General features: G+C 33.7%; 97 protein-coding genes, 2 tRNA genes, 2 pseudogenes and 2 other annotated features. Of the genes and pseudogenes, 9 read left to right on the top strand and 92 right to left on the bottom strand.

Annotated features, from left to right (window positions below):
• Window positions 1-275 precede the first annotated feature (275 nt).
• Both I4N53_RS03540 and I4N53_RS03535 read right to left on the bottom strand, forming a co-directional pair.
• Window positions 276-1,031 carry a sulfite exporter TauE/SafE family protein gene (locus tag I4N53_RS03540; protein ID WP_214495588.1) on the bottom strand — a complete coding sequence of 252 codons (756 nt, stop codon included), beginning with the start codon at window positions 1,029-1,031 and terminating at the stop codon, window positions 276-278.
• Window positions 1,031-1,306: a hypothetical protein gene (locus I4N53_RS03535; RefSeq protein ID WP_214495587.1), complete on the bottom strand. Its 276-nt coding sequence runs from the start codon at window positions 1,304-1,306 to the stop codon at window positions 1,031-1,033. The genes I4N53_RS03540 and I4N53_RS03535 overlap by 1 nt, the downstream gene beginning before the upstream one ends.
• Before the next feature lie 261 nt (window positions 1,307-1,567).
• Here I4N53_RS03535 and I4N53_RS03530 point away from each other — a divergent pair, with 261 nt between their 5' ends.
• Both I4N53_RS03530 and I4N53_RS03525 read left to right on the top strand, forming a co-directional pair.
• A complete protein-coding gene (locus I4N53_RS03530; protein ID WP_012995405.1) occupies window positions 1,568-2,032 on the top strand; it encodes an RNA polymerase sigma factor in 465 nt (154 codons plus the stop codon).
• Complete coding sequence (locus I4N53_RS03525) at window positions 2,033-3,001, top strand: sigma factor regulator N-terminal domain-containing protein (RefSeq protein ID WP_012995406.1); 969 nt, start codon at window positions 2,033-2,035, stop codon at window positions 2,999-3,001. It abuts the gene before it with no gap.
• Between the two features lie 43 nt (window positions 3,002-3,044).
• On the opposite strand, the gene I4N53_RS03520 is transcribed toward I4N53_RS03525, so the two are convergent.
• Window positions 3,045-4,313, bottom strand: a complete 1,269-nt coding sequence (locus I4N53_RS03520; RefSeq protein ID WP_214495586.1) for a stalk domain-containing protein — start codon at window positions 4,311-4,313, stop codon at window positions 3,045-3,047.
• Window positions 4,314-4,490: 177 nt separating this feature from the next.
• On the opposite strand from I4N53_RS03520, the gene I4N53_RS03515 reads away from it, so the two are divergent.
• Window positions 4,491-4,566, top strand: a tRNA-Trp gene (locus tag I4N53_RS03515).
• A 132-nt stretch (window positions 4,567-4,698) separates the two neighbouring features.
• On the opposite strand, the gene I4N53_RS03510 is transcribed toward I4N53_RS03515, so the two are convergent.
• The gene (locus I4N53_RS03510; RefSeq protein ID WP_013150430.1) at window positions 4,699-4,884 is read right to left on the bottom strand and encodes a PspC domain-containing protein; all 186 of its coding nucleotides are present in this window, start codon (window positions 4,882-4,884) and stop codon (window positions 4,699-4,701) included.
• 191 nt (window positions 4,885-5,075) lie between these two features.
• On the opposite strand from I4N53_RS03510, the gene I4N53_RS03505 reads away from it, so the two are divergent.
• The gene (locus I4N53_RS03505) at window positions 5,076-5,492 is read left to right on the top strand and encodes a secondary thiamine-phosphate synthase enzyme YjbQ (RefSeq protein ID WP_019907754.1); all 417 of its coding nucleotides are present in this window, start codon (window positions 5,076-5,078) and stop codon (window positions 5,490-5,492) included.
• A 23-nt stretch (window positions 5,493-5,515) separates the two neighbouring features.
• Here I4N53_RS03505 and I4N53_RS03500 read toward each other — a convergent pair whose 3' ends face one another.
• Both I4N53_RS03500 and I4N53_RS03495 read right to left on the bottom strand, forming a co-directional pair.
• Window positions 5,516-6,136, bottom strand: coding sequence for a TraR/DksA C4-type zinc finger protein (locus I4N53_RS03500; protein ID WP_004401454.1), 621 nt, complete (start codon window positions 6,134-6,136; stop codon window positions 5,516-5,518).
• Window positions 6,137-6,151: 15 nt separating this feature from the next.
• Window positions 6,152-6,463, bottom strand: coding sequence for a DUF5665 domain-containing protein (locus tag I4N53_RS03495; protein ID WP_003869610.1), 312 nt, complete (start codon window positions 6,461-6,463; stop codon window positions 6,152-6,154).
• A gap of 220 nt (window positions 6,464-6,683) precedes the next feature.
• On the opposite strand from I4N53_RS03495, the gene I4N53_RS03490 reads away from it, so the two are divergent.
• The gene (locus tag I4N53_RS03490) at window positions 6,684-7,865 is read left to right on the top strand and encodes a PLP-dependent aspartate aminotransferase family protein (protein ID WP_019907755.1); all 1,182 of its coding nucleotides are present in this window, start codon (window positions 6,684-6,686) and stop codon (window positions 7,863-7,865) included.
• 33 nt (window positions 7,866-7,898) lie between these two features.
• Here the strand turns inward: I4N53_RS03490 and bcp are convergent, their stop codons facing one another.
• The 55 genes from bcp to spoIIGA all read right to left on the bottom strand — a co-directional run bounded on the left by bcp (window position 7,899) and on the right by spoIIGA (window position 58,697).
• Entirely contained in the window at window positions 7,899-8,360 is a 462-nt protein-coding gene (gene bcp / locus I4N53_RS03485; protein WP_004401452.1) for a thioredoxin-dependent thiol peroxidase, read from the bottom strand.
• Window positions 8,361-8,440: 80 nt separating this feature from the next.
• On the bottom strand, window positions 8,441-9,223 hold the full coding sequence (gene aroF, locus I4N53_RS03480) for a 3-deoxy-7-phosphoheptulonate synthase (protein ID WP_003869613.1): 783 nt from the start codon (window positions 9,221-9,223) through the stop codon (window positions 8,441-8,443).
• Between the two features lie 11 nt (window positions 9,224-9,234).
• Window positions 9,235-10,023, bottom strand: coding sequence for a tryptophan synthase subunit alpha (gene trpA / locus I4N53_RS03475; protein WP_004401448.1), 789 nt, complete (start codon window positions 10,021-10,023; stop codon window positions 9,235-9,237).
• Window positions 10,020-11,195, bottom strand: a complete 1,176-nt coding sequence (gene trpB / locus I4N53_RS03470; RefSeq protein ID WP_004401447.1) for a tryptophan synthase subunit beta — start codon at window positions 11,193-11,195, stop codon at window positions 10,020-10,022. The genes trpA and trpB overlap by 4 nt, the downstream gene beginning before the upstream one ends.
• The gene (locus I4N53_RS03465) at window positions 11,192-11,803 is read right to left on the bottom strand and encodes a phosphoribosylanthranilate isomerase (protein WP_003869616.1); all 612 of its coding nucleotides are present in this window, start codon (window positions 11,801-11,803) and stop codon (window positions 11,192-11,194) included. Before I4N53_RS03465 ends, trpB begins: the two co-directional genes overlap by 4 nt.
• A 1-nt stretch (window position 11,804) precedes the next feature.
• Window positions 11,805-12,587, bottom strand: a complete 783-nt coding sequence (trpC, locus tag I4N53_RS03460) for an indole-3-glycerol phosphate synthase TrpC (RefSeq protein WP_003869617.1) — start codon at window positions 12,585-12,587, stop codon at window positions 11,805-11,807.
• Window positions 12,587-13,603: an anthranilate phosphoribosyltransferase gene (gene trpD / locus I4N53_RS03455; protein WP_214495585.1), complete on the bottom strand. Its 1,017-nt coding sequence runs from the start codon at window positions 13,601-13,603 to the stop codon at window positions 12,587-12,589. The genes trpC and trpD overlap by 1 nt, the downstream gene beginning before the upstream one ends.
• Window positions 13,584-14,171 carry an aminodeoxychorismate/anthranilate synthase component II gene (locus tag I4N53_RS03450; protein ID WP_214495584.1) on the bottom strand — a complete coding sequence of 196 codons (588 nt, stop codon included), beginning with the start codon at window positions 14,169-14,171 and terminating at the stop codon, window positions 13,584-13,586. The genes trpD and I4N53_RS03450 overlap by 20 nt, the downstream gene beginning before the upstream one ends.
• Window positions 14,171-15,598 carry an anthranilate synthase component I gene (gene trpE, locus I4N53_RS03445; protein ID WP_214495583.1) on the bottom strand — a complete coding sequence of 476 codons (1,428 nt, stop codon included), beginning with the start codon at window positions 15,596-15,598 and terminating at the stop codon, window positions 14,171-14,173. The genes I4N53_RS03450 and trpE overlap by 1 nt, the downstream gene beginning before the upstream one ends.
• Before the next feature lie 37 nt (window positions 15,599-15,635).
• Window positions 15,636-15,934, bottom strand: a binding site (T-box leader).
• A 40-nt stretch (window positions 15,935-15,974) separates the two neighbouring features.
• Complete coding sequence (locus I4N53_RS03440; protein ID WP_012995423.1) at window positions 15,975-16,268, bottom strand: thiamine-binding protein; 294 nt, start codon at window positions 16,266-16,268, stop codon at window positions 15,975-15,977.
• 12 nt (window positions 16,269-16,280) lie between these two features.
• Entirely contained in the window at window positions 16,281-17,471 is a 1,191-nt protein-coding gene (locus I4N53_RS03435) for a PLP-dependent aspartate aminotransferase family protein (RefSeq protein ID WP_012995424.1), read from the bottom strand.
• Window positions 17,472-17,482: 11 nt separating this feature from the next.
• Complete coding sequence (locus tag I4N53_RS03430) at window positions 17,483-18,253, bottom strand: S-methyl-5'-thioinosine phosphorylase (RefSeq protein ID WP_012995425.1); 771 nt, start codon at window positions 18,251-18,253, stop codon at window positions 17,483-17,485.
• A 63-nt stretch (window positions 18,254-18,316) separates the two neighbouring features.
• Window positions 18,317-19,357, bottom strand: a complete 1,041-nt coding sequence (gene mtnA, locus I4N53_RS03425) for an S-methyl-5-thioribose-1-phosphate isomerase (RefSeq protein ID WP_013150441.1) — start codon at window positions 19,355-19,357, stop codon at window positions 18,317-18,319.
• Window positions 19,358-19,562: 205 nt separating this feature from the next.
• A complete protein-coding gene (locus I4N53_RS03420) occupies window positions 19,563-20,210 on the bottom strand; it encodes an L-fuculose-phosphate aldolase (protein ID WP_028992311.1) in 648 nt (215 codons plus the stop codon).
• Between the two features lie 141 nt (window positions 20,211-20,351).
• Window positions 20,352-20,633, bottom strand: coding sequence for an EscU/YscU/HrcU family type III secretion system export apparatus switch protein (locus tag I4N53_RS03415; RefSeq protein ID WP_214495582.1), 282 nt, complete (start codon window positions 20,631-20,633; stop codon window positions 20,352-20,354).
• Between the two features lie 4 nt (window positions 20,634-20,637).
• Complete coding sequence (locus I4N53_RS03410; protein WP_214495581.1) at window positions 20,638-22,023, bottom strand: hypothetical protein; 1,386 nt, start codon at window positions 22,021-22,023, stop codon at window positions 20,638-20,640.
• 132 nt (window positions 22,024-22,155) lie between these two features.
• The gene (locus I4N53_RS03405) at window positions 22,156-23,451 is read right to left on the bottom strand and encodes an amidohydrolase (protein WP_214495580.1); all 1,296 of its coding nucleotides are present in this window, start codon (window positions 23,449-23,451) and stop codon (window positions 22,156-22,158) included.
• Window positions 23,452-23,497: 46 nt separating this feature from the next.
• Window positions 23,498-26,296, bottom strand: coding sequence for an isoleucine--tRNA ligase (gene ileS / locus I4N53_RS03400; RefSeq protein ID WP_013150446.1), 2,799 nt, complete (start codon window positions 26,294-26,296; stop codon window positions 23,498-23,500).
• Between the two features lie 48 nt (window positions 26,297-26,344).
• Window positions 26,345-26,564, bottom strand: a binding site (T-box leader).
• A gap of 134 nt (window positions 26,565-26,698) precedes the next feature.
• Window positions 26,699-26,944: a TM1266 family iron-only hydrogenase system putative regulator gene (locus tag I4N53_RS03395; RefSeq protein ID WP_214495579.1), complete on the bottom strand. Its 246-nt coding sequence runs from the start codon at window positions 26,942-26,944 to the stop codon at window positions 26,699-26,701.
• Window positions 26,934-27,419 (bottom strand): DivIVA domain-containing protein, encoded by a 486-nt coding sequence (locus I4N53_RS03390; RefSeq protein WP_003867669.1) that lies wholly within the window; start codon window positions 27,417-27,419, stop codon window positions 26,934-26,936. Before I4N53_RS03390 ends, I4N53_RS03395 begins: the two co-directional genes overlap by 11 nt.
• Before the next feature lie 27 nt (window positions 27,420-27,446).
• Window positions 27,447-28,193: an RNA-binding protein gene (locus I4N53_RS03385; protein WP_003867668.1), complete on the bottom strand. Its 747-nt coding sequence runs from the start codon at window positions 28,191-28,193 to the stop codon at window positions 27,447-27,449.
• Window positions 28,190-28,492, bottom strand: a complete 303-nt coding sequence (locus I4N53_RS03380) for a YggT family protein (protein WP_003867667.1) — start codon at window positions 28,490-28,492, stop codon at window positions 28,190-28,192. Before I4N53_RS03380 ends, I4N53_RS03385 begins: the two co-directional genes overlap by 4 nt.
• 16 nt (window positions 28,493-28,508) lie before the next feature.
• Window positions 28,509-28,922, bottom strand: coding sequence for a cell division protein SepF (locus tag I4N53_RS03375; RefSeq protein WP_003867666.1), 414 nt, complete (start codon window positions 28,920-28,922; stop codon window positions 28,509-28,511).
• Window positions 28,923-28,925: 3 nt separating this feature from the next.
• Entirely contained in the window at window positions 28,926-29,630 is a 705-nt protein-coding gene (locus I4N53_RS03370; protein ID WP_214495604.1) for a YggS family pyridoxal phosphate-dependent enzyme, read from the bottom strand.
• A 6-nt stretch (window positions 29,631-29,636) separates the two neighbouring features.
• Window positions 29,637-30,824, bottom strand: coding sequence for an HlyD family efflux transporter periplasmic adaptor subunit (locus I4N53_RS03365; protein WP_214495578.1), 1,188 nt, complete (start codon window positions 30,822-30,824; stop codon window positions 29,637-29,639).
• A gap of 295 nt (window positions 30,825-31,119) precedes the next feature.
• The gene (locus I4N53_RS03360) at window positions 31,120-31,497 is read right to left on the bottom strand and encodes a RidA family protein (RefSeq protein WP_009052493.1); all 378 of its coding nucleotides are present in this window, start codon (window positions 31,495-31,497) and stop codon (window positions 31,120-31,122) included.
• Window positions 31,498-31,747: 250 nt separating this feature from the next.
• On the bottom strand, window positions 31,748-33,091 hold the full coding sequence (locus tag I4N53_RS03355; protein WP_214495577.1) for a GntP family permease: 1,344 nt from the start codon (window positions 33,089-33,091) through the stop codon (window positions 31,748-31,750).
• Window positions 33,092-33,112: 21 nt separating this feature from the next.
• Window positions 33,113-34,246: a glycerate kinase gene (locus I4N53_RS03350; RefSeq protein ID WP_214495576.1), complete on the bottom strand. Its 1,134-nt coding sequence runs from the start codon at window positions 34,244-34,246 to the stop codon at window positions 33,113-33,115.
• 136 nt (window positions 34,247-34,382) lie between these two features.
• Complete coding sequence (locus I4N53_RS03345; RefSeq protein ID WP_214495575.1) at window positions 34,383-35,528, bottom strand: sugar diacid recognition domain-containing protein; 1,146 nt, start codon at window positions 35,526-35,528, stop codon at window positions 34,383-34,385.
• 40 nt (window positions 35,529-35,568) lie between these two features.
• Window positions 35,569-37,191 (bottom strand): acyl-CoA dehydratase activase, encoded by a 1,623-nt coding sequence (locus tag I4N53_RS03340; RefSeq protein WP_214495574.1) that lies wholly within the window; start codon window positions 37,189-37,191, stop codon window positions 35,569-35,571.
• A 22-nt stretch (window positions 37,192-37,213) separates the two neighbouring features.
• The gene (locus I4N53_RS03335) at window positions 37,214-38,464 is read right to left on the bottom strand and encodes a 2-hydroxyacyl-CoA dehydratase subunit D (RefSeq protein ID WP_214495573.1); all 1,251 of its coding nucleotides are present in this window, start codon (window positions 38,462-38,464) and stop codon (window positions 37,214-37,216) included.
• A 436-nt stretch (window positions 38,465-38,900) separates the two neighbouring features.
• Window positions 38,901-38,976 (bottom strand) — tRNA-Pro (locus tag I4N53_RS03330).
• A 54-nt stretch (window positions 38,977-39,030) separates the two neighbouring features.
• Window positions 39,031-40,509, bottom strand: coding sequence for a stage IV sporulation protein A (gene spoIVA, locus I4N53_RS03325; RefSeq protein ID WP_006570266.1), 1,479 nt, complete (start codon window positions 40,507-40,509; stop codon window positions 39,031-39,033).
• A gap of 121 nt (window positions 40,510-40,630) precedes the next feature.
• On the bottom strand, window positions 40,631-41,623 hold the full coding sequence (locus I4N53_RS03320) for an NAD(P)H-dependent glycerol-3-phosphate dehydrogenase (RefSeq protein ID WP_214495572.1): 993 nt from the start codon (window positions 41,621-41,623) through the stop codon (window positions 40,631-40,633).
• A 15-nt stretch (window positions 41,624-41,638) separates the two neighbouring features.
• Window positions 41,639-42,235, bottom strand: coding sequence for a glycerol-3-phosphate 1-O-acyltransferase PlsY (gene plsY, locus I4N53_RS03315; RefSeq protein ID WP_214495571.1), 597 nt, complete (start codon window positions 42,233-42,235; stop codon window positions 41,639-41,641).
• 17 nt (window positions 42,236-42,252) lie between these two features.
• Complete coding sequence (gene der / locus I4N53_RS03310; RefSeq protein ID WP_214495570.1) at window positions 42,253-43,572, bottom strand: ribosome biogenesis GTPase Der; 1,320 nt, start codon at window positions 43,570-43,572, stop codon at window positions 42,253-42,255.
• 4 nt (window positions 43,573-43,576) lie between these two features.
• Window positions 43,577-44,893: a DUF512 domain-containing protein gene (locus I4N53_RS03305; protein WP_214495569.1), complete on the bottom strand. Its 1,317-nt coding sequence runs from the start codon at window positions 44,891-44,893 to the stop codon at window positions 43,577-43,579.
• Between the two features lie 58 nt (window positions 44,894-44,951).
• Entirely contained in the window at window positions 44,952-45,416 is a 465-nt protein-coding gene (locus tag I4N53_RS03300; protein ID WP_012995450.1) for a DUF3189 family protein, read from the bottom strand.
• A gap of 12 nt (window positions 45,417-45,428) precedes the next feature.
• Window positions 45,429-45,860: a DUF3189 family protein gene (locus I4N53_RS03295; protein ID WP_012995451.1), complete on the bottom strand. Its 432-nt coding sequence runs from the start codon at window positions 45,858-45,860 to the stop codon at window positions 45,429-45,431.
• Window positions 45,861-45,869: 9 nt separating this feature from the next.
• Window positions 45,870-46,073 (bottom strand): hypothetical protein, encoded by a 204-nt coding sequence (locus I4N53_RS03290; protein WP_012995452.1) that lies wholly within the window; start codon window positions 46,071-46,073, stop codon window positions 45,870-45,872.
• 9 nt (window positions 46,074-46,082) lie between these two features.
• Window positions 46,083-46,988 (bottom strand): YIEGIA family protein, encoded by a 906-nt coding sequence (locus I4N53_RS03285; protein WP_214495568.1) that lies wholly within the window; start codon window positions 46,986-46,988, stop codon window positions 46,083-46,085.
• The gene (gene spoIIP, locus I4N53_RS03280) at window positions 46,985-48,118 is read right to left on the bottom strand and encodes a stage II sporulation protein P (RefSeq protein WP_012995454.1); all 1,134 of its coding nucleotides are present in this window, start codon (window positions 48,116-48,118) and stop codon (window positions 46,985-46,987) included. Before spoIIP ends, I4N53_RS03285 begins: the two co-directional genes overlap by 4 nt.
• Window positions 48,096-48,800: a DUF1614 domain-containing protein gene (locus I4N53_RS03275; RefSeq protein WP_012995455.1), complete on the bottom strand. Its 705-nt coding sequence runs from the start codon at window positions 48,798-48,800 to the stop codon at window positions 48,096-48,098. The genes spoIIP and I4N53_RS03275 overlap by 23 nt, the downstream gene beginning before the upstream one ends.
• A 98-nt stretch (window positions 48,801-48,898) precedes the next feature.
• Window positions 48,899-49,552 carry a phosphate signaling complex protein PhoU gene (phoU, locus tag I4N53_RS03270; protein ID WP_012995456.1) on the bottom strand — a complete coding sequence of 218 codons (654 nt, stop codon included), beginning with the start codon at window positions 49,550-49,552 and terminating at the stop codon, window positions 48,899-48,901.
• A 14-nt stretch (window positions 49,553-49,566) separates the two neighbouring features.
• On the bottom strand, window positions 49,567-50,316 hold the full coding sequence (gene pstB, locus I4N53_RS03265; protein ID WP_013150464.1) for a phosphate ABC transporter ATP-binding protein PstB: 750 nt from the start codon (window positions 50,314-50,316) through the stop codon (window positions 49,567-49,569).
• Between the two features lie 40 nt (window positions 50,317-50,356).
• The gene (pstA, locus tag I4N53_RS03260; protein ID WP_214495567.1) at window positions 50,357-51,244 is read right to left on the bottom strand and encodes a phosphate ABC transporter permease PstA; all 888 of its coding nucleotides are present in this window, start codon (window positions 51,242-51,244) and stop codon (window positions 50,357-50,359) included.
• The gene (gene pstC, locus I4N53_RS03255) at window positions 51,241-52,140 is read right to left on the bottom strand and encodes a phosphate ABC transporter permease subunit PstC (RefSeq protein ID WP_214495566.1); all 900 of its coding nucleotides are present in this window, start codon (window positions 52,138-52,140) and stop codon (window positions 51,241-51,243) included. The genes pstA and pstC overlap by 4 nt, the downstream gene beginning before the upstream one ends.
• Window positions 52,141-52,335: 195 nt before the next feature.
• The gene (locus tag I4N53_RS03250; RefSeq protein WP_214495565.1) at window positions 52,336-53,220 is read right to left on the bottom strand and encodes a phosphate ABC transporter substrate-binding protein; all 885 of its coding nucleotides are present in this window, start codon (window positions 53,218-53,220) and stop codon (window positions 52,336-52,338) included.
• A gap of 81 nt (window positions 53,221-53,301) precedes the next feature.
• On the bottom strand, window positions 53,302-54,672 hold the full coding sequence (gene pnpS, locus I4N53_RS03245; RefSeq protein WP_012269190.1) for a two-component system histidine kinase PnpS: 1,371 nt from the start codon (window positions 54,670-54,672) through the stop codon (window positions 53,302-53,304).
• Entirely contained in the window at window positions 54,672-55,376 is a 705-nt protein-coding gene (locus tag I4N53_RS03240; protein WP_003867940.1) for a response regulator transcription factor, read from the bottom strand. The genes pnpS and I4N53_RS03240 overlap by 1 nt, the downstream gene beginning before the upstream one ends.
• Before the next feature lie 52 nt (window positions 55,377-55,428).
• Window positions 55,429-55,905: a transcriptional regulator NrdR gene (gene nrdR, locus I4N53_RS03235; protein WP_006570256.1), complete on the bottom strand. Its 477-nt coding sequence runs from the start codon at window positions 55,903-55,905 to the stop codon at window positions 55,429-55,431.
• 67 nt (window positions 55,906-55,972) lie between these two features.
• On the bottom strand, window positions 55,973-56,218 hold the full coding sequence (locus I4N53_RS03230) for a YlmC/YmxH family sporulation protein (RefSeq protein WP_003867938.1): 246 nt from the start codon (window positions 56,216-56,218) through the stop codon (window positions 55,973-55,975).
• A 68-nt stretch (window positions 56,219-56,286) separates the two neighbouring features.
• Window positions 56,287-57,057: an RNA polymerase sporulation sigma factor SigG gene (gene sigG, locus I4N53_RS03225; RefSeq protein ID WP_214495564.1), complete on the bottom strand. Its 771-nt coding sequence runs from the start codon at window positions 57,055-57,057 to the stop codon at window positions 56,287-56,289.
• A 69-nt stretch (window positions 57,058-57,126) separates the two neighbouring features.
• Window positions 57,127-57,852: an RNA polymerase sporulation sigma factor SigE gene (gene sigE, locus I4N53_RS03220; protein WP_214495563.1), complete on the bottom strand. Its 726-nt coding sequence runs from the start codon at window positions 57,850-57,852 to the stop codon at window positions 57,127-57,129.
• A 14-nt stretch (window positions 57,853-57,866) separates the two neighbouring features.
• A complete protein-coding gene (gene spoIIGA / locus I4N53_RS03215) occupies window positions 57,867-58,697 on the bottom strand; it encodes a sigma-E processing peptidase SpoIIGA (RefSeq protein WP_214495562.1) in 831 nt (276 codons plus the stop codon).
• Between the two features lie 282 nt (window positions 58,698-58,979).
• Between spoIIGA and I4N53_RS03210 the strand changes: the two genes are divergently transcribed.
• Entirely contained in the window at window positions 58,980-59,138 is a 159-nt protein-coding gene (locus tag I4N53_RS03210; protein ID WP_003869009.1) for a hypothetical protein, read from the top strand.
• Window positions 59,139-59,161: 23 nt separating this feature from the next.
• On the opposite strand, the gene ftsZ is transcribed toward I4N53_RS03210, so the two are convergent.
• The 19 genes from ftsZ to I4N53_RS03115 form a co-directional block, all read right to left on the bottom strand.
• Window positions 59,162-60,235, bottom strand: a complete 1,074-nt coding sequence (gene ftsZ / locus I4N53_RS03205; protein WP_214495561.1) for a cell division protein FtsZ — start codon at window positions 60,233-60,235, stop codon at window positions 59,162-59,164.
• A gap of 15 nt (window positions 60,236-60,250) precedes the next feature.
• Window positions 60,251-61,477, bottom strand: coding sequence for a cell division protein FtsA (gene ftsA / locus I4N53_RS03200; RefSeq protein WP_004402384.1), 1,227 nt, complete (start codon window positions 61,475-61,477; stop codon window positions 60,251-60,253).
• A 25-nt stretch (window positions 61,478-61,502) separates the two neighbouring features.
• The gene (locus I4N53_RS03195) at window positions 61,503-61,847 is read right to left on the bottom strand and encodes a small basic family protein (RefSeq protein WP_003871210.1); all 345 of its coding nucleotides are present in this window, start codon (window positions 61,845-61,847) and stop codon (window positions 61,503-61,505) included.
• Complete coding sequence (locus tag I4N53_RS03190) at window positions 61,847-62,569, bottom strand: DUF881 domain-containing protein (protein ID WP_004402385.1); 723 nt, start codon at window positions 62,567-62,569, stop codon at window positions 61,847-61,849. Before I4N53_RS03190 ends, I4N53_RS03195 begins: the two co-directional genes overlap by 1 nt.
• 15 nt (window positions 62,570-62,584) lie before the next feature.
• Window positions 62,585-63,298: a cell division protein FtsQ/DivIB gene (locus I4N53_RS03185; RefSeq protein WP_214495560.1), complete on the bottom strand. Its 714-nt coding sequence runs from the start codon at window positions 63,296-63,298 to the stop codon at window positions 62,585-62,587.
• A 57-nt stretch (window positions 63,299-63,355) separates the two neighbouring features.
• A complete protein-coding gene (murA, locus tag I4N53_RS03180) occupies window positions 63,356-64,609 on the bottom strand; it encodes a UDP-N-acetylglucosamine 1-carboxyvinyltransferase (RefSeq protein ID WP_009052545.1) in 1,254 nt (417 codons plus the stop codon).
• Between the two features lie 73 nt (window positions 64,610-64,682).
• Window positions 64,683-65,777: an undecaprenyldiphospho-muramoylpentapeptide beta-N-acetylglucosaminyltransferase gene (murG, locus tag I4N53_RS03175; RefSeq protein ID WP_009052546.1), complete on the bottom strand. Its 1,095-nt coding sequence runs from the start codon at window positions 65,775-65,777 to the stop codon at window positions 64,683-64,685.
• A gap of 6 nt (window positions 65,778-65,783) precedes the next feature.
• On the bottom strand, window positions 65,784-66,890 hold the full coding sequence (gene spoVE, locus I4N53_RS03170) for a stage V sporulation protein E (protein WP_003867927.1): 1,107 nt from the start codon (window positions 66,888-66,890) through the stop codon (window positions 65,784-65,786).
• 4 nt (window positions 66,891-66,894) lie between these two features.
• Window positions 66,895-68,259 (bottom strand): UDP-N-acetylmuramoyl-L-alanine--D-glutamate ligase, encoded by a 1,365-nt coding sequence (gene murD, locus I4N53_RS03165; protein ID WP_012269185.1) that lies wholly within the window; start codon window positions 68,257-68,259, stop codon window positions 66,895-66,897.
• 12 nt (window positions 68,260-68,271) lie between these two features.
• Window positions 68,272-69,222 carry a phospho-N-acetylmuramoyl-pentapeptide-transferase gene (mraY, locus tag I4N53_RS03160; protein ID WP_009052548.1) on the bottom strand — a complete coding sequence of 317 codons (951 nt, stop codon included), beginning with the start codon at window positions 69,220-69,222 and terminating at the stop codon, window positions 68,272-68,274.
• A gap of 1 nt (window position 69,223) precedes the next feature.
• Complete coding sequence (gene murF / locus I4N53_RS03155; protein ID WP_009052549.1) at window positions 69,224-70,609, bottom strand: UDP-N-acetylmuramoyl-tripeptide--D-alanyl-D-alanine ligase; 1,386 nt, start codon at window positions 70,607-70,609, stop codon at window positions 69,224-69,226.
• Window positions 70,606-72,057 (bottom strand): UDP-N-acetylmuramoyl-L-alanyl-D-glutamate--2,6-diaminopimelate ligase, encoded by a 1,452-nt coding sequence (locus I4N53_RS03150; RefSeq protein WP_214495559.1) that lies wholly within the window; start codon window positions 72,055-72,057, stop codon window positions 70,606-70,608. Before I4N53_RS03150 ends, murF begins: the two co-directional genes overlap by 4 nt.
• An 84-nt stretch (window positions 72,058-72,141) precedes the next feature.
• Window positions 72,142-74,217: a stage V sporulation protein D gene (locus I4N53_RS03145; protein WP_214495603.1), complete on the bottom strand. Its 2,076-nt coding sequence runs from the start codon at window positions 74,215-74,217 to the stop codon at window positions 72,142-72,144.
• A 12-nt stretch (window positions 74,218-74,229) separates the two neighbouring features.
• Window positions 74,230-74,679 (bottom strand): cell division protein FtsL, encoded by a 450-nt coding sequence (gene ftsL, locus I4N53_RS03140; protein WP_013150482.1) that lies wholly within the window; start codon window positions 74,677-74,679, stop codon window positions 74,230-74,232.
• A 28-nt stretch (window positions 74,680-74,707) separates the two neighbouring features.
• Entirely contained in the window at window positions 74,708-75,634 is a 927-nt protein-coding gene (rsmH, locus tag I4N53_RS03135) for a 16S rRNA (cytosine(1402)-N(4))-methyltransferase RsmH (protein WP_214495558.1), read from the bottom strand.
• A 12-nt stretch (window positions 75,635-75,646) separates the two neighbouring features.
• Window positions 75,647-76,078: a division/cell wall cluster transcriptional repressor MraZ gene (gene mraZ / locus I4N53_RS03130; protein WP_012995482.1), complete on the bottom strand. Its 432-nt coding sequence runs from the start codon at window positions 76,076-76,078 to the stop codon at window positions 75,647-75,649.
• Window positions 76,079-76,232: 154 nt separating this feature from the next.
• The gene (yfmH, locus tag I4N53_RS03125; protein WP_214495557.1) at window positions 76,233-77,510 is read right to left on the bottom strand and encodes an EF-P 5-aminopentanol modification-associated protein YfmH; all 1,278 of its coding nucleotides are present in this window, start codon (window positions 77,508-77,510) and stop codon (window positions 76,233-76,235) included.
• Window positions 77,494-78,777 (bottom strand): EF-P 5-aminopentanol modification-associated protein YfmF, encoded by a 1,284-nt coding sequence (gene yfmF / locus I4N53_RS03120; RefSeq protein ID WP_013150485.1) that lies wholly within the window; start codon window positions 78,775-78,777, stop codon window positions 77,494-77,496. The genes yfmH and yfmF overlap by 17 nt, the downstream gene beginning before the upstream one ends.
• Before the next feature lie 104 nt (window positions 78,778-78,881).
• Window positions 78,882-79,436: a YhcN/YlaJ family sporulation lipoprotein gene (locus tag I4N53_RS03115; protein WP_013150486.1), complete on the bottom strand. Its 555-nt coding sequence runs from the start codon at window positions 79,434-79,436 to the stop codon at window positions 78,882-78,884.
• Between the two features lie 142 nt (window positions 79,437-79,578).
• On the opposite strand from I4N53_RS03115, the gene ychF reads away from it, so the two are divergent.
• A complete protein-coding gene (ychF, locus tag I4N53_RS03110) occupies window positions 79,579-80,670 on the top strand; it encodes a redox-regulated ATPase YchF (protein WP_013150487.1) in 1,092 nt (363 codons plus the stop codon).
• 29 nt (window positions 80,671-80,699) lie between these two features.
• Here ychF and I4N53_RS03105 read toward each other — a convergent pair whose 3' ends face one another.
• The 9 genes from I4N53_RS03105 to lpdA form a co-directional block, all read right to left on the bottom strand.
• The gene (locus tag I4N53_RS03105) at window positions 80,700-80,996 is read right to left on the bottom strand and encodes a DUF2089 domain-containing protein (RefSeq protein ID WP_214495556.1); all 297 of its coding nucleotides are present in this window, start codon (window positions 80,994-80,996) and stop codon (window positions 80,700-80,702) included.
• A gap of 185 nt (window positions 80,997-81,181) precedes the next feature.
• Window positions 81,182-82,324: a tRNA uracil 4-sulfurtransferase ThiI gene (gene thiI / locus I4N53_RS03100; RefSeq protein ID WP_013150489.1), complete on the bottom strand. Its 1,143-nt coding sequence runs from the start codon at window positions 82,322-82,324 to the stop codon at window positions 81,182-81,184.
• Window positions 82,325-82,327: 3 nt separating this feature from the next.
• Window positions 82,328-83,479 carry a cysteine desulfurase family protein gene (locus tag I4N53_RS03095; RefSeq protein WP_013150490.1) on the bottom strand — a complete coding sequence of 384 codons (1,152 nt, stop codon included), beginning with the start codon at window positions 83,477-83,479 and terminating at the stop codon, window positions 82,328-82,330.
• A gap of 48 nt (window positions 83,480-83,527) precedes the next feature.
• Window positions 83,528-83,794 (bottom strand): metal-sensing transcriptional repressor, encoded by a 267-nt coding sequence (locus tag I4N53_RS03090; protein ID WP_214495555.1) that lies wholly within the window; start codon window positions 83,792-83,794, stop codon window positions 83,528-83,530.
• Window positions 83,795-83,909: 115 nt separating this feature from the next.
• Window positions 83,910-84,581, bottom strand: coding sequence for a hypothetical protein (locus I4N53_RS03085; protein ID WP_214495554.1), 672 nt, complete (start codon window positions 84,579-84,581; stop codon window positions 83,910-83,912).
• A gap of 162 nt (window positions 84,582-84,743) precedes the next feature.
• On the bottom strand, window positions 84,744-85,046 hold the full coding sequence (locus I4N53_RS03080; protein WP_255549669.1) for a ferritin family protein: 303 nt from the start codon (window positions 85,044-85,046) through the stop codon (window positions 84,744-84,746).
• An 81-nt stretch (window positions 85,047-85,127) separates the two neighbouring features.
• Complete coding sequence (gene lipA / locus I4N53_RS03075) at window positions 85,128-85,976, bottom strand: lipoyl synthase (RefSeq protein WP_214495552.1); 849 nt, start codon at window positions 85,974-85,976, stop codon at window positions 85,128-85,130.
• Window positions 85,963-86,649: a lipoyl(octanoyl) transferase LipB gene (lipB, locus tag I4N53_RS03070; RefSeq protein WP_003867258.1), complete on the bottom strand. Its 687-nt coding sequence runs from the start codon at window positions 86,647-86,649 to the stop codon at window positions 85,963-85,965. Before lipB ends, lipA begins: the two co-directional genes overlap by 14 nt.
• 18 nt (window positions 86,650-86,667) lie before the next feature.
• Window positions 86,668-88,020, bottom strand: coding sequence for a dihydrolipoyl dehydrogenase (gene lpdA / locus I4N53_RS03065; protein WP_214495551.1), 1,353 nt, complete (start codon window positions 88,018-88,020; stop codon window positions 86,668-86,670).
• Between the two features lie 153 nt (window positions 88,021-88,173).
• On the opposite strand from lpdA, the gene I4N53_RS03060 reads away from it, so the two are divergent.
• The gene (locus tag I4N53_RS03060) at window positions 88,174-89,559 is read left to right on the top strand and encodes a hypothetical protein (RefSeq protein ID WP_009052569.1); all 1,386 of its coding nucleotides are present in this window, start codon (window positions 88,174-88,176) and stop codon (window positions 89,557-89,559) included.
• Here the strand turns inward: I4N53_RS03060 and I4N53_RS03055 are convergent.
• Window positions 89,556-89,813 (bottom strand): DUF3343 domain-containing protein, encoded by a 258-nt coding sequence (locus I4N53_RS03055; RefSeq protein ID WP_003867254.1) that lies wholly within the window; start codon window positions 89,811-89,813, stop codon window positions 89,556-89,558. The two genes, I4N53_RS03060 and I4N53_RS03055, sit on opposite strands and share 4 nt — an antisense overlap.
• Window positions 89,814-89,933: 120 nt before the next feature.
• On the opposite strand from I4N53_RS03055, the pseudogene I4N53_RS03050 reads away from it, so the two are divergent.
• Window positions 89,934-90,053: pseudogene (locus I4N53_RS03050) on the top strand (CAP domain-containing protein); the annotation flags it as partial.
• 19 nt (window positions 90,054-90,072) lie between these two features.
• On the opposite strand, the gene I4N53_RS03045 reads toward I4N53_RS03050, so the two are convergent.
• Window positions 90,073-91,476: an aminopeptidase gene (locus I4N53_RS03045; protein WP_214495550.1), complete on the bottom strand. Its 1,404-nt coding sequence runs from the start codon at window positions 91,474-91,476 to the stop codon at window positions 90,073-90,075.
• Window positions 91,477-91,574: 98 nt separating this feature from the next.
• Window positions 91,575-91,850 (bottom strand): annotated as a pseudogene (locus I4N53_RS03040) (response regulator transcription factor); the annotation flags it as partial.
• Window positions 91,851-91,890 lie beyond the last annotated feature (40 nt).

The following is a 91,890-nucleotide window of genomic DNA, read 5'->3' as shown; positions in this document are numbered from 1 at the left end:
TTTCCAGGTTTCAATCCCTCTTAGGTAGGCTAAAAACTAACGATGGATGTAGCAAGCTCGAATTCTCTTATATGTTTCAATCCCTCTTAGGTAGGCTAAAAACTATGGGGTGGCTGAAAGGTTGGGATGGTATTGATAGTTTCAATCCCTCTTAGGTAGGCTAAAAACGATCAGCTCCTTAGGACTTCTCCAGTCCTTTACCAGTTTCAATCCCTCTTAGGTAGGCTAAAAACTAAGTATATTGTTTGCAGCATTAATATCTCTATTCCACTTTCCTACACTCCTATAACCCAAAACGCTATTGCCAATGCAATTCCCCATAAAACTACAAAATTCTTTACTTTCTTATTGTCAAACCTTTGTGATACTTTTGCTCCCCAATATCCTCCTAAAGCAAATCCTATCATCAGAATAAAAGCAAAAGGCCATACTACTTTTCCACTAAAGAGTAAAACTAAACCGGAAGTGACATTTATAAAAAGTGAAAGAAGGTTTTTTATACCATTTGCTGTGTGTATATCAGTAATACCTGCTATGCCTAAAGTGGCAAGCATTAAAATGCCAATACCTGCTGCAAAATATCCTCCATAAAGAGAAGTAAGAAATTGAAGTATAAAAACAAATACTAGTGATTTTTTCTTTATATCTTCTCCTTCCTTTAGATTAAATTTATTTCTTCTGTCATTTAATGCTAAAATTATGGTCGCAAATAAAACCAAAAAAGGTACGACAAAATTAAAAACCTTGTAAGGAGTTATCATAAGAAGATATGCTCCTAAAATACCTCCAAATAACGAGGGAAATATTAAAATCTTCAAAAGATGCTTTGTCTTAACGGGTCTTTCTTTAAAGCCCCATGCACCTGTGACAGAACCAGTCCACAGAGCAACTGTATTTGTTATATTGGCAGATAGAGGATTTATTCCAACCCATACAAGGGCAGGAAAGGTTATTAAAGTGCCACCTCCTGCTATAGCATTAGTGGCTCCTGCTAAAATAGAAGCCACTAAAATTATTACGTAATTACTCATTAGATTATCTCTCCAAATTCGTCAAATTTAAATCTATAAGCTCTTGGAAGCAAATTTTTCTCCGGGGCTTTGTAACCTATCGCTACTATCATCGGCACCATTTTTTCTACATCTATACCTAAAAACTCTTTCATCTTTTCTTCACTAAAACCATCCATAGGCGTTGTAGCAGCTACCTTAAGGACTTCTTTTATAAAGTCATCGGATATTTCTTTTGTCGTGTCAAAAAATGTGCTATACCTTCTCTCTGTTATAAGTTTCTGACATTCTTTCAATACTTATACACTTTCCTTTTCAAATCTAGAATTACAAAGCTAACTTAAAAATGGTATGCCCAGTCTTTAAAAAATGCCGATAATAGATTTATGTTCTCTATAAAAGTATGAAATCCTTCCTGCTTTTTTGAAAAAAGCTTTAGAACAAACTTTTTTGAGTTATAATCGAAATAACAATGAATTTTTGTATATTTTTAATTTGTTTACTTTTTCATCCCCCAAACGTCTTTATTAATGAAAAGTCATAAGGAGGAGGGGTTAATGTGGCAGGATTTGTACAAAGCTGCATTCTATTATTTACTTAAATTGGGTGTACCACAGGCTGACGCTGAAGACATTGCCCAAGAAGCTCTGCTTTCCACATACTTGAATTTAGACGGCATTCAAGAAGGAAAATTAAAAGCTTATGTTTTGACTGCGGCGCGAAACAAATACACTGATTATCTGCGCAAAACCAAAAAAGATATGACAGTTTCTATTATAGATGTCTTTCCTCAAAGTACCTTTTCAGAGTTTCAACAGATTGAAAATAAAGAAGTAATAAAAAAAGCAGTTAATAGGCTTACTTTCAATGAGCAAAAACTCTTTTACCTTAAATTCATATTAGAAATGTCAAATGAAGAAATTTCCTCTTACTTAAAAACTAATTCCAATACAGTAAAGACAATGGTATGGAGACTAAGAAAAAAATTAAAAGAATATTTAAAAGAGGAGGAGAAAAGTTAAATGGGATCAGATTTAAATAAGCCAATAAGCAATATACCTTTTGACGAAAAAGCTTTTTTGCGCAAAGCTCGTTTTAAAAGCATACTTCGCATAATAATAATTTCTTTAATTATCGCCATAGGTGTTTTTGTATTAACCATCATAATTCCCGAAATGATGCTGCAGAATCAAGAAAACCGCATAGATAGCTTTTATCCGGGTATTGTTAAATTTACAGAACCTAATACCTTCGCAATTTCAGGAGAAAGTTATAATGTCAGGCTATTCGGGCGGCAAAAAGAATATTATCTTTTAAGGTTAATAGGAAATAAGCCTTATCCTGCCGGAATAGTCACAGTTGATTTTGATATCTGGGGAGGAGAACAAGTTAAAGGTGACAAGTCTTTTTGTGTTATAGAGTCAAATTCTAATGAGCTCTCTAGTTTATATACAGAAATATCCACTGTCATACCAGAAGGTACAAAAGAATACCTTGCTCCTTATGCCGTGCCAAAATTAAAATTTTACAATCCCGCAGTAAAATACGATAAAGTTATAAGAGAGTTTGATGTACTAAAAAATATACCTAACGATAATCTCGTTGAAATGGCTTTATCTTTTGACAGACCTTTAACCCACAGCGAAATTAAAACTATTATACCTGAGGATTTAAAGCTAATGTGGGGTGCCGTTTTAGTTTATGAAGAAAAAGATTATAAGCAAAGAAGCTATCTTGCAGAAAGATTGGTTGGAAACCCATATGTTAATAGCCCTAATGGCAAAAAAGAATTTTTAAAAGAACTGGAACGACTTAGCAATGTACAAAGTTATTTTTCAACTAATCTAAAAAGGACAGTGAATTTCTTAAAGGAAAACGGGATAAAATACTACGGCGTCGTCGTAGTGGGCCCCCCCGAATCTTTGCAAAAACTATCTTCTAATTCAATTATCACAGGAGCAGTTTTAGGAATAGTAACAGAACCATATTAAATTTCTTACTAACATTTTTTCACCTACATAAAGAGGTAATATACTACTTATAATCAAAATATTTTTCCAAAAATTTTTCTTTATCCCAGCTATGGTCTTTTGCTAACTGCTCCTCTGTTACATTGAAATAATCATATCTTACATTATCCCCTTGATCTGGAACAGGGTCATCCCATGTAACATCTACGTAACTGATTTTGCCGTCAATTCTTATCATATTCCAAGCATGAGGCATAGACCCACTATAATTAAAACCTGTACCAGCTACTCCAAGGCTATCAATCCCAGCTAATTGAGCAAGTAAATTAAAAGCTGCAGCATATCCTTGGCACACCCCTACTCCTTTTATCAAAACTCCATAAGCAGTATAAGATTCTGGTGGTATAGTGTTATTTATCAAATTTTCATAATCATATTTAGTATTCTTTACAATGTAGTCGTGAATTGCTTTGACTTTATCTATATCAGACATATCCGGTTTTATTATTTGGCTAATAATTTCTTTAGCTTTAATATATACTTCATCTTTCATTTTTTCCAATTTATCTTTAGGATATATATATTCAAATTTTATACTTACTTTACTTATGACATTGTTAAAACTATTTGCAGAAATAGTCCACTTATTGGCATAGCCAATTTCAGGATGATGTGCCAATACCAGATCTACAATATCCGATATACTGTTTAATATATCATTAACTGTACCACTACTTCTTACAGAATTGTAGAAAGAATTGCTAAGTGTAAAAGTTATCTCATCTTCATTGTTTTCAAGAGCATTTTTAATTAAAAGATACAAATCTTTTTTACTGGTTATATGAGAAGATGAAAAGGTCTTAGCTTCGTCAATTGCATTTTTTGGTGCAGTTATTAAACTTACAGCCGCTTTTAGATCGGAAGCAATTATTATGTGCCCATTTTCGTATATTACTTCATATCCAAGGGCCTCACCAACAAATCTTAAAGGCACATAGGTATAGCCATTTATAATTTGCGGCGCCACTACTAATTCATAACTTTTTCCATTAACTTTTGCAATTTTGTGGCCAATTATAAATTGTACAGTCGTTTCGCCGCGAAAGGCTGTAACCGTTTTAGTCTTCTCTTCCCAGTTTACCTTAGCACCTAATGTTTCAAAAAATGCCCGCATAGGAACTAAAGTTGTGCCGTTTTTTATAACAGGCTTTTGTTCAAAAACTACATTTTGTCCATTAATTGCAATTGTTATATTTGCCGCTTGTGCTGAAATAGGAATCAATATAGAAAAGGCTACAAAAACTAATAGTATTAAAGATAACTTTTTAAGCATTATATATATCACCTCTGAACTTTCTAAAGACTAATATTAAACTATACAACAATATTTCTCTTTAATAATTATACTAAATCTCAGAAAATCAGAAAACTTTCTTATGAATAATTCAACAAAAAAAGGACATAAATTATTGACGAGGGTTTGTTTCCTATGTTATAATAAAAAGCGCGCAGGGGAGTAGCTCAATTGGTAGAGCAACGGTCTCCAAAACCGTGGGTTGCGGGTTCGATTCCTGTCTCCCCTGCCATTATTGAAAAATCAATGTTTGCAGGCAAACTAACCCTCTCAAAAAATTCGAAGTTGTTGGGAGGGGTTTTATTATTCCTAAATTGCTACCATTCAGAAATTTAAAACTAATAAACTTATCTTAACGTTAATTTTACGGTTCTTCTGGTATAATTATCCATGCAATTAAATAAGCTAAAAGTCCAGTTCCACAAAATATTATTAGAAATGCCCAAATGAGTCTTATAATTGTTGGGTCTATATTAAAATACTCTGCTATTCCTCCACATACGCCTCCTATCATTCTTTGTGTTCTTGAACGATAAAGTTTTTTTGACATTATACACACTCCCTAATTTTTTATTTTCTTCTCTAATACGACCTTAATATGACCCTCAAATGTCAATTTTTTGTGGCTTTTTTACAACACCTCTTCCTCTTAAAATTAATATACCAGAGTATAATTACTCTTGCAAACAATTTATTTGTGGTAAAATATAATTAAAAATAATCAATGTGGGAGGTATCATCGTGAAAAGCTATAGAAAAGAGTTGTGGTTTGAAACAAAAAAGAGAAGAGAATTTATAAACATTACACCTCTTATAGAGGAATGCGTTAGGGAAAGCGGAATCAAGGAAGGGCTTCTTTTATGTAATGCAATGCACATTACCTCAAGTGTTTTTATAAATGACGATGAACCAGGCTTACATAAGGACTTTGAAAATTTCTTGGAAAAATTAGCCCCCGAAAAACCCTATGACCAATATTATCATAATAGTTATGAAGATAATGCAGACGCTCATTTAAAGCGTACAATAATGGGTCGAGAAGTTGTAGTAGCTATAACAGATGGAAAATTAGATTTTGGTCCATGGGAGCAAATCTTTTACGGCGAATTTGACGGAAAAAGGAAAAAGAGAGTATTGGTCAAAATTATAGGTGAATAAAAAATCTCCAGTTTCCCGGAGATTTACAAAGTCCTTTTATAATCTTCATTACTTATCTTGTCAGTTTCCTCTACATAACCAGCATTTTCATCATCATAGTCATCATCATAATTGTCCAAACCGCTTTTTGTCTTATTAAATCGTGCAACCTCTTGATAAGAATCCTCTGCATCAAATTGAATTTCTTCTTTTAAATCCTTATACCCCCATCCAAAGGGGTATTTTATCATTCTCTCTTCATTCGGCCTTGAATTCCTTAAATCTTTTAATTTCAAATCATTATTTTTAGCGCATTCTGCACAAAGAGCAGTATAAGGAAGGGCTTCTAATCGTTCTTCTTCAATTGGCTTATGGCAGTGAGTACATATGCCGTAAGTACCCATTTCCATCCTCTTAAAAGCATCTTCTATTTGCCTTAAAATATGTTTTTCGTTGTCTTTGAGAGCATAATTTTTCTCTACTTCATAAACTTCAGAAGCAAAATCTGCCGGATGATTATCCAAAAGAGAAAGTTCTTGATAATACTCTCTCTGTGCAATTCCGCCAATGCCATCATTGTAATTCATTTGATTAATTGTGCTTAAGACCTTTCCCTTTTCTTTTAATAGTAATTGTCTAAAGTGTTCCAGCTTTTCACTATCCATCATACCAACTCCTATTTAATATAACTTTTGATTTACAATCTTAACTATATCCGCTATAATACTGCCAATTAGAGGTAAATTTAACATCACCAATTTTTGAAGTATATAAAGAACTATTGCACCAAGTATTGTAAAACCTACTGCTATTCCAAAACCTCTTGCTACCCCACCTATAAAGTTTAACCACAAAAGCCTATAAGGGCTTTGCATAAGCTCGACGTAATCAGCAATTTTCATCTTCTCCATCATCTCTGACATTTGGTCCAACTGCTTTTTTATTGCAGTTAACATAATATTATTATTGTTTTTATATTCGTCTTTATTCAAGACTTTTTCCTCCTTACATTTAATTTTTCCAGTATAGTTTTCTTTATTACTGTAAAATAAAGCCTTTATAAACGTTTATTTATTCATTAGAAAAAATATGAAATCAATCTTGTATTTAATAATAGTTTATCTCAAAATATAATTCAAGTGAAGTGTTATTGACTTTTAATTTTGCACATATTATCATTAATTTAAAGTACAAATTGTAGGAGTTGATAAAATGGATTTAAGTTTTAAAACAAAAGTAGTACATACTGGAAACTACATAGATAAAGAAATTCCTCCAATGCCAAAAACTCTTCCTATCTATCAAACTTCTGTTTTCACTTTTGATACGTTGGAAGAAGTTTACGATTATCTTGGTGGTAATCCTTCAAGGTATATGTACACAAGACTTGGAAATCCTAATCAAACAGCAGTGGAAGAATTAATTGCCAGTTTAGAAGGTGCGGAAGCAGGACAGTCTTGTTCATCAGGAATGGCGGCAATTTCTTCAGCTTTGTTGGCAGAAGTAAATTCAGGAGACCATATAATCGCCGCAAAAGATATATACGGTGGTACAAACAGTCTTTTTAATGCAGAATTTAAAAGACTTAATATTGATGTAACTTTGGTGGATTTCTCCGATTTAGAAGCTGTTGAAAAAGCTATAAAACCAAACACTAAAGTGATATACATGGAAATCATGACAAATCCTCTAATAAGAGTTTTTGACGTAGTAGAAGTTGCAAATATTGCAAAAAAGCACAATATAAAATTGATTGTTGACAATACTTTTACAACCCCTTATTTGATAAAACCAATTGAATTAGGAGCCTATGCTGTAATACACAGCGCAACAAAATACATTAACGGCCACAGTGATGTCATCGCCGGACTTATAGCAGGTAATAAAGAATTTATCTCCCGCACAAAAAGAATCACACAAAACTTCGGCGGTTCAATGAGCCCCTTTGATGCATGGCTGGTTTTAAGAGGAGCAAAAACTCTATTCTTAAGAATGAGAGAACACTGTAAAAACGCAATGGAACTGGCTAAATTCTTAGAAAGCCATCCAAAAGTCAAAAAAGTGTATTATCCCGGACTTCCTTCTCATCCTGACTACAGCGTTTCAAAGAAGTTGTTTAAAGATGAATTTGGAGGTATGTTAAGTTTTGAAATAGAAGGTGGAGAACCTGAAGTAGATAAGTTTATGCAAGGGCTTAAACTTGTTAAATTTGCTCCTTCACTGGCAGGAGTACAAACCATGATAACTCATCCAAAATCCACGTCCCATAGGTCTCTCAGCAAGGAAGAATTAAACTCATTAGGAATTTCAGAAGGACTTATAAGAGTTTCTGTTGGAATAGAGGAGATAGAAGATATTATAAAAGACTTTAAGCAAGCTCTTGACAAGATATAAGAAAAAAAGTTTAGGGCTTTCCCTAAACTTTTTTTATATTTCATCTAGCGCTTTTAATACCTCTTCAACGTGTCCATCTACTTTTACCCTTCTAAATATTTTTCTCACAATTCCTTCAGAGTCAATGATAAAAGTTGACCTTTCTATTCCCACTTTCTTTTTGCCATACATGTTTTTCTCTTTGTATACCCCATATTCTGTAGACACTTTCGCATCTTTGTCACTTAGAAGAATAAAAGGAAGATTGAATTTTTCAATAAACTTCTTATGAGAAGTTTCATCATCTAAACTTATACCTATTACGACAGCATTTTTCTCTTCTATTGACTTTATGTTATCTCTAAAAGAAACAGCTTCTTTTGTACAACCTGGAGTGTTATCTTTTGGATAAAAGTATAAAACAACCTTTTTACCTAAAAAATCTGAAAGGGAAACTTGTTTTCCATCATGGGTATTTAAAGTAAAGTCAGGAGCCTTTTTACTTAGCTCTACCATGCTATCCCTACTTTCTAAAATTATTTTCTTTAGATAATTATTATTCTTTATCTAAATTATATCTATTCTCTTTAAAAAATTCAATAGCTTTTTATCTCTCTCATCAATTCTTCAAATTGGGAAAAGTCAAGGGACTGTTCTCCATCAGATAAAGCTTTATCGGGCTCAGGGTGGATTTCTACCATTATTCCGTCTGCACCAGCAGCTATTGCAGCTTTTGCCATCGGTATGATTAAGCTTCTTTTCCCTGTACCATGGCTTACATCTGCGATAATAGGCAAGTTTGAAAGTTCATGAATTACTGGAATAGCAGCTATATCTAAAGTATTTCGCGTATAAGTTTCAAAAGTCCTTATACCTCTTTCACACATGATGATGTTGGCGTTTCCTTCAATAGCAATATATTCCGCTGCATAAAGCCACTCCTCATATGTGGCTGAAAATCCCCGCTTTAACAAAACAGGCTTTTTGGTTTTTCCTACCTCTTTGAGAAGTGAAAAATTCTGCATATTTCTTGAACCTATTTGAAAAACATCAGCATATCTTTCAACAATTTCAACATCCCTCACATCCAAAACTTCAGTTACAACAGGCAAATTGAACATATCGCCTACATTTCTTAGCATTTTAAGTCCATCAATCCCTAAACCTTGAAAAGAATAAGGAGAGGTGCGGGGCTTATAAGCTCCTCCTCTTAAAGCATTTGCGCCCCAGCTTTTAACTATTTCTGCTGTTTTTACAAGCATTTCTTCATTCTCAACAGCGCAGGGTCCTGCTATTATAAGTTTGTCTTTACCCATAGTTATATTCCCAATTTTTATTGATATTTTGTTATTTTTGTCGCCAATTATTTTAAGGTTCATTTTCATCACCTTCATAAAACTTCTTTTAAGCTGGATACAAAACTTTTAACTTCCTGTAACATTTCAGATTTATTATACCCTTTAGCAATTCTTTCTACAAGTGCACTCCCTACAATAATTCCATCACTGAAATCTTTTAATTTTTTCGCCATCTCCGGAGTAGATATGCCAAACCCTATCGCCTTTGGCATATTGGTGTATTGAGAGACCATTTTCATATATTCTTCAATGTCAGTTTCAATGTCTTCTCTTGCTCCTGTGACACCTGTAATTGATACGCAATATACAAATCCTTTCCCGTTTTGCGTAATTAATTTTATCCTCTCTTTTGATGTTGGGGCAACTAAAGGTATTAAATAAATATCGTATTTATCTGCTTCTTCAGAAATATCTTTTCTCTCTTCAATAGGCAAGTCTGGAATGATAAGCCCATCTATCCCTACATCTTTTGACTCTTTTAAAAATTTTTGTATGCCATATTTGAATATAGAGTTATAGTAGACAAGGTAAACCAGAGGGATATCACTTTTTAACCTTATTTTTTCTACTATTTTCATTATATCAGGAATTTTTACACCTTTATTTAAAGCTCTTTGTGAAGAAGCCTGTATTGTAGGTCCATCAGCTAATGGATCAGAATAAGGTATTCCCAGTTCTATTATATCCGCTCCTGCTTCTTCCAAAGCCAAGACTATATCATAAGTCGTCTCTATATCCGGGTCTCCTGCTGTTATAAAGGTTATTAAGGCTTTGCGCCCTTCTCCTTTTAAGGCTTCAAACTTTTTGTCAATCCTATTCATAACTCCACCCCCAATACTTTCGCAACTGTATTTACGTCTTTATCTCCTCTGCCTGACAAATTTACAATGATAATATTGTCTTTCCTTAAATTTGGAGCCAGTTTCATAGCATATGCCAAAGCGTGAGCGCTTTCCAAAGCTGGTATTATCCCTTCTGTTTGAGATAAGTCCATAAAAGCCGCCAATGCTTCTTCGTCTGTCGCATATACATATTGAGCTCTATTACTTTCTTTTAAAAAGGCATGTTCTGGACCTACCCCCGGGTAATCCAGTCCTGCAGATATAGAGTATACTGGCATTATTCTCCCCTCTTCATCCTGTAAAAGATAAGTCATCATGCCGTGCAATACTCCTACAGAACCTTTTGCCATTGTAGCTGCATGTTTCCCTGTCTCAATTCCTTTTCCTGCAGCCTCCACGCCTATCAATTTTACCTCTTTATCTTCAATGAAGGGATAGAAAATTCCCATGGCATTACTGCCTCCGCCAACACAAGCAATCACATAATCAGGAAGTCTTCCTTCTTTTTGAAGTATTTGCTCTTTTGCCTCATCCCCTATTACTCTTTGAAAATCTCTCACCATAGTAGGATAAGGATGAGGCCCAACAACAGAACCCATCACATAAAAGGTATCGTTTATATTTGTCACCCAATCCCTTATTGCTTCATTTACTGCATCTTTTAAGGTTCCCGTCCCTGATTTTACTGGTGTTACTTTTGCACCTAAAAGTTTCATTCTAAAGACATTTAAAGATTGCCTTTTTATATCTTCTTCTCCCATGAATATTTCGCATTCCATTCCAAACATTGCAGCAGCTGTAGCAGTTGCCACTCCATGCTGTCCTGCCCCTGTCTCAGCTATAACTCTCTTTTTATTCATCCGCTTTGCCAATAAAATCTGTCCCAATACGTTGTTTATTTTATGGGCTCCTGTGTGGTTTAGGTCTTCCCTCTTTAGATAAATTTTCGCCCCGCCAAGCCTTTTAGTAAGATTCTCAGCATAATACAAAGGTGTAGGTCTTCCTGAATATTCCCTCAAGTAATACCTATATTCTTCCATGAAATCTTTATCCTGTTTAGCTTTTTCAAATTCCCTCTCTAATTCTATAAGCGCATTCATCACAGTCTCTGGCACATACTGACCTCCAAAACGTCCAAATCTTCCACTCATCGAATACCCCTCACTTTTTCAATAAATGATTTCATTTTTTTAAAATCTTTATAACCTTCTGTCTCAACGCCACTGGAGACGTCAACAGCATAGGGATTTACTATTCTTATAGCTTCCTCTACATTGTTTTCGTTTAGCCCTCCTGCCAAAATTATTGGAACATTCAATTCAAATCCTTTTAAAACTTCCCAATTAAATGTTTTTCCTGTACCACCGTATTCGTTTTTTGTCAAAGTGTCAAATACAAAACTATTTACTCTAAATTCTTTTGTTTTTTCCAAATCTTCTTTGTCTTTTATGCGTATTGCCTTCCACACTGTGAAATTTTTAAAATTATCTATATAATCCTGTGTTTCATCACCGTGAAACTGTAAAACATCGAGATTTAGTGTTTGAGCTATCTTTAATGCATTTTCCACTGGTTCATTTACAAAAACTCCCACTGTTTTAATCTCTTTATCAAGAAGGCTTATGAGGTATAAAGCCTGTTCTACCTCTACTTGTCTTTTGCTTTTTGCAAAGACAAATCCTACATAATCAGGTTTTAGCTCATTGGCATATTCAATATCCTCTTTTCTTCTCAGTCCGCAAATTTTTACTTTTACCAATTTATCCTCCTCCTTTTGCCTCCCTTACAAAATCAGTGATTTTGTCAATATCATCTATAATTTTCATAAAAGTCTCGCCAATTAATACGGCATCTACTCCCAAAGAAGCTAAATACCTTACATCTTCAGGTATTTTTATTCCACTTTCGGAAACAATTATTGTACTTTGAGGTATATATTTAATCAAATTTTCTGTTGTGTTTATATCTACATTAAAAGTCTTAAGGTCTCTGTTATTTATACCTATTATGTCACATTCAGCTTCTAATGCTATCGCAAGCTGCTGTCTATCGTGAACTTCCACAAGCGCATCTAAACCTACACTTTTAGATAAATTATAGAAAGTATTTAAGTTATCCCCTAATACGGAAACAATGAGAAGTACTGCGTCGGCTCCTAAAATTTTTGATTCATATATTTGGTATTCATCCACAATAAAATCTTTTCTCAAAATAGGTTTTGAAGTGACTTTTTTTACTTCACTAATGTAATTGTCATCCCCTTTAAAAAATTCCTTCTCTGTCAAAACGGAAATAGCGTCAATATCAACTTTCTCATACACTTTTGCAATTTTTACTGCATCAAAGTCTTCTTTTATAATTCCTTTAGATGGAGAGGCTTTTTTTATCTCTCCAATAATTGATATACCCTCTTTTTGAAGTGCTTTCTTGAAATTGCCAGAATAGCCTCCTTTAATTTCGTTAATTAGTTCCTCTACTGGCTTTATTCTTTTTTTCTCTTCCACCTCCTTTTTTTTGTGTCTCACAATCTCATCTAATACCATCAACTAAGCCTCCTTTGGTACTCCAAAATCTCTGTAAGCTTATCAAGAGCTAAACCCGTATCTATTAGATAATTTGCGACTTTTATTCCTTCTTTTAAATCTTCCACAACTTTTCCTATATATAAGGCCGCTGCTGCGTTTAAAACGACTATATCTCTTTTTGGGCCCTTACCCCCTTCTAAAATGTTCAAAATTATTTGAGCATTCTCTTTTGCATCTTTGCCTTCTAAGTCTTCAAGATTTGCATAAGGAATACCGTAATCCTCTGGGTCTATCACATAATCAATGACTTTGCCTTCTTTTACTTCACTGACAAAAGTAGGAGAAGTAGTAGTTATTTCATCAAGGCCATCAAAGCCGTGGACCACCATAGCCTTTTCAATTCCCAATCTTAAAAGTACTTCAGCGATTGGATGAGTTAATTCTTTATCGTAAACTCCTACTACCTGTCCTTTTACAAATGCGGGATTTGTCAATGGTCCTAAAACATTAAATACCGTTCTTGTGCCTAACTCTTTTCTAATGCCTGCTACGTTTTTCATTGCAACGTGGTATTTAGGTGCGAACAAAAATCCCATTCCTTTTTCTTCAATTAATCTTTTTGTTTTTTCTGGCACCATTTCAATGTCAAATCCCAATTCCATCAAAACATCTGCACTTCCACTTTTACTGGAAACAGCTCTATTGCCGTGTTTTGCAACTTTTACTCCTGCAGCTGAAGCAATTATAGCAACCGCTGTTGAAATATTGAATGTCTTCCCACCATCGCCACCTGTACCACAAGTATCTATCACGTAGTCCGAAGCAAGCTCTACTTTTATGGCGTTGTCTCTCATCGCCTTTGCAAAGCCTGTTATTTCTTCTACACTTTCCCCCTTTAATCGGAGTCCTATTAATATACCCCCTATTAAAGAAGGAGTTGCGTTCCCACTCATAATTTCATTCATAACAGCATAAGCTTCTTTTTCTTCAAGACTTTCTTTTGAAACAATTTTTTTAATAGCTTCTTGTAACATGGTATCTCACCTCCAAAAAATTTCTCAAAATTTCTTTCCCCTGCTCTGTCAAAATAGACTCTGGATGAAACTGTAAGCCATATACAGGGTACATTTTATGCCTTACTCCCATAATCACTCCTTCCTCTGTATAGGCTGTAATTTCTAAATCTCTTGGAAGGGTTTGTCTATCTATAACAAGAGAGTGATATCTCATTGCCTCTATAGGATTTTTAATATCTTTAAATATCTCTTCTCCTTTGTGAAACACGAGAGAAGTTTTGCCATGCATTATCTTATTTGCTTTTACAATTTTTGCACCATATGCATATCCAATCGCTTGGTGACCAAGGCATATTCCTAATATCGGAATTTTGTCCCCTAAACTTTTAATGACATCAACGCATATGCCTGCATTTTCAGGCCTTCCCGGTCCAGGGGATAATATAATTTTTTCGGGATTCAGTTTTTCAATGTCTTTAACAGACACTTCATCATTTCTTATTACAAATATTTTGTGGTTCATTTCTCCCACATATTGATAAAGATTATAAGTAAAGGAATCGTAATTATCTATAATCAGAATCATCAAAGAACCTCCTTAAGAGCCATTGCCTTATTTAAAGTTTCGTAATATTCCATCTCAGGAATTGAATCATATACAATACCTGCTCCCGCTTGAAGGTAAGCATAACCTTCCTTGAAGAGAATAGTCCTTATTGCTATGCACATATCCATATTGCCATTGTAGGAAAAATATCCAACAGCTCCTGCGTAAAAAGACCTCCTCACATTTTCAAGTTCGTCTATTATTTCCATCGCCCTTATTTTTGGTGCCCCAGAAACTGTACCTGCAGGAAGACAAGCTATAAGAGCATCAAAAGCCGTAAGTCCTTCTCTTAACTTACCTGAAACAGTTGATACAATGTGCATTACATGAGAGTAAAAATCTACTTCCATAAAACGCTCTATTTTTACACTTCCAAATTCACTGACTTTTCCTATATCGTTTCTTCCAAGGTCAACTAACATCACATGCTCTGCCCTTTCCTTTTCATCCTTTAAAAGTTCATCTTTAAGTCTTAAATCTTCTTCTACATCTTTTCCTCTTCGCCTTGTGCCCGCTATTGGATTTGTAGTCACTTTGTCTCCAAAAACACTTACAAGACTTTCAGGTGAAGAACCAAGAAGCTGAAAATCACCAAAGTCGATATAAAATAGATATGGAGATGGATTTTTTGACCTCAATCTTCTGTAAACCTCAAAAGGGTGCGAATTAACTCGTGCTTTTAATCTTTGTGACAGTACTACTTGAAATATGTCTCCTTTTTCGATGTATTCTTTTGCTTTTTTAACAATTTGGCAAAACTCCTCTTTTGTAAAGTTGTAATTCACTTCTTTTTCCTCTTGAGGTGAAAGGTCATGAAATTCTATGTTAGTTGATTTTATCTCTTGCAAAAGACCGTTAATCTCTTGTAAAACTTCCTCATACTCTACATCTTCATCAGGATATACGTTATAAACAATATAAATCCTGTGTTTAAAGTGGTCATAGCAAATAAAACTTTTATAAAACATAAAGTATACGTCCGGTATATTTATTTCATCAGGGTTTTTATCAGGCAGTCTTTCATAAAGTCTTATCGTATCGTAAGATACATAACCCACAGCCCCCCCTACAAAAGGAATATCAAGTTCTAAAGGATTATAAATAAGCTGTAAAACATTTTTTATCTCTTCAAGCACCATACCTTTTTTATGCTCTTCTCTGTCTGTGATAATTTTTATATCTCTGTTGTAACTTAAAATTAATAAATAAGGGTCCTTTCCTATAAAAGAGTACCTGCCCCAGTTAGTGCCTCCATTTGCACTTTCCAGTAAAAATTTGTTTTTGCCTTCAAGACTATAAAAAATGTTTATTGGGGTCAATTCATCTCCGTTTATTTCTACATAGACCGGAAAGACATATCCTCTTTTCTTGTGTTCGCAAAAATCTTCTTTAGAAATGTTTACCACTTTATCACCTCCTGAAAATTAAAAAAGTCACTCCGCCCATTGGGGCGAAGTGACTCGCGGTGCCACCCAATTTGTCCTGTATTACTAAAAAAAGCATTTCACCAAAAGGGCGAAATGCTCGCTCGTGCCACCTTTTTCACACAGGACCACTCTTTCGGGTACGGAGATTCCTCGATACCCTGTCTTTTTAACGGTAGACTACCGGAGACTGCTACTTAAAAGTTCGCAGCTCACCTCCCGGGCCCATTCAATATCAGCTACAGTACTCGGCTTCCACCATCCCGAGCTCGCTTTAACTAAACGCTGATATCTACTCTTCCCGCTCATTGGTTTTCAATCAGCACTTACTTTTATTTTAATAATATAACGCGTTAAATTATTTGTCAATATACTTTTTAATTTTTTCTTCCATCGTCACTCCTTGTGACCTGTAATCAATTTTCACAATAGAGATAACCCTATTGGCTCCTTCTTTTACACAGATTTCTTGAGCTTCTTTTACTATCTCTAAAAGGTGCTCAAACTCTCCCTCCATTGTAGTCTCCATTGGTCCCACCATAAAATTAACACCCGTGCTTTTTATATATTTTATGACTTTATCTACAACTTGATACACCTTTTCTTCAGGCACTAAAGGAAGTACCTGTAAACTAACATTTACAATAGGCACTTTCTCACCTCTTTAAACTTTTTTCAAAGCTTCTTCCAAATCTTCTATTATATCTTCATAATTTTCAAGGCCCACTGAAATTCTCACAAGATTTTGGGAGAATCCAAATTCCTCAAGCTTTTCTTTTGGATATCCCCTGTGTGTCATCAAAGCAGGCACCTCAATCAAAGTTTCTGTATCACCTAAACTCACTGCCAACTGACAAAGTCTTAAATTATTTACAAATTTATCTATTTCTTTAAGACCACCTTCTATTTCAAAACTTATCATCGCACCGAATCCTCTCATTTGCTTTTTCGCTATTTCATAACCTTTAAAACTTTTAAGACCAGGATACATAACGTTTTTTACTTTAGGATGCGAATGTAAAAAATTTGCTACTTCTATTGCATTTTTTTCATGTTGTCTCATTCTTATGCCTAAAGTCTTTATGCCTCTCAACATCAGCCAAGCATTGAAAGGGCTCATTACCCCACCAAATTCACACATATAATCAAATTTTAAGTAATGTATATACTTTTCATCTTGGGAAACTGCAACTCCCCCAAGTGCATCACCGTGACCCCCTATATATTTAGTAGCACTATGAACAACTACATCGGCTCCTAAAAGAAGAGGATTTTGAAAATAGGGGGTAGCAAAAGTGTTATCAACAACAATTTTAATACCTTTTTTATGGCACACCCTTGCAACCTCTTCAATATCTATAATTGACAGGTTCGGATTAGAAGGAGTCTCAAAATACACAACTTTTGTGGAGTCATCTATACTTTTTTCTAATTCGCTTATATCTGTAAGGTCCACTATTTTATAATTTATTCCATATTTAGTCAATATATTTGTCACCACGTTATAACTTGAACCATACAGAGTCTTATGAACTATTACAGTATCTTTGGGTTTTAAAAGAGAAAATAAAACCGAGGAAATTGCAGCCATACCTGAAGAAAAAGCTACTGCCCCTTTGCCATATTCTAACTCCGCTAATCTGTTTTCAAATAATCTTAAAGTAGGATTATTACCTCTTGTATAAACATAGTCTTGAGACTCAAAAGACATCACCTTTTCAACATGTTCAAGGTCATCAAAAACAAAAGTAGTCGTTTGGAAAATTGGAGGATTCAAAGCATTTTCAGGATTTCTATTAAACCTAGTCCCATGAATTGCCTTTGTATCAAACCGATAGTTTTTATCCGCTTCCATAATCGCTCCTCCTATAATTCAATCACTGCCCTATTACAACTACAATGACTTTGATCTAATTTTTCTTCTAAAAAAACTCTTATAAATGTTTTTATCACCTTTTCTTTGCTTAATTCTAAAGTATCCTTTATTTCATGTAATGTTATACTGCCCTTCATTCCTGTAGCCCAATTTGAAACTATTCCCACCGCAGCATAGCACATTCCTAATTCTTTCGCTAAAATTACTTCTGGAATATTAGTCATCCCTACTACATCGGCACCTAAATTTTTATACATTCTTATCTCCTGTGCAGTTTCAAATCGTGGACCTTCAGTGCATACATAAACTGCATCTCCTTTTATTAGTAAGCCTTCTTTTTTAGCAGCATTGTAAAATTTTGCTCTTAAATTGCTACAATAAGGGTCACTCATATCTACATGTCTTACCACTCCATCTTCCCCTTCAAAAAAGGTCAATGGCCTCGATTTAGTGAAATCTAAAAAATCTTTAAGTACTACAACATCCCCTGGCTCATAATTTTCATTAAAAGAACCAACTGCAGCTGTTGCATATACATATTTTACTCCCATTTGTTTTAATGCCATAATATTTGCCCTATAATTTACGAGATGAGGTGGCACTGCATGACTTTTCCCGTGTCGGGGCAAAAAAACAATTTCCTCCCCCTCAATAGTCACAACATCAATTTCCACTTCTCCATATTTTGTCTCTATCAATTTTTTTGACACCTTTTGTCCTATTTCGTAAACTCCAGTACCACCAATAATCGCCTTTTCCATTTAAAATGGACCTCCTTTACATATATAAATAACAATCAACCAGGTATTTTAAAAATTGACACTTTAACTTCTTAGTTTTAGTATGTTTTCTTTAAAAGGAGGTCTTATTATTCCCTTTTCTGTTATTATGCCTGTAATGTTTTCATGAGGAGTCACATCAAAAGCGGGATTGTATACTTCTATCCCCTCTGGAGCAATTCTAACACCGTTTATATGAGTAATTTCCTCAGGACTTCTTTCTTCTATTACTATTTCTTTTCCGCTCTCAATTTCAAAATCAATTGTACTAGTGGGAGCTACTACATAAAAGGGAACATTATATACTTTTGCAATTACAGATAACATAAAAGTCCCAATCTTGTTAGCAGTATCTCCATTTAAAGCAATTCTATCAGCTCCTACTAATATCACATCTATTTTTCCATCCCTTATTAAAGTAGCAGCAACACTATCAGCAATTAATTTTGCAGGAATCCCTTCCTGCACCAATTCCCAAGCCGTTAGTTTGCTCCCCTGCAATCGAGGCCTTGTCTCATCAACGTACACAAATATATTCTTACCACTATAGTGAGCCTCTCTAATGACTCCTAAGGCTGTACCATATCCTACAGTGGCAAGCGCTCCTGTATTGCAGTGTGTTAAAATAACAGCATTTTCTTTAATTACTTCGTTGCCAAACTTAGCCATTTTTTTATTAGTCTCTATATCTTCTAAATAAATACTATCTGCTTCCTTTTTTAAAGCTTGATATATATCTATTAGTTCTAACTCCTTGTTTTTCTCTATAACTTTCTTCATCCTTTTTACTGCCCACATAAGATTTACAGCTGTAGGTCTTGAATTTATAAGAACTTCTAAGGCCTCCTCCATTTTTTTAAAAAATATTTCTCTATCTTCTTTGAGAAATTCTTTAGCTGCCAGCACAACACCATAGGCTGCTGCAGCACCAATAGCAGGAGCTCCTCTTACTATCATTTCTTTTATAGAAAAATTTACATCACTATAAGTTTTGCATTCAAAAATCTCATAACTATTAGGTAATTTCCTTTGGTCAATTAAATATAAAATTTCATCTTTAAACTCTATTGATTTAATGTCTTTCATTTTTCCACCTCATCATCCTCATTACTTTCGCTAGTATATATACTAATCTTAAACATTTTTGTCAGTTGACTCTCTGAAGGTGATTTATTATCCGGTAAAAATTTTCTTTTTGTAGGTACTCTAATATTTTTTTCTTTACTTCTTGGCTTAAAGAAACAGACTTTTTTACTTTTTCTAAACTCCGTTATATTTATCCTTCCTAAAATTATTTTTTAACTTGTCCATAAGTTTTAAATTTTTCTAACATCACTTTCATCTCATCTTCAGAAAGAATTACCGGTTCTCCTATGGACTTTGCCTTATAGTACAACTCCGCAACATATTCAATCTGCTCACTTATATTAAAGGCATTTGGCAGGTCTTCGGCTCCCACTAGTAATCCATGATTAGCTAATAAAACAGCTTTTCTGTCCTTCATTGCTTCAAAAGCGTTTTCCGCTAATTCTTTAGTACCAAAAGTCGCATATTTTGCACATCTCACATTTGGTCCAGCTAAAGCTACTAAATAGTGAACTGGTGGAAGCTCCCAATTTAAACATGCAAGAGTAGTAGTATATACTGGATGGGTGTGTATAATTGCATTTATATCTTGCCTGTTAGCATAAAAAATTTTGTGCATTTCATATTCTGAAGAAGGCTGTTTATCGCCCTCTACTATTTTCCCATTTAAATCCATTACTACGACATCCTCTGACCGAATTTTAAAATAATCCATTCCAGAAGGTGTTATAGCCATCAAACCTTTTTCTCGATTATAAATACTTAAGTTTCCTCCTGTACCTCTAGTGAGATTAGAAGTTATGAGTTTTTTCCCATACTCTACTATTTGTTCCCTTTCTGATTGCATTAGCAACGTTATCACCCTCGATTTTTAAGCATTTTGTAAGATAAGTTGTTTGACAAGTTGTTCTGAGAAAATCATATAATATTGCAAATAAACTGTCAAGTTTGTTATTTTAGACAATTTTTCAAATCGATCGCTTTTGATTCTTCATTACCCATTCGTTTCATTTTTGGCTATTTTATCTAAGTAACCAATAAAAATCAAAATTTCTGCTACAATGTTATATAAATCTTCTGGAATATATTGTTGTATTTCTAAATTATACAATTTTTCTACAACTTCTTCATCTTTATAAATGGGAAGCTTTTGTTGCTGCGCTTTTTCAAGAATTTTATCAGCTATAAACCCTTGTCCTTTTGCAACTACCTTTGGTGCAATATCTTGAACGTCATATTTGAGAGCTACTGCTTTTTTTCGTCTCTTACCACCCATTATTTCACACCCTTATATCAATCTTTTGAAGTCCTGTTTCAAGAATTAAAAAATTCATGATTGCACTACGCGTCGAAGTTTTTTCCATTCTGTAATCAAGCTCTAAACTATACCCTGTAGCCTTTAAAGACTCAATTAAAATTTTTTCTTTGTCGTTTACCAATTTCAGTGTAGAGAGTCTATCTGAAATAAAAATAGCTTCGAACTTGTTTGAATAAACTCTTTTTACATAAACACCTATACATCCTAAGTTTTGAGTGTTAAGTCTAATCATGACTGAATTTGCTTTAAAATCTAATTCTTTTTTTCTATTCACAAAAAATTGAATTTCAAAAGAGTTATTATTTACATCTAATTTGAGATTAAATATATTCAAATAAAAGCTACCAAAGTCAAATTTTATATGACTCTTATCATTAAACCTCACAGTATCTAATATCTGAGCAATTTTGGACTTAGTTACTCTATTCTGCTGCAAAACCTTAAATAAAAGAAATACATCTTCTTTGGTTGGTTGTAATTCTTCTTTATAAAAATCAGCCAGCTTTTCTATAAATTTATGAATCTGTACCTTTTCTTTGAAGAACTCTTCTTTTGTAAGAGGCTTTTTGGCAAGAATTAAGCTCAAAATTGCTAAAACGTCTTCTTCATCCTTTGGTCGGATTGAGGTGTTCGAAAGGATATTTAATATGAAACTGTTGAAATCCTCCTTTAATATCCTCTCTTTGGGAATTATGAAAAGTCCTTTTTCTTGGTTGAAAATAAACAAAAAATCATTGCTTTTGAGACTCATGATGTCCTTACTTGCAAATTCTCCTTTTTGCGGCAAATCTAGTAGCTCACCATCTATTTCAAAAAAGGTATCTCCAACCTTTATAAGAAAAGTTTCCCCGTCTGTTTCTAATGTCCCTATAAAAGCTCCTACTCCTTTTACAAATTTCAAAAGAGGTTGCGGAATTTTTTTTGCTTCTATAAAAGTCACATACTGTTCCTTTTCTGCTTCAACTATATTAGTTGATAGGTTTAGATTGTTGCTTCTAGTTTTCGATAATAATAATTTAACGGGATTTTTGTGAAGGAGAATATCTCTGGTATTGAAGTTTGTTATAACAGCATTTTTATTTAGAAAAAAATGGGCAACTTTAAAAATTATTTTACCATCTTGATATTTAGGTTGAGTTAGCAAAACCTTGTCGCCCTGTTTAAAAGAAAAAGAAGAATTGTTTGTTGCAAACATTATTTTAGAACCCATTTTAAGCATCAAATTCTTCCCATCTATTTTTACAACTTCACAAATGACATCCTCTGTACTATTTGTTAAATCAAGTATCTCTGTTACAGGATTTTGTTTTTGGTAAAACACTATAAAATTATTATCAATTCCAGTCATCTTCCTCACCCAAAATTTTCTAAAAAAGAAATGATCCCTGTCGCAGCGTTCAAAAAGCGGACTGTCCTAAGCTTACAAAAAATTCTCGTAAATTTTTAGTCTGTAAGATTACGCAGTAGATAAAAGCATCAATTATCTTCGTATCAAATCTTTTGCCCTTTTCTCTACATTATAAATTACTCTTTCCACATCTACGGTTTTTATTTCCCTATTTTCCATTATTATTTTACCATTTATTATTACTGTATCCACATCTGATGCTTGAGCAGTATAAGCTAAAGCAGAAATTAAACTGTTGTGTGGATAAAAATGGGGTTTGTCAATGTCAATAATCACTATATCCGCTTTTTTTCCTACTTTGATGGAACCTATCTCTTTATCCCACAATAAAGCCTTAGCTCCATTTATAGTCGCCATTTTTAAAGCTTCTAAAGCCGGTACAGCAAGTGCATCGTAATTTAAAGCTTTATTGATGGTCGCAGCAAAATGAATCTCTTCAAACATGTTTAGGTTATTGTTACTGGCTGGACCATCTGTTCCCAAAGCTACGTTTATTCCCTTTTTTAGCATTTGATTCACAGGAGCAAAACCGCTGGCTAACTTGGCATTACTGGTAGGATTGTAAACTGGTGATACCTTCATTTCCTTTAATATTTCAATGTCTTCATCGCTTACATGAACGCAATGAGCCGCTACAGTTGGAACGTCAAATACTCCTATATCTTTTAAATGCTTCACAGGAGATTTTCCATACTTTTGGAAACTCTCTTTTACTTCTTGACTTGTTTCTGCCACATGAATATTAACTCCTGTATTTAACTCCTTAGCTAATTCTACTATTTCTTTCAAATAGGAGGGGCTACAAGTATAAGGTGCATGTGGGCCCACCATTACTTTGATTCTTCCTTCTGCTTTGTTATGCCAGGTATTATAAAGTTCTCTCGTATCTCTTAACTTTTCTTTATTTGCTTTAACATCACTCTCTTCTATAATACCCCTTGTCAACACTCCTCTTATTCCTACTTCTTCTGTTGCCTTAGCTACTTCTTCCATAAAAAAATACATATCACAAAAAGTAGTAGAGCCAGAATAAATCATCTCTATCATACTCAACAAAGATCCCCAATAAATATCTTCTGCTGAAAGCCTAGATTCAACGGGCCAGATATGTTTATTTAGCCAATCAAATAAGGGTACATCATCAGCATAATTTCTGAGCAAAGACATTCCCAAATGAGTATGAGCATTTATAAGACCTGGCATTGCGATTTTTTTTGTACCATCTATAACCCTGTCAACTTTCATATCCGGATTGATTTCTCCTATGTAAGTTATTGTGTCTCCTTTAATATAAATGTTAGTACTTTCTATAATAGTTTGTTCTCCTTCCATAGGTAGCAAAGCTATGTTTTTAATAAGTAAATTCATAATACACCTCCTAACAATATATTTAAAAAGGGGAAAAATCCCCTTTTTAAACTTGTGGTTGGTGTTCAATATGTGAAGCACATCTTGCGCAAATGGTTGGGTGTTCTTTTATAGTTCCTACTGTATCACTGTACATCCAGCAGCGTTCGCATTTTTCACCTGGTGCATGGGTTACTATAATTTTTAAATCATAATCCTCGCTTTTATAAGCATCTTGAGGAACAGTTTCTTCTGGTTGATGAAGTACCACTTTTGAAACTATGAACACATATTCGAGGTCATTAAATCTTTTAAAGAATTCATAAAGTTCTTGAGATGGATATATATCCACTTGTGCTTCTAAAGAATGACCTATCTTCTTGTCACTTCTCGCTATTTCAAGAGCTTTAGAAATATCTTTTCTTATGTCAAAAAGCTTTTCCCACTTTTCTATTATATAAGGATTATTGTATTTTTCTTGGACCTCTGGCCAATCAGCTAACTGAACACTTTCAAAATTATTTTGACTGTCGTGCTTCATATATGACCATATTTCTTCTGAAGTAAATGTAAGCACTGGTGCTATCAACCTTACAAGAGTGTCTAAAATAATGTAAAGTGTCGTTTGAGCCGCTCTTCTCTCTTTAGAAGCAGCAGGATAAGTGTACAATCTGTCTTTTAAAATGTCCAAGTAGAGGCTACTCATATCTACTACACAGAATGTATGAACCAGATGGAGAAAATCGTAATATTCATATTTATCAAAAGCCTCTGTAAGCTCTTCAACTACTCTGTTAAGCCTGTATAAAGCCCATTTATCTATTTCTAAGAGTTCTTCGTAAGGGAGCATATCCTTATCAGGGTCAAAGTCATAAAGATTGCTTAACAAAAACTTGCTGGTATTACGTATTTTTCTGTAAGCTTCTGTCATCTGTTTTAAAATTTCTTTTGAAATCCTCATATCTGAAGTAAAATCAGCAGAAACAGTCCAAAGCCTCAAAATATCTGCTCCATATTCTTTTATAACATCAGCCGGGTCAACACCATTTCCTAAAGACTTTGACATTTTTCTTCCTTCACCATCTACGACAAACCCATGGGTCAATACGTTTTTGTAGGGTGCTTTGCCACGCGTTGCCACAGATGTCAAGAGGGAAGACTGGAACCATCCTCTGTGTTGGTCTGAACCTTCTAAATAAAGCTCTGCAGGCCACTTTAGGTCAGGATGAGTTTGCAGCACAGCTGCATGGCTGGAACCTGAATCAAACCACACATCCATTATATCTGTCTCTTTTCTAAACCTTATAGAACCGCATTCACAAGTAATCCCTTTTGGTAATATCTCCTCAGCTGACATTTCAAACCATGCATCTGAACCCTTTTGCCTGAAGATCTCTTTAACTGCATTTATTGTATCATCATTTATAAGAGGTTTTCCACAGTTTTCACAGTAGAATATAGGAATTGGCACCCCCCACACCCTTTGCCTTGAAATACACCAGTCTCGTCTATCCTTTACCATGTTAGTTATGCGCTCTTCGCCCCAAGAAGGATACCAATTCACTTCTTTAATAGATTTTAGTGCTTCTTTTCTGAATCCTTCTACAGAAGCAAACCATTGTTCTGTTGCTCTAAATATTATTGGACTTTTACATCTCCAGCAATGAGGATATGAGTGAGTAATATGGCTTTCTGCTACCAATGCATTAGCTTTTTTCAAGTCTTCTTTTATAACCTTGTTAGCCTCTTCATAATACAGACCAGCATATCCTGGCGCTTTATCTGTAAAATATCCTTTGTCATCTATTGGATTTAAAACCTCAAGACCATACTCTTGCCCAACTAAAAAGTCTTCTTCCCCATGGCCGGGAGCAGTGTGAACACAGCCAGTACCCGCTTCTAAAGTCACATGCTCACCCAAGATTATTAAAGAATCTCTGTCATATAAAGGATGGATAGCCTTCATGCCCTCTAAATCTTTTCCTTTAAATAAAGCAACTATCTCATAATCTCCCAAGTGAGCTTCCTTTTTAACAGTATCTAACATATCTTTTGCCATTATATATACTTCGTCTCCAAACTTTGCAAGCGCATAATCAAACTCTGGATTTAAAGCAATAGCAAGATTGGCAGGAATAGTCCAAGTAGTTGTAGTCCATATTACAAAATAAACATTATTTAAGTCATCAACAATTCCTTTAAATTTTCCTAAATCATCTTTAACTCTAAATTTTACATATATAGAATCAGACGTCTCATCAAAATATTCAATTTCCGCTTCTGCCAAAGCAGTCTCACAGCTGGGACACCAATACACAGGCTTTAGCCCTTTATAGATATAACCTTTCTTAGCCATTTCCCCAAATACTTCTATCTGATTAGCTTCATATTCAGGGTTCAAAGTAAGATAAGGATTATCCCAATCTCCCCTTACTCCCAATCTTTTGAATTGAGCTTTTTGTTTTTCAATCTGTGAAAAGGCAAAATCCCTACACACTTTTCTAAATTCTGTAGGACTTACTTCATGCCTTTTAATACCCAAAGTCTTTATAGCTTGTTGTTCAATAGGAAGACCGTGTGTGTCCCATCCTGGTACATAAGGAGCGTAATAGCCTCTCATCGTTTTGTATTTCACTATAATGTCTTTTAACACTTTATTCATGGCAGTCCCAATGTGTATATCTCCATTAGCATAAGGTGGCCCATCGTGTAAAATATATTTTTCCTTACCTTTATTTTTTTCCAATGTTTTATGATAAATATCCATTTCTTCCCATTTTTTTAATATCTCTGGCTCTCGTGTTGGCAAATTAGCCTTCATAGGAAAATCTGTCCTCGGCAAATTAAGTGTCCTGTTGTAATCCACCGACATTACCTCCTTTTAAATATTATCTTTCAAACTAAAAAACTTCTCGTCAGGGACGAGAAGTTCGCGGTACCACCCTACTTATTAAGACAAAGAAAAACTTTGCCTTAATCTCTCATTTAAGATAACGGGAAACCCGGCACAGCTTACTCCTATTTCAGCCTGCAGCTCCGAGGTGATTTTCAGTAGAAACAGACTTATTGGCTCGCACCTACCGCCAACTCTCTGGAAGTCGCTTCTACTTACTCGTCCTCATCACAGCTTTTAACAATATTTTTTACACAATTATATAATACCATAAGTGTTTCGTCAATAGTACATATGTCCCGGAAAAGCTCAAGCAAAATGTCAACTACTTAGCCTTACCTACTAAAATTTTACACGACCTAGGAGTATATAGACTCAAGAGGTAAGAGCAGATTTAACTTTTACACCAGGAAGACTTCCAAGTTTACCAGTAAGAGCCCCTATTTCATCCGTTGTACCATCAACTATTAAAGCGATAACCGATACTCCCCTATCTTTATAGGGTATACCCATTCTTCCTACAATAATGTGGCCGTACTCACTCAATATGTGATTTACCCTATCCGCCACATTTTCTCTATTTTGAATCAATATTCCAACAACCCCTAATCTATTCTGCATCCTTCTCCTCATCCTCATCTGGAATCAATTCTTTCTCATCTATTGAAAGTATTGATTCCAACTGGGCTTCTAAAAGAGATTTAAATTTCGCTTTAAAAACATTTAATTGCTTGCGATATCTTTCTAACTCCATTCTTATTCTTACAACTTCTTGATTTGCCTTCTCTAATATTTTTTCTGCATTTTGTTGTGCATTTTGTATGATAAGTTGTGCTTCTTTTTCTGCATTTCTTTTCAATTCCTCTGCAGTATTTTGAGCAACAATCAAAGTATTGTTTAAAGTGTTCTCCATATTTATGTAACTTTGAAGTTTTTCATTCATTATATTAATTCTATCTTTTAACTCCGCATTTTCTTTGTATAACATTTCATAGTCTTCCATAATTTTATCCAAAAACTCGTCCACTTCCTCTTCATTATAACCCCTAAAAGACCGCTTAAATTCTTTATTATGTATATCCATAGGCGTCAGCATAATATTACCTCCTTTTCTTTTGTAACATTATATAAACCTTAGAATATGTACAGAAACGCGACCTTTTTTTGTATTACCTCTCACTTCTTCTAATCTAATTCTTCCAAAACCACGTAAAGAAATTACATCTCCCTCTTTTACTTCTGAAGAAGGGTCTTCTGTATACTCCCAATTTATTTGAAGAAGACCGGACTTTATAAGTTCTGAAGCCTTCGTCCTTGATATACCAAAACCTGCAGCTGCCACACTGTCAACCCGTAGTGAGGCTACGGTAGAAAAAATGTCCTTATATTTTATTTCAGGTTCTATCACATCTTTCAAGTCAATTGAATTAACTCTTACCTTCTCTTTCCCGACTTTAAAAAGGTTCATAAGTACATAACTTTCCACATCTTTATGTAACAATATGTCACATTTATCCTCTTTTACAATTATATCGCCTATTTTTTGTCTTTTTATCCCTAACCCTAAAAGTGAACCCAACACATCTCTATGAGATAGCTTAGAAAAATTGCCTTCAATTCTTACAGCGCAAATAGGGGTATCTTCCGGCTGTAAAAAATCGGGGTAAATAATTGCTATCTTTCTTTCTGCTAAAGGATATCCTCCATCTAGATTATAGTTTATATCTTGCTGTCGATACTTTAATATAGTTTTTTCAAAAATTTTTTGTTCAGAGAGGCTTAAAAAGTCTGTATATTTTACTCTTTTAGATTTTAAAACGCCTTTAATTATGTCTTCAAATCGGGATACAGTAAATTCCTTGTCCATCATATATACCTCATCAGTAATAATACTAATTTAAAAACTAAAGGACGAACTAAATACTGAATCACCAAAATCGCCAAAACTGGCGAAAAATCTATCATTAAATTTCTTCCAATAGAAGACCTAAATTGTAATGCCCTAAAAGGCTCAAGTATTGGTTCTGTCGTTACGATCACAAAGCGAGAAAGTGGATTTGACATATTCTCCATTCGTAGCAAAGATAAAATAACCCTTATCAATATAAGCCAATTTATAACTTCAAAAAAATAATCTAATGCTGTTAAAATTGCAAAATTTACAGGCAAAATCATTTCCTCCTTATCAATTTAGATTGTATAAAGAATTTACTTCATCTTTTATATCCCCTGTAATATCAAAATTCTCAGGCGCAACTAAAAATATATAGCCAGATATCTTCTTTATCTCTCCATTAAGAGCATAGGCTGCACCGCTTAAAAAATCCACTACTCTTTGAGCTTCATTTTTGTCCATCTTTTGTAAATCTACAATCACCGGTTTTTTATTTTTCAATTCATTACATATATTCATCACTTGTTCAAACTTTTCTGGCTTTAAAATCAAAACTTTTACTTGGGGCTGTGTATGAATATTGACAATTTTAGGCTTTCTATCGTAAGGTATGACAGGTTGTAAAGAGTCTACTTCTTCTTTCTCTTCTTCTGGCTCATCGATACCAAAGAAACTCATTAATTTATCAATCATTTTTGAAGACATTAATTATCCCTCCACATTATATTGTCTTTGCCCAAAAATAGAAGTGCCAATTCTAACAATATTCGCCCCTTCTTCAACTGCTACCCAATAGTCATTGGACATACCCATTGACAAAAATTCTACTTGTACATTATGTTGCTTAATTTCTTTTAGCTCTTCAAATAATTCTTTCATCTTTCTAAAATAGGGCCTTACCTCTTCTGGTGGAAGGTAAGGAGCTATTGCCATAAGCCCTCTAATTCTCATATTATCATATTTTTCCATTTCTTTAACAAAATTATGCATTTCTTCAGGAGGAATTCCGTATTTACTTTCCTCTCCACCAATATTGATTTCCACCAAACAATCTATTATGAGACTCTTTTGTTTAGCCCTTTTGTCTATTTCTTCTGCCAGTTTAATACTATCTAAAGAATGTATCAACTTAACTTTGTCAATAATGTATTTCACTTTGTTTGTCTGTAAATGTCCTATAAAGTGAAATTTTACCTCATTTTTTAAATAAGGATATTTTTCATTTAACTCTTGAACCTTATTCTCACCTATGTCAGTTATGCCACAAGCAATAGCCTCTTTTATAGTCTCTACACCGAAAGTTTTAGTAGCTGCCACAATTAATATTTCCTCTGGATTTCTGTTTACCCTTAACGCATGCTCTTTTATGTTTTCCTTTATTTTTCTTATATTTTCACATATAGTCGTATTTATCCCCCCTTATTTGCTCAAGTAATCCTCTCCATTTACCGCTATTTCGTCATATATTTTTAATCCAGATGTTTTATCAACGCTTTCTACAATTGCATATTTGCCATCTGTAGCCTTTATTACTACTTCTTTAAAAGTAGGAACTTTGCCATTTTTTATTACAAAAACTCCTTCTTTTCCTTCTTTTTGCACAATAGAAGAAAGAGGTATTTTAAGTCCATTGAACTCTTTAACTTTAACTTTTACATTTATTTTAGAAGTTTTATAAAAGTTGGGATATTCATCTATCTTCTCAATTATTCCTATATATAATTTATCGTCACCTTTGTAGGTTTTTATAACTTTTCCCCGCAATTCACCACTATAATTATCAATCAAAATTTTCACATTACTACCTTCTTTTAATAAGTCCTGTTGTTTTTCATTTAAAACCAACGCTAAATACCACTCCAAATTATCCACTATTTTTACAAAAGGGTAATCTCCTTTTACTTCTGTACTAATTTCTTTGGATTGAAAGTTTAAATTTTCAAGTTGTGTCGGATTTAAATTGAACATATTTCTTTCATTTAGAATACTTTCACTGCCATCAAAATAGTAACTTACAATTCCTGACTCTGGTGAATTTATAGTAATCGCATTTTTTTCTACATACTTTTCTAAATACTCTTTTTGCTCTTTTAAGTTTTCAATTCTTTGAAGTATTATTGGCCCTTTACTTAAAATTTCTTCTTTTTTGGCTTTTAAGTCTTCAATCCTTTTTTGTATTTTATCTGCATCAGGGCTATTTTGCTGTATCGCATTTTGATAATTTTGCTCTTCTGTCTTTATCATGTTGTCTAATTTTTGAATATCTGAATAAAAAGGTATATTAGTATCCTGATTTTTTAGTTCTCTGTCTATCTCTTCTAATTGATGTAGTTTTTCTTCATCAAAATCGGCAGAATAAACTTGCACAATAGGAGTACCTTTCGGAATTTTTTCTCCACTTTGTACAAGTTTTTTTATTTTGCCATCGAAAGGAGCATTTATCAACATTTCATTCTTTATAACATATCCTTGGGCATTAAAGGCTATTAAAATACTTCCATAAGTCACTACTGTAGTTTTATTTTTGTTTGCAAAAGTCGTTATTCCTACTTTACTTATGTAAACTATCACCAATAATATAACTACAATTTTAGCTAATTTTTTCACATCTCTCACCTATCAATATATTCTATATAAATGCCGATTTTCCTTCTACAAATTTATGCATATATTCATTTTATCACAGTTTTCGATATTTTTATAGACAAAATAAGGAGATGGTGAATTGCCCATCCCCTTATTTTTTATTCTACCGGTTCTAATCTCGCAGTAAAATGCCTCAATATTGGCGGCTCATAAGTAAATCTATAAGAGAAATTTTAGGTAAAACAGTATAATTGTAACTAGAGGGATAAATAAATTTGTACGCCTTACAATTCCAAGGAGAGTTTACGAGAAAAATTTATTTATGAGCAACGACTTCTATTTCTATAAGAGCACCCTTAGGAAGACTTTTTACTTCAACTAAAGAACGGGCAGGTGGATTGTCTTTAAAATACCTTCCATAAATTTCGTTAATTTTAGCAAAATCCCCCATGTTAGTGACAAATACAGTTGCCTTTATAACATTGTTAAGGTCCATCCCCGCAGCTTTTAAAATCGCTTTTATGTTCTCTAAAACCCTTTCCGTCTGCGCTTCGATACCTCCTTCTACAAGTTCTCCTGTAGCAGGATCAATTGCTATTTGCCCTGATGTGTACAAAAAGCCGTCTATCATTACAGCTTGCGAATATGGTCCAATAGCTCTAGGGGCGGTATCGGTGTTTATTATGGTTTTCATTTATTTTCATCCTTTCAGTAAAAGTGTTATACAATATGTAAAATCTGAATACACGAAATATTATATCATTAATATTTATGGCTTATCAATATTTTTTTAATGATTATAAAATTTTTTGCACTCCTTTGTTGTCAAAAATTTTAATATTAAACCCCATACTTAGCCCTACTTCCCCTCTCTGCACTTCCCAAAAAATACATTGAAAAAGGAGAGGTGAGAATTCCGCCTCTCCTTTTTTTATTTTTTTAAATTAAAGTAGGAACAACGACAAAGCGAGAACTGTGATAATTGTTACAATTCCCATTATTAGAGTTGCAACAGTTTGAGTCTTGTATGCAGTTTTAACATCTATTCCACCAAATTGAGAAACAACCCAAAAATAACTATCGTTTGCATGGCTAACGGTCATAGCACCTGCACCTATTGCCGCAACCACAAGGGCCTTTGCAATATCTGAAGTAAATCCTAAAGATGGTAGTAGCGGAAGCATTAATGCTGATGTTGTTATAATGGAAATGGTCGAAGAACCTTGTGCAGTTTTAATTGCTGCTGCAATAATGAATGGCAAAAACATACCAAGATTTAATCCCGACAAAGTTTGTCCGAGATAATCACCTACTCCTATTTCTTTAATTACATTACCTAATGAACCACCTGCTCCAGTTATAATTAATATTGTTGCTGAATCCTTTATTGCTTCGACAATCCAGGAATTTAATGTTTCAGAACTTAAATTTGGTAAAAGCAAAAATGCAAAGAACATACCTATTAAAAGTGCATTTACAGGTGTTCCTAAAAATACAAATAGTTTATAAAAAAAGCCCTCTCCAAATGGTTCACCTGGGAACTTTGCGATTGAGCCAAGTGCCATTAAAATTATGGGAACAACAATTGGGGCAAATGATTTCCAAGCATCTGGAAGTTTGCCGTATTTTTTTAAAACTTCCTCATAGCTTATGCTTTCATCAATATTAGCTTGATATTTTGAAGCAACTTTATTAGCAAATATATTACCTGCTATCATTGCTGGTATCGCTACCAAAAGTCCTATTAAAATAACCAATAAAAGATTATTAAGTTTAAGATTGGAAGCAGCCGCAATTGGACCTGGAGTCGGTGGAACTAAAACGTGTGTTGCATAAAGTCCTGTTGAAAGTGCTACAGACATTGCAACAAGAGATGTTTTCGTTTTCTTTGCTAAAGCTTTGTTCAATGAAGAAAGAATTATAAATCCACTATCACAGAAAACAGGTATAGAAACAATGCAACCTATGATACTCATTGCTATTGTAGGTCGCTTTTCTCCTACAAACTTAATAATTGTTTCAGCCATTTTGATTGCAGCACCTGATTTTTCAAGAATGGTTCCTATGATAACACCAGCTATTATTACTATTCCTATGCTTGTGAGTGTGTTACCAAAGCCTTGAGAAATTATCCCTGCAATTTTATCAGATGGCATAAATGCTGCAAAAGCTAAAAAATATGATGCGAAAATAAGGGCTAAGAATGGATGAAGTTTAAATTTTGCTGTTGCAATTACGATAAAAAGTATAGTCAAGAATAGAATAAAAACTAAATATGGACCTGACATTAAAAACCCTCCTTTATTTTTTTAAGCCTTTATGGCTTTGATTAACCTAAAAATTCTCTCAGCAGATTTTTCTAATAATGTTGGTGCGTTTTTTATGGCATCTTCAAGAAACATTGGTTTTTCCATAGTTGAAAAAACGCTGCTAACTCCAATCTCATAAAGTTTTTCTATATCTTCAACCGTTCCTGCTATTACAATAAGCGGTTTATTATGCTTTTTGCACAATTTAGCTATTCCTGAAATTGTTTTCCCAAACGCTGTTTGAAAATCTATTTTTCCCTCACCGGAAATTACTATATCAGCTTCTTTTATTTTTTCTTCAAGTTTTAATGTTTCAGTTATTATTTCTATACCACTTTTTAACTGCGCATTTAAAAATGCCATAAGTCCTGCGCCTAAGCCGCCTGCAGCACCTGAACCTGGAACATCTATTATTTTTTTATTAAAATACTTTTCTAAAAGTTTACCATAATGTTCAAGGTTTTTATCTAAAACTTCTACCATCTCCTTTGTAGCGCCCTTTTGGGGACCGTAAACTCTTGACGCACCATTTTCTCCAATTAAAGGATTTGCTACATCGCAGGCTACAATAAACCTACATTCTTTTAATCTATCATCAAGATTTGAAGTATCTATTGAATAAATTTTTGAAAGTGCGCCTCCTCCAAGACCTATTTCTCTACCATCTTTATCATAAAATTTAACTCCTAACGCTGTTGCCATGCCAGCACCACCATCGTTTGTTGCGCTTCCACCTATTGCTATAATGAATTTTCTGCAGCCTCTATCTAAAGCATCTTTTATAAGCTGACCGGTTCCGTATGTTGTTGTGATCATGGGGTTTCTCTCATAATCCTTCAAAAGATAAAGTCCTGAGGCAGCAGCCATTTCTATAACTGCTGTTTTGCCATCACCTAATATTCCATAAAAGCTTTCAATATCTCTAAATAAAGGATCTTTTACATTTGTTTTTATTATTTTTCCTCCAGTTGCATCAACTAATGATTCAACAGTCCCTTCGCCACCATCTGCCATAGGGACTTTCTCAATAACGGCTTTTGGGAAAACCTTTAAAATTCCTTTTTCTATGCTATCTGCAACCTTTAAAGCGGATAAACTTTCTTTGAATTTATCGGGAGCTATAAGAATCTTCACAACATCACCACCAAATATCATCACTACGATTTTAACTTTATCATAAAACTTGTTTATTTAAAATATTCAAAAAGAACAATAGTTTGTTATAATTTCTATATAATTTTTGTGCATAAATAATAAAACCCCTCATCACTCAAGGGGATAATTGATTAATCAATATTGATATATAAACTTTCATACAAACATAGGGATTTGTTATATCTACATTAAATTTTTCTTTTATCTTATTTAATCTATAGGTAAGAGTATTTCTGTGAATGAAAAGTTTTTTAGAAGCAAGATTTATATTCATCCCGCTTTCAAAATAAACTTTAATAGTGTTTATTATATCTTTGTTTTTCGAATTTAAAATATCTCTATATTCTTCAAAGAATACTTTGCTATTGTTAATGGATAAGCTATGAATCAATAGTTCTATTTTATAATCTTTAAAATCTAAAATATCTTTATCAATCTTTCTCCCAATATCTATTAATTTATTTGCAATTGTAAAAGAAGTATGATAGTTTTTTATATCTTTACAATCTGGACCTATTCCTATGATGCAGGAAAGATTAAATTTCTTTTTAACCCCTTCTTGAAGTTCTTTACAGAAAGGCATAGGGTTTTTAGAGCTCAGCATTATAACAAATCTATCTTCGTTAAAGTTAAAGACTATCTCATCGTGATTTAATTTACTTTTTATAAATTCTACAATGTTTTCCTTTAATTCTTGAATATCTATCTCTTTTAAGTTTTTGGATAAAATAAAATCATTAAAGCCTCTAATATCAGCAACAATTAAACTTCTCTGCTTTTTTATATCAAAGCCTATAAGTTTAGCTCTGCTTTCTAAAATTTTTTCTTCCTCATGCCCTATATTAGGATGATTGAGAATTTCTTTAATGAAACTTACCATTGCTCTTGAATGTAATGTTTCATATTTTTTATTCTCATATTCTTGGACCATAAGCTCAACTAATTCCTTAATTATTCTGCCAAAGCCAATTATTTCTTTTGGTTCACCCGTAATTCCAACAACACCTATTACTTCACCATTATAAAACAAAGGAATGTTTATCCCTTTTTTAGTTCCTTTGTAATATTCTATATTGCTATCATCTATAATAACATCAATCTTTCTCGAGGCTGCAATTTTTGCCCCTTCATGGAAAGAGCCTATCCTTGTAGAATCTCCTGATGCTATAATTACCCCTTTTGTATCCATAATGTTTATATTTTTGCCAAGAATATTCATAAGCCTATTTACAATCTTTTGATAATCCTCATGACTGAGCATAAGCATCCCTCTTAAAAATTAATTGACTATAGTGATACCCTCATTTACCTTCAAGTGAAATTAGCGCTGCTCCAAGTGCTCCAATAATCTGTGGTTCAAATGGAATTATAAGTTTTTCGCCGAGCCTGCTTTCGATGGCATAAACTACCCCCTGATTTTTGGCAACGCCACCTGTCATCATGTATTTCCCTTCTCTCCCTATTCTGTCGACCAGGGAAACTGCTTTTGAAGCAACGGCTTTATTGAGGGCATGTATTATATCCCTTTGATCCTTATTTTGGGCAATAAGAGATATTACTTCCGATTCTGCAAATACAGTGCACATACTGGTAATCGTGATATTTTCTTTTACTTCCTTATGGACTTTTGCCATTTCTTCTATTGAAATGCCTAACGTTCTCGCCATTACTTCAAGAAACCGGCCTGTCCCTGCTGAACATTTGTCATTCATCACAAAATCAATAACATTGCCGCTGTCATCTAACCTTATCACTTTGCTATCCTGTCCACCTATATCTATAACAGTTCTAATAGCATTGTCTATAAAAAATGCGCCTTTTCCGTGACAGGTAATTTCAGTTATAATTCTATCTGCAAAGGGAATGCTTACTCTTCCATACCCTGTTGCTACTATTGATGTAATATCCTTTTTTTGAAGGCCCGCACTGTTTAAAGCAATTTCAAAAGCTTTAAAAGCACTTTCTAGAGCTTTAGGACCTGTTGGAATAATAGAATATGATATTACGTTTTTGTTTTCGTCGATTATGACTACATTTGTAGAAGTAGAGCCACTATCCACTCCTACAAAATATCCTTTCTTGGCTTTCTGTTTTTCCATCTTTTTAATACCGGTTGATTCCAAAAAGGCATCTATTCTTGTTAAAATCTGTCCGCTATTTGAATCGTTATAGTCAGTTTCAATTTTTAAAAGTGGGAGGTCTGTTTTGCTTTTGAGCTCAGCATACTCATAGGAATAAAAATCACAGAACTTTATAGTATTGTATATTATCCCCTTCAATTCTTTATTGATTAACTTGCTTCGATCTTCTGCCATTCTCATACAGGGTGTTAAATTAAGAAGCGATTCCGCGTAGCTTTTTAATAAATTATCTTTTGCTTCGATATCGAATACTCTTTCTTCACCTGTGCAGGTAAAATTTATTACCTTTGCTGTACAAGAATTTGTGATTTTTTCTATAACATCATCTTTAAGCCTCGCACCTAATATAGCAATGCTTTCAGTGGATTTCTTTTCTTTATTAAAAGACTTGCTTTCTAGAATTTTTAGCAAACTTTCTTCAGCAAAATTCTTGTTTTTAAAGGCCTGATACGCTTCTATAAATTCAATTATTTCATTGTAAAAAAGATCTATTGCGAGAGGATCTTTTTTTCTGGGGAGGTCTAGAAGATGGATAAATTTTACTTTATCTTTTAACACATCATAAAGTCTTTTTATACTATCACAACAGGCAGTTAATACAACCTCTTCAATATTATTTTCAATTATATTTTCCAAAACCCCTTTTGCAAAGCTGCACATATTTGAATGAATCAGTGCTTCAGCACGCTGATGAGACTTATATCCTGGATCAAGTCTTACCGGTTTTTCTCCAAAAGCTTCTATTATTTCTACAGGCGTGTATTTGCAAATATACCCTATCAATTTTTCACCTCCAGAAGGATTACTAAAGCATTTCAAGAAAGGCTTCGAGCCTCGTCCTATTCTGTCCCTCTTGATTATTTCTTTTGTCTACACAATCCCCATCTAAATAAAGAAATGGAATACCCAATTCTGAGGCAAGATTTTTAATTATAAACGTTCCACCCATGGACTGCTTACAGCCCAAATGACAAAACTGTATAATGCCGTCTGGCTTTATTTTTTCTATCAGTTCTTTGATTCTTGCAACTTTTCTATTTATTTCACCATTAAAAGAGTTTAAGATAAGCTTTTCAGCAATTCCTTTGAATGGGTCGTTTTCATCAATTTCCTCAAGAAAATCATAATTCAAATCACTACCAGCAATGTGAAATTTATCGTTGAAATTAAAGTAATCTTTAAAATTTTTCTCAAACATAGGAAGAAGGTGTATAAAAAATATGCTTTTTCCACTTCTTTCAGGAGCTCTTTTTATATCCTCCACTAACATCTCATAAAAATGTAATACTTCCTTACTTCCAATGAATACATGGGATGCAAAGAGCATGTACATTTCAAAGGTCATAGTAGGTATAAATCTTTTTTCTCCCGCATAATTTAAATATTCTTTCATAAGTGCTCTTGTTTTATTTTCTGTTCTTACAACTTCCCTCAATTTATCAATATCAAGCTTTCTATTAAAAACTTCCTCAATCTTTCCCGCCACTTCTAAAAGCTGTTTTTTTACATACACTACGGCATCTTTAGAATATTTGTAGGGAATATCAATAATGTACAGTGGAACCCCGTGTTTTTTTGAAAGATACTTGAAAGTAGGTATATTTGCATCACAGATCATAGAAGTGGTCATCATAAATTTAGGTTTTTTGAGAATATCAAGTTCACTGGCTCCTATAAAAGTTTTATGGTAACTGCATAAAGTATTTGACATGCCTCTCGATTCGGCAGTATCAATAAGATAATCTTCGATGAAGAAGCCTGACATGAAAGAAGAATATGCTTCAATAAATAAGGGCTTTATGTCTATAGCAATCAAAAATTCAGATGGTGCAAAGATGTTTACCCAAGCAGAATTTTGAGGATTTGCTAAAGAATCTTTTATGCTCTTTATAGAATATTTATTTAGGTAATGAAGAGATTTGGGAATCCTCTTGTCTTTGAAAAAGCTCACATAATAATAAGCAGCGGCAAGGCCAAAGTTTATTAGCTTATTTACTTTTTCAGGTCTATTCATATTCTCTTTTATAATATTGGTATAAATCTTTATTGTATCCATTTTATCACTACCCCATAAACTCCCTTTCCTTACAGAAGTGGTTTTTTCTCCAGTTGATATTTATTTCTCATCTCGTAAATAATTTTGTTTTGCCCTTTCTCCAAGCATTCTTTCTTCCTCATTTTCAGGCTCAATAAAGTAACATTATGCGGCGCTGGTCTTCTATTTTCATCTACATGAATAAAAGTAGCAAACCCTAAGATGCACAATACTTATTTCATTCATCATTTTCCCTTCTTTAAATTAATTCCATTCATTGGCAAAAGAATAAAATTCCTTAATTCAATATTACTACAGTTTTTAAAATTTTACATTGTTATGTTTACTAATTAATGTTTTCACTAAAAAGTTTTTAAATCCCTGTATAAAAAATCTTTAAAATAAAATCGCCTACCTCCTTTTCATTTAGAGGTAAGCGGTACTATGCTGTAAGCACTGGTCTGAGTGGGGGGACTTGAACCCCCGGCCTCCAGAACCCCATTCTGGCGCGCTACCAGCTGCGCCACACCCAGAAAGAAACTATGTTCAGCTTTTATTATAAACGAGATAAAAGAAAAAATCAATAGTTAAATGATTATAAAGATTATTCCGCCTCCGCTGTCATTCACTACTCTTTCTAATGTATCTCTCAGTTTATGACTTAAGTTTTCGGGAATGGTGCCAATCTTGTTTTGCATTCCCTCTTTTACAAGGTCACTCAAGGTCTTGCCAAAAATGTTAGATTCCCAAATTTTTTCTGGATCGCTCTCAAACTGTTCTGTCAAATATTTTACAAAATCTTCACTTTGCTTTTCTGTTCCTACAACTGGCGATACTTCTGCCGTAATATCAGTTCTAAATATGTGATATGAAGGAGCAGAAGCTCTAAGCCTTACCGCAAATCTCCCACCTTGCCTTACTATTTCGGGTTTTTCAAACTTCATGTCATCAAGGCTTGCAGGTACCACTCCTACACCTGTTTTTTCAGCTTGTAAAAAAGCATCTTTAACTCTATCATACTGTCTTTTTGCATAAGCCAATTCTCTCATCATTGTCATTAATTCTTTATCACCCTGAATTTCAAGTCCGCTTTCATCACTTAATATCTTAAAGAATAAGCCTTCCTGGGTTTTTATTTCAACATTTGCACAGCCTTCACCTGGAGTTATCTTCTTTATAAACACCTCAGAAAAGTTTTCATTTGCTTTAAGACCACCAACTAACTTAGGTATATCTCTTAATCTAAACAAATCTTTTATGTTTTCTTTTACTGTTTCCATTATATTTTGCTTAAGCCAATGACTTTTATCAAGAGCATCTACCCATTTAGGCAAATCAATTGCAATCTCCCGTATGGGAAATTCAAATAAGACTTTTTCCAAAATTGCATGAATGTCTGGTATTTCCATTTTAAGTACATTTAAAACAACAACAGGTACATCGTATTTTTTCTCTAATTCTTTTGCTAAATTAATTGTTTCGGGACTTTGAGGATCAGTTGTATTTAGCACTATTATAAAAGGTTTATTCAATTCTTTTAATTCTTTTACTACCCTTTCTTCTGCTGCTACATAATTTTCTCGCGGTATGTCGGTTATGCTTCCATCAGTGGTCATCACTAATCCTATTGTAGAATGGTCATTTATGACTTTTTTTGTTCCTATTTCTGCCGCTTCCTCAAAAGGTATTTCATAATCATACCAAGGAGTAGACACCATACGTGGCTTATCCCCTTCCATGTATCCCAGTGCACCTTTGACCATATATCCTACACAATCTACTAATCTCACTTTAAACCTCGTGTTTTCATTAATTGTTATCTCTACCGCTTTTTCAGGAACAAATTTAGGCTCAGTAGTCATTATGGTTTTGCCTGCTGCACTTTGTGGCAATTCATCTTTTATTCTCTCTTTTTGGGGAAGATTTTCTATGTATGGCAGTACTAATATGTCCATAAATCGCTTAATAAAAGTCGATTTACCTGTTCTCACTGGGCCTACTACTCCTATGTAGATATCCCCTTGTGTTCTTTCTGCAATATTTTTATAGATATCGTAGTTTTCCAACCCATTTCCCTCCTTTTTATATCCCCATATCCTTTTCTTCTCACTCATATATATATGCTTTAACAGTACATTTATATGTAAAAAATATTGAAATATAATAAAATCTCCGGAAAACCGGAGATCAAATACCGTGCAATTCATGTTTTTTATCTCTCGTCATAAGGCTATAAACAGCCTCATAGGGATTTTTACCCTCAAAAAGTATGGAATAAATTTCTTTAGTTATTGGCATTTCTATTTTATGAATTTGAGAAAGTCTGTAGGCGGATTTTGTAGTATTAACTCCTTCTACTACCATTCCTATCTCTTTTAATGCTTCTTCTAAACTTTTACCTTTACCTATAAGTATCCCTGCTCTTCTATTTCGTGAAAGCATGCTGGTACAAGTGACAATGAGGTCTCCTACACCTGCCAAACCTAAAAACGTCAACGGATCAGAACCTAACGCGACACCCAAACGAGTAATTTCCGCAAGACCTCTTGTCATAAGAGCAGCTTTGGTATTATCGCCAAATCCAAGCCCGTCTGAAATTCCAGCTCCCAAGGCTATAATATTCTTTAATGATCCTCCTAATTCCACTCCCACAACGTCCTTGTTTATATACAACCTAAAGTTTTCATCCATAAAGGCATCTTGCACTACCTCACAAGCTTTAACATTCAAAGAGGCTAAAACACAGGCTGTAGGAATTTGCCTGACTACTTCCTCAGCATGACTAGGACCTGACAAAACAACTACATCATTTGAAAGATATTCTTTTATGACTTCAGACATTCTTTTTAAAGTGGAAGTCTCTATTCCCTTTGCAAGATTTACCACAATAAAGTTTTTATCAACTACCTCTTTTAATTTTTCCGATATCTCTCTCACAGCATGAGAAGGTACTGCGATTACTACTATTTCAGAGTTAGTTACTGCCTCTTTTAAATCAGTAGTAATGGAAATTTCTTGAGGAATATCAACATCAAGATATTTTTTATTGTGACGAGTAGACACAATTTCCTCAAACTGATTTTTATCTCTCAGCCACAATGTAATTTGATGCCCAAGTCGGTTTAAGTGTATCGCTATAGCTGTTCCCCAACTTCCCGCACCTAATACTGATATTTTCATGACCACTTTCCTTTCTCATTTTATTTCCGTCTTTTGTCCCAGCTTGGATTCTGTTCCCGCCAGCAAACGTTTTATATTAGAACGGTGTTGGAAAATTGCTAAAGATGCCAGAATAAGCGAAAATATGAATATTTGTGTTGAATTCCAAAAGATTGCATTTAAAAGCACAAAAGTAACCGACCCTGTTATGGACCCTAAAGATACGTATTTTGTCAAAACAATTACTGTAACCCCAATTGCTAAGGCTATGAGCCCTAAAAGAGGACTTACAGTCATTACAACTCCAACACTTGTAGCAATTCCTTTTCCCCCTCTAAATTTTAAAAACACAGGCCAGTTATGACCACATACCACTGCTATTCCTGCAATCATAGCACCAGTAGTACCCATTAAATATTTCCCAATTAAAACTGCAATTACTCCTTTTAACACATCTAGTGCAAAAACAGGAGCCGCAGCTTTATATCCTAACACTCTTAAGACATTCGTAGCCCCTGCATTTCCACTTCCATAATTACGAATGTCTATCTTTCGCGTATATTTTGTTAAAATATATGCATTGTTTATGCAACCAATCAAATAAGCAATGACGGCTGGTAAAAGAGCGTACATATTTCCCCCCCTTTCTTTTAATTTTCTCCTCTTTTCCTCGTGGAAATCTTAAGAGGAACTCCTTCAAAGCCAAAATTTTGTCTTAATGTATTTTCCATAAATCTTAAATAGGAAAAATGCATGAGTTCCGGGTCATTGACAAACACTACAAAAGAAGGTGGTTTAATTCCTACCTGTGAAGTATAATATACTTTTAATTGTTTGCCCTTATCAGCTGGTGGCGGAAACATAAGCATAGCTTCATTTAGCACATTATTTAAAAGGCCAGTCGTAATCCTTTTATTGTATTCCCCCCATACTTTATCTACAGTTTGTAAAACTCTGTGCACTCTCTGACCTGTTTTAGCTGAAATAAATAGGATAGGAGCAAAAGATATAAAAGATAGCTTTTCTCTTATCATCTTGGTATATTCATTGACAGTATTATTATTTTTTTTTATAGCATCCCATTTGTTAACAACTATTATAATACCTTTTCCATTTTCAAAGGCGTATCCTGCTATTTTAGTGTCCTGCTCGGCTGGACCTTCTATAGCATCTATCATTAAAAGACATATATCAGACCTTTCAATAGCAGTTAAAGCTCTTAGCACACTATACCTTTCAATAGATTCGCTTATTCTACTTTTCCTACGTATTCCTGCTGTATCAATAAGAACATAGTTCTTCCCATCTTTTGAAAAAGGAGTATCTATTGCATCCCGTGTAGTGCCAGGTATGTTACTGACTATTACCCTTTCTTCCCCTAATATTTTGTTAACCAACGAAGATTTCCCTACATTGGGTCTACCAATAACAGCAATTTTAATTGTCTCTTCACTGTATTCTAGCCCTTCCTGAGGCAATTTTTTCACTATTTCGTCTAGAAGTTCTCCAATGCCCAAGCCATTCGAGGCTGAAATAGGAATGGGATTCCCTAATCCAAGACTAAAAAAATCATAATAAGTTGGAGGAAGTTCTTTAAAATTGTCCACCTTGTTGCAAACCAAAATAATTTCTTTTTTGGCTCTTCTCAAAATATCCGCTATTTCTTCATCTTCTGGCATTAAACCTTCTTTTGCATCAACTAAAAATAATATTACTTCGGAAGCCTCAATCGCTGCCTCCACTTGTAAACGAACTTTTGAAAATATAATATCTTCAGCATCTGGGTCTAATCCTCCCGTGTCTACTAATATAAATTTTTTGTTCAGCCATTCTGCATTGCCGCATATTCTATCCCTTGTAACTCCTGGCTTGTCTTCAACAATAGAAATTCTCTTCCCCATAATTTTATTAAAAAGAGTAGATTTACCTACATTTGGCCTACCTACAATACTCACCATTGCTCTTGCCATACTATCACCTTCCACTCTGTATCTTTTGTAAAAATTTTTTCCCATCGACTTCAGAAACTATAACTTTTGTTCCTAGTTCTTTTTCTATTTCTTCAACAGTAGTATCATCAAGAAAAACATTTGAACTTTCCTTTAACATAACATCAGGAATAACTAAAACTTCCTCATTTATTTTATCTTTTAATTGGTTTATTATATCTTTCCCCACCACAAGTCCAGCTACCGTGATGTTGTGACCAAAAAACTCATTGTGTATCTTCTCCACTTTTACATTAAACCCTGTTTTTCTTAATTCTTTCGCTACTTCTTCCATAAAATTATAGGCAGCTATTCCTGTAACAATAAGGTAAGGGGTGGTGTTTATATTTTTCCCTTTATTCGCTTTTAATCTTTTTAGACTCCTTTCAAATTGATGTTTAAACAATGCCATAAGTCCTACGCCATTTTCTATTTGAGGGAACCCCTCGTAATAATAATAAGAAGGTATAGTAACACCTGCCATCACATAAAACTCATCTGATAAAAAAACAAAAGAAGAACCTAATTCTTTCTTTAATTTCTTTTGCCATGAAGACACTTGTTCGACTACATTTTTAGCTTCTTCTTTGGTAAATGTCCTAAGTTTATAAAGTCTCTCTCTGTGGTCTGTAAGTCCTACTGGAACAACTGCTATTGATTTTACTCCTGGATACAAGCTCGACAAATCCTTGATAGTTTTATCAAGAACTTTACCATCATTTATTTCTGGACACAAAACAATTTGACCATGTATTTCAATTCCGTTTTTACAAAGCTTTTTTAACTTATCCATTATACCTTTTGCATTCGGGTTATTTATCATTTTTACTCTTACATCCTCATCAGTTGCATGAATTGAAACATATAAGGGAGAAAGCTTATATTTTATTATCCTGTCAATTTCCTCTTCATTCATATTAGTCATAGTAATAAAATTCCCTTGTAAAAAGGAAAGCCTATAATCGTCATCCTTAAATAAAAGAGATTTGCGAACTCCTTTAGGTAACTGGTCAATAAAACAAAAAATGCACTTATTTCTACAATGTTTTGGCCTGTCAATTAGTTCTTCTTCAAAGACTAACCCTAAATCCTCATCATAGTCTTTTTCTACTTCAAAAATGTATCTTTCTCCTGTAGCCTTTTCAATTTCCAATTGTATAAATTCATTTGACATTTCATATCGGTAATCTATTATATCAATTATTTTTTTCCCGTTTAATGTAATAAGTTTATCGCCCTTTTGTATACCTAAATCCCAACCTATACTTCCTTTTATGACATCTTTTATATTTATTTTATGCATATTTCTCCTCCTAAATTGTCTCCTCTCCTTTCAATTATGAATTAATACTATCAATACGTCAAGACCTTATTTGCAAGTTTGTTTTAATATCTGTTACTAATTTTACGAAATTGTTATATTTTTTCAATATGCCATATACCGTTATAGGTCTACCCAAAGAGATAATTCCTAAGCGCCTTGACGTAATACCTCCAATCTTTGTAGTAAGTCCTATGGTAGGAAGTGCATCTACCACCAGTATTTCCTCTCTAGAAATCCCATATAAAGCTAAAAAACTATAAATTGCCTTTGTGACTATTTGTCTTCCATTTTTTGCTCCTACAATATACACTTCATTGCCATATTCATCTTTGCCCATATAAAAAAGAGTGCCAATTTCACCATCGGAAGTTTTATCATAATGAGGAAGAGAAAGAATTTCTTCATAAGTAGGCACTCTGTCAATAGGCAAAAGTCCTATATGTATAGAAGCTGCTACAACAGAAGAGTGTGCACTTCCATAGCACATATATACAATAACCACAAACCTCTCACCTCATAACATTTTTTTATAACTCTCTACAAATCTTTTAATATGATTACATTTTATTAAATAGTAATTATACAAAAAATTGTCAATAATTTTTGTTAGTATTTTCTTTCTTCTTAAACTTATCAGCACTTTAAAAAAAATTACATCATATTGCGAAGTGTCTATAAAAATTATATCTTCTTTTATTTTAAAAATCTCTATCAAGCCATACAAAGTTTTTTTGATATTTTCACTGAAATTTTTCATCCCTATGATAAAGACCTCATTTTTATTACTATCTTTACCAATATATCTCATTTGTCCATAATCAATTTCAAACAAAAAAGGAATTTTAAAAAATTCCTCTTTTTCAATTTTGGATTTGTCATTTAAATGAAGATATGCACATATAGGAGAAGAATAGCACCCATAATAGCTATAATACACTACTTTCATAGATATCACCTAATATTGTTTAACTAAAATAAATACTCCATTTTCAAGGTCGTGAACAGCTGCCTTAAAAATTCTGCTCAAATACATAGAAAGTTTTTGCTGCTCTTCTTCATTCTCTACATAAATGATGGGTGCAGTACCACTTGAGACATTGTCTTTTGCTCTTCTTAAAGCTACTATTGCTATTATATATCCTGTTACATGTACTTCCATTCTATCACCTCAATTGAAAGCTTTTCTCGCCCCTCTTGACTTTGAAGGATACTTTCTTACAGTTTCAATTGCCGGTACATTCTTTATAATTTCCACAAAAGCATCGATATCAGGTTTCATCGCTACCATAACTACAATAATGTCTCCATTTTTATTGTTGTTCATAGTAAGAGGAGCTAATTCAGGAGTATCAATATTCATTCTTAACCCCAATTGATTAGCAGCTTCATGGAGAATAGCCTGTCTTATTCCTAAGTTATTTATGGAAATTAAACTATCCAGCCCTTTTGGTCGTATTACAACAGCCATTCCAAATTTCTCTATTATTTCTCTCCCTTCTTTCAAACCAATGTCTGCCAAAACCACGTCCTCAACACATAATAAAGGTCCTTTAAAAACAATCTTTGAAGGAAAAACCTCGGCAATATCTCTAATATAAGTAATTTTCATTACATAACGAGACAAATAAAGCACTAATCCTCCCACAATTGTTCCTATCATAGCACTTTTAAAAAGATAAACTGCCAAAGAAGTAAGAGCAGCAACTGCCATAGCAATATAGTTTCTTGCTTCAAAAATTTTAGCTATATTTTCTATATAAGCTGCTCCTCTTGGAACTAATTCTGTCGCTTCCATTTTTTCTAAGCTAGTTCTTTCAATTTCTCTTACTTCTTTAAATTGTTGTGCCGCTAAAGCTAAAAAGGTAACAGCAGTATACTGTTTTTCAATTAATGCAGGAACTGAAAAGGCTCCTAAAGCCGCTGAAATTATTCCCAAGGTTAAATGAGTCATATAACCTTGAGGATAAGTAGGATACTGCCTATAGTCCACTCTTAAATATATAAAGCGGGCAAGTGTCCCCAAAGCAATTCCACAAACCACAATATTGATATAAAATTCATGATTTATGCTCATGACTCATCTCCTTTTTTGCGCCTAAACTTTCCCAAATAACTTGCAAATTCTTTCCATGTTGCTTTAGAAAATTTGTGATACATCTCTCGCCCGCCAGTGCTCAAAAACATAAAAGCTACTACTGACACTACAACAACACCAAGCAAAACCCATATTCCTGTACCTGCAGCTTTGTTCTGTCCAGGAAGCGGTCTTTGAGCTTTTGTAACAGCACCCACTTGTTTCTGCTCATCTGAACCGTAAAGTGCTTTAGCCAATACATCTGCTATTAAAGAGGCAGAAACTTCTGCTCTTTCTCTAGTATGAGAGTAAGTACCAAATTCTATCAGCAAAGAGTTGGGAGTCAAATCTTGATTAAAATCTCCTTTTCCAAAAAATATATCCTTGACCATATTTGGATATATCTTATCCGCTATAGCCTTTATCCTATAGGCTAATTGCTGATTTGCTTTTAAATTAGGATTGGTTCGTCCTAAGACAATTCTTACACCTGTGGCATTTTTTCCTGCAATTTTTCGTATATATTCTTTGAACGGTACTGCATCTCTATGGACATCCAAAAGTAAGTCCGGTTTAAAATCCTTTAAAAGTTTGACCGCCCCTGCCCTTGATCGGCTATATGCCATAGCATCATGAGGTAAATACAAAGTCCTGTCAACCTTGACTGAAATTCCCTTTGCTTCTAAAGCTTTTTGCAAAGCAGCATCTACTTTGTATATACCCCCGTGTCCATTGATACTTGCAGCCCCATCCGAAGGAAGATATGATTCATCACTGTGGGTAGAATATATCGCCACTCTCTTTCCACTTGTATTTTGTGTTACTGCCATTGCTTGTGAGATTTCTTCTATCTCTACATCTGGGAGTTTTTCTGTTTGCAAATATTTTGCATAAGCTTTACCTTCATTTTTATCAACTTTGAAAACTTCATACAACTTATTATCCCCTGATAAATATCTATCCCCTTTATAAACCTCCATGGCAGTTCTGAAAAGTACTTTGTTTGTCTTTTCATCATAGATTGTGTAATAATCAGGCTGCGTCTCTGCATAACCGCTAAAATTTAAAGATAAAAGCCCGATAACCAATAAGATTAATATTGCAAACTTATTCGTCTTGTTTTTGTTCATTTTTTTCACCCTCTTCTTCTTTGTCAGTATCTATCAAACTACTAGCCATACCTTCTTTGGGTTCAAGGTCTTTTTTAGAAGTACCTCCTTGTATTTTTTCCCTTGTTTCCCCAATTATTTCAGATAAAAATACGGCAATTATCATGGATATAACTACAGAATCGAAAAATCCAGCTCCTCCTATGGATATTGTTCCTCTTGTAGCTGTTATGTAGTTGAAAATAGCCTGCATCACATTCGCCAAAATTATCCCCATCACCCCTCCAATAAAAGCACTTCTTCTCGAACGCGAAAAAAGATACGCGATTAGCCCGCCGACAATGCCATAAACGTAATTAGGCTCAATAATCATGGCCTCAGGTTCTGCAGGAAGTATTCTTCCTGTAATAAAAACAGCTATTCCTGCAACAATTGACACCACAACTGCATTTACTCTTTCTTTCGTATTTTCTGCTTTCAAAAAAAGATACACACATACTGCTATAGGGATAACAGCTCCACCTATGTTTATAGACACAGTTTTTGTGATTGGAATATTAGGTATTAATGTCCCTATTATCATCCCAATTATTATCAAAAAAGCCCACGTATCTGTCATTTTCATTCTATCTAATACTCTATGGGCAAATCCGAACAAAACAACCAATCCTACAATCGAAAGCAAAACATAGCTTAATGGCATCAAAATCACTCCCCAACTTTTTTCTCAAAAATATGTTTTGCACAATGCAATAAAAATATACAAAAAGCGCTCACTTTTTCGAGTGAGCGCTTTTTATTTCAATTTAAATCTATATGTTCACCAGTATCCAGATAAATTACCCATTCGCATATATTAGTTGCATGGTCAGCTATTCTTTCAAGATAACGGGCAACAAACAAAAATTGTGTTGCCTGATCAATGTTTCTAGGGTCCTCCATCATATATGTCAAAAGTTCTCTAAAAATCTGTTTGTAAAGAGCATCTACTATATCGTCTTTTTCTCCAATAGCTTTTGCCAATTCTAAATCTTGTCGTACATAGGAATCCAAAGATATTTTGACCATTTCTCTTACAATTTCAGCCATTCTCGGGATATCGATTAAAGGTTTTATATACTTTTGATGCGCAATCCTCAAAGTAGTCTTGGCTATATCTACTGCGTGGTCTGCCATTCTTTCTAAATCTGTAACAATCTTAAGACCCGTTAAAACTATCCTCAAATCCCTCGCAATTGGCTGCTGCGTTACAATAATCTTGGCACACTTATTATCGATTTCTACTTCTATTTTATCTATTCTATCATCGTCATCTATAATTTTCTGAGCTAATTCTTTGTCATGATTTACTAAAGAAGCAATGGCACTTGCAATGGCTTCTTCTACAAGGCTACCCATTTTTAAGACATCATAATGAAGTTCTTCTAATTCTTTTTCAAAATGAGTACGATTCATTGTGTCACCTCCTTTTAACCGAATCTTCCAGTGATATAGTCTTCCGTCCTCTTATCTTTGGGCTTATAAAAAACTCTATCCGTTGGTCCGCATTCAACCAATTCACCATTTAAGAAAAAGGCAGTATAATCTGAAACTCTTCCTGCTTGTTGCATATTATGAGTTACTATTATTATTGTATATTTATTTTTCAACTCATTAATTAATTCCTCAATTTTCATCGTAGAAATAGGGTCTAACGCTGAAGTAGGCTCGTCCATCAAAATTACCTCTGGTTCTACTGCCAATGTCCTAGCAATACAAAGTCTTTGCTGCTGACCACCAGACAAACTGAGAGCTGACTTGTAGAGTCTATCTTTTACTTCATCCCATAAAGCCGCAGCTTTCAAACTTTTTTCAACAATTTCATTAAGCTTTTTTTTGTCTTTTATGCCATGAATTCTTGGACCATAGGCTACATTGTCGTAAACAGTCATAGGAAAAGGATTAGGTTTTTGAAAAACCATTCCTACTCTCTTTCTAAGTTCAATAACATCCACTTCTTTGTATACATCTTGTCCATCAAGTAAAACAGTCCCATTTATTTTAACTCCTTCGATAAGATCGTTCATCCTATTTAAAGTACGAATAAAGGTGGATTTCCCACAACCAGAAGGACCGATAAGTGCCAAAACGCTATTTCTCTCTACATCTAAATTTATTTTTTTGAGGGCTTGAACATCTCCATAAAACAAGTCTAAATCTTTAACCTGGATTTTTTTCATTTACCAGCATTCCCCTTCCTTATAAAAATATTATACCATTTTATTTTTCGCCTGTCATTCTCTTGTATAATACATTTCCTAACCATCTAGCAAGGATGTTAAAAATCAACACCATTAGCAATAAAACCGCTGCGGCACCGTCTGCAATCTCTCTTGCATCAGGTGCTAACCCCTCACTATTTATCTTCCAAATATAAACAGCCAAAGTTTCTGCAGGTCTAAAGATATTTAAAGGCGAGGTAGGACTCGAGGGATTTAAGTTTGAAAAATTCAAGGCAGGGCTACTCATACCTGCAGTATATAACAAAGCAGCAGCTTCTCCGAAAATTCTTCCAGCTGTCAAAATTATTCCTGTTATAATTCCAGGCATTGCAGCAGGTACCACAACTTTTACAATTGTTTGCCATTTAGTAGCACCTAAAGCGTAACTTGCTTCTCTTAAACTATTGGGCACACTTCTTATTGAATCTTCACTTACTCTTGTCATTACAGGAAGATTTAACACCGTAAGGGCAAGCGCTCCTGCTATGAGAGAATACCCCCATCCGGTCATAGTTACAAACACTAAAAGTCCAAAAAGTCCTATTACAATAGAAGGCATTGAAGATAGTGTCTCTATTGATAACCTTATAATTTCCGTTAATAAGCCTGGCTTTGCATACTCTGCCATATAAATTCCTGCACCTAAACCTATAGGAACAGAAATTATCAAAGTTATTATTAATAATTCTAACGAATTAAAAAGCTGTGGCCCTATGCCTCCTCCTGCTTCCATAAATTTTGGAGGGGAAGTTAAAAAATCTACATTAAGTCTAGTTCTGCCTTGATACAATATATAACTTACAAAAAAAACCAAAAACAATATTAACAACACAGCAACAGCGTAAAAATATATAGTCGCTATTTTGTCATACAATTTAGATTTCATTTATACATGCCCCTCCTGCCTACCAATTTAATTACAATGATGAAAGTAAAAGATATCATAAGAAGGAGTAATGCTAAAGACCAAAGAGCATCATTCCATACGGTACCCATTACTGTATTTCCCATGTCCATTGTAATGATAGAAGTTATAGTACTTATAGGCTCTAAAAAAGATTTAGGAATAACTGGACGATTTCCTATAACCATCTGCACCGCCAAAGCTTCTCCAAAAGCCCTTGCCAATCCTAATACAATAGCAGTCAAAATTCCCGGTTTCGCTGCAGGAAGAATTACATGTCTTATTGTTTGCCATCGTGTGGCACCGAGAGCATAACTCGCTTCTCTTATTTCCACAGGTAATGACCTTATAGCATCAGTACTAACACTAGTAATTGTTGGAAGCGTCATAATGGTAAGGACTAATATACCTGCCAATAAACTAAAGCCCAATCCTCCAAAATGTTTACTTATAAAAGGAACTAATACAGTAAGACCAACCCATCCGTATACGACAGAGGGAATACCAACAAAAATCTCAATAGCTGGTTGCAATATTTTTTGTCCTAATTTTTTTTCAATCTCTACCATAAAAATTGCAGAGGAAACTCCCAGAGGTGCACTTATCATAATTGCAAAAGCAGAAACAAGAATAGACCCTATTATAAATTGCAAAGACCCGACAGCAGGTACCTCTCTATCCGGATTCCAAGTGGTAGAAAACAAAAACTCTTTTATCGAGATGCCATCTTTTATGAAAGTAGAAAGGCCTTTAGATGTCACAAATAAAAATAGTGAAACAGTAATAATTATTAACAATAAAGCAGAGATGAAAACGATAACTCTTCCAAATATGTCAGCCACTTTTCGCTTGCTTTCATATTTTTTATCAACTGTCATACCCATCCCCCGTTTGAGAAAATCTAATGACAATAATCACACTCATTTCATGATAACAACTTAAAAAAAAACATTCATTAAATCTATGTTAAATTTATGTTAAATCTATGTTAAATTTATTCGTTTTTTTACAAATTTCCATTATTTCTCGCCTTAAAAAGGAGCTGGAAAATAAACCAGCTCCCCTTTTTTACTTTATTTTGTTTTCATTTCAGTAACAGGGATAAATCCTAACTTAGTAAGAGGTCCTTTCTGCACTTCATCTGACATCATGAAATCTAAGAAAGCTTTGGCTGCTCCTGTTGGTTCTCCTTTTGTATACATATGCTCGTATGACCAAATAGGATACTTGCCATCTATTATGTTTTGGGCCGTTGGTTCTACTCCCTCATATTTTAGAGCTTTAACAGTATCATCCACGTAGGATAAAGCAAGATAACTTATAGCTCCTTTTGTGTCAGCAACTGCTTTTTTAACTGCACCTGATGAATCCTCTGTCAAAGCAAAACCTTGAGCTTCTTCTTGTCCCTTTAATACCACTTTTTTGAATGTAGCCCGAGTCCCTGAACTTGCAGGTCTATTAATAATAACTATTTTCATATCTGACCCGCCAACATCTTTCCAATTTGTTATTTTCCCTGTAAAAATGTCTATTAATTGTTGTTGAGTTAAATTATCAACTGTAACATCTTTATTAACAACTACAGCAAAACCTACAATCGCAACTTTATGATCTACTAAAGATTTGGCTGCCTCGGCATCTAATTTTTCTTCAGCAAAAATATCAGAATTTCCAATATCAATTGCCCCTTGAACTACTTGTGTCAATCCTGTACCACTACCACCGCCTTGCACTGTTATCACTACATTGGGATATTTTTCCATAAACATTTTGGCAGCTTGTTCAGCTAATGGCTGTAACGCTGTAGAACCAGCAATTGTTATCTTACCTGAAAGATTGTCAGTGGTTGTAGTAGAATTATTGCTTTGGGGTTGTTTTGAACCACACGCAGCAAAAGTAAAAAAGCTTGCAATCAACAGTACTGCAATAACAACTTTTGCAAATCGACTCTTTAACATTAAAGCACCTCCAAAATTCCTTAAATTTTTTTGTACAAGTACATTGTAACAGTCTATTGTAAATTCAATATTAAGATATTGTTAAGTCTTTGTTAAATCAGTTTTGTTGAATTTTATAATAAATTTTGTACCTCTCCCTACTTCACTTTCTACAAAAATTTCTCCTTTCATAGATTCCACAATATGTTTAACTATAGCAAGTCCCAATCCTGTACCACCTAATTTTCTTGAGCGACTTTTGTCAACTCGATAAAATCTCTCAAAAAGCCTAGGAATATTTTCTTTCGAAATTCCTATACCGTTGTCTTCAACTGTAACAATTATTTTATCCCCCTCTTCTCTGGTAGATACCTTTACAAATCCTCCCTCTGGAGTGTATTTTATACCATTATCTATTAAATTAATCATCATTTGATGAAATCTATCTTTATTAGTTTTTATCACTAAATCTGTACAATTTAAATCTTTTTTCAACGTTATATTTTTATTTCTCGCGACCTTGTCCATTATATATAATATATCCTCTATCTCATTATCTAATTCTATTTCTTCTTTAGGATAACCTTCTTTAACATTTTCTATTTCAGAAAGAGTGAGTATATCGTTTATAAGTCTTGTAAGTCTTTCAGACTCAAAATCAATTATATCTAAAAATTTATCTCTTGCCTGCGGATTGTCAATAGCACCATTTCTTAAAGTTTCAATAAAGCCTCTAATAGAAGTCAAAGGAGTTCTCAGCTCATGGGACACATTTGCAACAAATTCGCTTCTTATTTTTTCCAATCTTCTCATTTCTGTAATATCATCTATTATTAACACAAAACCTAAATTTTGATGGGAAATTGGATGAAGAATTGGACTAGTATACACTTTGAGGTGTTTGTTGAAAACATTTAGTTCTAAACTTTTGGAAGGGGAATTTTTATTTTTCTTAACATCTTCAAAAAAGTCATGTAATTTACTATTTCTTACAATTTCTAAGATATGTCTTCCAATTAAATCTTTCTCTTTTATATTTAGAATTTTCCTCGCAGCGTCATTTATAAGTAATATCTTCTCATTATTATCAAAAGCGATAACCCCATTTACTATGCTTTTTAAAATGGCTTCTAATTTTGCGTTTCTATCATTTAATTCCTCTATTGTTTCTTTTAATTTATAAGACATAGAATCTACTGCAAGAGAAAGTTCTTTTATTTCATCAATAGAATCGCTTTCAAGCCTATGACTGTATATCCCCTTTGCAATATCCTTTGTGATTTCAGTTATCTCTTTTATAGGCTCTACTATATTTTTTATAAATCTATAACTTAAAAAAAATGTTACTAAAATTCCTAATAAAATAGCAAAAATAAATTTAGTCATTGGAACATAGCCTAAAAAAAATATGGCGACTATTAAAATTCCAAGTAGGTTTATAAAAAACAATTTACAATAGGATTTTTTCAACATTACGCTTCACCTTTATCATTTAACTTATACCCAATTCCTCTTACAGTTTCAATATATACAGGGGATTTATCATCGTCTTCTATTTTCTTTCTTAAATGCCTGATGTGTACATCAACAGTTCGAGTTTCTCCAGCATATTCATATCCCCATACTTTGTCTAAAAGATAGTCTCTAGTTAATACTTTACCCATATTTTGAGACAAAAGTTTTAAAAGCTCAAACTCTTTTAAAGTCAATTCTAGGACTTTTCCTTTTTTATAAACCAAATGCTTCCCAGTATCTATAACTATATCACCAAATTTTATTATTTCTTCTTTTTCTTCTTCTGGTTGTTGGGTTCGCCGAAGAACAGCTTTAATTCGAGCTAACAATTCTCTTACGCTGAAAGGCTTTGTTATATAATCATCTGCTCCCAACTCCAATCCCAATACTTTATCAAATTCTTCGCTTTTTGCTGTTAACATTATTATCGGTATATTTTTCGTTTCATCATTCTTTTTTAAAATTTTACATATTTCCAGTCCATCTACATCTGGCAACATCAAATCTAATATAACCAAATCGGGTTTTCCTTCAAATGCTTTATCCAAGCCTTCTTTTCCATTTTCCGAAGTAATAACTTTGTACCCTGCTGCTTCCAAGTTGTATCTTAAAAGTTCCAATATATGAATTTCATCTTCTATAACCAAAACCGTATGGGCCATTTTGACACCTCCAGATAATATGGCTTGTACACATTTGAAGCAAAAAATAAAATTATGTCTTTTCTTTTTTTGTCTCATTCTCTTTAAGAAGTTTCTTAAGTTCATCCATAAAAGTATTTATGTCTTTAAACTGCCTATAAACAGAAGCAAATCTGACATAAGCTACTTCATCTACATTTTTAAGTTTTTCCATTACCATTTCTCCGATTTCGGTGGAGGTTATTTCCCTTTCCATTGAATTTATTATTCTTTTGTCAATTTCATCTGTAATTTCTTCTAAGATCTTTATAGGCACTGGCCTTTTTTCGCAAGCTTTTATCATGCCTTTTAATATTTTATCTCTGTCATAGACTTCTCGGCGATTGTCTTTTTTTATTACAAGTATAGGCAATTGTTCTACTTTCTCATAAGTAGTAAATCTCTTCCCACATTTTAAACATTCCCTTCTTCTCCTTATAGAAGTGTTATCATCTGTAGGTCGAGAATCAATAACTTTTGAATCTGGATACCCACAATAAGGGCATTTCATCTTATTACCTCCAACAATTCTTAATTGTTTAATAAAATTATAATAAACTTGTTTTCATTAGTCAAACTTAAGCTTCTCTGTCTTTGAAATCTACTAATATAACGTCCGTTCCAATCTTTTTTATAGATTCCCACGGCAAGTATATTTCTATATCTTTATTAAAAAACCTAAAAAAACTTGTTTCTTTCGGTATAACAATTCCCTCTACTCTTCCTTCTTCAAGGTTTACTTCAATGTCAATTATATTCCCTAATTTTTCTCCTGTATTTATATCTATAACATCTTTATCTCTTAATTCTGAAGCTTTAATCATCCTCATTTCCCCCTTTTGTCCTTTTCATAAAATTATATGAAAAAATCTAGCTTATCATTCCTGATAAGCTAGATGTATTTCCTCATGTGATTTAAAGCCGCTTTTTCTAATCTTGAAACTTGTGCTTGAGATATTCCTATCTCTTTTGCTACCTCCATCTGGGTTTTCCCTTCAAAAAATCTCATCGTCAATATCATTTTTTCCCTTTCGTTTAGTTTTTGTATTGCTTCTTTTAATGCAATTTTCTCTAGCCACACTTCATCCATATTTTTGTCATCGCTGACTTGGTCCATCACATAAATTGCATCTCCGCCATCATGATATATAGGTTCAAACAAAGAAACCGGTTCTTGAATAGCATCAAGAGCTATTACCACTTCCTCTCTTGGAAGGTCCAGCTCTTTAGCTATTTCGCCTACTGTCGGCTCTTTGGAATTTTCCGATACTAATTTGTCCCTTACCTGTAATGCTTTATAGGCTATATCTCTTAAAGAACGGCTTACCCTTATAGGAGTGTTATCTCTTAAATATCTTCTTATTTCTCCAATTATCATTGGAACAGCATAAGTAGAAAATTTTACATTTTGATCTAAGTCAAAATTGTCAATAGCTTTTATAAGCCCTATACATCCTACTTGAAACAAATCATCTACGTACTCCCCGCGATTATTAAATCTTTGAATAACACTTAGTACCAATCGCAAATTGCCATTTATAAATTCTTCTCTCGCCTTTTTGTCTCCATTTTTCATTCGTATTAATAGCTCTTTTTGCTTGGAAGGTTTTAAAACAGGTAACTTAGAGGTATTGACACCGCAAATTTCAACTTTGTTATTCATAAATCCTGCCCCCACATGTTTAGCTTATTAACAGTATTGCCGGCAGGATAAAAAAATATACAGAAAAGCTTAAACTAGTCTATTCATTTCTTTTTTTAATCTTTTTAAAATCTTTTTTTCTAAACGAGAAATATAAGACTGTGAAATTCCCAACATATCTGCCACTTCTTTTTGAGTCTTTTCTACTCCACCCCCTAATCCAAATCTCAATCCTATTATCTTTTTTTCTCTATCTGGTAATTTCTTTAATGCAGAAGTCAATAATTCTTTTTCTACCTCATCTTCGATATATTTATAAACTGTTTCGTTATCAGTGCCTAAAATATCTGAAAGCAGAAGTTCATTTCCGTCCCAATCTACATTTAAAGGCTCCTCAAAAGAAACCTCTAATTTAGTTTTGCTATTCCTTCTTAAATACATTAATATCTCATTCTCAATGCATCGAGAAGCATAAGTAGCTAATTTTATTTTTTTCTTAGGATTGAAAGTATTAATAGCTTTTATAAGTCCAATCGTGCCAATAGATATTAAATCTTCAATTCCTATTCCTGTGTTTTCAAATTTTTTTGCTATATATACTACCAACCTTAAATTTCTTTCAATAAGTACCGTTTTTGCTTCATTATCTCCTTTTTCCATCTTTGAAATTAAATACATTTCTTCTTCTACAGAAAGAGGTGGAGGTAATGCTTCACTTCCTCCAATATAAAATATACCTTCAGATAAATCTAAAAAATCAAGGATTTTTTTCCACAACAATAGTATTTCTATTTTTACTTTTGTTTTTAGTTGCACTTCCAACACCCCCATTATACTAAAATTTCTGGTGCTAACAACGCCGCATAATTACCATATTTATCTATTTGGCTTTTGTATACTCCTACTATTACATTCCTTATCTCTTTTTCACCTACAACTAATTTATCTGGCTTAAATCCTAACATTATTCCTTTAGACTGTCCTACTGATATAAAGGGTATTAACCTTATCCTTGATAACCATTTTTCCTCTTTCAAAACTTCAAAAATTTTGTTAAAATCTATGTTCTCTTCATTTAATAAAATTTCCATATTATCAGGAAGTATATTTTTCATAGCCGAAAACTCCACTACCACAACAGGCGATTTAGTTAAAGGGTCGTATAATCTATTTCCAGTATCCAATAATCCTTTTATCTCTACTTGTTTTTGAAAAATTTCTATTTTTATGCTGTATAACATTTTTTCCTCTTTTGATTTTCTCACTATATAATCCCAATTAGTATAGAAAAGTAAAATAGCTATCAATATTCCAATCCATAAACTATGTAAATTAAGTTTTGCTGTATATAAAACCGCAAAAATTGTCCCACCTATTGCAAAAGAAATTAGATAAAAAACTGCTAAAATTCTCAAAAATTCTTTTAATGTTTTTGGAGTAAATGCCATATATATTATTAAGAGAGATAAAATAATTTTTGCGAAAACTTCATGAATCATCTTATAAGGTAACAAAAAAATTATTAGGACATAACAGGCTCCCAATAATGCACCTAAAAAAAGTTTAATAGGTTTGCTGTCTTTTTTAGAAAATTTTCGTGTAAGGGATAAAATAAAATAGTTAATAATTAAATTTTCGAAAAAAATTACGTCTAAATACATTCATACCATCCCCGGGGACACTTTTAATCCTTATACAATGTATATTCCCATTTGCCTATTTTATTCATATTATAAAATAAAAATCTCAAATTTATTGTAATATTTTGGTATAAAAATAAGGTTGTTTTTGTAGAATTTTTGCATAAAAAAATCTGCAAAGAAACCTTTGCAGATCAGACTGTAGACAAACTTTCGTAAAGGAGATATTTTGCATAAGGAGCGACTTGTTACAAAGCGGTAACAAAACTTAGCAAGACCGAGGGTGGAGGCAGGGCCGAAGCCATGGATGGCGAAGGCGGGCACCTTAAGGCATGGATGCCGATTGTGCCCGGTACCCTGCCGGAGCCCGAAGGTCGAGCTTTAGTTTTGTCGCTTTGGAACATCGGAGCGACGATGCAAAATATCTCCTTTGAATATTTTTTAACTTTGTCAACAAACTGATCTGCAAAGAAACCTTTGCAGATTTATCGTCTTCCTCTTCTTAAAAAAGTAGGTATATCCAAATCATCACTTTCTATAACATTTTCTAATTTTACTTCAGGCTCCCTAGTGTCTTTTTTCTTTGCTGTATCCTTAGATTTTTCATTTCTTTCAAATCCTGTAGCTATAACAGTAATCCTTATTTGGTCCTCTAATGATTCGTCTATTACTGCACCAAATATAATATTTGCATCAGGGTCAGCAGCCTCATAGATAAAATTAGCCGCTTCATTAACTTCAAATATGGTTAAATTCGGACCTCCTGCAATATTCAAAAGAATTCCTCTTGAGCCTTCAATTGAAGTCTCTAATAGTGGACTATGAATGGCTTGTTTCGCTGCCTCAGTAGCTTTATTTTCCCCAGAAGCTATGCCTATTCCCATATGTGCAAGACCTGTATTTGTCATAATCGTTTTTACATCAGCAAAGTCAACATTGACAAGTCCAGGAACTGCAATAAGATCGGATATACCTTGAACACCTTGTCTTAAAACATCATCCGCTAATTTAAAAGCATCGATCATTGAAGTCTTTTTCTCTACAACTTGCAGTAATCTATCATTAGGAATAGTAATAAGCGCATCTACATGTTTTTTAAGTTCTTCAATGCCCATTTCTGCATGGGCCATCCTTTTTCTCCCTTCAAAGGTAAAAGGCTTGGTAACTACTCCTACAGTCAAAATTCCTAATTCTTTTGCTATTTCCGCCACAACAGGAGCAGCTCCTGTTCCTGTGCCTCCTCCCATGCCAGAAGTGATAAATATCATATCAGCACCTTTTATAACTCGTTCTATTTCTTCTCTAGATTCTTCAGCAGCTTTTTTCCCAATTTCAGGGTTTGCTCCTGCTCCTAACCCTTTTGTTAATTTTTCACCAATTTGTATTTTTATTTCAGCTTTCGATAAATAAAGAGCCTGCTTGTCTGTATTAATTGCAATAAACTCAACACCGCGAAGGCCAGCATCAATCATTCGATTTACAGCATTTCCGCCTCCACCACCAACTCCTATTACTTTAATAGCAGCAAATTGTTCCATATCAGTTTCTATACCTATCACAAAAAACCCTCCTCTTTACGCCCAAAAATCGCTAAATATTTCTTTGAGTTTATCAACTAATTTAGAACTCTTTTTCTCTTTTTTATCAGTCGGTTGGACATTATGCATAAACCTCTTATTGTTATATACATATTTTACCACTCCTACCCCTGCCGAGTAAATAGGAGTTGCTACTCCGATATTTTGCGGAGAACCAATGCGAATGTTTCTATTAAAAATTTTTTGTGCCAACTCTATATTTCCCTTTAAAAAGGAAATGCCTCCACCTGTTATGACTACATTTGTAACAATGTCTTCCAGAACTTTTGCTTCTTCCAATCTCTCATACACAAGCATTAAAAGTTCAGAAACCCTCGCTTCTATTATATCAGATATTTCATTTACATCTGTAGCTGATTTGCTTTTACCTGCTAAACTAGCAATTTTAATTGGTTCCAGCTTTTCAGGGGATAATTTTTCTAGAGTTCCATATTTCTTCTTTATATTTTCGGCTTCTTCAAAAGAAATCTTTAACCCTATAGATAAATCGTTTGTGATATGCCATCCACCGACTGCTATCATAGATGAATAAATAAGGCTGCCATACTTAAAAACAGAAATATCAGTCACTCCTGCACCCACATCAATTAATGCAACCCCCAACTCTTTTTCATCTTTTAAAAGTACTGCTTCGCCCGTAGCTAAAGGGCCTACAATTATTCCCTCTACCTCTAACCCTGCTTTTTTAACGCACTTTTCCATATTTTGAATAGCGGTAACACTACCTGTTACTATAGCGGCATTTACCTCTAACCTTATACCCGCCATTCCAACAGGGTCTTTTATTTCCCCATACCCATCCACAATATATTCTAATGGTATAACATCGATAATTTCTTTATCAGAAGGAATAGCAATGATTTTAGCAGCTTGTAAAACTCTATCCACATCTTGTTTTGTTATTTCTCTATCTTCTCTCGATACTGCTACTACTCCATTGTTTTTATATATAGTCGTCAACCCTCCATATATTTTCAAATACACAGAGGATATTTTTTGGTTGGCCATTCTTTCCGCTTGCTCCACAGACTTTTTTATAGAATAGGCAGTTTCATCTATATCTACAATAACCCCTTTTTTAACCCCATAACACGGATAATAGCCAATCCCAACAATATGCAGTTCTCCATTTTTATCCCCTTCTCCAATAATTGTACATACTTTAGATGTGCCAATGTCTAAACCAACTATTAAATCACCCATTATCAAATCCTCCTTCAGGAGACTGCTATCTTTTTCGCATCTTGTCTATCAGATATCTCCTTATATATGCAAAATTGACAAATAGCCTGCTTCCAAATACAAAAATTGCCGCAAGATAAATAGGAACTCCTAACACATCTCCAATATAAGCAAGGCCTCCTGCCAATATCGCATTGCCAAAAAAGCCAGTTATAAAAATAAGATTATCAAACTTCTCTTCAAGACTAGCTCTAATACCACCAAAAACTGAATCCAACGCTGCAAGAATAGCAACAGATAAATAAGAAACATAAGTGCTGGGGATATTAATTGGCAAAATAAAACCTATCACTATTCCTATTAATAAACTAACTATTATAATATAAGCCATTACTTGTTCTCTCCTTCAACTAAAGGTTTTGCATATCTAAACTTTATCACTCCGTCATATTTTTTAATCAATATATTGTCCGATTTTTTGATATTTACCTCTATTCCCCAAGTAGCTAAAGTATCTACTACTCCACCCTTTAGCTTAAGAGCAGCCTCTAATGTATCAGGGTCTCCAATAGCCTTTATGACATACGGCGCAGAAAAACGCACAGAATTTACATTTACTGTAGGACCAACGCACCTAATTTCTGAAGTAGCAATTAATCTTTGGTCATTTAAAGATATGGCCTCCGCTCCTGCCGCTCTTAGCTCATTTACAACTCGCAATAAGTCCTCATCGTGGACCAGAAATAAATTAGGGTCTTGTCCCGGCGGAACGGCTTGTTTGCTATCATTTATAGTTACAATTACTCCTGGACCTTGAAGGTCAGTCAGTCCTGCTAATTCTTTATATTTTTCTACATCATTTTTCAAAGTTTGAGTAATTACGCTATTCTTGGACGCAGAATCTTCGTAAGCATTTATTTTTGCTTCTAAATCATTAATCTGTTTTAGAAGAGCATCTTTTTCTGACTGCAGTTCCTTTAATTGAGCTGCCAATTCTTCTGCTCTCTGCACAGTAACTACGCCGCTTTTTTTTACTATTTTAAATTGAGTAGAAAGCATTATTCCTAATACTATTGAAACTAAAGCTACGGAAATATATACACTTTTTTTCATAAGTACCCCCATCCTCTATGGCATAAATACTGGATTGCTGTCTCCAATAATTTGAATTGTACCTTTATGATACCCTTTTTCAACCAAATCTTTTAATATTAATTCGGCAAATTTGAAAGAATAATTAATATCAGAAGGATTGTCAAAAGATATATCTATGCCATTTTTTGTAACTAATATAATTTGTCTTTCATTCATATATTTTATAACAGAACAAAAATCAGTACCTTCTATGAGTTCTAAAAGCGTTCCCAAATAACTTTTTTCAAAAATATCATTCAACTTTTTGCCAATTTGATATTTCTCAACTTTTATTCCTTCTATAACAGGAAGTTCAGGGTTATAATCGTCCTTTTTTATTACCACTCCTTCTTTATCTATCATTAAATAGTCTTTTTGATATTTGACTTGTGCAACTATTTGTCTTTCTTTTATAAATATTTCTACAGTATCAGGATATTGAATTTTTACTTTGCTTTCTTTTATATAGGGGTTAGCAAGTAAATTACTTTCTATTTTTTTAGGATTAACTTTAAAAATATTCATTCCATAATCAATCATAGCCAACTCTTTAATATCATTATAAGATAAAATTTGATTGCCTACAACTTTTATGGTTTTAATCTCAAAATAATTTGATTGAAACATAAAAAGGTAAAGCAAAACTATAAATACTAGCGTCACAAACATAAATATTAAAAACCGCTTCTTAAAAGCACTTTCAACCATTAAACCATCCCCTGCTTGTACTTTTCTTTTGCATATGTAAAACAGCATGACGCTGTTTTACATTATTCTTACAATATCCCCTCCCACACTTTTTAAAGCCTTTTCGATTGATTCATATCCTCTATCAATGTGTTCTGCTTCATCTACTATTGTAGTACCTTCTGCCCCCAAACCTGCAATAATCAAAGCAGCTCCTCCCCTTAAATCTCTTGCTACTACTTTTGCACCCATTAGCTTCTCAACACCACGTATTACCGCTACTCTTCCCTCCACTTTTATATCTGCTCCCATTCGTATAAGTTCTTCTGTGTATTTAAATCTATTATCAAATATTGTTTCTGTAACAATAGATGTCCCATCTGCTACAGATAAAACCGAAACCATCTGGGGCTGTAAATCTGTGGGAAAGCCAGGGTATGGCAATGTAACAATCATATCTACTGCTTTGGGGCGCTTATCGCATATAATTTTTATATAATCATTTCCAGCATGTATTTCGCATCCCGTTTCTCTCAATTTTGACAACAATGGTTCTAAATGTTCTTTTAAAGCATTTACTACTGTTAATTCTCCTCGTGTCATCGCCGCAGCACAAAGATAAGTACCCGCAACAATTCTATCTGAAATTATGGTGTATTCCGCATCATGCAATCTTTTTACTCCTTCTATGATAATCGTGTTAGTACCAGCTCCTGATATTTTAGCCCCCATAGAGTTTAAAAAATTCTGCAAGTCTTCTATTTCCGGTTCTTTTGCTGCATTTCTAATGATGGTGACGCCTTCTGCAAAAACTCCCGCCAACATGATATTTTCTGTGGCTCCTACACTAGGAAGGTCTAAGTGAATTTCATTTCCTCTTATCTTCCCACCTTCACATTTAATATATCCATAAGATTCTTCCACTTTAACTCCTAATCTTCTCAAACCCTTAAGGTGTAAATCTATAGGTCTGTGTCCTATATCACAACCTCCTGGAAAACTCATCAAAGCTTTTTTGTTTCTTGATATTAAAGCCCCCATCAAAAATATAGATGACCTCATGGTTCTCATTAAGCTATCAGGTATTTCACTATCTTTTACATCCCTTGCATCTACAATAATGTCTCTGCCTTTAAAAGTTACCTTACAACCTAAATGTTCTAAAATTTCTATCATTGAATAAACATCTTTTAATTTAGGACAATCATGTATTACAGAAATCCCTTCATTTAAAATTGATGCTGCAAGGATGGGTAAAACAGAATTTTTAGCGCCATTTACCTTTAACTCACCATACAGCCTGTTCCCTCCATTAATTTTAAATTTCCCCATCTTATCACCCCTAAATTTAATACAGCTTACACCATATACTATGCATAAATAAGATGGGGTGTTACATAGGGTATTAAGTTATGCTTTTTATAAGCTTGTATATTTTCTCCGCAGCATCAATTTTAGAAATTTTTTGGGCATTATCTCTCATTTTTGAAAGTACTTGAGGATTATCCAAAAGATATTTGATTTTTTTGTATAATTTTTCTGCTGTCAAATCCTTTTCTAAAATAACATAAGAAGCTCCGGCTTTTTCTAACACCCGGGCGTTATACTCTTGGTGATTATTAGCAACATAAGGAGAAGGAATCAAAATAGAAGCAACACCTTTTGCAGTAATTTCTGCCAAAGTAATAGCCCCAGCCCTACAGATTATAATATCTGCGGCAGCATATACATCCTGCATATTGTGACAATAAGGAATTATTTTAACTGTTTCATCTATGTCTATAGTTTCAGTTTTAACTTTTTCCAACACTTTTTCATATTGATTAGCTCCTGTAATTATTAAAACTTGCAAGTTTTTATCCTTTTGCTTTAAAAATTCTACCATTGTAAAATTTATTTTTTCTGCTCCTCTACTTCCCCCTACTGATACTATTAAAGGTTTATCAGAATAAAAACCCAAATTTTTTAAACCTTCCTCTTTAGTAACTTTTAGCAATTCTCTTCTAATTGGATTACCTGTTACCACAACTTTTTCTTTATTTTTAAAATATTTAACTGATTCTTCAAAACTTACCGCTACTACTTTCACAAATCGTGATAGTACCTTATTTGTAAGGCCTGGAAAAGCATTTTGTTCATGAATCAAAGTAGGTATCCCTTTTAAAGCCGCCATCATTAAAACAGGACCGCAAACATATCCCCCTGTTCCAATTACTACATCTGGTTTAAATTCATTTAAAATATTATTTGCTTCCTTAAGACCCACCATTGCTTTATAAATAGTTTTTAACGTATCCAATGATAATTTCCTTTTAAATCCTTGCACAGTAATCGTCTTTAATTCAAAACCTTCTCTTGGTACTAACTCATTTTCTAAACCTTTTTTTGTACCTACAAATAAAATTTGAGCATTTTTTTCATTTTTTAATATTTCCTTAGCAATGGCTATGGCAGGATAAATATGTCCTCCAGTACCTCCACCTGCAAACAAATATTTCAATTATCATCAACTCCTATCTAAATTTGCATATCGTGAAATATTTAATAGTATTCCTACTCCTGCCATCATAATAACTGTAGAAGTACCTCCATAACTTATAAAAGGAAGAGACACCCCTGTAGGTGGCATAGAAGAAGTTGCAACCGCAACATTTATAAGTGTCTGCACTCCTATAAGACTTGTAATTCCTGTAGCTAAAAGGCATCCAAACATATCTGGAGCTTTTGCTGCCACTCTCAAACCTCGCAAAATAAGGTATAAAAACATCAAAAGTATAGTGACTGTACCAACAAGTCCTAATTCTTCTCCAATTATGGAAAATATAAAATCATTGTGAGGCATAGGCAGATACATAAGTTTTTGCCTGCTTCCTCCAAGTCCAACTCCAAACAGTCCTCCAGAACCTAATGCATAAAGGGATTGTACGATTTGATACCCAGATTTTTGAATATCCTGCCACGGATTTAAAAATGTAAATACCCTTTCCCGTATATACTCAAAAGATGAAAAAACAACGACCGCTGCCCCAATTCCTGCTCCAAATAAAGCTCCCATAAAAGATAATTTAGCACCTGCTACAAAGAGAATTATTACAGCCACAATAAATATAATACCAGCTGTACTAAAATTAGGCTGTAACATTATAAGACCAAAAAACAATCCTGCCAATCCTAAGACAGGCATAACTCCTTTTTTGAAACTCTTTGCATAATCAGGATGTTTGTCAAAATATTTTGCCAAGTATATAATAAGAGCATATTTTGCCACTTCAGAAGGCTGTATTGTAAAGCTTCCAACTCCTATCCATCTGGTTGCATTATACCTTTCAACTCCTATTCCAGGAATCAAGACTGCAATAAGCAATCCAATCGAAATAATAAGTAAAGGACCAGCTAACTTTTTTAAAATAGTGTAATCAAAATTCATCATAAAAACCATAGCAAAAAAACCCAATATTACCCATAACAATTGCCTTTTTAAAAAATAATAAGGGTCATTATACATATACTCAGCACTGGCAGAACTAGCACTAAAGACCATAATTACACCAATGGAGACTAGTATTAAAACTGTGAGTAAAATGCCATAATCCACAGGGTACTTTTTTTTCATTATTTTACCTCCTCAACTCTGCCACTGCCTTTTTAAAGATTCTTCCCCTCTCCTCAAAATTCCTAAACATATCCCAACTGGCACAAGCTGGTGATAAAAGTACACTATCTCCCTCTTTCGCACTTTCATAAGCTTTTTTAACAGCTTCTTCTAAGGTACCAGCAAAAAGTATGTCATCTTCAGGATAAGAATACTTCCTTGCAGTATCTCTGATTTTTTTTGCAGTTTGCCCTATCAAAATCAATTTCTTTACTTTCCCATTAAAGGCTTTTACAAACTCATCAAATTCACTACCTTTATCATAACCACCAGCAATTAAAACTATAGGGGTTTTTAAGGCCTGTATTGCTTTAATTGAAGCGTCTGGGTTAGTCCCTTTAGAATCGTTATAAAATTTTACACCATTTATTTCATCAACAAACTCAATCCTATGTTCTACACCTTTAAAAGTCTTTAAAGTATTTGCAATAACATCTGCACTAATCCCTGAAAGATATGCTACTGAAGAAGCGGCCAATGCATTCTCTAAATTGTGTTCTCCAGGAATATAAATTTCCTCTATGTCAATAATTTTTTCAGCATTTCCATTAACACTTATATAAATACTTCCATCTTTTATATATGCCCCATTTTCTAATAAACTTTTTCTACTAAAAGGAAAAACTCTGCATTTAGCCTTATTTTTTAGACTCCAAGTAACAGGGTCATCGTAATTGAGAACAGTATATTCATCTTCTCGTTGATTTTCAAAAATTCTTCCTTTTATATCCCTATAATTTTCAAAGGTTTTATGTCTGTCTAAATGATCAGGAGTAATATTTATTATACAGCTTATTTTAGGTTTAAACTCTTTTATAGTCTCTAATTGAAAGCTACTAATCTCTGCTACTATGAAATCCCCTTCTGCCGCTTCCATGACAGCATAAATAAGTGGATAACCAATATTCCCAGCAACATATACTTTTCTCCCCGTATTTTTAAACATTTCTCCTAATAAAGAAGTAGTAGTTGTCTTGCCATTTGTACCTGTAATTGCATAAATAGGAGCTTTAGAAAACCTATATGCAAACTCCACTTCTCCCAATAATTCAATTTTCTTTTCTTGTGCTGTTTTTACTATATCCGAATCAGTAGGAACACCTGGACTTAAAACAACCAAATCCACACCTTCTAAAAATTCCTTTTTGAATTTACCAAACCTAAAATCTATGGACAAACTTTTAATTTCTTCTAAATTTTCTTTTAATACATCATATTCTTTTTCATCATAAGCTATTACTTTCGCCTTCAAGCTGTCCAACACTTTACACAAAGCTATTCCGCTAACTCCTAAACCTGCCACAAGAACTTTTTTACCCTTTAGTTCCATAATTTGCACTCCTTAGCTTAAACTATAAAAAGATAAAAACATCGCAATTAAAGTAACAATCCAAAAAGCGTAGACTACATTTTGTTCTTGCCATCCTGACAGTTCAAAATGATGGTGTAAAGGACTCATTTTAAAAACTCTTTTACCAAACAATTTAAAAGACAATACCTGAATAATCACTGAAAAAGCTTCAGCCACATAAATAATACCTATCAAGGGCAAAATCAAAGGCAATTTAGTCAAAACCGCGGCAGTAGCTATAGCTCCTCCAATAGCTAAGGAACCAGTATCTCCCATAAAAATTTCCGCAGGATGACGATTATACCTCAAAAATCCTAGCAATCCTCCTGTCAAAGCGGCACTGAACGCTCCATAAGTTATATTATTTAAAAATAAAGCTGTCATAGTGAAAAAAGCCATAACAATAAAAGATACACCTGCTGCTAATCCATCAAGCCCATCTGTCAAGTTTACGCTGTTTACTGTTCCTACAATCACAAAAACTATAAAAGGAATATAAAAATTGCCAAGGTCAATAGTAGTTTTTAAAAAAGGAAAAATCACTTCTGTTCCTACATATTCTTGAGCAAAATATGAAATGATTATCGCAAGTAAAAACTGTCCAATAAGTTTTTCTCTCGCTTTTAAACCTAAAGGCCTTTTAAAATAAACCTTTAGAAAATCATCTGCAAATCCTATTAAACCATATCCCAAAAAACCTAATAACAAAATAGCCAAATATTTATTCCAATGAGAAAAAATTAAAGTAGAAATAACTGTGGCTGTAATAAACATTATTCCCCCCATTGTAGGGGTTCCAGATTTTTTTATGTGGCTTTTAGGCCCATCTTCCCTTACTTTTTGCCCAAATTTTAATTTTCTAAGATAAGGTATAAAAAGAGGACCAGAGGCCAAGCTTAGCACAAAAGCAACAACTGTAGCCAAAATTATCTTTTGTAACATTTTACTTTACCCTCTCCTGTAAAAATTGTACTATTTGTTCCATTTTCATACCTCTTGAACCTTTTACTAAAATTGAATCCCCTTCTTTGATAATATCTTTCAAAATTTCATTAACCTCTTTATTAGTGTTACAAACAAAAATATTATTCTCTTTCATCCCACAAACCTTGGATTCTTCTGCAATATATTTCGACATATCACCAGAGGTTATCAAAATATCTATATGGCTATCTGCCACCAATTTTCCTATTTCTTTGTGGGCTTCTACTGCATACTCACCTAATTCCAGCATATCTCCTAAAACTGCTATTTTTCTCTTAGCAGGTAAATCCCTTAATACGCTTAAAGCTGCTTTCATAGAATCCGGATTAGCATTATATACATCGTCAATAATTTTTATATCACCTATTTTTATTATATTAAGTCTCATTTTGCCTGGTTGAAAATCTTTTAAAGCCTCTGCCATGTCCTCTACATTAATACCAAACTCTAATCCAACACAAATTGCAGCAAGAGAATTGTACACATTGTGAATACCAGGAACCGAAAGCTTTATTTCTTTCGCCAAATTTTTATATTTTAAAGTATATTTTATATCTTTTTCTTCTTTTTCTATATCGCAAGCTTTAATTTCTCCACTTTTTATACCATATCTGTAATACTTACTTGAATACTGCAGAGGAATTTTTGATAGCATATCATCATCTGCATTTAATACAATCACATTTTCCTCTTTAAAATTTTCAATTAACTCAGTTTTTGCTTTTAATATATTTTCTCTTGAGCCTAATTTTTCGATATGAGCAACTCCTATATTTGTAAAAACTGCTACTTGAGGCTCTGCAATATTCTTTAACCTCCTAATTTCTCCAAAACCATTCATTCCCATTTCCACTACCGCAATCTGATGAGTATCTTCCAAATTAAAAATTGTCAATGGCAAGCCAATTTCATTATTAAAATTTCCCTCTGTTTTCAAAACTTTATACTTTTTAGACAATATTTGTGCAATCATATCTTTAGTAGTAGTTTTTCCACTGCTACCTGTCACAGCAATGAAGGGAATATTGAATTTTTTTCTATAATAAGAAGCAATTTTATGCAAAGCTTCTAAAGTCTCATTAACGTAAATGACATTAACTGAAAAATCTTTCAAACATTCTACATTATCCAACCTCGCAGTAATAACTGCACTAGCACCTTTGTCTATTGCATCTTTTACGAAATCTTCTCCATCGTATTTTTCCCCTTTCAAAGGGATAAATAATTCATCTTTTTTGACTTTTCTCGAATCAGTCGAAATTCCCATTACTTTGTCCTTTAAATTTCCTTTTATCAATTTTCCCTCTGTGGCTCTTACAATTTCATCTATTAAAAGTTCCATCATTTATTACCACCTTCAGACAAAATTTCTTTAACTATTTCTCTCTCATCAAAGGGAATAACCTTATTTCCTATAATTTGATAAGTTTCGTGGCCTTTGCCTGCTAATATTATTACATCGTCTTTTTGAGCATTAGTCAGAGCGTATCTTATCGCTTCTTTTCTATTTTCTATTACAACATAAGGGCAATTAGTCTTTTTTATGCCTTCCTCAATTTGTGAAATTATTTCTCTTGGGTCCTCCGAACGAGGATTGTCTGATGTCAAAATGCAAAAATCTGCATATTTTCCTGCAACTTCTCCCATCAAAGGCCTTTTAGTTTTATCCCTATCTCCTCCAGCACCAAAAAGAAGTATTTTTCTCCCAGTTTTATATTCCTTCAAGGCTTCCATTATATTCCGTATTCCGTCAGGAGTATGGGCATAATCTATGAACACATAAAAGTCTTTTCCTGTCTCCACCGGTTCAAATCGACCTTTTACTGTAACTTGACTTAAAGCCTCTCTCACACTTCGCAAAGAAATACCAAGAAAATCAGCCACTGTAATAGCAGCTAAAGCATTGTAGACATTAAACAAACCAGGAATTTTCAATGACATCTCTTCTTTTTTATCTTCAATCTGAACTTTAAACTTTACACCATCTAAACTATTCCTAATATCCTTTGCCATAACATAAGCAAAATCTTCTATACCATAAGTCAAAACCTTTGCTTTAGAACTCTCAATCATCATAGAAGAGTATTTATCATCTATATTGATAACCGACGCCCTCTTTGCCATCTTGAATAACTTACTCTTTGTCTTAGCATACTCTTCCATGTTCTGGTGAAAATCTAAATGGTCCTGGGATAAGTTGGTAAAAATTGCTATATCAAATTCACATTCGTCTACTCTATTTAATGCTAAAGAATGGGACGATACCTCCATAACTACATACTTAACACCTTTGTTCACCATAATGCTAAAAAGCTCCTGCAAATCTAACGATTCAGGTGTGGTATGTACAGAAGGTATCACTTCATCCCCTATCATATTTTGTATAGTCCCCACCAGGCCCACTTTATTATTTTGCCTTTCTAAACTCGCTTTTAGCATATAAGTAACAGAGGTTTTGCCATTTGTTCCAGTCACACCAATTAAAGTAAGTTTGGTAGTGGGGTTATTGTAAAAATTAGAAGCTATTTTCGCCATGGCAGCTCGAGCATCCTCCACTAATACTGTTGTAACCCCGGGATACTCTTTTATTTCCCTATCTACAACTATTGCAATTGCTCCATTTTTAATAGCCTCTTCCACATATAAAATACCATCGGTTTTAAACCCTTTTATAGCAATAAATAAATATTTCTTTTTGGCTTTGCGAGAATCGTAGCACACCCCACCGATGTCTATATTAGGATCTCCTTTTATCTCGCAGTTGACTCCTTTTAAAATATCTATAAGTTTCATGTTAGGCCTCCTCACAAAAATATCTAAAAAGCATACCACCACTAAATAGTATAGCACAATTATAGATTTTGCATAGATAGAAGTTTAATTTTCCTTAGGCCTAAACTCCACTTCCACAGTTTCACCTTTTTTCAAAATCGCACCTTCTTTTGGGTTTTGATTTACAGCAAAACCGCTGCCTTTTATTTTTATCTTAAGTCCTAAAGAATTTAGAATTCCTGTAGCTTCTTTTACACTTTTACCAGTTAAATCAGGCACTACTACTTCTTGTATTTTTTCAGCATTTAAGTACAAAATAACCTGTGTATTTTCTTCTACAATTGCTCCCGGTTTAGGCATTTGATCAAATACAGTATCTCCACTTCCTTCTATAATAAAGTTAAGATTATTCGATAAAATAACGTTCTCTGCTTCATAAAGTTTCATATTCCTTACATCCGGCACTACAACAGTTTTAGGTTTTTCTATACCTTTTGGCTGTACTTCCAAATATTTTAATGTGTCTTCTAAAATACTTTTTACTACAGGAGCAGCCAACTGGCTTCCAAAATGTCCTTCAGGACTGTTAGGCTCATCTATTACCACCAGCGCAATAACTTTTGGGTCATCTGCTGGTGCAAAACCTATAAAAGATGCCACATATTTGCCTGGCATATATTTTTCTGTAGTACCAGTTTTGCCAGCTACATCAAATCCTTCAATATATCCTGCTTTGCCTGTTCCCTCCGTAACTACACTTTTTAGTATTTCCCTCATTATAGAAGATGTCTCTTCAGAAATGACTTGCCTTACTACTTTTGGTTTAAATTCCTTTACTACTTTTCCATTTGAATCTACAATTGATTTAACAATTAGGGGTTGCATCAGTTTTCCTCCATTGGCTATTGCAGAGACAGCAGTAATCATCTGAAGAGGTGTCACCGCAATACCTTGCCCAAAAGAATTAGTGCCTAGTTCTACAGGTCCAACATTATTTTGTGACAACACAAGACCTGGAGCTTCACCAGGAAGAAAGATTCCAGTCATTTGTCCAAATCCAAATTCATGGATGTATTTATAAAATGTTTCAACTCCTAATCTTTGCCCTAACGTCACAAAAACTACGTTGCAGGAATTTTGAACACCTTTAACAAAATTTTCACTCCCATGAGTAGCCCAGCAATTTATTCTATGCCCAGCAACTGTAATATAGCCCGGACAATAAAACTGTTCATTAACACCTACAAGTTTTTCTTCCAAAGCTGCAGAAGCAGTAACTGTCTTAAAAACAGAACCAGGCTCATAAGAATCAGAAATAGCTTTATTTCGCCAAGACTTAAACCATTCCTCTTGAGGTCCTTCAAAAGGATTATTAGGATTGAAATTTGGCCTATTAGCCAAGGCCAATATTTCCCCTGTCTTAGGGTCCATAACAATAGCTGCTGCTCCCTTTGAAGGCTTAGAATGAACCATCGCTTGGTTAAGAGCCTTTTCTGCAAAATGCTGAATAGTCTCATCTATTGTAAGTACTACATTATATCCCGGAAGAGGCTCAAAATATTCTTCCTCCCCCCTCTTCATCTTCCTACCTATAGCATCCATTGGAGTAGTAATTTTCCCGGGAATGCCTCTTAAAAAGTTGTCAAATGCTAATTCAATTCCATCCAAACCTTGGTTGTCGATTCCAGTAAATCCCAACACATGACATGCAAGAGTATTATTGGGATAAAATCTTTTCATATCCTCAGAAACTATTATTCCATCTATATTGAGTTTTCTTATTTCTGATGCTTTTTTGTCATCAACTTGTTTTGCAATTAGCACTTCTTGTAAGTTTTTGTTGGAAATCTTTTGAAAAACTTTTTCTTTATCTAAATTTAATATTTGTGCTAAAGCTTCAGCCACTTTTTCTCTGTGAGAATCAAGTATTTCCTTGGGGATAACGCTTATTTTGTTCACACTTATATTTTCTGCTAATACTTTTCCATTTCTATCAAATATATTTCCCCTTTTACCACTCACAGACACGTCTAAAGTCCATTGAGGGAGTGCCATCTTTTGATAATCTTCACTTCTTACCACTTGTATCCAAAAAAGCCTAACTATAAGACCAAAAACAACTATCGTAGATAAAAAAAGTAAAAAGAGGATTCTTCTCTTTACAGATACGGCTGGATGTATCTATTATCCCCCCTATCTATTCAACACCCCCAATAACCTCATAAAAAAGTTACTTTTATCTTGTGATTTTTCTTCGCTTTTTTTCTCCTCAGCTACTTTAGGTTTTTCTCCTACACTTATGTAGACTATCTGATTTTCTTCTGGCATTTGCATTCCTAATTTTTCTTTTGCAATTTCTTCAATTCGAGCAGGATTGGTTAAAGAAGCAATTTGGGCTTTCAATTGCTGATTTAAATTTTCAGTATACTGTATTTGCTTTTCCATTTTGTCTAAAGCAATTGATTTTTGATAAATTATCGTATACCTATAAAGTATTAAAACGCTCAAAGAACTTACAAAAACTACCAAAAGCAAATTTTTTAATTTCCTCTTTTTTTTAGTTTTTCTTACTTGCTTTTGTTCTTTCTCTTCTGAGGTATATGGGGGATACTCGTAATTATATTCTCTTTGTGCTACTATCAATTTATTCTACCTCCATTTCTTTTAGAACTTACAGTTTTTCTGCAACCCTAAGTTTTGCACTGCGAGACCTGGAATTTGTTTCTATTTCCTCTTTGGAAGGTACTACCGGTTTTTTTGTTATAATCTTTACCACCGGTTTTTTCCCACAAATGCATGGCATATTTGGTGGACAAGTACAGGGATTTTCTAATTTTTTAAAAGTGTTCTTCACAATTCTATCTTCCAAAGAGTGAAATGTGATTATCGCAATGCGCCCTTTCCCCCGTAATACCTCTACCATGTCCTCAATCGCTTTACCTAAGCCTTTAAGTTCTTCATTTACTTCTATTCGTATGGCTTGGAATGTCCTTTTGGCTGGATGTGGCCCTTTCCTTCTGGCAGAGGCAGGAATAGCATTTTTTATAATCTCTACCAACTGGAAAGTAGTTTTTATTTCTCCTTTTTCTCTTTCTTTTACAATAAATTTAGCAATACGTGATGCCCATTTTTCTTCTCCATATTCTCTTATAACTTTTTCTAATTCTTGCTGTGAATACTTGTTCACCACATCATAAGCAGAAAAAGTTGAATTTTTGTCCATTCTCATATCTAGTGGAGCATCTTTCATATAAGAAAAACCCCGTTCAACTTCTTCTAATTGAAAAGAAGATACCCCCAAATCCAAAATGATGCCATCAACCTTGTCTACACCCAAACTTTTAAGTATCTCTCTTATATTTTTAAAATTATTATTTATGTATTTTACATTTTTGTAATTTTTAAGCCTTTCTTTGCTAGCTTTTATCGCATCCAAATCTCTATCTATCGCAATTAATTTTCCCTTCGTGAGCCTTTTTAATATCTGTTCAGAATGGCCTCCACCACCTAAAGTACCATCTACATATATTCCCTCTGGTTTTATATTTAAATATTCAATTGTCTCCTTAAGCAAAACACTTTTATGGCTATATTCCATTCTTTATCACACCTATATGTTTAAGTCATCAAGATGCTCAGCAATCTCTTCAAAAGAAACATCTGTATTGTTAGAGTATTCTTCCCAAACCTCTTTACTCCAAATCTCAACCCTTGTAGAAACTCCAATAAATATCACATCTTTTTCTATTTTGGCATACTCTCTTAAATTAGCAGGTATAAGTATTCTTCCCTGTTTATCAATTTCACATTCCACAGCTCCAGCTAAGAAAAATCTCGTAAATGCTCTTGCGTCTTTTTTGGTAAGTGGCAAAGTTTTAAGTTTTGCCTCAATATTCTTCCACTCCTCCAAAGAATACACGAATAAACAATTGTCCAAACCTTTAGTCAATACAAACTTTTCCCCCAATTCTTCTCTAAATTTAGCGGGGATTATTACCCTTCCTTTTGCATCAATTGTATGTTCGTATTGGCCCATCAACATATAAAACACCAAACTTTCATTTCACATTCTCCCACTTACCACCACATTACACCACTTAATATGTTATTCTATATAAATTTAAAAAATCCTGCTAAATTTTTATAAAAAAATAAAAAAAATCAGGCTTTGCACCTGATTACTTTACGCCTGATTTTTATTTTTTTATAGGATTCACAACGGAAAGTACACTATTCTCTTCTCTCAGATGATTTTGAAATCTTTCTCTAACATCTTCAAAGCTTATACTATAAAGCACATCTAAATAATCCAGCAAATTTATTTCTTTCATATAAAAGTTTATAAAACTGTAAGCTATACTATCGACTGAATTAAATGTTCTTAAAAATTTTCCTATGTATTTTTTCTTTATTCTCTCAAAATCTTCTTCCTTTAAAAATTGTAGATTATTTATTGCATTTAAAATTATATCTCTCACTTTAAAAGGATCTTTAGATTGACCCCCTATTATAGAATAACCATAATCTATCTCTCCGCCGTAATCAAAGCTAAAAGTGCTGTCAATAAGCCCTTCATTGTAAAGTCTTTCATATAAATCAGAACTTCTGCCTAATACCATTTCCAACCCTATTTGTACCTCTAAGTTCTTCTTTAATAATTTTTTTCCGCCAAAACCTACATCTGTATCTTTAAAACCTAGATTAAAAAGAGGAATGGATACTTGCATATCTTGTACTACTTCTTTTTCATAAACACTTAAAGGCTCCTTGGGATATATCCTTTTTATTTCTCCTTGTTTTTTTTCCTGTCTCACATTTTCCTTTATAATGTCCAGAGTTTTATCTACATCAATATCACCTACCGCAAACAAAACCATATTTTCAGGATGATAAAAGGTATAATAACATTTATATAAAGTTTCTTTGCTTATTTTAGAAATTGATTCAATTGTACCAGCTATGTCTTTTCTAACCGGATATACATGATAAAGAGCCTCTAATGCGTTAAAATAAACTCTCCAATTAGGGTCATCTTGATACATTCTTATTTCTTGGGCTATTATTCCCTTTTCTTTTTCAACATTTTCATCTGTAAAATAAGGATTTTGTACAAAATTCACTAAAAGTTTTAAGTTTTCGTAGAAGTTTTCAGTACTTGCAAACAAGTAAGCAGTTGTAGTAAAATTGGTATAAGCGTTGGCTGAAGCCCCTAATTTTGAAAACTGTTCGAAAATGCTACCTTCTTCCTCTTCGAACATTTTGTGTTCCAAAAAATGTGCTACCCCATCAGGTACCTCTGTTACCTCAGTATCCCCTGGAGCGATAAATTTACTGTCATTAGAGCCAAAACGAGTAGCAAATATCGCAAATTGCTTTGTATAATCTCTTTTAGGCATTATATACACTTTTAGACCATTATCCAATTCTTGTAAAAGTATTTTTTCATCTATTCTCTCATTATACAATTGCTGCATATTTATCCTCCTTTTTGCCAGTCATGAAATACACCGTATCTAATTTAACTTTTTTAGCAACTTCAACTACCTCTTCTTTTGTCACTTTTTCTACTTTTTCGATAAATTCTTCTATCTTCAAATTCATTCCTGCAATTTTTTGTGATAAGTAGTAGTCAGACTTAGAAGTGGCATTGTCTTTCATTGCTTTTAAAGAAGTTTTTAAGGCTTTTATTGTAGAATCTAATTCATAATCTGAGATATTACCTTCTTCAATTTCTTTTAACTGTTTGAGTATTATATCAAGAGCTTTATTGTAATTTTCTATCTCTATACCGCAACTTACCACCATTAAGCCTTTAAATCTCTCCAGCTTTGAATAAGCATAATAAGCAAGGCTAGCTTTTTCCCTCACATTCATAAAAAGTTTAGAAAAAGGTCCTCCTCCTAATATGCCACTGTATACTAAAAGAGGAAAATATTCCTCGCTGTTAGCCGCTACATTAGTTCTAAAGCCAAGAGTAAGTTTCCCCTGTGTTACTTCTAAATTTTCCGTAACATATTTTATTTCCCTTACTTCTTTATGTACATTTGGAGAAGGAATATTTAATATTTGTTCTCGTTTAAAAGAAAAATATTTTGCAAAAACCTCTTCTACATATTTAGGCTCTACGTCTCCTACAACGTATATATCTATTGGCAAAGTATTAATACAATTTTGATAATAATGGTAAAGATTGACTTCATCAATAAAGTTTAAATCCTCACTTCTTCCCAACTCAAAAATAGCAAAAGGTTCTCCCTTGCACATTTCTTCATAGCAACGGTCTACTGCATATCTGGTTTTATCGTTTATTCTTGAATCTATCAAATTTTTGTGAATCTCCTTTTCCTGAATTACATACTCCTTATTGAAGGCATTTCCTTCTATAAAGGGGTTAAAAATTAAATCTTTTAGAAATTTTACTCCCTTTTCTAAAATATTCTCTTGTATATACTCTTCTTGAGGTAATTCCAATCTATATTGTTGAAGATGCCTTTCCCCTTTTTTATACACAGAAACAGCCATTGTAGTACCATACAAGTTTTCCAAAAACTTCACCATTTCTTTGTAAGTTTTTATACTAGAAGTACCCCTTTTTAAAACAGCAGGCAACAAAGCATATTTTGTAGCCTCTTCTCCCAGTTGGTTGTGGATATAAAGATTAATTGTTACTGTTTTAAATTTACCTGTTGTGTCTATGTACAAATTTATCTCATTATTTAATTGTCTTTCAATTAGTTCCATCTAATCAACTCCTTCTAAAATAATCCAATTATTTTTTGATTATATGATAATTGTAGCACAAAGTCAATAATACATAAAACCCGGGGGAAAAACCCCAGGCTTTGTTACATACCAGGAGTAATGCGTTTTATAATTTCCGAAATTTGTTTTGCAAATTCAGAAACTGGTCTTCCTGCAGAAATTCCTTTGGCAATATTATCTATTCTCTTGTATAAATCTGGGTCTGAAGTTACATAGACCCTTGTAATAGACTTATCAGTATCTTTTACAGTCTTTTCTACTTTCTTCTTTACATCTGTCTCGCGAGTACCTTGCACTTTTGCTTTCATGTCCACCCCTACAATAGCAGTACTTCCAGATACTACTACTGTGGCTTTGTTAACTTCCGGTATTTTAGCAACATTTGTAGCTATAGTTGTTGCTCTTGCTTTTTCTGTTGTCGGTTTTCTCACAGGAGTCGGAGCCGGTGTTGTCGGTGTCCTAGGCGCAGGTGTTGTATAACGTGGCGCTGTCTTAGAAGGTGCAGGAACCGTTCTTGTAGGAGTCGGTGTATAACGAGTAGGAGCCGGCTTCCTAGCCGTAGTCCTGCATCCTGCCATTGAAGCTATTATCATTGTCCCAATAAGCACTATTGTGATTATACTTTTTATTTTTTTCAAAGCTATACACCTCCTCGAAATATATTTTTGCACTTTTATTAAAAAGTATTATGCTAAATTATGGAATTTTTATGAAAAACATTTGAAAAAATTTCGTAAGTAATATATAATGCATATGTAATGCTATTGGAGGGAAGATGAAATGGAAATAGGAATTGTTGGTCTGCCTAACGTCGGTAAAAGCACTTTGTTTAACGCAATTACAAAAGCAGGTGCAGAATGTGCAAATTATCCCTTTTGTACTATTGAGCCAAACGTCGGAATTGTATCTGTGCCTGATGAAAGGTTAGATTTTTTGTCAAAAATTGAGAAACCGCAAAAAGTTATTCCTGCAACTATAAAATTTGTTGACATAGCAGGGCTGACAAAAGGGGCAAGTAAAGGAGAGGGTTTAGGAAATAAATTTCTTTCTCATATTAGGGAAGTTGATGCTATATTAAACGTGGTAAGATGCTTTGAAGATAGCAACATTGTCCATGTAGAAGGAAGTATTGATCCTATAAGAGATGTTGAAATAATAACTTTAGAACTTATACTTGCTGACATGGAAGTTATTGAAAGGCGTCTTCAAAAAACATCAAAACTTGCGCGAAATGATAAAAAAGCAGCCTTTGAAGTGGAAGTACTTGAAAAAATAAAAAAAGGATTAGATGAAGGGAAACCTGTAAGGGCTCTTCAATTTACTGAAGAAGAGAAAAGTTTTGTAAGTCAACTTATGTTGCTTACCTCCAAACCTGTTATGTATGTAGCAAATATATCAGAAGAAGATTTAATTTCAGGAGAAGAAAATCAATATGTAAAGCAACTAAAAGAATATGCTGAAAAAGAAAATTCCCAAGTTTTGGTTATAAGTGCAAAAATTGAAGAAGAATTAGCCTCTTTAAGTGATGAAGAAAGAAATGAACTCTTGAGAGAATACGGCCTTGCCGAACCTGGCCTTAACAACATAATAAGACATGGTTACTCTCTTCTTGGACTTATAACCTTTTTCACCGCTGGGCCAAAAGAAGTCCACGCTTGGACAATAAAAAAAGGCACAAAAGCACCTCAAGCAGCAGGGAAAATTCATTCAGATTTCGAAAAAGGATTTATAAGGGCAGAAGTAATCTCTTATGAAGATTTAGTAAAAGCCGGTTCACAGGCAGCAGCAAGAGAAATGGGACTTATGAGACTGGAAGGAAAAGATTATGTGATGCAAGATGGAGATGTGGTAGTCTTTAGATTTAACGTATAAAAATCGCCTTTTATGGCGATTTTTATACGTTACTCTTTTTTGTCTATCTTTGACGTCTCCTCAGCTTTATATTCTAAAGTAGCAATTAAATTATCCAATTTATTTCTGATGGTAGGATAAGATAAACCTAATACTTTTTCCATTTCCCTTATATTTCCCCTCGACCGTATGAAAAGTGCCAAAAAATCTCTCTGCTCTTTTGACAAATAGCAAAATTTACAAAGTTCAAATTTGCCTTCAATTGCTGTTCCACATTGAGGACATTCCAGTCTCGTCACTACTAATTTTTCTCCACAAACAGGGCATTTCCCTAAAATTTCCTTCATACTATCACCTCTTAAAATGTAAGTTTATCAGTAAAACCTACATTCTTATCCGTTGTTTTGTTTTTCATTATAACGCGTAATTTAAAAATGTCAATATTAATTTTAAATTATTTTAAGTTTTACTTTGAAAAAATTAATTTTTTAAAAGAAGTAGCAAAAAACAAACCAAGCACTAGAGGCTTGGTTTAAACTTCCACGATTTCTTCTTCAAAATTATCTAAGTATTTTTGATACTCCATTTTTTGTTCTGCTTCTATTACTTTTTCTAACTTAGGCTTTGTAGCAGGATGTTTTGGCACAAAAATAGTGCAACAATCTTCATAGGGTCTTATAGAGATCTCAAAAGTACCAATCTTTTGAGCTAAATTTATAATCTCTGTCTTATCCATTCCAATGAGAGGCCTAAATATTGGTATAGAGACAGAAGCATTGGTTACATATAAACTTTCAATCGTTTGGCTTGCAACTTGTCCTAAACTTTCCCCAGTGACTAGAGCCATAGAACCATTCTGTTGAGCAATTTTTTCTGCTATCTTCATCATCATCCTTCTCATAATTATAGTAGTAAATTTGGGTGGACACTTTTCATAAATTTCTAATTGCAAATCAGTAAAATGCACTACATGTAATTTTATTTTTTGTCCATACTGAGAAAGGACTTTGCACAAATCTACAACCTTATCTTTAGCCCTTTCAGAAGTATAAGGAGGACTGTGAAAATAAACTGCTTCTATCTCTACTCCTCTTTTCATCATCATCCAAGTAGCTACAGGGCTGTCAATTCCTCCTGATAATAGTACTGTAGCTTTACCATTCGTACCAAGAGGAAGGCCTCCTATTCCCTCAATCACTCCCGCATACAAAAATGCCATTTCTCTTATCTCTACCATCAAGAGCACATCAGGATTATGGACATCTACTTTTAAGTTTTTGACATTTTTCAATACTGCTGCTCCTACTCTCCGAGTAACTTCCATGCTGTCATAAGGAAAAGACTTGTTTGGTCTTTTAGTTTCCACTTTAAAGGTCCTTCCCGTATGCTCTTTCATCAACTCTATCGCAGCTTGATATATATCCTCCAACTTTAAATCAGTTCTCTTTGCTTTTGTTATGCCTACAATGCCAAAAACTTTTTTTAACCTTTCTATAACTTCTTCAATATCACCATCGCATTCTACATATATCCTGCCATGAGTTTTTTCAACTTTAACCTCATCAAAATCTCTAAGAGCATTCTTTATATTTTTCACAAGCTTGTTTTCAAAAAAGGACCTGTTATCTCCTTTTAGTGCCAGTTCTCCATATTTAATCAATAATACGTCTTTCATATTTTACCTCCGTTTGTATTTTCTAAGAAAATCTATTTTCTCTTTTAAAGCTGATATTGTATAATCAATTTCTTCTTCTGTATTAAAAATTCCAAAAGAGAATCTTATAGCACTTTCAATCAGGTCCTCTTTTAAGCCTATCGCCTTTAAAACGTGGCTTTGCCCTTTCTTTTTAGAAGAACAAGCCGATCCCGTAGAAACATATATGCCTTTTTCTTCAAGAGCGTGTAAAAGCACCTCTCCCCTCACACCGGCAAAAGAAATATTGAGTATATGAGGCGCTCCTTCTTCAACATTTGGCCCGTTTAAATGGACATCTTTTATTTCAGAAACTATGCCTTGATAAAGTCGCTTCTTTAATGTCATTAATTTGCTTACATTATCGTGGAAATTTTCTTTGGCTAATTTGCTTGCTATTCCAAATCCTACAATACCCGGTAAATTTTCTGTCCCAGATCTTAAATTTTTTTCTTGGCCTCCTCCAAAAATTATTGGCCTAATCTTTACTGTTTTATCAACATAAAGCGCACCTACTCCTTTAGGACCGTGTATTTTATGGCTGCTTAAAGACACCATCTTTATTTTATGCTTTTTTACATCTATATTTATTTTTCCTACTGCTTGTATAGCATCAACGTGAAAAACTATGTCTTCATTTTCTGCAATATCAGCTACTTCCTCTATTGGCTCTATTGTTCCTAACTCATTATTTACAGCCATAATTGATATAAGTATAGTTTTATTAGTTATCGCCCTCTTTAAATCCTCTACATCTACTTTTCCTGTTTTATCCACATCTAGATAAGTTACTTCAAAGCCATTTTCCTCAAGATATTTTAAAACATTGAGCACAGAATGATGTTCAATCTTTGAAGATATTATATGATTTCCTTTCTTTTTTAAACTTTCTGCAACCCCTATTAAAGCAAGATTGTTTGATTCTGTCCCTCCAGAAGTAAAAATTATTCCTTCGGGCTCACTGTTGATTAAGTTAGCTACATTTTCTCTCGCTTCTTTCATTAACTTTTCAGCTTGATAGCCTTTCATATGTAAAGAAGAGGGATTGCCGTATTCCTTATCTAAAACTTCAGACATTTTTTCAATTACTTCTTTCCTAACTCTTGTAGTAGCGCTATTGTCGAGATATACTTCCATGGCCATCATCCCTTTAACTAGATTTTTAATAATAGCAAATTCCTCGATTTATTTTACAAATCTAATCATTAAATTAATAATTCTTTCTACCTCTTCATAGGTAGCCTTTCCATCCTTACTTGCTAATATACATTCTTTTGCATGTTCTTGAATGATTGACATACCTACTTTTTCTAATGAGGCTTTAACAGCTGCTATTTGCAACAAGATATCCTCACATCCTTTTGATTCTTCTACCATTTTTTCTATACCGGCAATATGCCCTTTTATCGTTTTTAATCTTAGCAAAATATCATTTCTCAAACTATCACTCACTTACAACACACCTTTCAACAGATAGATTTCTTTTGCTCATATTCTATTATAACTTTGCCACAAAAATAATAAAGAGTCAATCACTATGTAAAAAAGCCAGCTAAGTAGCTGGCTTTTAATAAGGATTTTGTTGCATTTGAGGCGGATCAAAAGATGGAAAAGGCTTCTGATTGAAAATTTCACACACATCTGTGACAAACTCCTCACAAGCTGCTGGAGTAGGACAGAATCCATAAGAAGGAACTAATAATTGCACATCTACTGCGGATTTTATCACAATCCATACCCCAATTATCACTTCTACAGTGGTAGTAACTCCTAGATTAACCTTTCCGTACAAGCACTCTGCTAACGCCTCGTATTTCATTATTGCTACATTTGGGTCTGGTACGTAAAGTACAATATCTTTGTTGAAAGTAGTAGTATTGCCTGGCAATGTTTGTGTAGTTCCATCCGGATAGTTAATCACTATATCAAAAGTCACTTGAAAAGTAGCTTCTACCCTCGCAAATCCTTCTCTATCAGGAAGCGGCGTTATCACAAAACCCGGCGGTGTTACCAAAGATACTGTTATATTTTCACATCCCCCAAAAGAAGGAGTTAAAGTTAGATTTGTTGGTACAAAGGTAATAGGAGGTATATCATCAAGGCATATTCTCTGAGAACAAGCATCATATATCTTAGTCACTTCAATGCAAGTTATCTCTGTAGGTTCTGGAAGTTGCCCTGGCTGTACAGGACCTGGCACTATTTCTTGCTGTCCCACCATCTTTTTAGAAAAAGCCATATTATTTCCCCCCCTTAAAAGTTACAGCTTTTAATAACTTAAATTGTCTTATCTATCTACAATATACGTTTCAATGTATTAGATTGTTACAAAAAATCAAAAAATAAGTACCTCGATTGAGGCACTTATTTTGTAACTATCTATAAGCACAAACTCTTTCTTTTATTTAATCTTTTCAATCATTTCTTCTACTTCTTTTGCCCCTTCTTCGTAAAATTTCTCCTCATCAGGAGCTAATTCTTTCAAAAGCCTCAAAAATTCTCCCGCATGCACTTTTTCCTCATCTGCTATGTCCATTAAAACTGTTTTTGCTAATTCATTATCAGTAGCTTCTGCCAACTGAGTATAAAGTTGAATTGCCTCATACTCTGCCGCCACCATAAAGCGTATAGCCCGTACCAACTCTTCGTGGGTGACCTTCCTTTTTTCAGTAAGTCCAGAAAAAGAAGTTCCAAACTCAGGCATAATTAACATCTCCTTTCCCTATGTATTGATTTGATTATATCATAAATTAATGTAATATCAAAAAATTTAAAAAAGTTGAAACTAACTCTTCATCACCTTCAGCCCCTCATCAGCATGATAAGAACTTCTGACTAAGGGACCAGAAGCTACGTATTTAAAACCTAATTCATATCCTATTTCTTCATATCTTTTAAATTGTTGAGGAATAACATATTCTGCTACTTCTATATGTTTTGCTGAAGGCCTCAAATACTGTCCTATAGTCATCATGTCACAATCAACACTTCTTAAGTCTTTCATAACTTGTATAACCTCTTCTTCTGTTTCCCCAAGACCTACCATAATTCCTGACTTAGTAAGTATAGAAGGGTCCAGTTCTTTTATCATTTTTAAAAGGTTTAAAGACCTTAAATAATCTGCTTTTGGCCTTACATTGGGATAAAGTCTCGGTACTGTTTCTATATTGTGATTTATTATATCTGGCTTGGCTTCTACTACTTGAGCAATAGACTCTTCTTTACCCATAAAATCAGATACAAGTACCTCAACTGTAACTCCTGGCAATTTTTTAAGTTCATAGATTGTCTTTGCAAAATGTGATGCTCCACCATCCGGTAAATCATCTCTTGTAACACAAGTAACCACTACATGCTTTAATCCTAACTTTTGAGCAGCCTCAGCAATTCTTCGAGGCTCATCCTCATCAAGAGGTTGAGGATGTCCTTTTTCTACCGCACAAAACCTACAGTTTCGCGTACATATATTTCCCATAATCATAAAAGTGGCTGTCTTTCTCGCAAAGCATTCCCCCATGTTGGGACAATTGGCACTTTGACAAACTGTGTTTAAAGACATACTTTTTAAAAAAGCTTCCATCCTGTTTAAATCTTCGTTTAATAGCCTCACTTTGAGCCATTCAGGCTTTTGCATTATCAATCACCGCCAATCTATCTAAAGTTATCTCACTAAAGTGTATACCAAATACTTCGCTAAATTTATCAACCATTTTTTCTTTTACTTTTTCTATGTCTTCATTTATTCCAAGTTTTTGCATAGAAGTAACTCCAAACTCAGTGATGCCGCAGGCATTTATTAAGCCAAAATATGAAAGGTCAGTATTTACATTAAAGGCTATTCCATGCCAAGTAATCCATCGCCTAACAGCGATACCTATGGCGCATATCTTTTCATCTCCTACCCATACTCCGGTATATTTAGGCTTCCTTCCCGCTTTTATACCATACTCCTCCAAGAGTTTTATAATCGTCTCTTCTAATTTATAAACAAAAAGATGAACATCTTTTTGCCACTTTGCCAAATTAAATATAGGATAGGCAACTATTTGTCCTGGTCCGTGAAAAGTTATTTTACCTCCCCTTTCTACTTTATAAAGCTCCGCTTTTTTCTTAAGTTCCGCTAAAGGCACAAGGATGTTTTCGTCAAAACCACCTGAAACTCCTATAGTATATACTGGTGGATGTTGAAGCAATATAAGAATCCCGTCCGTCTCGCCCTTTTTAACTCTTTCAAAGGCTTTAAGCTGTATCTCTTTTCCCTCCATATAAGGTACAATTCCCAGTTTTAAAACTTCTCCCTTTCTCAAGTGAATCTCTCCTTTAACTTATCCTTTATTTATAGGCATTCCTAATGCGTCTTCTGCTGCCTCTTTTACGCTTTCTGAAAGCGTAGGATGAGCATGAATTGCATCTGCTAATTCTTCTAATGTGAACTCTTCTTTTATGGCAAGTACACCCTCATGAATTATCTCTGTAGCACCAGCCCCTATTATTTCCATCCCCACTACTCTATTGTATTTTGCCTCCGCAATTATTTTAACAAATCCATCGTTTTGCCCCATAGTCATTGCTCTTCCTAAAGCAGTATAAGGGAAAGTGCCTATTTTTACATCTCCAAATTTTTCTCTTGCTTGAACCTCATTCAAACCTGCCCACGCTATTTCAGGATTTGTATAGAGACAATTTGGAACTATACTTAAATCCGCTTCCTTTTCTTCCCCTGCTATATTGTGAGCAGCTACAATACCTTGATAAGAAGCCACGTGAGCCAGTTGTATACCTCCTGTAACATCTCCAATTGCATATATATTTTTTATGCTTGTCCTCATGTGGGAGTCGACTTTTATGCCCTTTTTATCCATATCAAGATTTAAAGCTTCAATTCCATTTACATTGGCAACTCTTCCTACAGCGACTAAAACAGTATCACATTCCACTACCTGAGTATTCCCTTCTGTGGTATAAACTACCTTTAAACCTTCTTCTATCTTTTCTACTTTACTGTTTAAATGTAGTTCAAATTTTTTATGCCTCAAAATTTTTTCCATCGTATCTGCTATGTCTCTATCTAACATAGGCAAAAGTTGAGGAAGCATTTCAATGATGACAACTTTACTTCCTAAAGCAGAATAAATATTTGCAAATTCCAATCCTATAATTCCCGCCCCTATGATGACAATTTTTTCAGGAATTCTTTCAAGTTCTAACGCTTTATCACTTGTAATAACACCTTCTAAGTTAATCCCTTCAATAGGAGGTAAAAACACCTTTGAACCTGTTGCAATTATAAAATTTTCTGCTGTGTATCTTTTATCAACTTCTATAGTATTTTCATCAACAAACCTACCTCTCCCTTTTATAACATCTATATGGTGTAAGTTCATTAAATAGCCTACTCCACCGACAAGTCTTTTTACTACTCTTTCTTTTTTCTGACGAAGTTTTGCAATATCCACTGCATACTGGGCCATTATTCCAAAGTCTTTAGCATCTTTTATGGCATTTATAAGCTCAGCCGCATGAGAATAGACTTTCGTCGGTATACAACCTCGATTTAAACAAGTTCCCCCTAATGAATCTTCTTCTACAACAGCGACTTTTTTCCCTAATTCGCTGAGTCTAATAGCAGCAGTATAGCCACCAGGCCCTCCGCCTAAAACTATAACATCGTAATCCATTTTTCTCCTCCTTTTTGAGTGTATTGATTCTTGATTTATCTTTTTATTTATTTCTACACTTAACCTCAAAATCCTTCTTTCATCATTGTCAATAACATGTCAATTCTATTCAATAATCATTATGCATATATTTTAGCAAAGGGAGGGAAATTTATGGACAAGATTGTGACTAAAAAAGATGAGGATTTTTTACAGTATCTTTATCTTAAAGATAGAAAAATCATATTGAACACTATAGAAAATGGAAAAACAACAGAAGAAATCATTGTAAAAGACTGTTTAAGTGATTTTGACGCTTGTTACGACGAAGAAGGAAAACTAAACCTGATATACTATAATTCACAAGGAGAAATAATTTTTTTAATTCAAAAGAAAGAAGGATGGGTAGGAAAAGCTTTATACACTTATAAAGATAAAAAAACGTATATAAGCAATTTTAGCCTCTTTATAAAAAATAAAACACTTCACATATTTTTCACAATCAGTAATTCTAATAATCCTAGAGAAATCCATTTAATACACCAAAAATGGGCCAAAAATTGGAGCGGCAATAATATAGCTATTATAAAAAATATCTCTTTCACCCCTTTTTATGACTTATTCATTGATGAAGAGGAAAATATTCACTTGATTTACGTTACAAAAGAAAAAAATAACAGCCAACTTTACTACCTTAACTACGTAAAAGATAACTGGTCGCCAAAATTTCTAATTTCAGAAGCAGAAGGAATATACTATCCTACAATAACTGTAGATCCGCAAAAAAATGTACATACCTTATGGGTAGAAGAAGATATAATTCAAGAAATAAAATACAGAAAGAAAACCCCTGGAAGCTGGCCAAAAGGCAGTTGGGGTAGTATCACGACTTTGGCTTATTCTACAAATATTAAAAATTGCTATATCTCCCTTTTAGAAAATACTTTATGGTGCACTTACCTTCAAAACGATAGCTTTTTTGCCACCATGTCCTCTGATGGAGGAAATAGTTGGTGCAAGCCTTTTAAAATTCCTCCTTCTTTTTCTGAATACAACTTTTTTAAGTTAAAAACCCCAATAGACAGATTTCAAAGCAATTATTCATTTATAAGCGATAAAGGAGAAGTAATTCCTTCTTTGCAGTACACATTAACCAGCAAAAATGGAGAAAAAGATTCTTATTTCACTTTCTATATAAAAGAAGTTCAGGAGTATTTAAATATCCTAATAAAAAAGCTTGAAACTATCAAGGAGGAAAAAACAAGATTAGAAGAAGAACTAAGCAGAAAAAATGTTGAAATTACAATAAAAAACAAAAATATAGCCGATTTACAAGAATTATTAAAACAAACAAATGACGAAAAAATAAAAATTGCCCTTAAAGCGGACAATTACAATACAATGGTAAATAGTTTGATAAGAGAAAATGAAAATCTTAAAAAACAAATAAAAGATTTGCAAAATCAAATAATAACTTTAAACAGCAAGCTTGAATCTCTTCAAAATGTCAGCACTTTTCAAAAAATAAAAAGTATATTTATAAAAAGCGACGAACATTAAATAATTTTGACTATTTTATATCCCGCAGGAATTCTCTCTACTTCGTATATCCCCTTATAAGGAATGTTGAGCCTTTGCAAAAGGTTTTGTACTATTCGTAAAGATTCTAATCCAAACTTGAGAGAATGGCTACAGCTTTCCGTAATACTTCTGGGAGTTGGTACAAACTCCACCGGAATATTATTTTTCTTTAATATCTTTTCTGCCATTAAACCATGCTGATAAGAGTAAAAGACAATCAATCCATATTTCACTAATACCACCTCAAAATCAGTATATTCCAACAAAGTAAAAGTTGATACAATGTTCCTATCTCACCATAAATTACTTGAAGGAATTTACAGCTGTCTGTAGAATATATGATTTGAGGTGGTAATAAAGAAGGACATAGAGCAAATATTTTAAACCCTTATTACAACAAGGTAGGAGTAGGAATAGTGAAAAATAAAGAGGGCAATGGCATAATAGTGGTAGAAATGTTTATAAAAGATTAAATCCGGGTAAATCCCGGATTTAATCTTTTTCCATAAATACTTTATAGGCCTTATAAGCCATATACACATCTACTTTAGAAGACAGTTCATAAGGAGCGTGCATGCTTAAAAGAGCAACACCGCAGTCCAAAACCTCCATTCCGTAATTCGCTGCAAACTGTGCTACTGTGCCGCCGCCTCCCATGTCAACTTTGCCCAGCTCACCTGTCTGCCATACTACTCCATTTTCATTGAAGAGTTTTCTTATTTTGCCGACAAACTCAGCATTTGCATCATTTGACCCCGATTTTCCTCTTGAACCAGTATATTTGGTTACACAAACCCCTTTACCTATATAAGCAGTGTTTTGTTTTTCACTGACTTCTTGATAAGTAGGATCAAATGCAGCATTTACATCAGCAGAAAGCAGTTCGGAATTCGCAAAAACCCTTCTTAATTTAATATCTGTGCTACCTTCGTATTTTTCTAATATCTCTGCAATAGCATTTTCAAAAAATCTTGATTGTAAACCCGTATTGCCCATACTTCCAATTTCTTCTTTATCGGCAAATATTGTAACAGCTGTCTTCTCTGGCACCTCAAGCTCAAGAATAGCTCTTGAAGAAGCATAAGCACAAACCCTGTCATCTTGACCATAAGCTCCAATCATACTTCTGTCAAATCCTATATCGCGAGGCTTATAGGCAGGTACTAATTCTAACTCAGCACTTAAAAAGTCCTCTTCCACTATGCCATACTTTTCATTTAAATATTTTAAAATATTGGGTTTCACGCTGACTTCCTCAGAAAAAGGAATGCTTCCAACTACAGCATTTAATGCTTCTCCTGTAACCGCCTCTGCTGCTTTTTTCTCCATCTGGTCTTTCCCTAAGTGGGGCAATAAATCTGTTATGTAAAAGACTGGGTCATTTTCATCTTCTCCCAGTATAATGTTTATTTTCTCACCGTTTGCTTTGACAATTACTCCATGGAGAGCCAAAGGGATTGTCACCCACTGGTATTTTTTAATACCCCCATAGTAATGGGTTTTAAATAAAGCCAAACCACCATCTTCATACATTGGATTAGGTTTTAGGTCAATTCTCGGAGAATCAATATGAGATGCTACCGATTTTATTCCCTTTTGCATTGACTCTTTACCAATTACAGCTAAAACTACTGATTTTCCTTTGTTGTTGTAATACACTTTGCTGCCCGGCCTTAAATTTGTAACTTGTTCAATGTTAATAAAACCGTTTTTCTCGGCCATTTCTACAATTTTTTCTGCTATTTCTCTTTCCGTCTTGCACTTTGCCATAAAATCTTTATAGTCTTCTGCAAATTGGTAAACCTTTTCTTTCTCCTCTTGCGTAATCTTTGTCCATGCATCCACTTTTTTGTAACCTAAACGCTTTTCAATTTCCTTTAAATCTTTTTCTTCCAAAGAAATTACCCCCCGTGGTTTTTTGTATGGATGACATTCTGTATCAACAATATGATACGCTTTTTTTGTATAAAAGTCAAATTTAGCATTGTAAAAGTTTAGTTTTGTAAAATCGTCTCATTTTTAAGCATATAAATAGCAGCTTGAGTTCTGTCTTTCACATCTAATTTTTTAAAAATATTGTAAACATGGTTCTTGACAGTTTTCTCGCTTAAAAATAGTTTTTGTGCAATTTCTTTATTGCTATACCCTTTAGAAATAAGTTTGAGAATCTCTATCTCCCGTGGTGTGAGGTCTTTTTTCAAGTTTTCGTGATCTATGTTATCTATTTCTTCCATTAAAGAAGGATGAATATAAACTCCTCCCTCTATTATCTTTTATTTTCTCTTAATATCTTAGTTTTTCTTTAATTTT

The sequence above is a fragment of the Thermoanaerobacter sp. CM-CNRG TB177 genome, from assembly GCF_018588165.1.
Lineage (GTDB): Bacteria > Bacillota > Thermoanaerobacteria > Thermoanaerobacterales > Thermoanaerobacteraceae > Thermoanaerobacter > Thermoanaerobacter thermocopriae.
This window is presented reverse-complemented; position numbering and strand designations above follow the sequence as displayed.

Coding starts and splice junctions, on each gene's coding strand:
- I4N53_RS03540 (WP_214495588.1), bottom strand. CDS start 1,031: ATGAGTAATTACGTAATAATTTTAGTGGCTTCTATTTTAGCAGGAGCC.
- I4N53_RS03530 (WP_012995405.1), top strand. CDS start 1,568: ATGTGGCAGGATTTGTACAAAGCTGCATTCTATTATTTACTTAAATTG.
- I4N53_RS03525 (WP_012995406.1), top strand. CDS start 2,033: ATGGGATCAGATTTAAATAAGCCAATAAGCAATATACCTTTTGACGAA.
- I4N53_RS03520 (WP_214495586.1), bottom strand. CDS start 4,313: ATGCTTAAAAAGTTATCTTTAATACTATTAGTTTTTGTAGCCTTTTCT.
- I4N53_RS03510 (WP_013150430.1), bottom strand. CDS start 4,884: ATGTCAAAAAAACTTTATCGTTCAAGAACACAAAGAATGATAGGAGGC.
- I4N53_RS03500 (WP_004401454.1), bottom strand. CDS start 6,136: ATGGATAGTGAAAAGCTGGAACACTTTAGACAATTACTATTAAAAGAA.
- I4N53_RS03490 (WP_019907755.1), top strand. CDS start 6,684: ATGGATTTAAGTTTTAAAACAAAAGTAGTACATACTGGAAACTACATA.
- bcp (WP_004401452.1), bottom strand. CDS start 8,360: ATGGTAGAGCTAAGTAAAAAGGCTCCTGACTTTACTTTAAATACCCAT.
- aroF (WP_003869613.1), bottom strand. CDS start 9,223: ATGAACCTTAAAATAATTGGCGACAAAAATAACAAAATATCAATAAAA.
- trpA (WP_004401448.1), bottom strand. CDS start 10,023: ATGAATAGGATTGACAAAAAGTTTGAAGCCTTAAAAGGAGAAGGGCGC.
- trpB (WP_004401447.1), bottom strand. CDS start 11,195: ATGAGTGGAAGATTTGGACGTTTTGGAGGTCAGTATGTGCCAGAGACT.
- trpC (WP_003869617.1), bottom strand. CDS start 12,587: ATGGTATTAGATGAGATTGTGAGACACAAAAAAAAGGAGGTGGAAGAG.
- trpD (WP_214495585.1), bottom strand. CDS start 13,603: ATGTTACAAGAAGCTATTAAAAAAATTGTTTCAAAAGAAAGTCTTGAA.
- I4N53_RS03450 (WP_214495584.1), bottom strand. CDS start 14,171: ATGATTCTGATTATAGATAATTACGATTCCTTTACTTATAATCTTTAT.
- I4N53_RS03435 (WP_012995424.1), bottom strand. CDS start 17,471: ATGGAAGCGGATAAAAACTATCGGTTTGATACAAAGGCAATTCATGGG.
- I4N53_RS03430 (WP_012995425.1), bottom strand. CDS start 18,253: ATGGAAAAGGCGATTATTGGTGGTACTGGAGTTTACGAAATAGGACAA.
- mtnA (WP_013150441.1), bottom strand. CDS start 19,357: ATGAAAGACATTAAATCAATAGAGTTTAAAGATGAAATTTTATATTTA.
- I4N53_RS03415 (WP_214495582.1), bottom strand. CDS start 20,633: ATGGGTGGTAAGAGACGAAAAAAAGCAGTAGCTCTCAAATATGACGTT.
- I4N53_RS03410 (WP_214495581.1), bottom strand. CDS start 22,023: ATGACTGGAATTGATAATAATTTTATAGTGTTTTACCAAAAACAAAAT.
- I4N53_RS03405 (WP_214495580.1), bottom strand. CDS start 23,451: ATGAATTTACTTATTAAAAACATAGCTTTGCTACCTATGGAAGGAGAA.
- I4N53_RS03395 (WP_214495579.1), bottom strand. CDS start 26,944: ATGCAGAATAGATTAGGGGTTGTTGGAATATTGATTCAAAATAGAGAA.
- I4N53_RS03390 (WP_003867669.1), bottom strand. CDS start 27,419: ATGCTGACGCCTATGGATATACATAATAAAGAATTTAAGCGGTCTTTT.
- I4N53_RS03385 (WP_003867668.1), bottom strand. CDS start 28,193: ATGATGGACAAGGAATTTACTGTATCCCGATTTGAAGACATAATTAAA.
- I4N53_RS03375 (WP_003867666.1), bottom strand. CDS start 28,922: ATGTCTTCAAAAATGATTGATAAATTAATGAGTTTCTTTGGTATCGAT.
- I4N53_RS03360 (WP_009052493.1), bottom strand. CDS start 31,497: ATGAAAACCATAATAAACACCGATACCGCCCCTAGAGCTATTGGACCA.
- I4N53_RS03355 (WP_214495577.1), bottom strand. CDS start 33,091: ATGTCAGGTCCATATTTAGTTTTTATTCTATTCTTGACTATACTTTTT.
- I4N53_RS03345 (WP_214495575.1), bottom strand. CDS start 35,528: ATGCTCAGTCATGAGGATTATCAAAAGATTGTAAATAGGCTTATGAAT.
- I4N53_RS03335 (WP_214495573.1), bottom strand. CDS start 38,464: ATGGATACAATAAAGATTTATACCAATATTATAAAAGAGAATATGAAT.
- I4N53_RS03320 (WP_214495572.1), bottom strand. CDS start 41,623: ATGAAAATATCAGTATTAGGTGCGGGAAGTTGGGGAACAGCTATAGCG.
- plsY (WP_214495571.1), bottom strand. CDS start 42,235: ATGTACGCTCTTTTACCAGCCGTCATTGCTTATTTGATTGGTTGCATA.
- der (WP_214495570.1), bottom strand. CDS start 43,572: ATGGCAAGAGCAATGGTGAGTATTGTAGGTAGGCCAAATGTAGGTAAA.
- I4N53_RS03305 (WP_214495569.1), bottom strand. CDS start 44,893: ATGCATAAAATAAATATAAAAGATGTCATAAAAGGAAGTATAGGTTGG.
- I4N53_RS03295 (WP_012995451.1), bottom strand. CDS start 45,860: ATGAAAGTAGTGTATTATAGCTATTATGGGTGCTATTCTTCTCCTATA.
- I4N53_RS03290 (WP_012995452.1), bottom strand. CDS start 46,073: ATGGAAGTACATGTAACAGGATATATAATAGCAATAGTAGCTTTAAGA.
- I4N53_RS03285 (WP_214495568.1), bottom strand. CDS start 46,988: ATGAGCATAAATCATGAATTTTATATCAATATTGTGGTTTGTGGAATT.
- spoIIP (WP_012995454.1), bottom strand. CDS start 48,118: ATGAACAAAAACAAGACGAATAAGTTTGCAATATTAATCTTATTGGTT.
- I4N53_RS03275 (WP_012995455.1), bottom strand. CDS start 48,800: ATGCCATTAAGCTATGTTTTGCTTTCGATTGTAGGATTGGTTGTTTTG.
- phoU (WP_012995456.1), bottom strand. CDS start 49,552: ATGAATCGTACTCATTTTGAAAAAGAATTAGAAGAACTTCATTATGAT.
- pstB (WP_013150464.1), bottom strand. CDS start 50,316: ATGAAAAAAATCCAGGTTAAAGATTTAGACTTGTTTTATGGAGATGTT.
- pstA (WP_214495567.1), bottom strand. CDS start 51,244: ATGAAATCTAAATTGTATGACAAAATAGCGACTATATATTTTTACGCT.
- pstC (WP_214495566.1), bottom strand. CDS start 52,140: ATGACAGTTGATAAAAAATATGAAAGCAAGCGAAAAGTGGCTGACATA.
- I4N53_RS03250 (WP_214495565.1), bottom strand. CDS start 53,220: ATGTTAAAGAGTCGATTTGCAAAAGTTGTTATTGCAGTACTGTTGATT.
- pnpS (WP_012269190.1), bottom strand. CDS start 54,672: ATGTTGAAAAAATCCTATTGTAAATTGTTTTTTATAAACCTACTTGGA.
- I4N53_RS03240 (WP_003867940.1), bottom strand. CDS start 55,376: ATGGCCCATACGGTTTTGGTTATAGAAGATGAAATTCATATATTGGAA.
- nrdR (WP_006570256.1), bottom strand. CDS start 55,905: ATGAAATGCCCTTATTGTGGGTATCCAGATTCAAAAGTTATTGATTCT.
- I4N53_RS03230 (WP_003867938.1), bottom strand. CDS start 56,218: ATGATTAAAGCTTCAGAATTAAGAGATAAAGATGTTATAGATATAAAT.
- sigG (WP_214495564.1), bottom strand. CDS start 57,057: ATGAATAACAAAGTTGAAATTTGCGGTGTCAATACCTCTAAGTTACCT.
- spoIIGA (WP_214495562.1), bottom strand. CDS start 58,697: ATGTATTTAGACGTAATTTTTTTCGAAAATTTAATTATTAACTATTTT.
- I4N53_RS03210 (WP_003869009.1), top strand. CDS start 58,980: ATGGATGGCGAAGGCGGGCACCTTAAGGCATGGATGCCGATTGTGCCC.
- ftsA (WP_004402384.1), bottom strand. CDS start 61,477: ATGGGTGATTTAATAGTTGGTTTAGACATTGGCACATCTAAAGTATGT.
- I4N53_RS03195 (WP_003871210.1), bottom strand. CDS start 61,847: ATGGCTTATATTATAATAGTTAGTTTATTAATAGGAATAGTGATAGGT.
- I4N53_RS03190 (WP_004402385.1), bottom strand. CDS start 62,569: ATGAAAAAAAGTGTATATATTTCCGTAGCTTTAGTTTCAATAGTATTA.
- I4N53_RS03185 (WP_214495560.1), bottom strand. CDS start 63,298: ATGGTTGAAAGTGCTTTTAAGAAGCGGTTTTTAATATTTATGTTTGTG.
- murA (WP_009052545.1), bottom strand. CDS start 64,609: ATGGGGAAATTTAAAATTAATGGAGGGAACAGGCTGTATGGTGAGTTA.
- spoVE (WP_003867927.1), bottom strand. CDS start 66,890: ATGAAAAAAAAGTACCCTGTGGATTATGGCATTTTACTCACAGTTTTA.
- murD (WP_012269185.1), bottom strand. CDS start 68,259: ATGGAACTAAAGGGTAAAAAAGTTCTTGTGGCAGGTTTAGGAGTTAGC.
- mraY (WP_009052548.1), bottom strand. CDS start 69,222: ATGTTACAAAAGATAATTTTGGCTACAGTTGTTGCTTTTGTGCTAAGC.
- murF (WP_009052549.1), bottom strand. CDS start 70,609: ATGATGGAACTTTTAATAGATGAAATTGTAAGAGCCACAGAGGGAAAA.
- I4N53_RS03150 (WP_214495559.1), bottom strand. CDS start 72,057: ATGAAACTTATAGATATTTTAAAAGGAGTCAACTGCGAGATAAAAGGA.
- rsmH (WP_214495558.1), bottom strand. CDS start 75,634: ATGGAATATAGCCATAAAAGTGTTTTGCTTAAGGAGACAATTGAATAT.
- mraZ (WP_012995482.1), bottom strand. CDS start 76,078: ATGTTGATGGGCCAATACGAACATACAATTGATGCAAAAGGAAGGGTA.
- yfmH (WP_214495557.1), bottom strand. CDS start 77,510: ATGCAGCAATTGTATAATGAGAGAATAGATGAAAAAATACTTTTACAA.
- yfmF (WP_013150485.1), bottom strand. CDS start 78,777: ATGGAACTAATTGAAAGACAATTAAATAATGAGATAAATTTGTACATA.
- ychF (WP_013150487.1), top strand. CDS start 79,579: ATGGAAATAGGAATTGTTGGTCTGCCTAACGTCGGTAAAAGCACTTTG.
- I4N53_RS03105 (WP_214495556.1), bottom strand. CDS start 80,996: ATGAAGGAAATTTTAGGGAAATGCCCTGTTTGTGGAGAAAAATTAGTA.
- thiI (WP_013150489.1), bottom strand. CDS start 82,324: ATGAAAGACGTATTATTGATTAAATATGGAGAACTGGCACTAAAAGGA.
- I4N53_RS03095 (WP_013150490.1), bottom strand. CDS start 83,479: ATGGAAGTATATCTCGACAATAGCGCTACTACAAGAGTTAGGAAAGAA.
- I4N53_RS03085 (WP_214495554.1), bottom strand. CDS start 84,581: ATGGCTTTTTCTAAAAAGATGGTGGGACAGCAAGAAATAGTGCCAGGT.
- I4N53_RS03080 (WP_255549669.1), bottom strand. CDS start 85,046: ATGCCTGAGTTTGGAACTTCTTTTTCTGGACTTACTGAAAAAAGGAAG.
- lipA (WP_214495552.1), bottom strand. CDS start 85,976: ATGCAAAAGCCTGAATGGCTCAAAGTGAGGCTATTAAACGAAGATTTA.
- lpdA (WP_214495551.1), bottom strand. CDS start 88,020: ATGGATTACGATGTTATAGTTTTAGGCGGAGGGCCTGGTGGCTATACT.
- I4N53_RS03060 (WP_009052569.1), top strand. CDS start 88,174: ATGGACAAGATTGTGACTAAAAAAGATGAGGATTTTTTACAGTATCTT.